Raw genomic sequence first — 96,663 nt, 5'->3', positions numbered from 1 at the left:
TCCGCCGCCCCGCAGCCGCAGCTGCCGCCGCCCGGCCGCGGCCGGGCGGCGGCAGCTGCGGCTGCGGGGCGGCGGAGTTCTGCGGTGCGCTCACGGCAGCAGCCAATCGATCGGGTGCTGCGCGGCCAGATGGACGGCGCCGTCGGCCAGGGTCATGGTGTCGACGGCGTACGGCGGGCCGTCGGAGGTGGACCAGGCGTAGCCGGACCTGTTGTGCGGGGCGGGGTCGAGCTGGACGAGGACCGCCACCGGCTGGCCGTGCCGGGAGAACTGCTCACCGAGTTGGCTGCTGCCCAGGAAGGTGCTGATCCGCTGGCGGGTCTGCGCGGTCCGGCCGACCGCCTTGACCCTGCCGCGCAGCACGCCGTACTGCTGGCTCGGCACGGACTGGACGGTGAGGTCGACGGAGGCGCCGACGGGCACCGTGGCGCCGCTCTCGGCCGGGACGTACAGCATCGCCGTCAGGGGGTCGCGGTCATGGGCGATCCGCTCCACGGATGCCACCTCCGCGCCGGTCGTGACGACGGAGCCGATCGTGGCGGACATGGTGGTCAGCCGGCCGGCGGCGAGGGCGCGGACGACGGTGCTGCCCCGCGCGGTACGGACCTTCAGGACGGGGGTGTTGGCAGCCACCCGTTTGCCTTCTTCGGCGAGTACGGCGGTCACCTGGCCCGCGACCGGGCTCTGCAGGACGTAGCTGCCCTGGCCGTGGGTGAGGATTCCGGGGGCGTTCAGGGTGGACGACACGGTGCCGGTCACCGCCCACAGGGAGGCGGCGCACACGAAGAGGACCGTAACCGTCAGCACGAGCCAGCCCTGGGGCCGGGCGAACCGCACCGGCAGATCGATTTCCTCGGGCGACTGCAGCTTGGAAAGGGCCTGTTGGCGGAACTGCACGACACTCTTCCCTCAACTGCAATGGTCTGTTCAGACGGTGGCTGACGGGTACCCCGGGGCCTGGCAGGGCCTGGCCGGTCCGGGGCACCCGTCGCGGCATGTCGGCAAGGAGGGGACGCCGACCTGCCGTTGTCACCTTGAGCCGGCTGTGCCGCTAGCGGCACAGAAGGTGCTCAGAGACCGGAGACCAGGCCGGTCGCGGTGCCCAGAACGCCGGAGGTGTTGACGCCGGTGGCGCCGTCGACCAGGCCGGTCGCGGTGCCGACGGTGCCCGCAACGCCCGGGGCAACGTGGGCAACGGTGCTGGTGGCGGTGCCGGCCACGCCGCCGAGGAGGCCACCGGACACGTTGTCCAGGTCGCTGTCGGAGATTTCCTGGGTCTGGACCTGGGGGGTGGAGTTCATGATGTTTCCCTTCGGATGAATATCTCTATAAAGCTGCGTCCGTACCGTCCGGTGGGGTGGTCCGGGCGCGGCAGCGGCAGTCGGGTACCCGAAATCAGGTACCGATGGCGTGACTCCCGCAGTGCGAAGGATCAAAGCATGCGGGCGGGTTGCGCTGCTAATCGGACGACCGCTGATCCGTACGCCATCGTCCCGTCGAATTACCTGACGTGTACGCGTGTCCATGACTTGGTGGCAGCTTCTTCACATCCTGTGCGGTTTCCTTTCCGGAGCCCGGGCAATGCCTCGTTCGGCGAACAGGACATTCCCGCACCAAACCGCTTATGCGCAGGTCAGCGGGGTGACGCGGCACCGGAGGGGCGGTGCCGACTGCGCATTCGCTGTGCAGATCCTTTGAAGACCTTCAGTTTTTCCGGCACCCGACCACGACCGCGCGCCGGAACTCCGGCACACACTCCCGGCGAACCGCTGTGAATGTTGCACGATCATGAACTGTGCCCGATTCGCCCGGACTTATTGGGCGCAATTGCATACACAGAAAGCATGGAACGGAATCATCAGCACCCTCCTCATGCTATTCGCCTGGAAATGGATCGAGTGCCCGGAGAACGGACATAACCGCATAACAGCGGGTCTTCGGACTCGGCGGTAATAGGCGGCTACCGCCGACAACACCGGCACCCCGGTGGCCGTCGCCCACCGGGTGCGGCACCGTGAAAGGACGCTGCGGGGCCGGCGCCCCGGGAAGGAGCCGCGCGTGGAACCGGTCGAGGCGCTGGAGCGGATCGCCTTCCTGCTGGAGCGGCAGGGGGCGGTGCCCTACCGCGTCCAGGCGTTCCGTACGGCCGCGGCCGTCCTCGGCGCGCTGCCCCGCGACGAGGTGCACCAGCGGGCCCGGAACGGCACCCTGGGACGGCTCAAGGGGCTGGGCCCCAAGACCACCCGGGTGGTCGAGGAGGCGCTCACGGGTGTGCGGCCGACGTATCTGGCACACCTGGAGGACGAGGCGGGCGGCCCGCTGGTCGACGGGGCGCAGGGGCAGCGGCTGCGGCGGGCGCTGCGCGGCGACTGCCATCTGCACTCGGACTGGTCGGACGGCGGCAGTCCGGTCGAGACGATGGCCCGTACCGCCCGCGACCTCGGCCATGCGTGGTGTGTGCTGACCGACCACTCCCCCCGGCTCACCGTCGCCCGCGGGCTGACCGCCGAACGGCTGCGGCGGCAGCTGTCGCTGGTGGCGGAGGTGAACGAGCAGCTGGCGCCGTTCCGGCTGCTGACCGGCATCGAGTGCGACATCCTCGACGACGGCTCGCTCGACCAGGAGCCGGAGTTGCTGGAGCAGTTGGATGTGGTGGTCGCCTCCGTGCACTCCAAACTCCGGATGGACGAGGGGCCGATGACCCGGCGGCTGCTCGCCGCGGTCCGCAATCCCCTCGTGGACGTCCTCGGCCACTGCACCGGGCGGCAGATCACCGGCAAGCCGCGCCCGGAGTCCCGCTTCGACGCCGGTGAGGTGTTCGCGGCCTGCGCCGAGCGGCACACCGCAGTGGAGATCAACTGCCGTCCGGACCGCCTCGATCCGCCGCGCCGGCTGCTCCGCCAGGCGCTGGCGGCCGGCTGTCTGTTCTCCGTCGACAGCGACGCCCACGCCCCCGGCCAGCTGGACTGGCAGATCTACGGCTGTGCCCGCGCCGAGGAGTGCGGCGTACCGGCGGACCGGATCATCACCACCTGGACGGAGCGCCAGTTGGCCACCTGGACCCGGACCGGCCGGACCCCGCGAAGCTGAGCGGACGCGCGGTCAGGCGGTGCCGGGCGCGGGCGTGGGCGCCCTCGTCGCGGGGGCCGGAGTGAGCCGCAGCACCACGACATAGGAGACCACCACGGCGACGATGACCAGCGGCATCACGGTCAGACCGCTGCGTCCCAGCAGCAGTGTGGCCAGCAGCACCGAGGTCATCGGGAGCTTGAGCATCGCGACACACATCGCGCCGACGCCCATCGCGAAGGCCGGGGTGAGCGACAGGCCGGGCAGATGGGACAGCACGACACCGCCCGCCGCACCGAGGAACAGCGCGGGAAAGATCGGGCCGCCCCGGAAGGCACTCAGCGACGCGCAGTACGCCAGGCCCTTGCAGAGGATCAGCAGCAGCAGCGCCGGCACCGTGTAGCCGGCGCTCTCCCGGAACAGCGAGCCCAGCGCCGACTGGCCCGAATAGAGCATCTCGGTGGCGGACTTGCCGGTGGCCGCGGCGAAGGCCACCGCCAGGGCGCCCACCACCAGCCCCACCAGCATCGTCGCCGGCACGCGATGGCGGACGACACGGCCCTTGAGGAACACCGCGAGCCGCCGTACACCGGTCGCCGCCAACGCCGCGAGCACTCCGATGACCAGCGCCCAGCCGAACTCCGGGACCGTCGGCCCCGCGGCCTGGGGGATGTCGTGCAGCGTGAGCGAGTACGTCCCCAGGCCGGTCCAGTCCCCCAGCCCGGTGAAGACGAGCGCACCGATCCCGGCCGCGAGCAGGCCGGGCACCAGCACGATCCCCAGCATCGGACCGCCCAGCCCCGACACCTCCATCAGGAGGAACGCGCCGAGCAGCGGGGAGCCGAGCAGTGCGCTGATCGCGGCGAAGCTGCCGGCGGCACCCACCGCGGCGGCCGCCTGCGCGGGCATCCCCCGGTTCAGCAACCGCGCGGCGCCCAGGGCCAGGCCGCCGCCGAGGGCGATCAGCGGCGCCTCGGGGCCGAGCACCGCGCCGAAGCTGAGGGAGGCCAGGGCCGCGAGCACGACACCGGGGAGCGCGGAGAGCGGGGGCGCGCCACTCAGCGACAGCCCGTCGGCCGGCTCATGGCCGCCGTGGCCCGGCAGATGACGGATGGTCAGACCGACCAGGAGACCGGCCACCACGAGCAGCGGGACCGGCCACCAGATCGGCGGGCCGGCGAAGCCGAGCGCCCGCGGCAGGTCGTCGTAGAGCAGCGGTTCCAGTGCGTGGACCAGCGCGAGGAAGCCGAAGGCGACGGCACAAACCGGGAAGCCGACCGCCGCCGCCACCAGCAGGAGCTTGAGGTATCCGCGGTCGCGCACCGGCGCGTACGGATCCTGGGGCTCGGTGGCCTCCGCTGGGCCGACCGGGCCGGCCGGACCGACCGACATCCGCCTCGCCTCCGAACCGGGGTTGCCCCGGCGCCCGACCGGGCCGCCGCCGTGACGAGCCTGCCACGGGCGGTCCGGGCCGGCATGTCCGGCGCGGCCGGGCGGGTGCCGGACGGGAAGCCGTCCGTACGCGCGCGCGGCGCGCGGTGGCCTCCCCTCACCCCTGCGGCGCCGCCGCCTCCCGCAGGGCGGCCAGGACGGGGCGGAGCAGGGGGTGGTCCTCGGCTCCGCGGCGTACCGCGGCGAAGACCCGCCGGGTGGGGGCCACTCCGTCGACGGGACGGACCACCACGCCGGTCAGGTCCATGTCGCGCAGGGCCGAGCGAGGGACGAGGGCCACCCCCGCCGCGGCCGAGGCGAGCGAGACGACGGCGCGGAAGTCGTCGGAGGAGTGCTCCAGCCGCGGCTCGAAACCGGCGTATTCGCAGGCCAGGACGACCACGTCGTGGCAGGGGTTGCCGGGGTAGGGGCCGATCCAGCAGTCGCCCGCCAAGTCGGCCACGGCCACCTGCGCCGCCGCCGCGAGACGGTGGCCGGGCGGCAGGACCGCGTCGAACGGCTCGGCGTAGAGCGGGACGCGGGTCAGCCGCGGGTCGTCGGCGCGGGGCGCGCCCCGGTATTCCACGGCCACCGCCACATCGACCTGCCGGTCGAGGACCATCAGCAGGCTGGCGTCGCCCTCGGCGTCCTGGACACGGACCCGGATGCCGGGGGCGGTCACGGCCAGCGCGGTGAGCGCGGGCGCGACGACCAGGCCGATGCCGGTGGCGAAGGCCGCGACGGTCACCGTACCGGCCTCTCCCGAGCCGTAGGCGGCCAGCTCGGACTCGGCGCGCTCCAGCTGTGCGAGGACGGCGTTGGCGTGGCTGAGCAGGATGTCGCCCGCGGCGGTCAGCCGCACGCCGCGGGCGCTGCGCTCCACCAGTCGGTGGCCGGTCTCCTGTTCCAGGGCGGCCAGCTGCTGGGAGACCGCCGAGGGGGTGAGATAGAGCGCGGCGGCCGCGGCGGTGACCGTGCGGTGGTCGGCCACCGCACGGAGGATGTGCAGCCGTCGTGCTTCGATCATGCTTCCAGTTTCGCAGGAGCGGCCCGCGGGCCGCGTCAGCCGCCGAGCGCGGCCCTCGCGTCGACGAAGGCGTCGACCGCGCGGTTGACGTCCTCGGTGGAGTGGGCGGCGGACAGCTGCACCCGGATCCGTGCCTGGCCCTGCGGGACCACGGGGTAGGAGAAGCCGATCACGTACACCCCGCGCTCCAGGAGCAGCTCCGCCATCCGGGCCGCCTCGGCCGCGTCGCCGATCATGACGGGGGCGATGGCGTGGTCGCCGGGGAGGACGTCGAAGCCCTCCTCGGTCATCCGGGAGCGGAACAGCGCGGTGTTGGCGTGCAGCCGCTCGCGCAGCTCGCCGGCCGACTCCAGCAGGTCGAGGACCTTCAGCGAGGCGGCGGCGATCACCGGGGCGAGCGAGTTGGAGAAGAGGTACGGGCGCGAGCGCTGGCGCAGCAGGGCGACGATCTCGGCGCGGGCCGCGACATAGCCGCCGGAGGCGCCGCCGAGGGCCTTACCGAGGGTGCCGGTGATGATGTCGACGCGGTCCATGACGTCGTGGAGTTCGGGGGTGCCGCGGCCGCCGGGGCCGACGAAGCCGACGGCGTGCGAGTCGTCGACCATCACCATGGCGCCGTGCTGCTCGGCCAGGTCGCAGATCTCCCGCAGCGGTGCCACGTAGCCGTCCATGGAGAAGACGCCGTCGGTGACGACCAGCTTGCGGCCGGCGTTCCCGGCCTCCTTCAGCTGACGCTCCAGATCGGCCAGGTCGCGGTTGGCGTAGCGGAAGCGGCGGGCCTTGGACAGGCGGATGCCGTCGATGATCGAGGCGTGGTTGAGGGCGTCGGAGATGACCGCGTCGTCCGGGCCGAGCAGGGTCTCGAACACGCCGCCGTTGGCGTCGAAGCAGGAGGAGTAGAGGATCGTGTCCTCCTGGCCGAGGAAGCCGGAGATCCGCTGTTCCAGCTCCTTGTGGACCTCCTGGGTGCCGCAGATGAAGCGGACCGAGGCCAGGCCGTAGCCCCAGCGGTCCAGCGCCTCGTGCGCGGCCGCGACGACCTCGGGGTGGTCGGCGAGGCCCAGGTAGTTGTTGGCGCAGAAGTTGAGTACCTCGCCGGGGTTGCCCCCCGCGGTGACCGCCACGGTGGCGGACTGCGGGGAGCCGATGACGCGCTCGGGCTTGTGCAGTCCGGCGGCGCGGATCTCTTCGAGGGTGCCGCGCAGTTCGTCGCGTACGGAGTCGAACATCAGGATTTTCTCCAGGAATTGGGGTGGGACGGAGCCGGCCGGGAGCGGTGCGTCAGACGGTCCAGTCGAGGATGATCTTGCCGCTCTGGCCGCTGGCGGCGTCGTCGAAGGCGGCGTCGAAGTCCTGGTACGGATAGCGGCCGGTGATCACGGGCGCCAGGTCGAGGCCGCCTTCGAGCAGCACGGACATCGCGTACCAGGTCTCGAACATCTCCCGGCCGTAGATGCCCTTGATGGTGAGCATGGAGGTGACGATCCGGGACCAGTCGACCGGGAACTGCTCGGCGGGCAGCCCGAGGACCGCGATCCGGCCGCCGTGCGTCATGTTGGCGATCATGTCGCGCATCGCCTCGGGCCGGCCGGACATCTCCAGTCCGATGTCGAAGCCCTCGCGCAGGCCGAGTGCGCGCTGGCCCTCGGCGATCGGCGTCTCGGCGACGTTGACGGCCAGGCTGACGCCGACCTTGCGGGCCAGGGCGAGGCGCGGCTCGCTGACGTCCGTGATCATGACGTTGCGGGCGCCGGCGTGCCGGGCGACGGCCGCGGCCATGATGCCGATCGGTCCGGCGCCGGTGATCAGTACGTCCTCACCGACCAGCGGGAACGACAGCGCGGTGTGCACGGCGTTGCCGAACGGGTCGAAGACGGCGGCGATATCGAGGTCGACGGGGACACGGTGCACCCAGACATTGGTGGCGGGCAGCGCCACGTACTCGGCGAAGGCACCGTCGCGGCCGACGCCGAGGCCGACGGTGGCGCGGCACAGATGGCGGCGGCCGGCCAGGCAGTTGCGGCACTTCCCGCAGACCAGATGGCCCTCGCCGCTGACCAGATCGCCGGCCTTGATGTCGGCCACGTCGCGGCCGGTCTCCACCACCTCGCCGACGAACTCGTGGCCGATCGTCAGCGGGGTGTCGATCGACTGCTGGGCCCAGCCGTCCCAGGCGCGGATGTGCAGATCCGTGCCGCAGATGCCGGTGCGCAGGACCTTTATCAACACATCGCCCGGGCCGATGGCCGGTTCCGGTACGTCCATGAGCCGGAGCCCCGGCTCTGCCTCCTGCTTGACCAGCGCCTTCACCGCAACGGCTCCCGTACGTACGTGACCTGCCGGGGGCCCGCCCCGGCCGCCCGATCTTCGTCAGGAAATCTTCCCTACCTCGGCCGCCGGGTCCATCGAGGTTTTCTTAAGCACGGTCACAGCTGCCCTTTACGCCCCGCTGTTTCCACGGGTCACAGGCCTCACACGGACCGCGGAAACCGCAGGAAATCAGCCATCGGACTGACCCTGCCCAGGTCAGCGGGCTGCCCGCAGGAGTAGTTCGCCGGGCGGCCCGGGGGCGCACCCGCCGGCCTTCGGAACCACCCGTGCGTGAGCATCGGGCTGCTCCGGACGGCCGAGTCGGGCTCGGGAGTGTAAACGTTCGCCACCGCAAGCGTCGGAATTCATCACAGCTTGAGTGGCCGTGAGACCCGGGTGCACGGGGCTACGTAGGACTGAGTGCAACCACACGGGAGCTGACGCGACGCACCGCCGCCTCCCGTGTGCCTCGTTCCTGTGCGTCCCTGGAGGTCAGTCAATTGAGCCACCGACATGTGAACAAGCGGACCGGCGCCATCGCCGGCGCCGCTGCGGTCGCCATCGCGGGCGCAGCGATCCTGCTCCCCAACGCCAACGCGAGCCAGGACCAGCCGGCGGCCCCGAAGACGCTCAGCGCCCACTCGGCCACACAGCTGGCGGCGTCCCTGAAGGCGGATCTCGGGGACCAGTCCGCCGGGTGGTACCTGGACAGCGGCAACGGCCACCTGGTCATGAACGTCCTGTCGAAGGACGACGCCGCGAGCGTCGCGGCCAAGGGCGCCGTCGCCAAGGTCGTGCAGAACAGCATGACCGCGCTGAAGGCCGGTGCGAAGACGCTGCGCGACAACGCCTCGATCCCCGGCACCGCTTGGTCGATCGACCCGAAGACCAACAAGATCGTGGTGGTCGCCGACAGAACTGTCACCGGCGCGAAGATGGCCACGCTGACCAAGACCACGGGCGGCATGGGCGCCGGCATGGTCACCGTCAAGCGGTCCCAGGGCGAGTTCAAGCGGTACGACGGTGGGGAGGCGGGGAGCGCGGCCGGCGGCGGTGCCGGGCAGGCGGCGGGCGGTGCCGGGGACTCCGGCGGGGCCGCGGCGGCCGGCGGCGCTGGCAACGCGGCGTCCGGCGGCGCGGCCAACGGCGGTGCCGGCTCCGGCGGAGGCGGGCAGGCGGCGGGCGGTGCCGGCGACGCGGGTGGTGCCGGCGACGGCGGCGGACAGGCCGCGGGGCCGGTCGGCGGCAGCGCCATCTTCGGCGGCAACGCACGCTGTTCGCTGGGCTTCAACGTCACGGTCAAGGGCGCACCCGCCTTCCTGACGGCGGGTCACTGCGGCAACGACTCCAAGACCTGGACGGCCGACCAGGGCGGCAGCCAGCCGCTGGGCACGGTCGCCGACTCCAAGTTCCCGAAGACCGACTTCGCACTGGTGAAGTACGACGACGCCGGTGCCAAGCCGGAGAGCTCGGTCGACCTGGGGAACGGCAGCACCCAGAAGATCACCAAGGCCGCCGAGGCCGCCGTGGGCATGAAGGTGCAGCGCTCGGGCAGCACCACCGGCGTCCACGACGGCACCGTCACCGGCCTTGACGCGACGGTGAACTACGGCAACGGCGACATCGTCAACGGCCTGATACAGACGGACGTCTGCGCGGAGCCCGGCGACAGCGGCGGCTCGATGTTCTCCGGCGACTCGGCGGTCGGCCTCACCTCGGGCGGCAGCGGCGACTGCACGCAGGGCGGCGAGACCTTCTTCCAGCCGGTGACCGACGCCCTCAAGGCCACCAAGGCGGAGATCGGCGCCGGGGACGGCGCCGGGGGCAACAACGGCGCCGGCGGTGCGAACGGCGCGGGCGGCGCCAACGGAGCCGGCGGTGCCAACGGCGCGGGCGGCGGCGACGCCGGCGCGGGAAACGCCGGTGCCGGCAGCGCGGGGGCCGGCAGCGCCGGCGCGGGATCGCAGGACCCGGGAGCCGCCGGCGGTGCCCAGGACCCCGGTACCGGAACGGAGGACCCGGGAGCCGGTGCGCAGGACCCCGGTACCGGAGCCCAGGACCCCGGTACGGGTGCCCAGGACCCGGGAGCCGGCGGCAGCGCTGACCCCGGTGCGGGCAGCGGTGATTCCCTGAACTGATCCCTGCGGACCCCACTGCGTCCTCGGCCCCGCGCCCTTCCGTCGTGAACGGGCGCGGGGCCGAGGCGCGGTGCGGGCCGATGCGCGCGGTGCCGAGCCGATACGCAGTGCACGGCCGATACGCGGTGCGGCGCGGCCAGGCCCTCAGGGCGACGTGATGGTGAAGAGGCCGCCGTCGGGATCGCGGACGACGGCCTGCCAGCCCCCGCCCTCGGTCGGTGTCACGGGAGTGACCGTCCCGCCGGCCGCCACCGCGGCGGCCGCCACCTTCTCGACGTCACCGACCGGGAAGTGGACATGCCAGCGGGGGCGCACCCGCGGGTCCGGGGCGGACTCCACCGCACCGCCGCGCAGGGTGGCCACGGTGTGGGTGCCGTCGCGGACGATCACCTGGTCGTGTTCGTAGGTCACGTCGCAGCCGCCCGGCTTCCCGGAGGCCCAGTCGAAGACCTCCGCGTAGAAGATGGCGGCGGCGAAGGCATCGCGGGTGCGCAGTTCCAGACAGGCGGGCGCATTGCCCTGCCCCACCGACCAGGCCAGCGTCTGCCCTTCCCAGAAGCCGAAGGTGGCACCGTCGCGGTCGGCGGCGAGGGCGGCGCGCCCGGGGCCGAGCTTGAGCGGGCCGACGGCGACCGTCGCCCCGCGCTCGCGGATCCGGTCCGCGGTCTCATCGGCGTTCTCCACCGCGAAATACGACGTCCAGGCCACCGCGACCTGGAAGCTCTGGGCGAGGGCCCCGATGCCGGCCACCGGCTCCCCGTCGGCCACCGCGACGCAGAACTCCTCGCCGAGAGTGGCCGGGCGGAACCGCCAGCCCAGTACCGCGGAGTAGAACTTCTGGGCGGCCTCCAGATCGTGAGCCATCAGGCTGACCCAGCACGGAGCACCACGTACCGCGGTGACGGGGTCACAAGCCGACCTCACATCTGCCTCCTGTCGCTCACCACCCCTTCCCACTCTGCCAGCGACGGGGCACCGCCGCACCAAGGGCGCGTCCTCGTGCAGCGCAGTTGTGCCGGTCTTGATCCGGCTCGATGCTGTAGGTACTGAACCGGGCTGGGCTGATGCCATGAACGCATGGAACGCGGCGAAGAGTGCCGACTTCCGTGGTCCCCTCGACGTCACCAGGGCGGCCACAGCGGTTCTGGATGCCCAGGACACGGTCATCGGATGGAGTCCGACCGCCCAGGATCTGCTCGGCTACCGCCCCGAGGAGATCATCGGACGTCACCTGGAAACGCTGGTTCCGGCCGGTGACGCCTGGGCCGAACAGTCGCCGGACGCCTCGCTGAGCACCAGCCAGTCACGTGCCGTGCGGCACCGCGACGGCCGGCTGCTGCGGATGGCGGTGGCCATCTGCGCGCTCGCCAAGGTGCCCGACGGCGGCGGCACCCTGCCGGCCCGGGTGCTGGTGGCGGCCGAGCTGGGCGCACACCGGATGTGGGAGTCCCGCCAGGCGATGCTGCACGGCCTGGCCACCGAGTCCCCGGTGAGCCTGGGCATCTATGACACGGAGTTGCGGCTGACCTGGGCGAACACCGCGTACATACGAGAGGTCGGGCTGCCGCTGCGGGAGTTCCTCGGCGCCCGGGCCGACGAGCTGTACCCGGACGCCGAGTTCATGACCGACGGCTATCCGCGCACCCTCGACGCGGTGATGCACCAGGTCATCGACACCGGCGAACCGATCCTCGATCTGCACCTCGTCGGCCAGCTGCCCTCCGACCCGGGTGTCGATCATGTCTGGTCCTGCGCCTACTACCGGCTGCAGAACGCCCGCGGTCAGGTGCTCGGGGTATGCGAGGACGCCTTCGACATCACCGGCCGCTACCAGGCACAGCGCCGGCTGAACCTGCTGGTGGAGGCCGGTGCCCGGATCGGCACCACGCTCGACATGACCGTCACCGCGCGGGAGATCACCGAGGTGACGGTCCCGGACTTCGCCTCCCTGGTCACCGTCGATCTGGTCGGGTCCGTACTGGACGGCGAGGAGCCGGGGAGGTCCGACGGCCGCGTGCCCACCCTGATGCGGGTCGCCGCCCGCTCCGTCCACGGCGCCTCGGACGGCCCGCCGACGGGGCCGCACCGCGTCGAGTACCCGCCCGGCTCGCTCCAGTACCGCAGCCTGTCCTCGGGCGGGATGGTGCGCGACGAGGGCGCCCTGGTCGTACCGCTGCGGGCCGGCGGCACCCCGATGGGGCTGGTCACCTTCCTCCGTGACTCCCATCCCTCGCTCTTCGACAAGGAGGAGACCGAACTCGCCGAGGAGCTGGTCATCCGCACGGCGGTGTGCCTGGACAACGCCCGCCGCTTCGCCCGGGAGCACAAGGCCGCGCTCACCCTCCAGCGCAATCTGCTGCCGCAGCATCTGCCGCCACAGTCCGCCGTCGAGCTGGCCTACCGCTATCTGCCCAGCGACGACCGGGCCGGGGTCGGCGGCGACTGGTTCGATGTGATCGGCCTGTCGGGTACCCGGGTCGGGCTGGTCGTCGGGGACGTGGTCGGCCATGGCCTGCAGGCCGCGGCGACCATGGGGCGGCTGCGGACGACCGTCCGCGCCCTGGCCCGGCTGGACCTGTCCCCCGACGAGCTGCTGAGCCGGCTGGACGATCTGGTGGGCCCCACCACGGAGGGCCGGCCCGCCACGGCCGCCGGGGACGGCGGCCCGCCGGACGATGTGACCATCGGTGTGACCTGCCTGTATGCCGTCTACGACCCGGTGTCGCGGCGGTGCACCATGGCGCGGGCCGGCCATCTGCCGCCGGCCGTCGTCGACCCGGAGCGCGGCCTGTCCTTCCCCGCTCTGCCGGCCGGCCCGCCGCTGGGACTGGGGGGCCTGCCGTTCGAGTCCCTGGAGATCGAGCTGCCGGCCGGCAGCCTGATCGCGCTGTTCACGGACGGGCTGGTCGAGGCTCGCGACCGGGACGTCGACGAGGGGCTGGAGATCCTGGGCCGGGTGCTGAGCGAGCACGACCGGCCGCTGGACGAGCTCTGCGACCGTGCGCTGGACGCGCTGCTGCCGGACGGGCCGGCCGCCGACGACTCGGCGCTGCTGCTGGTGCGCACCCGCGAGCTGGACGCCCGGCAGGTGGCGGCCTGGGAGCTGCCCACGGAGCCCGCGGCCGCGGGCACAGCCCGCGAGCTGGCCACCCGGCAGCTGCAGGAGTGGGGCCTGGAGGAGCTGTCCTACACGACCGAACTTGTGGTCAGCGAGCTGGTGACGAACGCCGTACGGCATGCGTCCGGGCCGTTGCACCTGCGGCTGCTGCGCGATCAGACCCTGCTGACCGAGGTGTCCGACACCGGTCACACCTCGCCCCACCTGCGGTACAGCGCCAGTGACGACGAGGGCGGACGGGGGCTGTTCATCGTCGCGCAGCTGGTGCAGCGCTGGGGCACGCGCTACACGCCGTACGGCAAGACGATCTGGACCGAGCAGGCGTTTCCGCCGCGGTATCCGGGGGCTCCGCGGCCGGACGGCTGACCGGCCGCGGCGGTCCGGGGGCCCGGACCGGCCCGGCGCACATCGTGCGGGGGTTCGGAGGCGGTCCCATGATGGAACCAAGCGAGGTCCCGGCGATCCGGCGGGCGCGGACAGAGGAGGACCTGTGACGACCAATGGCAGGGAGAAGTCGGCCGAGCGGCGGCCGGCCGAGCTGTACACCGGTAGCGAGCGGCCCTACGACCCGGAGGATCTGGTGAAGGCGTCCGGGCGCGAACCCACCCCCGCGAGCCTGGAATGGGCCAGGCGCCTGATCGCCGAGGAAGGTCCCGGCGCCATCGAGCGGTATCTGCCGTGACGGCCAGCGACTGAGGCCGGGGTCGGGAGCGGCCGGGCGGCCCGTTCCGCGGTGGGGTGTGCCATGGGCGCACCGTCCGCGGAACGGGCCGCCCGCCGGTTCCGGGGCCGTCGTGGACTCCGGTACGAGCGATCGGCCGGTTCCGGCGCCGTCATGGACCCGGTACGCGTGATCCGCCGCCCCCGGGAGGCGCGACCTGCCGTGTACCACCCGCCGTCCCGCCGGCTCCCGTAAACACCTTGCGGCGGCCCGCGGCACCCGCAAAGATCCTCTCGACCGCTGCCCGCCCGCGCCCGGGACGCCCGTCCTGCCGCCCTGGCCACCGCACTTCCGCCAGGTCCGGCCCCCCTCAGACGGCGCGCAGCACCGCGATCCCCTCAGCACCTCGACACCCCACCGGCCGTGCCCTGCCCGGGAACGCGCCGCGGAAAGGAACCCACCGTGACCACCGAACGCATCGCCCCGCCCGTACGCGCCGGCGAGCGGGAGACCCTGCGCTCCTTTCTGGACTTCCACCGGGCGACTCTCGCCATGAAGACCGACGGCCTGTCCGACGCGGACCTCAGACGCCGGTCGAGCCCGCCGTCCACGCTCTCCCTGCTCGGTCTGGTGCGGCACATGGCCGAGGTGGAACGCAGCTGGTTCCGGCGGGTGATCAACGGCGAGGACCTCCCGCTGGTCTGGTCGGCCGAGGGCGACTACCAGGTGGCGTACGACGCGAGCACGGCCACCCGCGCGGAGGCGTTCGACGCCTGGCAGACCGAGGTGGCACACGCCCGCCGGATCGAGCGGGCGGCCGCCTCGCTCGACGTCACGGGCTACCAGCCCCGCTGGGACGAGCATGTCTCGCTGCGCCTGGTGATGCTGCATCTGATCCACGAGTACGCCCGCCACAACGGCCATGCGGACTTCCTGCGCGAGGCCATCGACGGCACGGTGGGCGCATGACGGACCGTCGGTTTCCCCGCCCGGCGCCGGACCGGGCGGGGAAACCGACGACTGCCCTGGCTCGGCCCGGCCCGGCCTAGCCCAGTTCCAGGCTGGTGACCGCGAAGGTGCGCTCCTGCTCCGCCGGCGGGACGGGGCCGGTGTACATCCGGACGGTGTGCGACTGCGGGGTCAGGCCGCGGGTGGTGGCCAGGGTGTGGGCGGCGTGCCGGGGGCCGGGGATGTCGAGGAAGACCTCGGCGTCCGGGCCGGCGGTCGCGGCGAGGGCGTCGAAGAGAGCCTCCGCGGCCTCGGTGGTGTCGGCGAAGAGCGGGCCGATGCGATGGCCGGTGCGGGCCGGACGGATCACCCCGTAGCCGGCGACCGCTCCGTCGCGCAGAAATACGCGGGCGGTGTGGCCGGGGGCGGTCAGCCAGCGGGTGACGAAGGCACGGCGGTCGGCGGGGAAGCAGCGCCGGTCGTAGCCGGCCACCGCGTCGAGGTGCGCACCGGTGACGGGGACGACCTCCGGCGGCAGTGTGCCGGGGCCGGCGGGGCGTCCGCCGTAGCGGATGGTCTCGTACGCGGGGGTGAACCCGGCCCGCTCGTAGGTGTGTTGCTGGGCGGGGACCGCGTCGAGGCCCACGGTCCGGGCACCGGCGTGCGGGACGGCGGCGCGCCAGGTGGCGAGCCCCAGACCCTGCCGGCGGTGGTCGGGGTGGACGAGGTAGTAGCCGAGAAACGCGTAGGCGTCGGAGTAGTTGACGACCGAGACGGCGGAGACGGTCCGGCCGTCGCGGCGTCCCACGAAGAAGCCCGCGGGGTCGGTGGGGTGGAAACAGGCGGTGTCGCCGCGTCCGGGGTTCCACTCCTCGTCGGCGGCCCATTGGGCGACCTGGTGCCAGTCGTCCAACGCAGCGGTGGTGACGGTGAGTTCGCCGGTGACGGGCTGTGGGTCCGGTGCGTTTCCGAGCGTGGGCATACCGGGCGTTCGTCCCTTCTGGTGGGGTCAGGGGGCGAGTGAACAGGGGGGCGGTGCGGGCCGGTGACGGTGCGCGGGGCGGGCCGGCCACGTACGCGGCCGGCCCGCCCCGTACACCACGGGGACAGGCTCTAGATGAGGTCCATCGCGGCGACCTCGTCGGGACGGCCGTAGCTGACCGGCCCCTGGAAGCGCCCTCGGGCGGTGGCGAACCACCACACGGTGGCGATGATCAGCACCACGGCCAGCGCGACGGGCGCGTAGTTGAACGAGGCGGGGGTGATCGGGTACGCCTGCGGCAGCATGAACAGCACGTTGCTGACCAGGATCCAGACCACCGCGATCGCCGCGACGGGCTTGCCGTAGCGCCCCAGGTTCCACGGCCCGGCCTGGAAGTCGTCGAGCCGCAGCCGCAGGAAGATGGGCACCGCATAGGCGAGGAACAGCCCGACGACGTTGACGCTCACCACGGCGGTGAAGGCGGTGTGGGACCACCAGCCGGGCAGCACCAGCACCAGGGGGCAGGCCGCGGCGAGCCAGACGGCCTTGACGGGGGTGCGGGTCCGCGCGGACACCGAATGCCACCAGCGGGAGCCGGGCATCGCGCCGTCCCGGGAGAAGGCGAAGATCTGCCGGGTATTGCTGGTCATGTTGGCCAGACCGCAGAACAGCATGGCCCCGATAACGATCAGCAGCAGCAACTTCGCGGTGCCCTGTCCCAGCGCGTCGATCAGAATCTGCACCGGCGGTGCGTCGGCACTCGCGGCATGCCCGTAGTCACGGATCGCGTACACCAACGCGAGCATGAGGATCAGTCCGGTGAGCGCGGAGTAGCTGATCGCCCGCATGATGCCGCGGGGCGCGTTGACGGTTGCCTTCACGGTTTCTTCGGACATGTGGAAACTGCCGTCGAAACCCGTGAAGGTCCAGCTGGTGACGAGCAGGCCCAGCATTCCTCCGTACACCGCATGCGTGAAGCCGGTGTTGTTGACGAAGTGCAGTGCGAACGAAGGCGACTGATGGTCGGTCGGGATCACGGTCAGTGCGCCGACGATCACCACCATGCCGATCAGCAGCCACCACACGGAAATGCGGTTCACCACCGCAACCAGCTGCACCGTATAGGCGTTGGCCAGCGCCTGGAGAAGAAGGATGGCCGCGGTGATGCCGACCGTTTCCTGTGGCGTCGGCTGGTAGTCCGGCCACTGCATGGCGAGGAATGCCTGGATGAACGTGGCGGCGGCGAAGTTGGTGGCGGCGGTGCCGCCGACCTGGCCGACGAAGTTCAGCCAGCCCGTGTACCAGGACCAGGCGCCCTGGTGGCGCTTGGCCAGCTTGCCGGCCGAGAAGTAGAGCGCACCGCTGGTCGGATAGGCGGAGGCGATCTCGCCCATCGCAGCGCCGACGAACAGCACCATGACCGAGACGCCGATCCAGCCGAAGATCAGCACCAGCGGCCCGCCGGCGTTCATCCCGAAGCCGAAGGAAGAGAAGATTCCGGAAATAATGTTGATGATGGTGAAGGAGATGGCGAAATTGTCGAACGCGCGGAATCTGCGAGTGAGTTTCCGCGGATAGCCCATGGCGTGGAGCGTGGCGTCATCGTCGAGAGTGACGGAATCTGCCGCGTGGGGGGATTTCGAGCGAGGTGGCGACGTACGCTCGGACACAACCGCACCTTTCTGGGGTACCGGGGGAATGTGTGGGGGTGAGTTGATCGAACGGTGGGAACGGAATGGAGCGGTCCCGCGCGACGATGAATCCGGCGCGCCCGGACACTTTTTGTGCATCAGCCGTCGTGCGGCACGGGAAGCCCGCAGGAACGTCTGGCCTTGGTCAATTGATCCTCGGGATCACCGAATGCACTCCAGGGCATGCGCGAGGCATACGGCCCCATGGCCGTGAAGACTTCGCGCGCCTCGAATTCGCGATTCGCCATGAACAGCGCATGTGCCAGATACGCCAGATCCAGCACCGGCGTGAAACGGTAATCGGCAACCCGGGGGAACCAGTTGCGGTAGATGCCCATGGCAGTGGTGATCCACTGGGGCTGCTCCCATGTACGGTCCGCGAGCAGCGCGGACGGGTTGTAGTCCTCGACCAGCGCCACCAGCGGCAGCAGCCGCAGCGACGAGTCGGCCGGGGCCCGCTGGCTCAGGAACGCGGCAACGTCCCAGCTCGCGCTGGACGAACCGCCGTAGCGGGTGAAGAAGAACGACAGAAAGCGATGGTGTGCCTCCCGGTGCCAGGGAGCCAGCCGGAGGATGTGGGCGAAGAGGTACCAGGGGCCGGGCGGCGCGGTCAGCAGCCCCTGCGGCGCCGGGTCCCGCGGGCGGTCCAGGCGGGCCAGCGCCAGCTGGGCGACCCACGGGGTGGGGTCGTCGGGGAGCAGCTTCGCGGCCCGCTCGCATGCCGTCTGCGCTATCCGCGCCAGGGCGCCCTGGCGCCGGTCGCCGACGTCGGCCATGCGCAGCGCGCGGAGCATCGCCACCCGGGCCCAGAGCAACGCCGCCTCCGGGCCGGGCTCTTCGGCCAGCCAGCGCTCCGCCAGGTCGGAGTCGGCCGCCACGGACGCCAGCACCAGCGACCGGTGGGCCCGCACCTCGAAATCCTCCCGCGCTTCCCGCAGCACCTCGTGCGCGCTCAAGTACCGTCCCGTACTGACGTCCATACACGCGTGCGCCAGCGCCCGGTCATTGGCTGCTGGACTCCACACGTACTGTCCCTCGAATGAGCCGGCCGCCATGGTCCCCTCCCGGTCACGAAGGCGTCATCCCCCATCGCATTCCAGCTGTGCCGAATTCAGCTGGACCGCCGCCACTGGTCAGGTGACAGCGGCCACACCCTACTCATTCTCAACTCCCCGCGAAAACAAGCCGCCTGGAATATCTGGTTCCGCACCTTTTAGTCTGCGATGAAATTGAAACAGAAACAACTTCTCGGGAGGCCCTCCCGAACCTCTCCACTTTGACGCACCGTTAGTTACAGTGCATTAATTTGGCATATTCACACGTTCACGGAACCTCCACAACTGAACATCGACGCTTATTACTCCTCCGTATCGCACCTGGCAAGAGGGCACCGTGCAGTTCGGCCCCGCAGGGGCCGGACCTCGACTCCCTGCGAGTCCGGCGCGCGCCAGGGAACGCCACCGAGGCATCGCGTACGAAAGGACCTTGACGGCCCCCACGGATCCCGGCCGGTCCGCACGACCCTCCCCACCACGCCGGACGGGGCGGCGCGGCCGGCCGTCTCACCCAACGAGACGGGCAGTCAATGGAGTTGGCGTCACGAATCACAAAGTCGGCTCAAGAGCAACCGAATTCGCGGAAGCTACTTTCCGGAACCGCTCGATCACATGTAGCGTTCATCCGGACCGGAAGCCGTGGCTTCGCACCACGTCATGGCTGGGTACGGGCATGGGCGCGAGCGTTCTCGCGGTACGAACGGAGCGATCGCCCCCGCTGGGCGCACCTATGGCAGACGCGCCCGGTCGCCGCACCGCCGGACCGCGGCGCGATCGCTGCGTCACCTCAGCACCCTGAACGTCGAGCACCGCCCTGTCTGTCCGTACACGCCTGCTTTGCAAGAGGAATGGGCCCAGATCATGTTTATGAACTCCCCGACGACCCCGCTTGCGTTACGACAGGAGGCCGGCCCCGGGCAGCCGTCCACGACCGGGCCGGGCGACGAGCCGCCGCTGGCGGTCGACCGGCTCCCCGACGGCACGTGGCAACTGACCCTGCACGACCTGGAACCCGTCTCGGTGCACCGGCTGCCGTCGGACGAGGTCCACATCATCCTGGCGCCCCCGCGCGAGGAGCCCGCCCCCGACGCCTCCCCTGCCGGCCGGCCCCGGCCGGAGCCGATCCGGATCGATACCGCGGCCCGCATCGTCTTCGCCCGAGGCCGCCAGCTGGAGCTGCCGCGGCTGGAATTCGATCTGCTGGCCCACCTGGTGCGGCATCCCCAGCGCACCTTCACCCGGGAGCAGCTGATGGCCGCCGTCTGGCCCAGCTGCCAGTCCAGCAACCGTACGGTCGACGTCCACATCGCGCGGGTGCGCCGGCGGCTGGGGCCCGGCCCGCGCGACGCCATCACCACGGTGTTCGGGATCGGCTACAAGTACCAGCCCGCCCCGTAGGCCCACTGCCGCGCGGGCGCACGGCACAGGGCCGGTGGCCGACGGGTGTCGGTCACCGGCCCCGGGCGCACCTCAGCAGACCGGCAGCGGGTCGGTCTCGCTGGAGATGTCGGTGTCCTTCATCCAGCCCCACGCCCCGTTGTCGGCCTGGGTCCACTCCCACCGGTTCGGGTGCGGGCCGCCGACGTGACCGCCGTTGTCGCTGCGGCAGACGAACCAGGACGGGTTGGAGTTCATGTAGCCGACGACCGTCGTGCTGCCGGGCTTGTAGACGGGCGCCCCACTCCTGTTGTTGCACCACCAGTGGCTGCCGCTGTACCAGCAGGCGTTGGCCAGGCCGTGCGTGGCGTGGTGGGCGCCGGCGGCGGGGCGGGCCTTGACCGGTCCGTGGGCCGCCGGGGCCGGCGGGCCGTCGGCCCGGGTGGCGGCAACGGACGTACCGGACAGGGCGAGTGCCGTGGCCGCGGCCGCCATCACGGCGACGGCGGAGATCCTGCGGATCATGTGGATTCCTTCCCCCGGAAATGTTCCGTGTGGTCCGAGCCCGGACGACTGCCCGCGCTCGGGCTCCACCATGGCGGGGGCCGGCCGCTGCGGCGAGGCATTTCGGTGCTCGCCGAAAAGGTCGGGGCATATCACCTCATGTCCCGGCAGGAGTGCCTCATGTCCCGGCAGGCGCTGCGGAGTTCAGATGAGCGGGGGTGCCGGCCGGCTCCTTGCGTACGAAGGCCCTGCGCAGCGCGTGATAGGGCTGCTCGGGGTCGAAGAAGATGCGGTGCATACGCGCCAGTTCGTCCTCCCGGTAGGCAGCGAGCGGCCGGTCGGCCTCGTCGCGTTCCCGGTCGGCCTTCTTCGCGGCGATCCGGGCCTGGGTCGAGGCCGCCGACGCCAGCCGGACGGCGAGGCGGGCGGTCCGCGCGGCGAAGTCCTGCGCGGCACAGTCGAGGATCCGGTCGACCAGGCCGAGCCGCGCCCCGGTCGCCGCGGTGAGGGGCAGGGCACGGGTGGTGAGCTGCTCGGCGACCTCGGGACCCGTACGGCGGGGCAGGGTGTAGGTCCAGAACTCCGAGCCGTAGAGCCCCATCAGCCGGTAGTGGGGGTTGAGCACGACGGAGGAGCGGCACCACACCTCGTCCGCGGCGAGGGCCAGCATCGCCCCGCCGGCCGCGGCATTGCCGCCGAGCGCGGCGACCACCAGCCGGTCGGTGGTGGTGAGGACGGCCTGCACCAGATCGTCCATGGCCTGGATATTGGCCCAGGACTCCTCGGCGGGGTCCGCGGCGGCCTCGATGACGTGCAGATGGATGCCGTTGGAGAAGAAGTCCCGGCGGCCACCGAGGACCAGGACGGACGTCGGCCGGGTGCAGGCGTGGCGGTAGGCGGCGAGCAGGCGCCGGCAGTGGTCGGTGCTCATCGCGCCACCGGGGAAGGAGAACTCCAGGAAGCCGGCCGGGCCGTCCTCGCGGTAGCGGATGTCGGCCCAGGTGCGGGGACCGTCACCGGGGCCGAGCAGGGCCGGGACCTCGGGGAGCGGCGGGAGGCGGTCGCCCAGCGCCAGAGTGGCGGGCAGCTTGACGGTGCCGGGCTCCCCCGGGGTGCGGGGCGGGCGCAGTTCCGGGATCCACACCGCGCCGTCGGCCGTCGCCCGGCAGATCGCGCCGCACCGGGTGGCGAGCAGTTCGCCCGGCCGGCCGGTCAGGGTGTCCTCGGGGTGCCCGCCGTGCAGATACCAGGTGCCGCCGAGCAGTTCGTCCCGTACGCCGGGCTGTGAGTCGGCGGCGCGCAGCGTGCGGACGACGGTGTCGGTCGGGTCGCGGTGCCAGTCGATGCGGCGCGCTTCCTGGCGGAGCGGCGGCCGGGGGCGGCCGGTTCTCTCGGCGGCGGACAGGGCGGCCTGCGGCTGCGGGCGATGGGTGCCGGACGCCACCCGGGCGACGGCCGTCAGGACCGCCTCGACCGCGGCATCGGCGATCTCGTTGCGGTACAGATCGCTCTTGCCCACACCGGGGACGGGGCACTCGACCGCGGCCCAGATGTCACCGGCGTCCATCTCGTCATTGGCCTGGAGGACGGTGACGCCCCATCGGTCCGCGCCCAGCTGCACCGCCCAGTCCACCGAGGACGGGCCCCGGTCGCCGACGGGGCCGGGGTGCACGATCAGACAGGGCCGGGCGGACCACACCTCACGGGGGACGGCCGTCTTGAGCATCGGCGCCACGATCAGGTCGGGGGACCGGCGGCGGACGACCTCGGCGAGCGGTGTCTCCCGGGTCACCAGCTCCACGCTCACCTGGTGTCCGCGGTCGCCGAGTTCGGCGTACACGCGCTGCGTCAGGCTGTTGAACGCGCCGGCGATGAGCAGAATGCGCACGGCAGACTCCCCTGGAGCTGGAACCGATGGGCGGGTGGCTGATCCTGAGCGTTCCCCGCCCGCGGCCGCGGGGCTCCGTCCGCGTGTCCGGGTCACCCGATCGACGGCCGCCGTGCGGCGCAATGCGGGTCCCGGCGGGGCGGCGCCGCACCTCACCTGACGGACCATCACATGGTTCCCCTCTCGATCATCTCGACGAAATCCCGCCAAAGTTGGCGCGCCGAACCCCCTTCCCCGACCCCACAGCATTGCCCTTCATTGACATTCACTTGGTCATACTTTTACCTTCGTGGTGCCGGCATCGGTGCAGGTCAACACCTGCACCACCCGTCTATCGCACACACCGGAGGTTCCCGTGGAGCAGCTCATCAAGAAGATGGCCCAGGACGGCGTCTGGCAGAACTGGCTCGCCGCCAACTCTGCACAGCAGGCGGCGAAGAACGGCTGCATCAGCGCGGCGCCGAAGTCCGGCTGCATCAGCGCCGCACCCAAGGCCGGCTGTATTTCCTGACCCTGCGCCACCGAGGTGCCCGGGAGCGGGCCGGCGAGAACCCCCCGCCGCCGGCCAAACGGCCGCTCCCGGGCACCGCCTCCGTTTCCGGCCCCCACCCGAACCCCCTGTCGGGCACCGCATTCCGAAAAGTGACGAGGATTCCATGGACGGGCAGCCGACCCCCGAGGTCATCGAGCAGATCCGCGACATACCGATCTACCGCGAGTCGCTGGCGAAGGGCTACTTCCCGGTGCTCGACAAGCCGGAAATCGCGCGTGGCTTCCCCGACAACTGGATGACTCCCCGGCTGGCCGCGGCGCTGGAATCCGGAGACGCGGAGTTCGTCCTCTCCACCGGCACCCATCACGCCCGGATGCAGATCATCCGGCCCCCGTATTTCCTGCTGCACTCCTACTACCAGCTGTGGCGCACGCACCCCGATATCGGCGACACCTGGGAGTCGGGCTGCCGACGGGTCTCCCTGACCACGGTGCTGGCGACGGAACACGTGGCCCGGGTCAATGCCGCACGGCGCGGTGCGGACCCGGATCCGGTGCCCGCCCTCGACGACCGGTGGCTCGACGAGCGGACCTGCTATCTCAATCTGCGGCTCGACCCGGCGCTCTGGGAGCGCGCGGAGGTGGTGCGGATGCTCAAGGAGATCCAGGACGCCCGGCAGGCGCATCCGCGCGGCTGGTACCACCTCGACTGCTCCGGGTATCACCTGGCGCATCTGCTGCGGAAGGTCGGAGAATGGGGGCTGTGGGACGACTTCCCGCCTCCCGCCAGCATCATCCACGCCTATGAATACACCCCGGCGAACGTCCGGCGTTATCTGCACCAGCACTTCGCCTGCCCGGTCATCGACCTGTTCGGCAGCACCGAACTCGGCTATCTCTACTTCAGCGACCGTCGTGGCACCTATTGGCCGCACCTCGACAAGATGACGGTCGAGCTCCACCCGGTGGCACCCGACAGCACCCTCTACGAGCTCATCGTCTCCAGTGTCCGCAACCCCTATATGCCGCTGATCCGGTACCGCTCGGGCGACTGTGTACGCACCCTGGACGGCACCCCGGACCCGGGAAGGATCTCCCAATTCAGCGGCCGGCAGAAGGAATTGCTGAGCACGCCGGGCGGCCCCGTCGCCCAGGGCGACCTCGACCGGTGCGTCGCCGAGGTATCACCGCACGTCTTCGTCTACCAATTGCAGCTGTCCGGCGATGCGGAAGCACGCCTGGCGTACACGACCTTCCAGGGAACGCCCCTCGACCCCGACCGGGCCGCGGCGCTGGCGGAGGCGGTCGGCGCACTGACCGGGCGCCGCTGCCGCGCCGAGCACCGCGGGCACCTCCCCATCGGGAAGTCGGGAAAGTACGCCTGGCTCACGACCGCCCCCGACCCGGACAACGCCCCCTCCCGGACAGGAGAAGCATGACCAGCCAGCCGTGGATATCCGCCGGCGATCTCAAGCGACTGCTCGGTGAAGCACTGCACACCGAAGTGGTGACCCATTTCGAGAACAAGAGCGACGCACCGCGGGAATACGTGGAGCGCCAGGTCACCGAGTGCCTGCGCTATCTGTATCTCGTCTCCCGGCACCATGACCAACTCGGCGGCCTGTTCCTGCCGGTCGAGCAGGACATCGACGAGATCTGGCACTACCTCATTCTGCAGACCCGTGAATACCGGGAGCTGTGCGGGCAGCGGCTGCCGGGGCACTTCTTCATCGAACACCGCAGCATCGCCTACGAGGACTACCAGCAGGAACCGGGCCGGGAGCAGGCGCTCGAAGAGGCCCTGCGCTGGATCCCCTTGTACTGCCGGGAATTCGGCCCCTTCGACGAGGGCGCGCTGCCGCACTGGACCATCGTGCGCTTCCTCCATGAGCAGATGGGGCTGTCACTCGATGAGATCGCCGCACTCGAACCCATGGCGGCGCCGGCCTGACACTCCCTGCCGGCCCGGCCGGCGCCGACTCGAACCGAAAGGAATCATGAGGGCTCCCCACGGTGTCCCGGCCCCCCGCGAGGTGCCGGAACAGCGCCGGATTCTGGCAGTCCTGGTCTTCTCCCAGATCCTCAGCGGCGCGGGTCTCGCCGCGGGCATCACCGTCGGCGCACTGCTCGCCGAGGAGATGCTCGGCTCGACCGGTCTGGCGGGCGTGCCCAGTGCCCTGTTCACCGCCGGGGCCGCGCTCGGCGCCGTCGGCATCGGCCGGCTCTGCCGGAACCACGGCCGGCGCCCCGGGCTCGCGCTCGGTTACGCCGTCGGGGCGCTCGGCAGCCTCGGGGTCGTGGTGGCGGCCGCCGTCGGCAGCGCGCTGCTGCTGTTCGTGTCCCTGCTGGTCTACGGGGCGGGCACCGCCACCAATCTGATGGCCCGCTACGCGGGGGCCGACCTGGCGACGCCCGCGCGGCGCGGGCGGGCGGTGAGCACGGTGCTCTTCGCCACCACGCTCGGCGCGGTGGTCGGCCCCAACCTGGTGGCGCTGACCGGAGAGGTGGCCCACTCCTGGGGCATCCCCCGGCTCGCCGGGCCGTTCCTGCTGGCGGTCGCCGCGTTCGGGGCGGCCGCGGTGGCCCTGGCCGCGCTGCTGCGGCCCGATCCGCTGCGACTGGCCGAGCAGTTGGCCGCGGCGGCACGGGACGACGGCGCGGCCGAGGGCCCCTCGGACGGGGACGCCGGCCCGACGGACGCGTCCGGGCACCGGCTCGGGGTGGCCGTCGGCACCACGGTCATGGTCCTCACCCAGCTCGTGATGATCGCGATCATGACGATGACGCCCGTCCACATGCAGGCACACGGCCACGGCACCCAGGCGGCGGGGCTGGTCATCGCGCTCCACGTCGGTGCGATGTTTCTGCCCTCCCCGCTCACCGGTCTGCTCGTCGACCGGGTCGGCCGGCGGTGGATCGCCGGCGCTTCCGGGGTGACGCTGGCGGCCGCCGGGGCCCTCGCCGCCCTGGCACCGCCGCACTCGGTTCCCGCGCTCGCCGCGGCGCTGGTGCTGCTCGGCCTCGGCTGGAACTTCGGACTGGTCAGCGGCACCGCCCTGGTCATCGACGCGCTGCCGCCCGCCCGACGCGCCTCGGGCCAGGGGCTGGTGGACGTCGGGATCGCCCTCGCGGGTGCGGTCGGGGGCATGTCCTCGGGGCTCGTCGTCGTCCTGGGCGGCTACCGGACGCTGGCGCTGGCCGGCGGGCTGCTGGCGCTGGCGGTCATACCCGTCCTCGGGTGGGCGGCCCGCCGGCCGGCACCCGCCCCCGCCGCCCCGCCGGCACCCCGTACGGAAACGGAACGGGCATGAACGGCCACGCGGCCCGCGGAGGGGGCCGGCAGCGAAGCGACGGTGCCCGGCGGCACATTCGGCAGATCATGAAACATGACGTCATTTGTCGTTATCACGGAGGAAACCTGGATGATGCACTGTCAGGGCAGGGTGTAGCCGTATGGCCGAACCACGGGGGACCATGATGCGGAAGGACACCGGCATACCGGGCGACGCACCGTCGCCGCGCCCGCGCCGCCTGCCCTTGACCGCCCTGATGGTGATCCTGACGTTCCTGCTGGGCACCCTGGCGATGGCGCCCGACGCGGCAGCGCACACACCGGCAGGACCGTTCGCCATGACGTCCGCGGGAATCCGGCCGGCCGTCAAGCCCGATTACAGGCACACCGAGAAGAAGACCAAGTACGAGACCGGGCGCGGCCAGCCCCGGCGCACCGCCCGGGCCTCCGGCGGCGGTCCCCATCCCTCCGGCCGGCAACTGCCGCCCTGGCGGGGCGGGTCCATGGCGCCGCCCCTCGCCTGCCCCTCCGGGACCGCCGCGGCCGGCAACTCCACCAAGGCCGCGGGCAGAACGGTCCAGCTCCCCGTCCTGCACTGCGTGTTCCTCTGCTGAGCACGGCCGGTGGTGAACCGCCCCACCTGCCGCGCCTCACACGTTCTCGCCACTCCCCCACGGTGGCCCCCCTCTTCAGCAGGAGACCTTCTCGTGGAGACCTTCATCCAGCATGCCCGGAGCCTGACGGCCCGTATTGCCGACCGGCAGGACGAACGGGAGACCTACGGCCGGCTCGCCGCCGGCCAGTCGCCCCTCGCCCTGTTCATCACCTGTTCCGACTCCCGCGTCGTGCCGTCCCTGATCACCGGGGCACAGCCTGGCGAACTCTTCGAACTCCGCACCGCCGGCAACGCCGTTCCCGTCTACCAGGAAGACATGGCGGCCTGTGCGGAAGCCGCCACCATCGAGTACGCGATGCGCGTCCTGGGCGTGGCCGACATCATCGTGTGCGGGCACTCGCACTGCGGTGCGGTCGGCGCCCGGGTCCGCGGCGAGGACCTGAACGGCGCGCCCGCCGTCCGGGACTGGCTGACCCAGCAGGTGTCCGACCGGCTGCCGCAGGACGAGGACGCGACCGTCGCCGCCGCGGTACAGCAGCATGTGCGCGAACAGCTCGACCGGCTGCGCGGCTACCCCTGTGTCCAGGAGCGGCTGTCCGCCGGTGAGGTGTCACTGCACGGCTGGTTCTACGAAGTGCACACCGGCCTGGTGGCGGCGCATCACCCGGCCACCGACCTGTTCCTCCCCCTGTGAAGGCGCGGGTACCTCTCATGAAGCACTTCACTTCGTTCCGGGCGGACTTCACCGCCTCCCTCGTGGTCTTCCTCGTGGCCGTCCCGCTGTGTGTCGGGGTGGCGGTCGCCTCCGGCGTCCCGGCCGAACTGGGCCTGGTGACCGGTGTGGTCGGCGGACTGCTCACCGGCCTGCTCCCCGGCAGCAGCCTGCAGGTCAGCGGCCCCGCCGCCGGGCTGACGGTGCTGGTCTTCGAGGCCGTCAAGGAGTACGGGCTCGGCGCCCTCGGTGCGCTGGTGCTGGCCGCCGGCGTCCTGCAACTGGCCATGGGTGCCCTGAAGTTGGGGCGCTGGTTCCGGGCGATCTCGGTCGCCGTCGTCCAGGGCATGCTGGCCGGTATCGGCCTGGTGCTGATCGCCGGGCAGCTCTACGCCCTCACGGACGCCAAGGCACCGGGCACCGGCCTGAGCAACCTCGCCGGGCTGCCCGGACTGATCGGCGACACCGTCGGCTCGGGAACGGCACTGGCCGCGTTCGGCATCGGTGCCGGCACCATCGCCGTCCTGGTGCTGTGGCCGCGCTGGCGGCGCGCCGCCCGGGTCCTCCCCGCGCCGCTGGCCGCGGTGGCGCTCTCCACCCTCGCGGTGTGGGCGCTGGATCTGCCCGTCGCACGGGTCGAGGTCAGCGGGCTGCTCGACGCGATCCAGCCACCGGGCGCGGCCGACTTCGGCGCGCTCGCCGACGTGGGGGTGCTCGGTACGGTCCTCGCCTTCGCGTTGATCGCCTCCGCGGAGTCCCTCTTCAGCGCCGCCGCGGTCGACCGGCTGCACGACGGGCCGCGTACGGACTACGACAAGGAGCTGATGGCCCAGGGCGCGGGCAACACCGTGTGCGGTCTGCTCGGTGCGCTGCCGATGACCGCCGTCATCGTGCGCAGCGCCGCCAACGTGCAGGCGGGCGCGAAGACCAAGCTGTCGCGGGTGCTGCACGGGGTCTGGCTGCTGGTGTTCGCCGCGGCGTTCCCGGCGGCGCTGGGCGTGGTGCCGGTGGCCGCGCTGGCGGGCGTGCTGGTGCACGCCGGCTGGAAGCTGATCCCGGTGCGGGAGCTGGGTCCGCTGTGGCGGGAGCACCGCGGTGAGGCGCTCGTCCTCATCGTCACGGCCCTCGCCATCGTGACGGTCAACATGTTCGAGGGCGTCCTCATCGGTCTGCTGCTGGCCGTCGCGAAGACGGCCTGGGAGACCTCCCACGTCCACCTGGAGATCCACACCCCGGACGACGAGGAGGAGCCGGTGCAGGTGCGCGCCGTCGGCAACGCCACGTTCCTGCGGCTGCCCAAGATCCTCGACCAGTTGGCGACGCTGCCGGCCGACCGGGATGTGGAGCTCGACCTGAGCGGGCTGCGCCATCTCGACCACGCCTGTGGTGCCGCGCTGACGAACTGGGCCGAGCAGCACCGCCGGAGCCGGCAGACGGTGGAGCTGGTGTCCTGACCAGTGGCGCCTGCCCGCCGCGCGGAGGGGCGGGCAGGCGCCGGCGCTCAGAGCGTGACGACGGAGACCTCGGTGGCCTTCACGCTGGTCCATACGGACACCCCGTCGGCGAGGCCGAGTTCAAGGGCGGCCGAGGGAGTGATTTCGGCCACCAGATCGGGGGCCCGGTCGGAGGTGACCAGGACCCGCAGCCGGCTGCCCGCGGAGGTGATTTCGCGGACGGTGCCCGGCCAGACGTTGCGGGGGCTGCCCGCCGGCTTGTCGAGGTGGACGGAGACCGCTTCCGGGGCGATGATCGCCAGCGCCCGGACGCCTTCGGGGAGACGGTCGGCGAGGACCAGCCGGCCGCCGTCGGCCAGCGCGAGGCCGTCGCCGGCGGCGGTGCCCGGCCAGGCGTTACGGCCGAGCATCCGGGCGACCCAGGGCGAGCGCGGATGCCGGGTGACCTCGGCGGGCGGGGCGTCCTGGAGTGCCCGGCCGTCGTCGAGGACGAGCACCCGGTCGGCGAGCGAGACCGCCTCGACGGGGTCGTGGGTGACGAGCAGACAGACGCCGCCGAAGGCTGCCAGATGGGCGCGCAGGGTGTGCCGGACGTGCGCGCGGGTGGTCTGGTCGAGCGCGGCGAGCGGTTCGTCGAGCAGCAGCAGACGGGGCCGGGCGGCCAATGCCCGTGCCAGTGCGACGCGTTGGGCCTGGCCGCCGGAGAGCTGGGCGGGCCTGCGGTGCGCGAGCGGGCCGACGCCGAGCCGGTCGAGCCACTGCTGCGCGGTGCGGCGGGCCTCGGCGCGCGGGGTGCCGTGGGCGCGCAGCCCGTAGGCGGTGTTGGTCAGCGCCGTCAGATGGGGGAACAGTGCACCGTCCTGGGGAACCCAGGCGACCCCGCGGCGGTGCGGGGGCAGCGCGCCGACGTCGGTGTCGCCGAGGCGCAGCGCGGCGCGGGCGCGCGGGGTGAGGCCGAGCAGGGCGCGCAGCAGGGTGGTCTTGCCGGCGCCGTTGGGGCCGACGACGGCGATGGTGGTGCCCGGACCGGCGTCCAGGGTGAGCTGGTTGAAGCCGGTGACCTCGGCGTGCAGCGGCCAACGCTCCCCGGGCGCCGCGGATCCGGTGCCGGGCTCCACGGTGTCGGTGGCGGGCGGCGCCGGGAGGGCGGTGTCGTCGGCCGGCCGTACGACGCGGGCCGGGCGGCCGGTGGTGGCGCCGGTCCAGCGGCCCCGCAGACAGATCAGCACGGCCATGGCGATGACGAGCAGCAGCAGGGAGACCGAGGTGGCGGCTTCCGGGGAGTCCTGGAGCAGCAGATAGACCTCCAGCGGCAGGGTCTGGGTGGCGCCGGGCAGATTGCCGGCGAAGGTGATCGTGGCGCCGAATTCGCCGAGCGCACGGGCCCAGGTCAGTGCGGCGCCCGCGGCGAGGCCGGGGGCGACCATGGGGAGGGTGACGGTGCAGAAGACCCGTACGGGTGAGGCGCCCAGGGAGGCCGCGGTCTCCTCGTAGCTCGTGCGCAGCCCGGCGAGCGTGCCCTCCAGGCTGATGACGAGGAACGGCATCGCCACGAAGGTGGCCGCGACCACGGCGCCCGAGGTGTGGAACGGCAGCACGATGCCGAAGGTGCCCTCCAGCCAGGGGCCGAGCAGTCCGCGGCGGCCGAAGCCGAGCAGCAGCGCGACACCGCCGACGGTCGGCGGCAGCACCATCGGCAGCAGCACCAGCGAGCGGACCAGCGCCTTTCCGGGGAAGCTGACCCGCGCCAGCAGCCAGGCCAGCGGGACGCCCAGCAGCAGGGCGAGCCCCAGCGCGCAGAAGGACACCAGCAGCGACAGCCGGAGCGCTTCGAGGACGCCGGGAGAGGTCAGATGGGTGCCGAGCTCGCTCCAGGTGGTGCGGGCGAGGATGCCGACGAGCGGCAGCAGCAGGAACGCGACGGCGATCAGCGCGGGCACGGCCAGCGCGAGCGGGGCGCGGCTGCCGGGTGCGCGCGGCCCGCCTGCCGGGGCCGGGGCGGGGATGCGGAGGCGTCTCATCGGGGTTCCTGGGATCGGGACGGCTGGGGGGGCGCGCACGGGTCCGCCGCTCGGCCGGACTCCCGTGCGCGCCCCGCCGGTTACGGCTTCTGGAAGCCCGCCTGCTGCAGGATCTTCTGCGCCTCGGGCGTGCTCAGCCACTTCACGAAGGCGGCCGCGGCGGCGCTGTGGCGGGAGGACTTGAGGGGCGCGGCCGGGTAGGAGGCGACGGCGTTCTGGGCGTCGGGGATGGCGACGGCGTCGACCTTGTCCGGTGCGGTGGCGGCGTCCGTCTTGTAGACGAGGCCGGCGTCGGCCTCGCCGAGCTCGACCTTGCTGAGCACCGCACGGACGTTGGGCTCCTGCGAGACCGGCTTGACCGTCAGCTTCTGCGCGTCCAGGACCTGCTTGCTGTAGCGGCCGACCGGCACCTGGGAGGCGGCGAGGACGACCTTCAGCTTGCTGTCGGTGAGGCCCTTGAGGTCCGTGACCTTCTTCGGGTTGCCCTTACCGGTCACGATCACCAGCCGGTTCTTGGCGATCACGGTGGGCTTGCCGGCGTCGGTCCGGAGCCCGTCCATCGTCTTGGTGTCGGCGGTGACCAGGGCGTCGGCGGGAGCGCCGTTCTTGACCTGGGCGGCCAGTTCCTGGGAGCCGGCGAAGGAGAAGTTCACCTCGGTGCCCGGGTGCGCCTTCTCGTAGACCGCACCGGCCTTCTTGAAGACGTCGGTCAGCGACGAGGCGGCGAGCACGGTGAGGTCCGTCTTGGCGGCGCTGCCGGACTTCGTGGCGCCCGCGTCCTTCTTGGCGTCGTCGTTGCCGCCGCAGGCGGTGAGGGGGACGAGGAGGGCGGCGGTCACGAGCGCGGCGGCGGCGCGGCGCCCGGTGAAGAGCTGGGACATGGGGCGGGACTCCTTGGGACGCGGACGACGGGTGTCGTCCGGGCGATTGGGAAAGCCGCGCCGTGGACGGGCGACGCCGCTGAGGTGAGGCAGCCTGCCGGTGGGGGACGGTGGTCCGGCTGGGGTGCAGCCCGTGACGGGTCAGGTGCGGTCGATGTGCACGCTGGTGGACTTCACGCGGGCGGTGGCCTGCATGCCGACCTCCAGCCCCAGTTCCTCCACCGCTTCCCGGGTGAGCAGCGACACCAGGCGGTGCGGACCGGCCTGGATCTCGACCTGGGCGGCGACATCGCCGAGCTTGACGGCGGTGACGATGCCCGGGAAGGCGTTGCGCGCGGAGGTGTACGAGGTGTCGTCCTCGCCGGTGCCGTTCTGCGCCAACTCGATGGAGAAGGCGGCCAGATCGCGGCCGTCGATGAGGCGGCGGCCGCCTTCGTCGCGGTGGGTCGCGACCTTGCCGGCGTCCGCCCAGCGGCGGGCGGTGTCCGGGCTGACGCCCAGGAGCCGCGCCGCCTGCCCGATCGTGTAGGACTGCATGTGCAGCAAGATAGGCAGGATGGGCTCGCATGTGCAATGCCATGAGGCGATTCTCCAGGGCAGATGTCAGGCCCATCGGAGGAACCGACGACACCTCGGCGGCCGTCCGCCGCCTGCCCCGCATGCCGGGACGCACTCCGCCGCCCTCCTCGGTGCCGACCCCCTTCGGATCTCCCCTGGCGCCCGCACCGCGCGCCCGGCCGGCGGCACGGAAGACGACTAGAGTGCAGCGGACAGAACAGGAAATACGCCCCAAAAGCCAAAGGCCCCTCAAGCCAATGGCTCCTCAAAGCCAGCAGCCCCTTGCTCCCCCTCCCGGTGAGGCACCGCCCATGAGCCTGAGCATCCGCAACCAGATTCCCGGCACCGTCCTCTCCGTCACCCCCGGCGAGGTCATGGCGACCGTCAAGGTCCGTCTGCAAGGCGGCCAGGAGATCACCGCCGCTATCACCCGGGAAGCCGTGCAGGAACTTGCCCTCGAACCGGGCTCCGTGGTGCGCAGCCTGATCAAATCCACCGAGGTCGCGCTCGCCACCAGCACCCTCGACGGCGTCAGCATCCGCAACCGGATCCCCGGCACCGTCACCGAGGTCGCGGCCGGCGGCGCGATGGCCGGCGTCAAGGTGGCCGTCGCGGGCGGTGAGCTGACCGCCGCCATCACCAAGGACGCGGTCGACGACCTGGGTCTGACGGCCGGCTCCGAGGTCACCGCGCTGATCAAGTCGACGGAGGTCGCCCTCGCCACCGGCTGAGCCCGGCGGCATCGGGGCGGGGTCCCGTCCGGCCGGGGGCGCGGGGCCGTTGCCGGCGCGCGGGCCCTGGAGCCCCTCGACCGCAACCGGAGACTGCCGGACGAGCCGCTGTTGGCGAAAGACCTACCGGCCGGTCACACCGCCGGTGCGGGCGTACAGCCGGCCCCCGGAGCCACCGCGGCAGCCCTCCCGGCAGGCGCCGCCGCCACGTGGATGCATCCGAACAGAGCAGCCCGCTCCGCCATCGGGGCAACATTCCCACCCGGAGCACCACACCGCTCTACTCCATCGACACCCGGCCTCATGATCACTAACTCCTCTTTCCCGCACGGGAGTTGAGACGCACGGACTGACTGAGACTCCATCACCGTCGCCCGAAAGATGAGCACTCGTCCGATTTCTCCCGTTGCATCCGATAAATGACGATGTGAATCTGGTATCCCATTCGTCGAAGGAGTTGATCGCATGGTTACGGATCGCACAGCGCCGGTCGAGACGGCCACCCTGGCCGCCGAGGTCGAGGGACTGCTTGAACCCGCCGAGGCCGACGGCGTTTACCGCGATACGCGCGAGTGCACCTCAGCACTGCTGTTCTTGGGACTGCTGCTGATCTCGCCGCCCACCCCCCGGCCCAAGACTGACAACCGATAAGGCTGAGGGGAAAGCGTTGGCTGAACAGACGCAGGGAGCAGTCCCGCTCAGCGCTGTGATTGCCGATGCCGCAACCGGGGTCGCCCTCGCCCTGCGGGGTGAGGGCGGCCCTTATGCGTTGTCCGGCATTCTGCGGCACAACGACGCGCTGACTCCGGCGGCGGTCCGGGTGCTCGGCGCCGATGCGCTCGCGCCGTACGCCATGGAGCACCGCGGGGCACCCGTAGGCCCCGAGGACGAAGCGGTGGTCCGGCAGGCGCTGGCGGCCTATCCACCGGGCGCGGACGCCTCGGAGGTATCGAGGTGGACCTACCGGGGCCTGGTGGAGGCCTCGCACGCGTTTCTGCCCGCGGGCGCACAGCCCTGGCCCGCACCGCCCGAGGCCGCGACCGGCTGGGTCGACAGCACGCCCTGGCCCAAGCTCTCCCACCGCGTGTCCCAGCTCGCGGCGCTCGCGCTGCCCAAGCTGGCCCCGGGCCTCGCCGAGCAGCTGACCGCGCGCACCGACGACCTGTCCCGCGGTTTCGTCCGGGCGGTCCGCCGCCGGGACTGGCTGCAGGCGGCCGGTCTGGGGCGCTGGCTGGCCCGGCTGCCCGACGTGGCACCGACGCTGGGGCTCGACAGCGGGCTGGCGTTCGTCCGCCAGATGGGTGGTGCGGACCCCCGGGTGGCGCTGCACGTCGTGGCGGCTCAGCGGTTCTACGGACGGGGTTGGTGACCGGCGGCCGGGGCGACCCCGGGCTGCTGGACCGGATGGTCCGCGGCAGCCTGGGGTGGCTGGACGAAGCACGCGGCTTCTTCCGGCTGCCCCCGAACGTGACGACGGACGCCGACCCGAATCTGACCCTCAAACCGCTCGGTGAACTCGCCGAGCTGACCCAGCTGATCGGGGTACTGCACCCGCGGGACGAGATCCGTCAGGCTGCCCGCGGGCTGTTCGCGTTCGCCTGGAACGAGACCCGGGACGGTGAGCTGTTCGCCGAGCTGATCCACGGGGAGCCGTTCGCCACCTATCCCGTGGAGCTCTACGGGACCTTCGCCCAGGCCGGGCTACGGCACGCGGACGCGGACGCGCTGGTACAGACCACGACCCGGCTGCGCGGCTGGCGGGTGGCCCGCGAGGATCACACCCGTACCCTCAACGTGCTCAACGCGGAGCGGCGACTCGGGCTCCGCCAGCACGCCGACTTCGCCTCCGTGCTGGCGCTGACCGGCCTCGGCCGGCTGCCGGAGCCCTGGACGCTGGACCGCAAGTCGGTCTACGGCGTGACCCATGACGTCTTCCACCTCACCGACTGGGGGCGCAACCGGCAGCGGCTGTCCCCCGAATTCGCCGGCTATCTGCGGCTGTGGCTCCCCTCCTGGCTGGACACCTGGCTGGAGGAGGAGATGTGGGACCTGGTGGGCGAGCTGCTGGCCGTGACGGCCTGCCTGCCCGCCGCCCCCTTCGATCCGGTGGCCTGGCAGCGGCTGGCCACCGCCCAGGCGGCCGACGGCAGTGTGCCCGAGATCGGCGCCGCGCCGTCCTCGGGTGACCCGGCCGAGGCCTTCCTGGCCTGCTACCACTCCACCCTGGTGACCGCGTTCGCCGCCACCCTCGCCCGGATCGCCTGCGACGAGGCCGAGGCCGGTCCGGTGGCCGGGGATCCGGCGCTGGTGGGCGGGCGGACCCCCTGCGAAAGCGAGAATGCCCCGTGACCGTGACGGCCGCGTCCCCCGCCCTGCTGCACGCTGTCGGCGACCGGGCCCTGACCTGGCTCGACAACCACCGTGAGCACTTCCGGCTGACCGCCGGCGACCTCGCCGACAACGTCGCGGTCACCGAACGGCTCAAGCCCATCGGGGAGCTGGCACTCAATATGCAGGTGCTGTTCCGGGAGGGGGTGGCCGGCTCCCGGCAGAAGGCCCGCGCCGGACAGCTGCTGGACTTCGCCTGGCGGGAGCTGCTGGACGGCGGCAATGTGCTGGCCCGGCTCCAGCAGGACGAGCCGCTCTCCCCCGTGCCGGTGGAGGTCTATGCGACCTTCCACGAACTGGGCCACCGCCATCCGGGGCTGGAGGCGACGCTGGAGGTCTGCCGGCGCACCGCCACCTGGGCGACGCTGGAGATGGTGCCCAACCGGCGGCTCGGTGTCCTCAACGCCGAACGCAAGCTGGGGCTGCCGCCCAGCAGCGACTTCGACCAGGCCATGGCCCGTACCTGGCTGGGGCAGCTGGCCGAACCGTGGACGGTGCAGCTGCACATCGCCTACGACATCACCCACACCGTCTTCCACCTCACCAACTGGGGCGAGGCCCCCGAGCGCATCCCGCCGGCCGTCGCCGACTATCTGACGCGGTATCTGCCGGCCTGGCTGGAGGACTGGGCGGACCTCGAACACTGGGATCTGCTCGGCGAGCTGCTCGTCGTCGACGCCTGTCTGCCGCGGCCCGCCCTGGACGCGGAGCTGTGGGAGCGGTACGCCGCCGCGCAGTCGCCCGAGGGCGCGATGCCGATCCACCAGCAGATGCCGCGGGGCGATGCGGCCCAGGTCTTCGATCAGGTGCACCACCCCACCCTGGTCGCCGCGTTCGCCTCCGCGATGGCCACCTCCCGGGCGATGTCCGCGGTCTGATGAGCCCCGACCTCGTGCAACCGGCGCTCGGTGACCGCCTGGCGGATGCCGTCACCCTGATCGACGCCCCCGATGTCGTGGTGGCCGTCACCCGGCACGGCCGGCGGACCGTGATGACCGGCGGCTCCGCCCTCACGCCGCCCACCCCACGGCATGCGCTGCGCTACGAACTGGGGTCGCTGTCCAAGACGTTCACCGTGCTGCTGCTGGCCGACCTGGCCCGGGCCGGCGCGCTGTCCCTGGACGACCGGCTCGCCGTGCATCTGCCCGAGGTGCAGCCGGCGCATCCGCAGTCGCGCCGGATCACCCTGCGGCATCTGGCCACCCACACCTCCGGGCTGCCGCGCATCCCAGCCGATCTGATCCCCGGCGCGCTGGTGAAGCCGTACGACAACGGCTACGCCCGCTACGACACCGAGCGGCTGCTGCGCGCCTTCGCCCGGACCCGGCCGCGGAACCGGCCCGGCACCCGCTGGCGCTACTCCAACTTCGGGCTGGCGCTGCTCGGCCCGGCCATGTCCCGCGCCGCGGGCGCCGGCTACGCCACCCTGCTCGCCGACCGGGTGCTGCGCCCCCTCGGGCTGACCGGCACGACGCTGGGGCCCGGCACCACGGGCACCGACGCCATCGGCCACCGCGCGAACGGCGTGACGCCGGTGCGCAGCACCGAGATGGGTGCCTTCGTCGCCGCCGGCTCGGTCCGCGCCACCCCCGGCGATCTGCTCACCTACCTGGAGGCGCTGCTCTCCCCCGACGGCACCCCCCTGGCCGGGGCGCTGCGCGACGTCCAGGTGCCGCTGCTACGGCGCGGCTGGCGCAAGCGCCACACCCACACCCTGACGTGGTATCAGCACCCGTCGCCGCGCGGACCGTTGCTCTTCCATGTCGGTGCGACCTTCGGCCAGCAGGCGTTCCTCGGCTACCACCGGGCGTCGCACACCGGCGTGGTCGCGCTGGCCACCCGCCGTGGCCGTACCTGCCGGATGACCGGCACCGCCTACGACCTGCTGTACGCGCTGGCCGGCGAGGCCCCGGACTGAGCCGGGGGGCCACCGGCCCTCACAGGTCGCCCGCCAGGATCCGGGGCAGGGAGGTGCCCGGGCACTCCTCGCTGGCCTGATGGAAGGCGTCCGCATAGGCCTCGTCGCCGATCGCGGCGCGGGCCCGCTGTTCGCACTTCTCGCGCACCGCACGCAGTTCCGGGGTGCCGCGCTGGGGGTGCCCGACGGTGCGCCAGACGGCCTGGCCGCTGCCGGAGACGCGGGCGGCGGCGGCACCGTCGCCCTGGGCCGCCAGCGCGGCCGCGAGCAGGTCCAGGCCGAGCGCGATCCCGAATTTGTCGCCGATGCCCTGCTTGGCCGCGAGCATCGCCCGGGCGTGCTCCGCCGACTCCTCGGGCCGGTCCTGGAACAGCGAGATCAGCGAGAGCTGGTAATCGGTGTAGGAGCGGGTCCAGTACTCGCCGCGCTGCACACAGCCGTGGCGCAGCGCGGTCGCCTCGGCGCGCGCCTCGTCGAGCCGGCCCAGACCGGTGAGCGCGAAGATCTGTACGAGGTGACAGCGCAGCCGCCCGGGAGAGTCGAACGGGGCGTGCGGCGGCGGGCCCAGCACCTGGGCCGCGACGGTGTGCGCGGACATCGGGCGGCCGGCCATCAGATGGGTGAGGCCGATGAGGTAGCCCGCCTGGAGCACCGCCTCCGCGTCCCGGGACTCCCGCGCGGCGCGCGCGCACTCCCGGCCCAGGGCCTCGGCGGAGGCCAGCTCGCCCTGCAGCAGCACGGCGACGCCCAGCGTCCACAGCGCTCTGGTGCGGGCCGGGCCCGGGCCCGGGTGGGCGGCGAGCGCCCTGGCCACATAGTCGCGGGCCTCGTGCAGATGGCCGCAGCAGCTCCAGATGAAGCCGATCGAGGCGCCGAGTTCCTGGGCCTGTTCCGGATCGGTGGCCAGGAAGTGGTCCAGTGCGGTGCACAGGTCGACATGGGCGTCGGCGATCCGGCCGTACCAGGCGAGCTGTTCGGGGCCCAGCCAGCCCTGCTCGGCCCGGCGGCCGAGGGTGGCGAAGTGGGCGGCGTGCCGGTCGGCGAGGTCCGTCGTCTCGGCGAGTTCGGCCAGCCACATCCGGCCGTACTCCCGCAGGGTGTCGAGCATGCGGAAGCGGGAGCCCTCGCGGGTGAGCACCGACTTGGCGGCCAGCCCGGCCAGCGCGGTGCGTACCCCCGGCCCGGTGAGCGGCCCGCCGGCGCACACGGCGCTCGCGGACTCCTCGTCGAAGGTGCCGCGGAAGACGGACAGCCGGGCCCACAGCAGCCGCTCCAGCGGGGCGCACAGCTCATGGCTCCAGCCGATGGCGCAGCGCAGGGTCCGGTGCCGCGGCGGCTGCACCGGGCCGTCGCCGTCGAGGGCATCGAAGCGGGAGGTGAGGCGGGCGGCGATCCGCTCGACGGAGCTGTGCGCCAGCTGGGCGCCGGCCAGTTCGAGGGCCAGCGGGATGCCTTCGAGGCGCCGGCAGATGGCGGCGGCGGCCGCGACACTGCGCGGGGCGGTGAGCCGCCGGCCGGGGGCCGCGGCGCCGGCCCGTTCGGTGAACAGGGCCAGCGCGTCGTTGTCGCCGGTGCAGGACAACGGTCCGATCTCGGTGGTCCACTCGCCGACGATGTCCAGCGGCTGTCTGCTGGTGACCAGGACGGTCACGCCCGGGGCGGCGGTCAGCAGATCGCCGAGCAGGTCGCGGCAGGCCTCGACGAGATGCTCACAGGAGTCCAGCACCAGCAGCAGCCGTTTGTCCGCGAGCCATTCGCACAGCGCCGCCACCGGGGACCGCGCCGAGTGGTCGGCCAGCCCCACGGCATCGCAGACGCCGGCCACCAGCCGGCCGTCACCCAGCAGGGGCCACAGATCGGCCCAGCAGACCCCGTCGCGGAACCGGGGCGCCGCGGCGCGCGCGGCCCGCATCGCGATCCGGGTCTTGCCCACACCACCGGGGCCGGTCAGGGTGACCAGCCGGTGCTCCGTCAAGTCGTTGCCGATCCGGTGCAGTTCAGCTCGTCGACCGATGAAGGTGGTCGACTCCTCGGGAATGTTGCTCACCACCGGCCCAGTTTGCCCCAGCCGGGGTGTACGGAGCAGCCCGGTGGTGTCAGCGCGCCGGGGCACGAGGTTGACGGACCGCCCCGCGGACGGGCCCGTCAGGGGGTGACGACGGGGAAGGTGGGGTGCGGGGTGCTGACGAGGCCGAGGAGCTGGTGCAGTGCGCCGCTCTCGCCGTTCTGTGCGCTCTCGCCCGGTCCGTGGCCGGTGAGCAGGCCGAGCAGTTGCGGCTTGGTGAGGGTCAGCGTGAGGTCCGGGGTGTGCTCCTTGGTCGGGGTGGGCGCGCCGGGCGAGCTGAGGTGGGTGAGGGCGCCGTGGGAGAGCGTCAGATGCCAGGTCCGGTCCTCGTCGGGGAGGTAGAGGTCGAGGGTGAGCGCGGTGGACCAGGCGCGGGGGCCGTCGATGCGGATGGCGAGCGAGTCGAGGAGCTGGTCGACGCTCAGGGCCCGGGCCAGCTCGGGGTCGGCGGTGTCCGGCGAGGCCTCGGCGAGGGTGCCGCGCAGTTCGCTCGCACCGGTGAGGTAGAAGTTGCGCCAGGCGCCGTTCTCGCAGCCGTGGCCCAGCCGCTCGTAGACGAGGGCGAGTTCGCGCCGGGCGCGGAGGTTGTGGGGGTCGGCGAAGACGGCGTGGTTGAGCAGGGTGGCGGCGAACCGCAGATCGCCGTCGGCGGCGTACCGCTTGCCCGCGTCCACCGTGGCCTCGATGCCGCCCATGGTGTCCACGTAGCGTCGGGCCTGCTCGGCCGGCGGATGCTCCCACAGATGGGCGGGGTTGCCGTCGAACCAGCCCAGATGGCGCTGGTAGATCGCGCGGACGTGGTGGCCGAGCGAGCCGTAGTAGCCGTGGTGGGCCCAGACCCGCTCCAGCTCCGGCGGCAGCCGCAGCTCCTCGGCGATCTCGGTGCCGGTGAGCCCCTCGTTGAGCATCCGCAGCGTCTGGTCGTGCAGATAGGCGTACAGGTCGCGCTGCCCGGCCAGCAGGGCCGCCACGCGTTCCTTGCCCCAGGTCGGCCAGTGGTGGGAGGCGAAGGCGACCTCCGCCTCGTCGCCGAACAGGGCCAGCGCCTCGCCCACGTACCGGGCCCAGGCCCGGGTGTCGCGGACGGCGCCGCCGCGCAGCGTCAGGACGGTGTGCAGGGTGTGGGTGACGTTCTCGGCCAGGCAGAGCGCCTGATGCGCCGGGAGGCTGAAGTTCATCTCGGCGGGGGCCTCGGTGCCGGGGGTGAGCTGGAAGACGGTACGGATGCCGTCGACGATCTCCTCCTGGCCGGTGCTGGTGATGTCCACGGTCGGCGGGATGAGGGTCATGGTGCCGGTGGAGGGGACGGTACCCAGGCCGCAGCCGATCTGGCCGTCCGGCCCCTTGGGGAGCCCGGTTCCGTACAGGTAGACGGCGCGCCGGGCCATCGCGACGCCGGCGTCGACGTTGTCGCCGACCGCGTGCGCGAGAAAGCCGGCCGGCGCGAGGACGGGCACGGGGTGGTGGCCGTGCGGCAGCACGCCGCGGGCCCCGCCGAAGTGGTTGGCGTGCGAGTGGGTGTAGATCAGGCCGGTGACCGGCCGGTCGCCGCGGTATTTGCGGTAGAGCTCCAGGGCCGCGGCGGCGGTCTCGGCGGAGCGGAGCGGGTCGATGACGACGACGCCGTGGTCGCCCTCGACCAGCGTCATGTTGGCCAGGTCCAGGCCGCGCGTCTGGTAGAGGCCGTCGGTGACCTCGTACAGACCCTGCCGGCTCACCAGCCGGCCCTGCCGCCACAGGCTCTCGTGCGCGGTGTCGGGGCAGTTGCCGGCCAGGAAGGCGTAGGCCTCGGCGTTCCAGACCACCCGGCCGTCGTCCATGGTGATCTCGGGCGGGTCGAGCGCCGCGATGAAGCCGCGGTCGGCGTCGGCGAAGTCTTCGTGATCATCCACGGGCACAGCGGTCACGGGACGCCACCTCTCCGGGGCGAGGGGCCACAGTCGGAGGACCCATGCAACCGATTTAACCGAATTTACCCGGTGACCGCATGCGTGCGGGCGGGCCGCCCCGCCACGGCGTGCGCCCCTCACCGCACACCCTCACCGCCCCGTCCGCCGCCCCCGGACTCCGCCCCGATGACCCGCGGCGGCCGGCCCTCCCGGGGCCCGGCGCGCCCGCGCGCAGAGCCGCCGGCCGGCTCGCCCCGAGGGGCGTACGGTCGGCGGCTTGTCGCACGCTCCCGCGGGGAGCGCGCCTCAGGTGGCGCGGCGGCTCTTCGACGCCGCGGCGACGCACATCGCGCCCAACAGGAACGTCAGGGCGCCGACGACGACGTTGTTCCAGATGACGCCGGCGTCCGGAGCGCTGCCGACGATCCAGGGCGAGATGATCATCCACACGCCGATCGCGCACATCGCGCCGCTCAGGCCGTACATCCGCTCCGGTGTCACGGTGAACCCGACCGCCAGCAGGGCGATCGCGATACCGAGGATGAGGTTGTGCGTCACGAGTGCCGGCTGTGCGGCCGTGAAGTGGAGGATCCACGGCGAGACCGCGCAGTACAGGCCGACCAGGAACACCGGTCCGTCGACGAGTACCACGTCCCGCCCGCCGAGTACCCGGTCGTACCGGGCCTGCATCTCCGATGCATCGGGGTGACCGGCGAGATCTCCCCTGTGGTGTGAGACGTCGGCCATGCGACTCGCCTCCTTCGTTCGCAAGCTGGCCGTTTCCGCGCGGCATAGGACCACGCACTTTTTATTCTGCGCTTATGTCGCCTTTATGTGTAGATGAGAGGACAGATGAATTGTGAACCAATGCCGCCGCACCGCCCTCACCTGCGGTCCAGCGCCCTCCCCAGGCTCAGATTCCAGCGGCCGCCGCGGCCGCTCAGCTCGGTCACGGTCAGCGGCGGAACGTCCAGCCGCCAGAAGGCCTCCTCGGGCACCCGGAGGGCACACACCGCCGCGGCACGGACGACGTCCGGCTCGACGACGGCCAGCACCCGGCCCCCGTCCCGGGCCGTGCGCGCCAGCCAGCCCGCGATCCGCGCGCACAGCTGCCGCAGCGACTCCCCGCCGTGCGCCGCGAAGTCCGGGTCCGAGAGCCAGGCGGACACCGCGGCCGGATCGCCGTCGGCGACCTCGGCCAGGGTCCGGCCGCGCCAGGCGCCCATCGCACAGCCCGCCAGCTCCGGCGCGGACCGGACCGCAAGTCCGAGCTCCTCGGCGGTCTGCCGGCACCGGACCGAGGGCGAGACCACGCTCCGCTCGACGGGCGGCAGCGCTCCGGCGGCGGCCCGGGCCCGGCGCCGCCCGGCCTCGCTCAGCGGGCCGTCGTCGTCGAAGCGCACCTCGCGCTGGGCCTGCCCCGCGGCCGCTGAGACCAACATCACCCGAGTTGTCATGCTCTCTTCTTTCGCTTGCCGCCCGCGACGGCAACCTCTCGACGCCGCAAGGGAGTTGACCGTCCGGCGCGCCCTGCCCTGCGCCTCTCCGCCCCCTCGGGGGCCTTGGCCCCGGGGGCGGTCCGCGGTACCTTCCCGATGATATTGACGACGACATGACGGAAGCCGGTGGGATCCCGGCGCGGTCGCGCCACTGTATGTCCGGTCTTCACCAGCCCAGCAGGGCCGGAACCGGGCGAGCCAGACCCGGCATGTTGTCGCGCACTCCACCGACAAGGGACGCGAGTTCCCCGCACAGGAGGTTCTGCCATGGCTCAGACCATCGCACCCCCGGCCACCGGCGCCGTCACCCCCGCCCCGCTCCCCCTCAAGGCCCTTGCCCCCTGGGCGCTGTTCTTCGGCGTCCTGATGCTCGTGCTGCTGTACTTCATCGGCGCGGAGCAGGGCGCGACCTCACTGCTCTCCGGTACCGACGTCCACGAGTGGGTCCACGACGGGCGCCACCTCCTCGGTTTCCCCTGCCACTGATCGGACGCCGCACCCATGAACTCCGTCACCATCAGAGCTCTTCTGGTGCGCGGGATGCTCGCCGGGCTGGCAGCCGGTGTCCTGGCCCTCGTCGTCGCCTTTCTGCTGGGCGAACCGCAGGTGGACGCCGCCATCGCGTTCGAAGAAGCACACAGCCACGAACACGAGATGGAGGTCGTCAGCCGCGGTCTGCAGTCCACTGCGGGGCTGGCGACCGGCGTGCTGGTCTACGGCGTGGCGCTGGGCGGGATCGCCGCACTGGCCTTCTGCTTCGCGCTGGGGCGGATCGGCCGCTTCGGTGCCCGGGCCACGGCCGTGCTGCTCTCCGGAGCGGCGCTGCTGGCCGTCTACCTCGTACCGTTCCTGAAGTACCCGGCCAACCCGCCGTCCGTCGGTGACCCCGACACCATCGGCACCCGCACCACGCTGTATTTCCTGATGATGCTGCTCAGCGTCCTGCTGGCCGTCGCCGCCACGATCCTCGGGCGGCGGCTGGCTCCGAAGCTGGGCAACTGGAACGCCACGGTCGCGGCAGCCGCCGCGTTCGTGGTGGCCGTCGGCCTCGCGTACGCGTTCCTGCCGGCTGTCAACGAGGTGCCCGCCGACTTCTCCGCCACCCTGCTCTGGCAGTTCCGGCTGTCGGCGATCGCCATCCAACTGGTGCTGTGGACGGCCTTCGGGCTGGTCTTCGGTCATCTCGCGGAGCGTGTCCTGCCGGCCCGGCAGGAAGCCGCCGCGACCGAGAGGGCGGCAGCCGCCGCCTCCTGATCCGGCGGTCCCGCCGGCCGGATCACCGAGGGAGGGCCCGCGACCACACGGTCGTGGACCCTCCCTCGTGGCATGCCTGGCCACCCGCGCGGACCGGCCGGCCGCGTCAGGACAGCCCGGTGATGCCGTCCAGATGCGGCAGGTCGTGGTCGAGGCGCTCCCGCTTGGCGCGGAGGTAGCGGATGTTCTCCGCACGGGGCGGCATCAGCAGCGGGACCTGTTCGGCGACGGCGACGCCGTGCCGCACCAGCGCCTCGCGCTTGCGCGGATTGTTCGACATCAGCCGCACCGACCGCACGCCCAGGTCCTGCAGTATCTCGGCCGCGGCGCCGTAGTCGCGGGCATCGACGGGCAGCCCGAGCGCGATGTTCGCCTCCACCGTGTCCAGCCCGCCCTCCTGCAGCTTCATCGCCTGGAGCTTGGCCAACAGGCCGATGCCGCGGCCCTCGTGGCCCTGGAGATAGACCAGAATGCCGCGTCCTTCCGCCACGATCGCGCGCAGCGCCGCGGACAATTGGTCGCCGCATTCGCAGTGGGTGGACGCAAAGGCATCGCCGGTCAGGCATTCCGAATGCATCCGGGCCAGCGTCAGCTCGCCGGCCACATCGCCGTGGACCAGCGCCACTTGCTCGATGCCGCTGCGGTGGTCGAGATAACCGACGGCGAGAAATTCGCCGTATGTGGTGGGCAGCCGGACCTCCACCACCCGTTCCACACCCGGTTTTTGGCCAAGAGCATCGTCGAAAGCAACACGGAGGTTGCGCACGGCATCGTCGTCGGGGTCCATCATGGCGTGATCGTACCCGCGTGAGGAAATGATCGTCAGGACTCACTCAGAACACAACAAGTATGCTGCGAAGACCATGACTCGGTGAGTCAGCGACGAAAGGCCGCAGCACACCATGACCGCTTCGGGACACCCGACTTCGCCCCCCGGCCCGTGGCCGGCCGACACCACCGAGGACATACGGGCACGGCAGCCGACGATGGCCGTACTGCCCATCGGCAGCTTCGAACAGCACGGCGCCTTCCTGCCGTTGGCCACCGACACGGTGATTGCCTGCACCATCGCCAGGGAGCTGGCGGCCGCCCATCGGGTCCAGCTGCTGCCGCCGCTGACCGTGTCCTGTTCCCACGAACACGCCGCCTGGCCGGGGACCGTCAGCATTTCGGCGCGCACCCTGCATGCGGTCGTCACGGACATCGCCGATTCGCTCCGCCGGTCCGGTATCGACACCCTCATTCTCGTCAACGGGCACGGCGGAAATTACGTACTGCGCAATGTCGTTCAGGAATCCGCCGGGCGCGGTGTGCGGATGGCACTGTTCCCCGGATCGGCCGACTGGGACCGGGCACGCGCCCGGGCCGGGGTGCAGACGTCCGGGCACACCGATATGCATGCGGGAGAGGCCGAGACGTCCATTCTGCTGCACGCCCATCCCGAATTGGTCAAGGAAGGCTATGAATCGGCGGATTGCGTCGCCGATGACCGGAAGCACCTCCTGACGCTGGGCATGTCGGCCTATACCGAATCCGGAGTCATCGGACGGCCGTCACTGGCGTCCGCCCGGAAGGGCCGGGAATTGCTGGCCGGGCTGACCGAGACATTCGGCGAATATGCCGCACTCTTCGGCGCGGGGGAACCTGCCCATGACTGAGGAACTCGACGCGGCGGCCGCCTGGGACCGGCTGCGGGACATCCGTACGACCGCCGGGGCGCACGCCGCCGGGCTGGTGTCCGACGGCGACGGCGGGCTGCGGTGGAAAGAGCCCGCCACCCCTGAGGCGGTGGAGCTCACCGCCCGCTATCTGCCGCTGTGCCTGGCCGGCCCCCGGGCCGCGTTCGCCCAGCTCGGGCAGAGCCTGGACGGCTTCATCGCGACGCGTACGGGCGATGCCGACTTCGTCACCGGCCCGGAGGACCGCTGCCATCTGCACCGGCTGCGTGCGCTCGCCGACGCGGTGCTCGTCGGCGCGGGCACCGCGGTGGCGGACGATCCCCGGCTGACCGTGCGCGCCTGTGCGGGCACCAATCCGGTGCGGGTGGTGCTCGATCCGCGGGGCCGGGTGCCGCTGCACAGCGGGGTGTTCACCGATGGGGCCGCACCGACGCTCTGGGTGGTGGGGCCGGACGTCACCCCCGTCCCCCGGCCCGACGGGGTCGATGTGCTGGTGCTGCCGGACGCGGCGGCCGCCTCCCCGGGGCGTCTGCTGGCCGCGCTGGCGGCACGCGGGCTGGGCCGGGTGCTGATCGAGGGCGGCGGGGTCACCGTGTCGCGGTTCCTGCAGGACCGGGCGCTGCACCGGCTGTACGTCACGGTCGCGCCGGTGCTGCTCGGCGACGGCGTCCCCGGGCTGCGGTTTCCCGGAACGCCGGTGATGCGGGAGGCGCTACGCCCGCCGCTGCGGCGCGCCCTGCTCGGCGAGGACACGCTCTTCGAGCTCGACCTGCGGCCGCTCGCCACCCCGGGTGACGGAGCGGCGGACGAGCAGGACCGCGGCGCCGGGCAGGCTCGCCACGAAAGCCAGCACGCCGTAGATCACGGCGGTGGTGAGCCCCTGCGCCGCGCCTAGTCCGGCGGCACCGAAGGCCCACGCGGCGACGCCTTCGCGTGGGCCCCAGCCGCCGACGTTCAGCGGCAGCGCCATCGCCAGCAGCGCCAGCACCACCAGCGGCACCAGTTCGGCGATCGGCGCGGTGGCTCCGGCCACCCGGGCGGCCAGCACGAACATCCCGAGATACCCCGTCAGGACCGCCACGGACGAGAGCGCGACACCGGGCCACACCCCACGGCCGAGCAGGCCCTGCCGTACCTCGGCCAGCATGCCGCGGACGGCGCGTTCGGCCCGCGAGGCGCCCCGCCGGGTCCGCACCCTCAGGGCGGCCGCCGTCAGCAGCACGGCCACCGCGGCCACGGACAGCGCGACGGCGGGCGAGGTGAGGAAGCGGACGACCGGCGCCAGGACCGGGGAGGGCCGCACGAGCAGCACCGCCGCCCCCGCGACGAGCAGGACGAGTTGGCCCGCGGTGCGTTCCAGGACCACCGCACGGACGCCGCGGCCCAGGTCACCGGAGGTGCGACCGTGGCGTACCGCGCGGTGCACATCGCCCAGCACGCCGCCGGGCAGAGCCGCGTTGAGGAACAGCGCCCGGTAGTAGTCCGCGACGGCCCGGCCCAGCGGCAGCCGCAGTCCGAGACCGCGGGCCACCAGCGACCAGCGCCAGGCGCTGCACACCGTGGTCAGCAGGCCGATGGCGAGCCCGGCCAGCAGCGTGGCGGCGTCGATCCGGCGCAGGCCCGACACGAAGGCGTCGGATCCCAGATGCCACACCAGCGCCACCAGGATGCCCAGCCCCGCGAGCATCCTGAGCCACGCCGCCCAGCGGGACCGGTCCATCACGCGCTCCCGGAGACGGGCCGGGGCAGCGCCAGCAGATCGGTGTGGTACACCTCGACGTTCAACTCCCCCGCCGCACACTCCTCCAGCCGGCGGCGCAGATAGGCGACGGCATCGGGCGCCAGCTCCGGGCGCTGGGCGTGCGCGGCGCCGACCCAGCCGCGCAGCCATTCGGCGATCAGCGCCGACTCGACGCAGCCGAGCCGCCAGGGGCTGGACCGCACCAGGACCGTCGCACCGCGCCGCTCGAACGCCGCGACCGCCGCCGCGATCGCATCCGGACCGAGCAGCGCGCGGCCCTGGTCCGTACGGCGCTGATGGTCGTTGAAGGCCTCGGCGATCTCGGCATCGAGGGGATCGGACGGGGTCAGTTCGACCCGCCCGGCGACGGAGAGGGCCAGCAGCGCCGGGCAGCCCGCGCCGACACAGGCCTCGGCGAGGTCCTCCACCTCCTCGCGGGTGAGCAGGTCGAGCAGCGCGGAGGCGGTCACCAGCGAGGTGCCGGCGAGGTCGGCGGCGCTGAGGTCGGCCAGATCGCCGCGCGTGGTCGTCGCCTCAACGGGCGTGCCGTCGGCGGCGGTTACCGGCATCCGCGCCCCGGCGTGCGCGAGCAGCAAGGGGTCATGGTCGTGCAGGACCCAGTGCTGCGGCCCGGGCAGCCGGACGGCGAGCCAGCGCCCCATCGAGCCGGTGCCACAGCCGAGGTCACGGATCACCAGCCCCCGGCTGCCGTCCAGGCCGGCCGGAGCCGGCTGCGCAAAGAGCCGTTCGCGCAGCGGACGCAGCAGTTCCGGAGCGCGCGCTGCGGCATCGGCGCGCTCGCGCAACTCCAGCCAGTCAGGGGCGAATCGGGGCCGGTCGGTGGCGTTCATCGGGCGCTCCGGGGCTCGTGCCGAAGCCGTTCGAGCGTCCCGGCCAGACTGTGCGACGTCATCTCCCACCCCTCCAGCATGGCACGCCGGCCGCGTGCCGCTTCCCTCAGCCGGCCGCGCAGTTGCGGATCGCCGAGCCAGTCACGGAGCGCGCCGGCGAGCGCCGCCGGCCGTCCGGGCGGTACCAGAAGGCCCGGAACCCTGCCGTCCGGAGCCCGGCCGACCGCCTCCGGTACCCCGTCCACGTCCGTGGCCAGGACCGGAATCCCGCGCCCCAGCGCCTCGGTGACGACCATGCCGTAGGTCTCGGCGTACGAGGCGAGCAGCAACAGATCGGCGGCGGCATACCGCGCGTCCAGTGCAGCGCCGGCCTGCGGCCCGGTGAAGGTGATCCGGTCGTCGAGGCCCAACTCCGCCACCTTGTCCCGCAGTTGGTCGGCGTATCCGGTGTCGCGGCCGAGCCCGCCGACGAAGGTGCAGCTCCAGGGCAGATCGGCGACCTCCGCCAGCGCCTCCACCAGGAGGTGCTGGCCCTTGCGCGGGGTGACCGACGCGACACACAGCAGTCCGGAGGCGCCGTCGGTGCCGGGCGCGGGGGGTGCCGGGTCGGCCCCCGGCCTGGCGACATGGACGCGCGCGGCCGCCAGTCCGTGGTGCGCGACGAGCCGGCGGGCGGCCCAGTCGCTGGTGGCCACCACGGCCTCCGCGGCGTGCAGCGTACGGCGTTCGCGGGCGTCCAGTTCCGCGGCCACGGCGGCATCGAGCCCGGTCTCGTCGCCCAGCGGCAGATGGACGAGGACGGCGAGCCGCAGCCGGTCCGCCTCGGGGCGGAGCACTTCCGGGACACCGCAGGCGACCAGTCCGTCGAGCAGGACCACGGCGTCGTCCGGCAGCCGCGCCAGATGCTGCGCCAGCCCCACGCGGGCGGCGGCGTCCGGCCGCGGCCAGCTTCCGTGCGCGGCATACGGGCGCACCCGCCAGCCCGCCGCCGGGAGATCGCGGCACACCCGGCGGTCGTAGGTGTTGCCACCGCTGGGCGCCGCCGGATCGTCGACGTCGCCGGGCAGGACCACATGCACCACGCGCTCCGCCGTCGCCGTGGCGCCGGTACGGGTCACAGAGTGCGCTCGTAGGTCGCCCAGGCGATGTGGGATTCATGCAGGGTGACCGATATCCCGGTCAGCTCGCGGGCGCCCTCGCCGAGGTTGCCCGCCTGGATGCGGTCCGCGAGCCGGTCGGCGATCACCTTGGCCAGGGCCTCCGTCGAGGTGTTGATGCCGGTGAAGGCGGGCTCCTCGTCGAGGTTGCGGTAGTTCAGTTCCCCGACCACGGCACCGAGTTCCCGGGTGGCCAGGCCGATGTCGACGACGATGTTGTCGTCGTCGAGCTCCGGCCGGCGGAAGGTGGCGTCCACGAGGAAGGTCGCGCCGTGCAGACGCTGTGCGGGGCCGAAGACCTCGCCACGGAAGCTGTGGGCGATCATGAGGTGATCGCGGACGGTGATGCTGAACAAGGCCGTTCCTCCGGTGTGATGTCGGTCTCAGTGACGGTGTCGCGAGAGGGCGAATTCAGGCGGTCCACGGGGGCCGCTGCGGACCCCGCCTAGGGGACACCCCTAGCCGTCCGCCGCGGTGTACCGGATGCGGTGGCACAGTGCGGGGAGGTCGCCGGAGGCGAGCCGGGGCATCACCCGCGGCAGGTCCTCGAAGGCGGATTCGCCGGTGACCAGCGCATCGAAGGCGGGGTCGGCGAGCAGGTCGAGGGCGAGCGCCAGCCGGTCGGCGAAGGTACGACGGGCGCGCCGGGCCGGGGAGACGGCACCCACCTGACTGCTGCGCACGACCAGCCGGCGGGAGTGGAAGGCCTCCCCCAGCGGCAGGCTGACCTGCCGGTCGCCGTACCAGCTCAGCTCGATGACGGTGCCTTCCTGGGCGAGGAGTTCGAGGGAGCGGGCCAGCCCCTGCTCGGTGGCGCTGGCGTGGACGACCAGGTCACAGTCGCCCCTCGCGTCCTGCGGCAGCGCGAAGTCCACCCCCAGCGCCTCGGCGGTGGCGGCCCGTGCGGGGTCGGCGTCGACCAGCTGTAGCCGGACGCCGGGGAAGCGGGCGAGGACCGCGGCCACACTGCAGCCGACCATGCCCGCACCGACCACCGCGATCCGGTCGCCGACCAGCGGCGCGGCGTCCCACAGGGCGTTCACCGCGGTCTCGACCGTACCCGCCAGCACGGCGCGCGAGGCGGGGACGGAGTCCGGTACCGGGGTGACCGCACTCGCCGGGACGACGTAGTGGGTCTGGTGCGGATAGAGGCAGAAGACCGTGCGGCCCAGCAGGGCGGACGGCCCCTGCTCGACGACTCCGACGTTGAGATAGCCGTACTTGACCGGTGCGGGGAAGTCGCCTTCCTGGAACGGCGCCCGCATCACGGCGTGCTGGCTCTCGGGGACACCGCCGCGGAAGACGAGGGTCTCTGTGCCACGGCTCACACCGGAGCAGAGCGTACGCACCAGGACTTCGTCGTCACGGGGCTCCGGGACCGGCACCGTCCGGATTTCGCCCTGCCCTGAAACGCTTAGCCAAAAGGCACAAGCGACGCGCGGCATAGGGATCCTCCTGGACGCTACGCGGATGGTTCAACAATGCTGGGGATCATGGGGACGCCGTCACGATACGCAACACCCTTCGACTCCGCCACACGTCACGGGAGGCATGGTGGCCGTACAAGAGCGCTACGACACAAGGCCGTTCGGACCGGACATTACGGCAGGAATGGGCGTGCAGCTGTTGCTGCTGGAGGTGCTGTGCCGCGCGGTCGGCCTGAGCATGGTGGGCTGGCTGACGGGCCTGGTCTTCGCGGTGGCCACCTGGGCCGTCCTCACCGTCGCGGTGCGCCGGTCGTGGACCCTGACGTTCGGACCGGCCAACCGCGTCACGCTGGCCCGCACCATCCTGGTCGGCGGGGTGACGGCGATGGTCGCGGACTCCTTCGGCCGGCACGTACCCGTCGCGGTGCTGATCGCGTTCGCCGCCGTGGCGCTGGTCCTCGACGGCGTGGACGGGAAGGTGGCGCGGTACACCGGGACGGCGACCCCGCTCGGGGCGCGCTTCGACATGGAGGTCGACGCCTTCCTGATCCTGGTGCTCTGCATCCACCTCGCGCTGCCGCTGGGCTCCTGGGTCCTGGCCATCGGCCTCATGCGGTACGCCTTCGTCGCGGCCTCCTGGGCACTGCCGTGGCTGCGCGGGGCACTGCCGCACAGCATGGCCCGTAAGACCGTGGCGGCGCTGCAGGGCGTCGTGCTGGTGGTGGCCGGTGCCGGGATCCTGCCGAGGGCATCGGCGGCCGCGGCGGTCGCGGTGGCGCTGGCGCTTCTGGTGTGGTCGTTCGGGCGTGATGTCGCGTGGCTGTGGCGGGTCCGGGAGCGGGCGGGCGCGGCGAGGGTGCCGACGGTCCGTGCGCGGCACGTGCCCGCGTGGTCCGTCACGTCCCGGCGTGCCGCCCCAGATAGATGACCATCGCCAGGAAGAGCAGCAGGAGCTGGGTGACGACGATATGGAGCAACACCCGTCGCCACATGCTGTGCCGGGGGGCCCGGTGGGTGAGCAGCACCGCGCCGGGCAGCCGCGCCAGCTGGGTTCCGGGCCGGACCGCGGCCGTACGGGAGTGCGGGATGCCGCAGCGCGGCGAGGTGGTGCGAGGTGTGGTGCTCTCCGGGCAGGCACGGCCGCGGCCGGGTGCCGTGCGCAGCGGTCCCCCTCCGGGCGGCCGCCCCCGGCAGGGGCGTACGGTGCCGTGCCCGGAGGGCGTGGGTATGCAGGTACGGGAGCGGACCGCCCGCCACGGCGGTGGCCCCTTACGCCTTGCTGCGCCGGACATCAGCGCTCACTCTTTTCCGTCGCAGGACGAGCGGAGGGTTCCGGTCCGGTCACCGAGCGGGGAACGGAGCGGGCGGATCACGAGGCCGCCCCCACGGCTTCGGCCGCGGACAGTGCGCCGGCCTCGGTCCGACCCGGCGGAACCCAGGCACCGTTCACCGCTGCGCCCCGTCCCCGGGGCGAGGCGCGGACCGCGTCACGCGCACTCGTTCCCTTACCGATTCGGCGAAACCGCCCACGCATGTCCTCCGCGTTCAGGCCGACCGGCCGTCGCGTCATCTGTTGAATTGCGGAATTCTGCAACTGTAGACGACGGGGACGGGCGACTTGCAGGGGTGTGCCCTGCCCGGGACGTTCCCGGCGCCCGGGTGCGGACCCGGCCGGTCGCCGCCGGCCACGGTCCGGCTCAACGGCTCTTTCCCTCATGGTAATTGCGGAAGGCGGACGCCGGAACCGCGCCGGCGGCGTGGTGTGCCGGATGATTTCCGATGGACAGCTCCGCCCTTCAACCACAGAGTGGCGTCCATGACTTCATGGATACGGCACACCACGATCGACTGCACCGACGCCTACCGTCTGGCCGGCTTCTGGGCACAGGTGCTGGGCGGAACGCTGGCCGAGGACGACCGGCCGGGCGATCCGGAGGCCACGGTCACGACCGCCGGCGGTGCGCTGCTGTTCCTCACGGTGCCCGAGGCCAAGACCGTCAAGAACCGGGTGCATCTGGATCTGCAGCCGCAGGACCGGAGCCGGGACGAGGAGGTCGAGCGGCTGCTGGCGCTCGGCGCGACCCTGGTGGCCGACCACCGCCGGGCCGACGGGACCGGGTGGGCGATCCTGGCCGACATCGAGGGCAATGAGTTCTGCGTGGAGCGCAGCGCGGCGGAGCGGGCGGGCTGACCCTGCCTCGGCCGTGCGAGGCAGCGGCGCTGCGGGGGCCGGGCGGCCGCGGCCCGGCGTCCTCGGCCGGCCGGGCCGTCCCCGGGCCGGGGCGGCCGCCTCCCCCGCGGCCGTTGGGGTGATCAAGCGGGCCCGCTGCCCCCGGGCCGGTGTCGTCGGCCGGGCCTGGCGCGTTGTTCCTCCGTGACCGTTTTCCGCGCCCGACCGTGGTTTCTGCCGACCAGCCTCGCGGCATTCCTGACCGAGGTGTGGCCGGACGGGCCGGCTGATGCCCCGTCGGACACCGGCCCCGACGCCCGCCCCGACACCCCCGACGCTCCGTCCGATGCCCGGTCCGATACCCGGTCAGCTGATTCCCGGTCCGCCGGTTCCGCGCCGTGCGGCGAGGCGTTCCACACCGGCGACGAGAGCCCGCGGGACCCCGCTGACCGGCCCTGATGGGCGGTCCGGTGCCTGTCTGGGCACCGGACCTGACGGCGTGTCGCACACCGGGGTCCGTACCCACCGTCATCAACGGCTCACCACATGTGGCGAGCGGGCATGATCGCCCATAGCTTCGCCTCATGGCGCTACGACAGATGAAATACCTGAGCTGCGTCGCCGCGATGCTGGTCGGCGGACTGGGCGCGGCCGCACCGAGCGAACCGGCCGGATACCACGTCGTCCACCCCGGCGAATCGATCCAGCGGGCGGTGAACAGGGCGCGGCCGGGCGACACCCTTTTCATCCGGCCCGGTCACTACCGGGGAAGCGTGCTGATCACCAAGCCGCGGCTGCGCCTGATCGGCGCGGGCCGCCGTACGGTGATCGGCCCGTCCGGCAAGCGGGCCCAGAACGCCTGCGGGCGCGAGGGCAACGGCATCTGCATCATCGGTGAGCGGGGCAGGAGGCTGCACGGCGTCACGCTCCACGGGCTGACCGTCCAGGGCTTCCGGAAGACCGGCATCTGGGCCTCCCGCACCGACCGGCTGACCGTGCACCGGGTGACCGCACGGCACAACGGCGTGTGGGGCATCGCGCAGGAGAGGTCCACCCGCGCCGCGATCCGGGACAACACCGTCACCGGCAACGGCGACTCCGGCATCTATCTCGCGAACGTCGTGGGCGAAGAGGGCGGTGCCACCGACAACCGGGGCGCCACGATCACCGGGAACCGGCTGTCCCACAACCGGATCGGCATCACCCTCCAGCGCGTCCGGAATCTGACGGTCGCCCACAACAGCATCGCCGGGAACTGCGGCGGCATCTTCATCGTCGGCGACGAGTCCCGTCCCCGGGCGGGCGCGCTGACCGTACGGGACAACACCATCGTCAAGAACAACAAGCACTGCCCCGCCAATGGCCGCCTGCCGTTCATTCAGGGGGTCGGCGTCCTGCTCACCGGCACCGAGCAGGCGCTGGTGCGGCACAACCTGATTCGCGAGAACCGCGGCGCCTCCCCGTTCTCCGGCGGCGTCGTGCTCTTCCCCAGCTTCGTGAAGTCGCTCAACGAGCGCAATGTCATCAGCGACAACATCGTGCTGCGCAACAAGCCCGTGGACCTGGCCAACCGGGACCGCGCCGGCCGGCACAACCGGTTCATCCGGAATGTGTGCCGGACCTCGCAGCCGGCCGGACTGTGCCCACGGCCGCACCGGGAGCACAGGATGCACCCGTCGTCAACGGGAGAATAGAGGCGGAATGACCACCGTAAGTCCCACCCCCCAGCCGGCCATGCAGCTGCGTGAGCTGATCTTCGGCGCCGCGTGCGCGGCGGCCGTACGGGCGGCGGCGCGCCTCGGCGTCGCCGACGCGCTCGGCGACCGGCCCACCACCGCCGAGGAGCTGGCCACCGCGGTACGGGCCGAGGCGCGGCCGCTGGAGCGGCTGCTGCGCACCCTGTCCTGCTACGGAATCTTCGCGGAGACCGACGACGGGAAGTACGTCCACACGGACATGTCCCGGCTGCTGCGCGAGGACAACCCCCACAGCCTGCGCTACATCTCCCTGTGGTGCACCGAGCCGTGGACCTGGGACGCCTGGCCGCGGCTCGACGAGGCGGTGCGCTCCGGCCGCAACGTCTTCGACGGCCTCTACGGCAAGGGGTTCTTCGAGTATCTGCACCAGGACGCACCGGAGTCCGCCGAGGTCTTCGACCGGGCGATGACGACCTCCAGCAAGCAGTCGGCGCAGGACATCGCCCAGCTCCTCGATCTGACCGGGGCATCGTCGGTGGCGGACATCGGCGGTGGTCAGGGGCACGTCCTGGCCAGCCTGCTGGAGAAGTACCCCGCGATGCAGGGCACCCTGCTCGATCTGCCCACGGTCGTGGCGAACCCGGACCCGCGACTGCGGGACGGCGGCCCGCTCGCCTCGCGGGTACGGATCGTGCCCGGTGACTGCCGGAAGGAGATCCCCGTCCAGGCCGATGTCTACATCATCAAGAACATCCTGGAGTGGGACGACGAGAGCACCCGCCGCACGCTGCACAACGTCGTCGGGGCCGCCCGCCCCGGCGCCCGCGTCGTGATCATCGAGAACCTCGTCGACGACAGCCCCTCGATGAAGTTCACCACGGCGATGGACCTGCTGCTGCTCCTCAACGTCGGCGGGGCCAAGCACACCAGGTCCAGCCTGGTGAGCCGGATGACGGACGCCGGACTGAAGGTCGGCGAGCTCCGGGTCGTCAACCCGTATCTGCACGCCTTCGAGTGCACCGTCCCCGAATGAACCCGGGCATACACGGCAGGTCGCCCGGCGAGGAGACTGCTCCTCGCCGGGCGACCTCGCCCCTGCCCGGGCCGGCGCGGAAGCCGGGGGCTGGCCCCGGCTCCGCGTACGCGTCAGCCGCTGCCCTCGCACTGCCAGCTGTAGAACTGCTGGGCCTGCGCGTCCTTGGGGCTGCGCCAGGTCTCCGGGTCGTAGGCGCTGACGAACGCGGAGAGCCGCTCGCTGACGTTGCGGAACTCGGGGTGCTCCGCCACCTTGGCGATCTCCGGGCCGGGCGGCCGGTCGGATTCGATGAGGTGCAGATACACGTCACCGAACTGGAAGAGCGTCCGCCGCTTGACCCCGACCAGGTGGGGCAGCTCCGTACGGTCGGAGGCCCGGAAGACCTCGGCGATGTCCGGGGCGGAGCCGGGTGCCATGCGGGCGACGATCAGAGCGTGATGCATCAGGGGGGTCCCTTCATTGCCGCCGGGTGGCGGTCCGGACGCGGCCTGGCGGGCCGTCAGCTGACGGTGGCGGAGCGACGCTCGCGGTCCCGCTGTTCGATCTTGTCCCGGATGAGCTCCATCTGGATCCGGGAATTGCGGTTGATGAGCTCGGTCATGCCCTTGTCGTCGATCGGCGCGTCGGGCTTCATCGCGAAGTCCTGGGTCCAGTGCATCGAGGTGCCGCCCGGGATCTCGGCGTACTTCCAGTGGATGTCCATGTGCGCGAAGGGACCGGTCTCCACGCGGCGGGCGCGCACCGTGCGGCCCTGGCGGTCGACGGTCCGCTCGGAGACCCAGCTCCAGACGGTGCCGTTGTCGTCCGGGTGCATCGTCAGCCGGAAGGTGGTCTTGTCGCCCTCTCTGGACAGCACCTCGACGGAGGCGTACTCGCTGAACAGCTGCGGCCAGTTCTCGATGTCGTTGGTGATGTCCCAGACGAGGTCGAGGGGCGCCGCGATGGTGATGTCGTTCTCGGTGTGGCCGGACATGTCAGGCTCCTGTCGTAGGAACGGATTCGGGTGCGGTGTTGACGAGGTCGAGGAAGTCGCGCGGCGTCTTGCAGCGCTCGGCGTCGGTCGGCATCGGCCGGCCCTGCCGGTTCTCCAGCTCGCCCACGATGCCGAGGAGGCCGAGCGAGTCGAGGCCGAACTCGGCGAAGGTCGCGTCGGGCCGGTTCGCCAGCTCCTTCGGATCGACGGTGAGGCCGGCGGCGGACTTCATCAGCGCGGCCAGCTCATTGAGCGTCAGTTGAGCGTTCATGCGGGGTTCTCCTTCTCACGAGGGGGACCCGGAGCCCTGCCGCAGCACCATTGCCGCGTTCGAGCCCATCAGTCCCCGGCTCAGCACCAACGCCGTCCGCAACTCGCCGGGGCGGGCCCGGCCGGTCACCACGTCGAGGTCATGGCAGACGTCGACGACGTTGGGGGTGGGCGGCACGACGCCGTGCTCCATGGCGAGCACCGCGGCCGCGGCGTCCAGAACGGGGGCACCGCAGTACGCCCGGCCGGTACCGGTCTTGGGTGCCGTCACCGGGACCTGCGCGGCGTGCCGGCCCAGGGCGTCCGCGAGCGCCAGTGCCTCGGCCCGGTCGGCCGCAGGGACACCGAGCGCGTCGGCGAACACCACATCTATCTCCTCTGGGGCGCACCGTGCGTCCTGGAGTGCGCCGCGGATCGCATGCGCCAGCCCCTCCCGGGACTCCTCCCACAGGGAGGCCCCGGTGAAGGTCGCGGCATGCCCGGCCAGCACCGCCCGGACGGTCGCCCCGCGGTCGACGGCGGCCGCCTCCTCCTCGACGATCAGCATCGCGCCGCCCTCGGCGGGCACGAATCCGCACGCACCGCTGGTGAACGGGCGGTAGGCGCGGGCCGGATCGTCGAGCCGGCTCAGATCGTCGTAGCCGAGCTGGCAGACGACCGAGTAGGGGGCCAGCGGTGCCTCCGCGGCGCCCACGACGACGGCATCGGTGCCGCGCCGTATGGTGCGGGCGGCGTGCGCCAGCGCGTCCAGGCCGCCGGCCTCGTCGCTGGCCACCACTCCGCACGGCCCCTTGAAGCCGCCGCGGATGGAGATCTGGCCGGTGCTCGCCGCGTAGAACCAGGCGATGGACTGGTACGGGCCGACGTAACGGGAGCCCTGGCCCCAGAGCCGTTGCAGCTCCCGCTGGCCGAACTCACCACCGCCCGATCCGGCGGCCGTGACGACCCCCACCGCGAACGGCGAGTCGTTGTAGTCGGCGCGGCCCATCCGGGCGTCGTCCAGCGCGAGGTTGGCCGCCGCCATGGCGAAGTGCGTGAACCGGTCGGTCTGGACGAGGTAGCGCTCCTCGATCAGATCCCCCGGATCGAAGCCGCGGACCTCGCCCGCGACCTTGAGCGGCAGATGTTCACACCCGTCGCGGGTGACGTGGTCGAGGACGCTGATGCCCTCGACGGTCGCCTTCCAGAAGGTCTCGGTGCTCACCCCGTTGGGGGCGATGACGCCGATGCCGGTGACGACGGAGCGACGTTCCTTCGGGGAGCTCATCATGCCCTCCCACCCTGTCGGGTCAGTACCACCGCTGACTGGAAACCACCGAACCCGCTGCCGACCGAGAGCACCGAACGCAGCGGCAGCTCCCGTGCCGTCTTGGGCACGTAGTCGAGGTCGCACTCCGGGTCCGGAGTCTCGTAGTTGGCCGTCGGCGGCACCACCTGGTGCGTGAGTGCCAGCACACAGGCCACGATCTCGATCGCGCCGATGGCCCCCAGTGAGTGGCCGACCATGGATTTGATGGAACTCATCGGGATTCTGCGGGCGTGTTCGCCCAGGGACCGCTTGACCGCGGCCGTTTCGTGCCGGTCGTTCTGCTGGGTGCCCGAGCCGTGGGCGTTGACGTAGTCCACCTGAGTCGCGTCGAGCCTGGCGTGGGCCAGGGCCCGGTTGATCGCCTCGGCCATCTCCAGGCCTTCCTGGGTGAGGCCGGTCATGTGGTAGGCGTTGCCGAAGGTGGCATAGCCACGGATCTCGCAGTGGATACGCGCGCCGCGGGCACGGGCGTGTTCCAGCTCTTCCAACACGAGGACGGCGCCGCCCTCACCCATCACGAACCCGTCGCGATGGGCGTCGAACGGCCGTGAGGCATGGGCGGGGTCGTCGTTGTTGGGGGAGGTCGCCTTGATGGCGTCGAAGCAGGCGACCGTGATCGGGGAGATCGGTGAGTCCGAGGCACCGGCGATGCACACATCGGCCTTGCCCTCCTCGATGGAGTGGAAGGCGTAGCCGATGGCGTCGAGGCCGGAGGTGCAGCCCGTGGAGACGGTCTGCACCGGCCCGTGCGCACCGACCTGCTCGGCCACCGCGGAGGCCAGCGAACTCGGGGAGAACGCCCGCTCCAGATACCGGCCGGCCGGACGGTGGTCGACATCCCACCGCTGCCCGTGGCCGCTGACGGCGACGTAGTCGTGTTCCAGCCGCGTGGTGCCGCCGACGGCGGTGCCCAGGGACACCCCGATGCGCCAGGGATCCTCCGCCCCGGCGTCCAGCCCGGCGTCGCGCAGCGCCTCGCGCGCGGCGACCATGGCGAACTGGACGTACCGGTCCGAGCGGGCCACCTGCTCGCTGCTCAGACCGTGGGCCGCGGGATCGAAGTCGCACTCGGCGGCGATACGTGAGCGGAACCCCGCCGGGTCGAAGAGGGTGATGCCACGGGTAGCCGTACGTCCGGCGGACAGCAGGTCCCAGAAGGCGGGCACCCCCACACCGCCGGGCGCGACGATACCGACGCCGGTGACCGCCACGCGGCGGGTCATGACACCGGCTCCGTGCGTTCGGGCGGTGCGGCGGGGGTGCTCTCCTCCGTGCCCTCGGTGTCGACGTGGCCGAGCTCGGGGCGCGGGGCCAGCGGACCGAGGTGGAAGACCATCCGGGCCTCCACGTCCCCCACATTGCGGAAGCGGTGCCGCATATAAGGGGGAATCAGCAGCCCTTGGTCCGGGCGCAGCGGGTGCGCCTCCCCGTCGAGGTCCACTTCGAGCGCGCCCTGGACGACGTACACGAACTCCTCGGAGTACGGGTGGTAGTGCTCGCCGATGCGCTCGCCGGGCTGGACGAGTGCCATGCCCATGAAGCCGCTCGTGGCGCCCACCGCGGTAGGTGTCAGCATGGCGCGCAGGTCACCTCCGCGCCGGCGGTTGGGCTGGGTCTCGCTGAGGTCCACGATGCGTGGGCGGTGCGTGGTCATGGCTGATTCCTCCAGGGGCGTGGGGCCGGCGGTTGAGGGGGACGGGACCTGCTGCGGGCGGGTGCGCTCAGGCGTCCGGCGCCCGGCGGTCGGTGATGAGGGCCATGTCGGAGCGCTCCAGGAAGTGCGCCACCTCGCGGTCGTTCGACAGACCGCCGGCCTCATCGGTGTCGAGGAGGCGCCGCAGCACCGCCGTCTTGCGGGGACCGCGGACACCCAGCGCCAGCATGGGATCGCTGTCGAGGGGGATCCGCAGATCGATGAGCCGGACCACCACGTCGTCGCGCTGGAAGACGGTGCTGCCGGTGATGGGGCACTGCGGGTCGTCCGCGGCCAGCTCGTCCTGGTGGGCCAGCATCCTGGCCAGGGCCATCCCGCACCCTTCTTTGGCGGGGTAGTACAGCGCGTGCCGGCGGATGCCGTCGGGCTGCTGCCCGCTCGCCGCGACGTGGTGCACCGCGGGCAGTGCGGCGCGGGTGAAGAACACCCGGGCGGAGTTCGGGTCGCTGAGGTCGCGGTCCTGCTCCAGATACGGGTTGACCGCCTCCTCGACGGCCCGGATCTCGGGCTGCTGGGAGATGTGACGCAGCGCCGCGACCAGGTCGCCCTGTACCTCCACGGTGCGCACGACGCGGTTGCCGTGCATGAACAGGGAGGTGCGGCGCAGCCGCGTGGTGTCGTCGACCCGGGCCTCCGGGGAGGTGTAGCCGGCGAGGATCTCCGCGACCATCGATTCGCTGCCCGGCTTCACGGTGAAGGTCAGTGCGTGCCGGACGACGCCGTCGCCGACGCGGGGGTTGGCCTGCAGCCGGCCCTTGGGGGGCTCGGGGGCGAGGCTCGCGATGTTCGAGGTCTCGCGCAGGACGCTGAAGCGCAGCGACCGGGTGTCGCGCACACAGCTGTGCAGCGGCTGGACCATCTTGACGTGTTCCTCGCTGTTGACCCAGGCGAGGAAGGGCGGGGCGCTCTCCCACTCACTGGTGATGAGCCACTGCGAGGGGTTCTCGATGGACTGGCACAGTTGGTCGTTGATGTGCCCGGGGACGGACGCGACCTGATTGCGCAGGTGCTCATAGGCTTCCATGAAGCGCTGCTGGGCTCCCTCGTGGAGATCCAGAAGCAGCACGACCCGAAGCCGCGAGCCGTCGAAGGCTGACTGGGATATTCGTTCCGACAGCGTTGTCATCGTCTACGCATCTCCTTCGGGGCCCGGTGGCCCCAGTGGTGCGTCGTCAGTTCCGGTGCGATCCGGTGACTGAGCCGGATGGTGGGGCGGCCTGCCCGGTGTCCTGGGGGGCGTCCCGGATTCGATCGTGGCCGGGACCCACGGGCGGCGCGAGATCTGTGAGCCATGCAGGTGAACGTTGATCGAACAGAGCCGGGGCCGAGCATCCGTGCTCCATCTGCCGTACCCGTCCGTGCCGCTGGAGCTCGCGCGGAACCCCACCGCCGGGCCCGGTGCCCGGCACCCGTCGTGGCCGGGCCCCTGGTAGGCGCGTCGCCTCGTCCTTCCCGGGGCGTCCGGGCGCCCGTCAGCCGCCGGCCGGGACGCCCGGACACCTCCCGCCCGCGCGGGTGACAGGGAACGACGTCCGCACGGGGGACCGTTCGGGCAGGCCGGTACCGAACACCGGGTCCGCCGGGCCGCGTCACCCCGGGCCGACAACCACGGGGGCCGGCGGGCCCGTTCACGCGCGGGCGACGGGCGGCTGCCGGTGCACGGCGGGACCGGGTCCGGCGCCCGGGCCGAGGCTGGACCCGGCGGACTTCCCCGGCGGGCGCGGCACCCACCGCTTCCGCCGCGCAACTTCCGTACTACAAGCGGGAGTTGATGTCCATCAGCGAGCCTTCGTGGCATGCGGCCGGGCGGGGCGCGGAGCGGTACCCGGCCGGCCGGGCCCTCCGCTCCGGCGCCCGGGGCCGACACGAGGCGCCCCCACCGGCGCGGAACACAGGGGCCGGACCCGTGGCACACGAGGCTGCTGAGCAAGAAGCGGCCGACGGACCGTCCGCCCGGGCGCGAACGTATCTTCTGCCCGTCACCACCGCAGGGGCATCTGAGAGCCGTCCCGGCCGCGTCCCGCAACTCGGGGGCCGAATTCCGGTTGAGTCCGGACATGGACGCCGAGAAGCCCGCCTCGCACCCCTTCCAGCGCATCTCCCTCCCCCGCCGGCCGCCGCCGCTGCCACCCCCGGCCCCTCACACACGGCGCCCGGCCGAGGGGGAAACGCCGATCTTCGACCAGCTGCTCAAGGAGTGGCGCTCGGGGGAGCTCCGGCCGGTCGTTTCCTGGCCGGTCGACGATCCGGGGAAGATCAGGGCGGGCGCCGCTGTTGGGACACAGGAAGGACGTCCCAGTCCGCGGACCCGTAACGAGGAGCATGACCGTGACCCTGTACGACATCCCGCTGCGCACCCTGACCGGTGAACCCGCTTCCCTCGCCGACTACCGGGGCAAAGCCCTGCTGGTGGTGAACGTGGCGTCCAAGTGCGGGCTGACCCCGCAGTATGCGGGCCTGGAGCGGCTGCAGCAGCGCTACGGGGACCGTGGTTTCAGCGTGCTGGGCTTCCCCAGCAACCAGTTCGCGGGCCAGGAGCCGGGCACCGCGGAAGAGATCGCCACGTTCTGCTCGGCGACGTACGGCGTGAGTTTCCCGCTGTTCGAGAAGACCGACGTCAACGGCGCGGACCGGCACCCGCTGTATGCGGCGCTGACCGCCACCGAGGATGCCGAGGGCGCGGCCGGTGACATCCAGTGGAACTTCGAGAAGTTCCTGATCGATGCCGGGGGTGAGGTCGCGGGCCGCTTCCGTCCGCGCACCGAGCCGGAGGCCGAGGAGCTGGTCGGCGCCATCGAGGCGGCCCTTCCGGCCTGAGGCCGGGGGCGGGCCGGCGGGTGTCCGGGCGCGTCAGGCGACGGCGCTGCCGGCGCCGTCCGTGACCCCGGCCGGCCCGGTGGCCTCGGCGACGGCGTCCATAGCGCCGTCGTCGTCGGGGACGAGTTCGAAGCTGCCGGTCAGCCCGGTCATGCGCAGCAGCCGCGCGACGCTCCCGTCGCCGGTGGCCCCGGTCAGCCGTAGCCTGCCGCCCCGCTGCCGGGCGCGCTGGCGGGCGCGGCTGAGCAGGGACAGTCCGGCGCAGTCGATGAACGTCACCGCGCGCACGTCCAGCACGAGATCGACGCCCTGAGCACCGGTGATGTCGTCCAGCCGGTCGGACAGCACCGACACGGCGAGGATGTCCAGCTCACCGCGGATTTCGAGAAGGGTGGTGCCGCCCGCCGCACGGCTGGGTCCCACGAGTCTCGGGTAGTACTGACCTTCATCCATCGGCCCGGCCCACTTTCATGCCGAGGCGCGGGATATGGCCACGCGTCTGCGGCGGAGATGTTCGGAACGTGTGGGGGGCGCCCGGCGCAATCCGGGCGGGTCGGCCCGTTGCCGGGTCGTTGGTGGTGTGTCGGTTGTGCGCCTGTGTTTCTGCAGCTGTGTCCGTAGTTGACTACGGCTTACCCGCAGCCCGGGGGCCTCAAGTCCCGGCGCACGACTCAGCTCCAGGTTGTCTCAAAGTCGCCCCTGATGGGTGTGGCCGGGATAAGCACCCAAGGGCCGCGCCTCCCGCCGCCCCCGTACACCACAGACCGAGACGGACTGCTCGATCGACCACGCCGTCGATCGGCCGGAGACCTGGACGGCATGGAGCACACGCAGGTCAGGCCCTGTCCCGGCCGAACCGGAGAAACCATCCATTTTTCGCGGGTAACACACTTTCGACCGAATTAGACTGTCCGAACGGCCGGAAAGTGAGAGGTGTGCCCTGAAGCCGTCGGACCCCGCGGGAGATTTCCCCGACCGCACCGCGCGCAGCTTGCGCGCGCTGGCGGGCGGGCCGATCTCGCGCCTTCCGCAGCTCCTGGAAGCGATGGTGACGGTCGGTTCCGATCATGATCTGCGCCGTGCGCTGGACCGTATCGCCGAGAACGCCGTCGCGCTGACCGGAGCGCGCCATGCCGCGGTCAGCCTTCCCGACGAGGACGGCGACGGCCCCGGCGAGCCGATCACTCACGGCCCCTCCCCCGCCACCGAGCAGCCCGCCGGAGCCTTTCTGGAGGTACCCATACGGGTGCAGGGGAAGCTGTTCGGCACGCTGCGTGTGACGGGGAAGGACGGCGGCGGGGGGTTCGGCGACGGGGATCTGCACCTGGTGCGGGTGCTGGCCACCCAAGCGGGCATCGCCTTCAGCAATGCCCGGACGCACGCGGCCGCCCGGCAGCGAAGACGCTGGATCGACGGGACGGCCTCCGTGACCACGGCCCTGCTGGCCGAGCCCGACACCCGCTCGACGACCCCCAACGCCCTGACCGTCGTCGCGGAGCAGGGCCGGGACCTGGCCGACGCGGCCACCGGCGCGGTGCTGATGCCGCACCCCGAGGGCGGTATGGAGATCGTGGCGATCTCCACCGTGCTGTCCGAGGCGGTACGGGCCGAGTCCGAGCACGCCAGGATCCCGCCGCAGAGCCCCTCCGTCCACCAGATACGCGCCGGGCTCGCGGTGTTCTCCGACGACTTCGGCGGCGATCCCCGCTCGATCTCCCCACTCTCGCGCCACTACGGCCCGATGATGCTGCTGCCGCTGCGCAGCAGTGGGCGGGTGCTGGGCGCCCTCGCACTGTGCCGCAGGCCCGGCGAGCGCCGCTTCAGCCACACCGAGCGGACCCTGGGGACGCAGTTCGCCGCTCAGGCCGCGGTGGCTCTCGTCCTCGCCGACCGGCACCGCGACCGCGAACAGCTCGCCGTCTTCGAGGACCGCGACCGCATCGCCCGCGATCTGCACGATCTGGTCATCCAGCGGCTGTTCGCCACCGGGATGCTGCTGGAGACCGCCCGGCGCAAGGCGCAGCTGCCGGAGGTGGCGGAGGGGGTCGGCCGGGCGGTCGACGAGCTGGACGCGACGATCCAGGAGATCAGGTCGGCGATCATCGCGCTGCAGCAGGGGCCGGCCGCGGTGCCCGGGCTCCGTAGCCGCGTGCTGCGGGAGGCCGACGCCGCCACCCCCGTACTCGGCAGCCGGCCGTCGGTGCAGTTCGTGGGCCCGGTCGAGGCGCGCCTCGACGACGAGGGCGGCCGGGAGCTGCTGGCGGCGCTGGCCAAGGCTCTGGCCGAGGCGGCCCCGTCGGTGCCCGCCGCGGCCCGCCCGGCCCGCATCGAGGTCGTCGTGGACGCCCTCGCCACGCTCCCCGACGGCCGCCCGGCGGTGCGGCTGACGGTCAGCGTCCCGGCCGCCCCCGAGGCCCTCACGGTCTGGGAACGCCCGCTCTGACGGAGCCCGTCACCTCCCGACTCTGACGGGGCGCGTCACCTGCCGACGCCGTCGGCCCGCTCACGGACGATGGGGCCGGTTTCCGCGAGCGCGGGTGGCCGGCAGCGGTCCTTGCGGGTGAGCGCAAGGGAATCAAGTTGACCTCAACATTGCTTGAGGTTCTAGGTTTTCTTATGTCGCCGGTCGCACACGGCGATCCCGTGACGACCCCGACGGCTTGGAGGCCACGATGGACATGGAAGTCACCGCCTGGCATGCGTTGCACAGCACGATGACCGCCCAGCAGGGCCGGCGCCGTTTCTCCCGCGGCACCCTGCGCCGCATCGCGGCGTTCGCCCGCCCGCACCGCCGCCGGCTGCTGTGGTTCCTCGTCCTGAGCACGGTGACCGCGATGCTCGCGGTGGCCACCCCGCTGCTCGCGGGCCGGGTGGTGGACGCGATCGTGAGCGGCGACCCGTCGGGCGTGGTCGTCGGCCTGTCCGGGCTGATCGCCCTGATCGCGGTCGCGGAGGCGGGGCTGGGGCTGCTGACCCGCTGGCTGTCGGCGAGCATCGGTGAGGGGCTGATCCTCGATCTGCGGACGACCGTGTACGACCACGTGCAGCGGATGCCCGTCGCGTTCTTCACCCGCACCCGCACCGGCGCCCTGGTCAGCCGTCTGAACAACGATGTGATCGGCGCCCAGCGGGCGTTCAGCGACACCCTGTCCGGGGTCGTCAGCAATATCGTGACGCTGCTGCTCACCCTCGTCGTGATGCTCGGCCTGTCCTGGCAGATCACCCTGATCGCGCTGGTGCTGCTGCCGGTGTTCGTGCTGCCCGCCCGCCGGGTCGGCCGGCGGCTGGCGGCCCTGCGCCGGGAGGGGGCCGACCACAACGCGGCGATGGGCACCCAGATGACCGAGCGGTTCTCCGCGCCCGGCGCCACCCTCGTCAAGCTGATGGGCCGGCCGACGCGCGAGTCAGCCGAATTCGCCACCCGGGCCCGCCGGGTGCGCGACATCGGGGTCCGTTCGGCGATGGTCCAGACGTACTTCGTCACCGCCCTCACCCTGGTCTCCGCCCTGGCGCTGGCCGTGGTCTACGGACTGGGCGGATTCCTCGCCCTGCACGGACAGCTGGAGGCCGGTGCGATCGTCTCGCTCGCCCTGCTGCTCACCCGGCTCTACGCCCCGCTGACCGCGCTGTCCGGCGCCCACATCGAGGTGATGAGCGCGCTGGTCAGCTTCGAGCGGGTCTTCGAGGTGCTCGACCTGAAGCCGCTGATCACCGAGAAGCCGGACGCCCGCCCGGTGCCCGACGGCCCGGTGTCGGTGGAGTTCGACGACGTCCGCTTCGGCTACCCGTCCGCCGACAAGGTCTCGCTGGCCTCCCTGGAGGAGGTCGCCGCCCTCGACACCCGCGGCGGCGAAGAGGTCCTGCACGGCATCTCCTTCCGCGCCGAACCGGGCCAGATGGTCGCCCTGGTCGGCTCCTCGGGCGCCGGCAAGTCGACCGTGGCGCAGCTGCTGCCGCGGCTGTACGACGCCGATGCCGGTGCGGTCCGGCTCTCCGGGGTGGATGTCCGCGATCTGACGGCGGCCTCGCTGCGCGACGTCCTGGGCATGGTCACCCAGGACGGGCACCTCTTCCATGACTCGATCCGCGCGAACCTGCTGCTGGCCAGGCCGGCGGCGACCGAGACCGAGCTGTGGGACGCCTTGCGCCGGGCCCGTCTGGAGGACCTGATCGCCCAGCTCCCCGATGGTCTGGACACCGTCGTCGGCGAGCGCGGCTACCGTCTCTCCGGGGGCGAACGGCAGCGGCTGACCATCGCCCGGCTGCTGCTCGCCCACCCCCGGGTGGTGATCCTGGACGAGGCCACCGCCCATCTGGACAACACCTCCGAGGCGGCCGTGCAGGAAGCGCTCACCGAGGCGCTCGACGGCCGTACCGCCCTGGTCATCGCCCACCGGCTGTCGACCGTACGGGCCGCGGACGTGATCCTGGTCGTCGAGGGCGGGCGGATCGTCGAGCGCGGGACGCACGAGAGCCTGCTGGCGGACGACGGGCGGTACGCGGAGCTGTACCGGACCCAGTTCACCGACTCGGAGGACCGCCGGGAGGCGGCCGGGGAGGAAGCCGGCCGCCCGGACGCCGGGCCGGATCTGCTGCCGGAGTCGGCGCTGGCGAACTGAGGCGGTACACGGAGGCGGACACGCCCTGGGCCCCCGCCTGTTGGCGGGGGCCCGCGCCATGCCGAACACTGAGGCGATGACGCAGCGCGCGGAACACTCCACGGTCATGGACCGCCTGGCTCTCGACGATCTGATCAACGGCTATGCCCGCGCCGTGGACGACGGCGACTGGCCCGGCTATATGGCCCTGTTCACCCCGGACGGACGGGCCGACTACCGCTCGGCGGGCGGCATCGAGGCCGGCACCGAGGACATCGCCGCCTGGCTGGCCGAGATGCTGCGGCAGTTCGCGATGCGGCAGCACCTGATCGTCAACCGCCGTATCGACCTCAAGCGGCCGGACGGTGCGCCCGGCGACACCGCCACGATCCAGGCCGACTACCTCAACCCGATGCGGCTCGCGGGCCCCGCCGCGGACGCGGACGACGACGACCCGACCGCGCCCAATTACACCTGCGGCGGCCGCTACGACTTCACCGCCCGCCGTACTCCCGACGGCTGGCGGCTGACCGGGGTCGTGGTCCACGAGAAGTGGCGGCAGGTGCGCCCGCTCGGTCACTGACCGTCCCGGCCCCGTCCCGGACCGGAATCGGCCGTTGCGGCGACACCCCCTTTTCTTGATCCGCCCGCCCGCGCACACTGGCCGTCCGGCCCGCGGACACCGGGACGAGGGAGGCGGCATGGACGGAGTGCTCGGCCACCGGTCGCGGTGGCTCGGCTCCCCCTGGGTACGGGGGCTGGCCGCCGCCCTCGCCGGCGCGGTGCCGGCCCTCACCTTTCCCGCGCCGTCGTGGTGGTGGCTGGCGTATGTCGCACTGGTCCCCTGGCTGCTGCTGGTGCGGTCGGCACCGACGTACCGGCAGGCGGCGCTGGACGGCTGGCTGGGCGGCACCGGCTTCATGCTCGCCGTCCACCAATGGCTGCTGCCGAGCCTGCACGTCTTCATCCTCCTTCTCGCGCTGCTGCTCGGGGCGCTGTGGGCGCCGTGGGGGCTGCTGGTGCGCGCACTGCTGGGCGGCGCGCCCGGAGCGGACGGAACGGCGGGCGGCGCGGGGCGGCCGGCGACGGGCGGGCGGTACGCCGCCGCGCTGGTGCTGGTGCCCTCGGGCTGGCTGATGGTCGAACTGGTCCGCTCCTGGGAGTACTTGGGCGGGCCCTGGGGACTGCTGGGTGCCGGGCAGTGGCAGGTGCCGCCCGCGCTGCGGCTGGCGTCGATCGGCGGGGTGTGGCTGCTGAGCCTGCTGATCGTGGCGGTGAACACCGCGGTGGCGGAGCTGATCGCCCGTCCCGCGACCTGGCTGCCGGCCGTCTCGGGGCTGCTGGTGTGCGCGCTGGCGGGCACCGCGGCGTGGCTGTGGGCGCCGGTCCCCCGCGCCGCCGGCACGGTGCGGTTCGCGGTCGTCCAGCCCGGCCCGACCGGCACCCCGTCGGCGCGGCTGGCCCGGAGCGAGGCGCTCACCCGGTCGCTGGCGGGCCACGGGGTACGGCTGGTCATCTGGGGGGAGAGCAGCCTCTACGAGGACCCGGCCGACCACCCGGCGCTCGCCGCCCGCCTCGCCGCGCTCTCCCGGCAGACCGGTGCCGAGCTGCTGGTCAACGCCGACTCCCCGCACGCCGGCCGGGCCGGCATCTACAAGAGCGCGGTACTGATCGGACCGGACGGGCCGACCGGTGACCGCTACGCCAAGATGCGGCTGGTGCCCTTCGGCGAGTACATACCCTTCCGGCCGGTGCTGGGCTGGGCGACCCGGGTGGGCAAGGCGGCCACCACCGACCGGCTGCGCGGCACCCGCCAGGTCCTGCTGCCCGTGGCCACCGCGGGCGGGCTGCGCGTCGGGCCGCTGGTGTGCTTCGAGTCCGCGTTCCCCGACATGAGCCGTCATCTGGCGCGGGACGGTGCACAGGTGCTGGTCGCCCAGTCCTCGACCTCGACCTTCCAGCACAGCTGGGCGCCCGCACAGCACTCCTCACTGGCCGCGCTGCGCGCCGCGGAGAACTGGCGGCCGATGGTGCACGCCACGCTCACCGGCATCAGCGCGGTGTACGGCCCGCGCGGCGAGCAGATCGGCGCGCGGCTGGGCACCGACCGCAGCGCGGCGGCCGTCTACGACCTGCCGCTGGCCGAGGGCACCAGCCCGTACACCCGGTTCGGTGACTGGGCGGTGTACGGGGCGGTGGGCGCGCTGGTGCTCGCCGGCGGGTACGCGGGGCTGCGCGCGGTCAGCAGGCGGCCTGCGCCAGGGCGTCGCTGATCACCCGTTCGCACAGTTCGTGGGTGCGCAGCGCGTCCCGGGCGGACGGCTGGCGGCCGGCTCGTACGTCGTCCAGGAACGCCAGCACGATCTGCTCGATGCCGCGCTGGCGGGCGACCGGCACCCAGTCGCCGCGGCGCCGGATGCTCGGCTGTCCCTTGTGGTCGATGACCTCGGCGAGATTGACGACCTGACGCCTGGTGTCCTGCCCGGAGACGTCGAGGACCTCCTCCGCCGAACCGCTGAGGCGGTTCATGATGCCCAGGGCGGTGAAGCCGTCGCCGGACAGCTGGAGCACCACATGCTGCATCAGCCCCTCCCTGATCCTGGCGCGCACATCGATGTGGTCGACCTCGCCGGGGACCAGAAACCGCAGGGTGTCGACGACATGGATGAAGTCGTCCAGCACCAGCGTGCGCGGGTCCTCGGGCAGGCCGATGCGGTTCTTCTGCATCAGGATCAGCTCGCGGGCATGCTCGCGGCACTGGGTGTAGGCGGGCGCGAAGCGGCGGTTGAAGCCGACGGTGAGGCCCACGCCGCGGTCCTCGGCGAGCGCGACCAGGCGCTGGGAGACGGCGAACTCGTAGGAGAGCGGCTTGTCGACATACGTCGGTACGCCGGCTTCGAGCAGCCGGGTCACGAGCTCGGGGTGCGCGGCGGTGGCGGCATGCACGAAGGCCGCGTCCAGGCCGGTGGCGAGCAGGGCGTCCAGGTCGGTGTGGAGCTGTGCGCCGGGCAGCCGGAGGCTGTCGCCGACGCGTTGGAGGGTGGCCGGGGTACGGGTGTACAGATGCAGTTCGAGACCCGGTTGTGTGCCCAGGACCGGGAGGTACGCCTTCTGGGCGATGTCGCCGAGTCCGATGCAGCCGACCTTCACTCGCGCTCCCTGGGTTGTGCCGCGTTCCTGGTGTCTGGCGTGCCGGCAGCATACGTTCCGGTGCGCGGCAGCCGGCCGGCGATCCCGTCGAGGCGGCGCAGCGGCGGCTCAGCCGCTGCCGGATGCGGTAGCGGTGCCCGTGGGACTGCCCTGCGGCGGCGGAAGGCCCGCCGTCCCGGACGCGGGAGCCCTACGGCGTGTGCCCCGCCGCCCGGTCGATCCGCAGCTGGAGCCGGTCGATCGCGTCCCGCAGGCCCTGGCGGTATTCGCCGTCGGCGAGGGCGTTGACCGACGCCCGTGCCCGCCGCAGCTGGGCACGGGCATCGGCCGGACGGTCGAGGGCGGCGTAGTCGGCCGCGATATTGAGATGGAGGGAGGGGAAGAACGCCCGGAGCGCGACGAGGGGGTGACGGGGTCCGGGGCCGTCGGCGACCTTCGACTCCACGGGCGCGGCGGCGGTGCCCGCGGGCCGCTCGGTGACGAAGCCCTCGGCCGCCTCCAGGGCCCTGAGGTCCCAGTCGAGTTCGTCCCGGGGGTCGTCCTGGGTGTCGGCCATGTAGTGGGCGAGGGTGCAGCGGTGGAAGGCGTCGCCCTGGGGCCCGATCTCGTGCCACAGGGCCGAGAGGCGGTTGCGTGCCTCTTCCCGGTCGCCGGCGCGGTGCAACATGATCGCCTGGCCGATCCGGGTCAGCACGCCGTCCTCGGGCGTCGCCTGCCGCCGCTTCTCCATCACCGCGCACTCCCGGTCGGTTCACCACCACCAATGTCGTTGCCTCGACGCTAACCGCCGGACGGGACCTGCGCGCGGTGTGCGCGACGCGCCCGGGCGGCGGCCGGTCCGTGCCGCTCTGTCGGACCGGCCCGGTGACTCAGCCCAGGTCGGGGATGCGCCAGTCGATCGGCGCATGGCCCTGTGCGGCGACCGCCGCATTGATCTGGGTGAAGGGACGGGAGCCGAAGAACTTCTTCGCCGAGAGCGGGGAGGGGTGCGCGCCCTGCACCACGGCATGCCGCTCCTCGTCGATCAGCGGCAGCTTCTTCTTGGCGTAATTCCCCCACAGCACGAAGACCGCCGGCTCCGGCCGGGAGGCGACCGCGCGGATCACCGCGTCGGTGACCTTCTCCCAGCCCTTGCCCTTGTGCGAATTGGCTTCGGCCTCGCGGACCGTGAGGACGGCGTTCAGCAGCAGCACCCCCTGCTGGGCCCAGGGCATCAGATAGCCGTTGTCCGGAACGGGGTGGCCCAGCTCCTCCTGCATCTCCTTGTAGATGTTCCGCAGCGACGGCGGTGTCTTGACGCCGGGCTGCACGGAGAAGCACAGACCGTGGCCCTGGCCCGCGCCGTGGTACGGGTCCTGGCCCAGGATGAGCACCTTCACCTGGTCGTAAGGGGTCGCCTCCAGCGCCGCGAAGACCTGCTCGCGGGGCGGGTAGACCGGACCGTTGGCCCGCTCCCGCTCGACGAAGTCGGAGAGCTCCTTGACATAGGGCTTCTCCCACTCCTCGCCGAGGACCTCGCGCCAGGACTCGGGCAGCATGTCGGTCACCACGTCAACAACCTCCGGTGTGCGTTACGTTCTTCGGCACCGAACCTACCGGCGGCCACTGACAACGCGGTCCGCGGGCCGATCGCCCTCAGGTGTCGGTGTCCCCGGTCAGGGTCCCAATGCCTCCCCTGCCGGTCCGCCGACAGGCGTGGTGCCGGCCCCCCGCAAGGGACCGGCACCACGGATTCTCCTTGGAGCGCACACCGGTACGAGGCCTCCCCGGCCCGGCCCGATGCCGTCGGCCCCGGCGTTCAGACCCCGACGCCGTCAGAACCCGACGCCGTCAGACCCCGGCGTTGAGGAAGAGACCGCCGTCGACGACCAGGTTCTGGCCGGTGATCCAGCCGGCCGCGTCGGACAGCAGGAAGGCCGCGGCCCCGCCGATGTCCTCCGGGACGCCCAGCCGCGCCATGGGGTAGCCGGCCGCCGCCTCCTCCTCACGGTTCTCGTACAGCGCGGCGGCGAACTTGGTCTTGATCACCGCGGGCGCGATCGAGTTGACCCGCACCCCCGGCGCGAATTCGTGGGCGAGCTGCATCGTCAGGTTCACCATCGCGGCCTTGCTGATCCCGTACGCGCCGATGAAGGGCGAGGGGGCCAGGCCGGCGATCGAGGCGATGTTGACGATCGCGCCGCCGTTGTCCTTCTGCCAGGCGTGCCAGGTGCGCTGCGCGAAGCCGAGCGCCGAGACGACGTTGGTCTCGAACACCTTGCGGGCGACGCCCAGGTCGAGGTCGGCAATGGGGCCGAACACCGGGTTCGTCCCGGCGTTGTTGACGAGGTAGTCGACGCGGCCGAAGGTCTCCATGGCGCGCTCGACGGCCACGGCCTGATGGGCCTCGTCATGTGCCTTGCCGGCGACGCCGAGCACCCGGTCGGCGCCCAGCTTCTCGGCGGCTTCCTTGAGGGCGTCCTCGTTGCGGCCGGTGATGACGACCCGGTCACCGCGGGCGACCAGGGCCTCCGCGATGCCGTAGCCGATGCCGCGGCTGGCCCCGGTGACCAGCGCCACCTTGCCGGAGGGCTCGGGCAGGCCGCTGTTCTGCTCGGTCATGTCCAGACTCCTGAAGTCGGTGGGGCGGTCAGTTGAGCGGGCCGCCGGCGACGTACATGACCTGGCCGGAGACGAAGCCGGCCGCCTCGCCGGTGAAGAAGGCGATGGCGTTGGCGATGTCCTCGGGCCGGCCGACGCGCTGCACGGGGATCTGCGTGGCGGCCGCGGCCTGGAACTCCTCGAAGCCCATCCCCACGCGCTCGGCGGTGGCGGCGGTCATGTCGGTGACGATGAATCCGGGGGCGACGGCGTTGGCGGTGACCCCGAACTTGCCGAGCTCGATGGCCAGGGTCTTGGTGAGGCCCTGCAGACCGGCCTTCGCCGCCGAGTAGTTGGCCTGTCCGCGGTTGCCGAGCGCCGAGCTGGAGGAGAGGTTGACGATCCGGCCGAACTTGGCGTCCACCATGTGCTTCTGGCAGGCGCGGGACATCAGGAACGCACCACGCAGATGCACGTTCATGACGGTGTCCCAGTCGGTCTCGCTCATCTTGAACAGCAGGTTGTCCCGAAGCACACCGGCGTTGTTGACGAGGACGGTCGGCGCACCGAGCTCGGAGGCGACCCGCGCGACCGCCGCGTCGACCTGCTCCGCGTCGGAGACGTCGCAGCCGACCGCGATGGCCTTGCCGCCGGCCGCGGTGATCTTCTCCACGGTGTCCTTGCACGCCGCCTCGTCGAGGTCGAGTACGGCGACGGCGCGGCCCTCGGCGGCCAGACGTACGGCGGTGGCCGCGCCGATGCCGCGGGCCGCGCCCGTCACGATGGCGACGCGCTGCTCGGTGGTGGACATGGGGTTCTCCTCACCCTAGAAACCTCGACAAGCGGCCCGCCCCACCGATCCCTGGGTGAGCAACCGCTTAGTAGCCTGAGCAGGGCTGACGCTAGAAGCCCGGCAGGGCGCTGTCAACGCCCCACCACTGCGCCGTTGCCCACCTCACCGCGCGGCGGCCCGGGACCCGGTGGAATCGCGCCGCACGACAGAGCGCCCGGCCCGCCCGACGGCGGAACCGGGCGCCCTCGGCGCACCCGCGGTCCTCAGCGCACCAGCAGTTCCAGCAGCCGCGCGGCCTCGGTGGTGGGATCGGCGGTCAGTCCGGTGTGCACCGGCCCCGGCTGGACGATGGTGCTGCGCGGCGCCACCAGCCAGCGGAACCGGCGCCCCGCGTCATCCCCCGCCGCCTGCCCGGCCCGCTCGCCGCCCGCGCAGATGCCCTCGACGGCGCCGAGCGCGGCGCGTACCCCGGCCACGTCGGTGGTGGGGTCCAGGGCCAGCAGCCGGGCCTCGTCCAGATGGGTCCGGGCCTCGACGAAGCGCCGGGCGTGGCAGTACACGACCACCCCGGCATTGATCATCTCTCCGCGCTCGACCCGGGGCACGACCTTCAGCAGGGCGTATTCGAAGACGTCGCGTCCGTTGTGCAGACCGGTCACTTCACTGCCTTCCGTGCCAGCCGTCCGGCCAGCCATTCCGGTGCCTGCGAGGGCTTGTCCTTGGTCGGTTCCCCCAGGGTGATGTGGTCGCTGATGGTCCGGGCGCGGGCCAGCAGCGTGGACACGTACGCCTGGCGCAGCGCCTCCGGGGAGTCGAAACCGGGCTCGTCGGCCAGCCATTCGTCCGGCACCTCGGCCGCGATCCCGGTCAGCAGCTCCTCCGTGATCTGCGGGGCGAACTCCTCGGCCGCCGCGGTGAGATCCGGACCGAACGTGGCCAGCACATGGTCGGAGGCGTCGTACGGCCGGGCCGAAGCCTTCTGCGCACTCGGCCAGTTGTGGTGCCAGATCATCGCCGCACCGTGGTCGATCAGCCACAGTTCGCCGTGCCAGACCAGCAGATTGGGGTTGCGCCAGGACCGGTCGACGTTGTTGATCAGTGCGTCGAACCACACCACGCGGCCCGCCTCGCGGGGCGTCACCTCGAAGGCCAGCGGATCGAAGCCCAGCGATCCGGGGAGGTAGTCCATGCCCAGATTGAGCCCACCGCTGGCCTTCAGCAGCTCCTGGACCTCCTGGTCGGGTTCGCCCAGCCCGATGACGGGGTCGAGCTGCATCCGCACCAGATCGGGCACCCGCAGCCCGAGCCGGCGGCCCAGCTGCCCGCAGATGATCTCGGCGACGAGCGTCTTGCGCCCCTGCCCGGCGCCGGTGAACTTCATGATGTAGGTACCGAGGTCGTCGGCCTCGACGATCCCCGGGAGCGAGCCGCCCTCACGCAAGGGCGTGACATAGCGGGTCGCAACAACTTCGGTCAGCATGATCCCAAACTCCACGACTCATCTACGGTGCAATCCACGGTCAACCCCAGGCAGGTGCACCCCAGATCAGCGTCACGATCAACCCTGGGAAGAATCCGGGGAGTTCCCCCTGACATCCTGCTCCCCCTCTCTTCCGACTCTCTTCCGGCTCTCTTCCGAGCAGCCCGTCGATGGCCGTGCGCCCGTTCATTCCGACCTCCGGCACAAAGTGGGCATCATAACCGGGCGTGACGGCGGGCACGGAGTGACCGAGCCACCGCGCCAAAGACACCACGGATTCCCCGGCCTCCCCGGCCTCCCCGGCCTCCCCGGCCTCCAGCATGATCGCGGAGTGGGTGTGCCGCAGACGTGGAAGCCACGCTTCGGGGCCGCCTGCTACCGCCCGGCGCGGTCGATGCCCTCCGGGCTCAGCCCGAACGCCTCGCCCTGACCAAGCCCGCACCCCGGACCGAGTACGACGGCCTCGGGTCGCCGATGCCTGCTGTGGTGCGTAGACGCCTCGTCAAGAAGGTGTGCTCTCTCTGCCAACGACACGTGTGTGAAGGCTTGGGACGCTAATCCGGTCAACGCAACACGTAGATCGCGTAAGTCAGTCGATCACGTCAATGCGCAAGAACCAGGGAAAGAGGAGACATCATGCGCATGCGTCTTATGGCCGCTGCGGGCGTCGCCGCCGCACTCTCGCTCGGTGCCGCGCTGCCGGCCTTCGCCAGCGACGCCCAGCCGTCTGCCGGTCAGTCCCACGCGGTGGCTGCCCACCACACCGCGGACCTCGGGGGTCTGATGGCCAAGAGGAAGGTGAAGGTCTACCAGGACGCCAGCTACAAGAACCGGAACACGACCTTCACCGAGAACATGCGGAACCTGAAGAAGGACGGCTGGAACGACACCATCAGCTCCGCCAGGAACCAGGGCAGCCGCACGGTCACGTTCTACCAGCACGCCGGCTACAAGGGCGCCCGCTTCTCCCTCGCACCGGGCGAGTCCGAGCCCCACTTCGGCGATGTCGGCATGAGCGACAAGACGAGCTCGGTCAAGTTCCGCTGACAGCGGGATCCGTCAGCAACGCACTGCTGACGGGCGGGGTGCGGCACACGGGGGCCGCACCCCGCCCCTGCCGATCACCGCGCACCCTGAACGCGCACCGCGTACCGCACGACGAGAGGCACCCATGCCGCCCTCCCGCGCCCGGGCCACCACCACAGCGCTCGCACTGCTGCTCCTGGCCACGACCGGCACCGCCTGCACGGCGGCGGAGCACGCATCCACGCCCGCTTCGCACGCCGCGCCACCTCCGCCGGCGACCCGGCAGGTCAAGCCGCTCCAGCTGCCGTTGGACGCGTATGCCTCGACCGTGGCCGAGACCCACCTGGTGGAGGATGCCCAGGACGTCCTCATGCGTCGGTGCATGAAGGGCCTGGGCATGGAGTGGAAGGCGCTGCCCCGGGTGACTGCCCGGGACATCGAGCCGCCGAATCTCGGCCGATACGGAGCGGACGAGGCGGACGCCCTCCAGTACGGGTATCACCCGCGCCCCGACCCGCCGTCGGTGGTACGGCGCAACCGTGCCTGGGACGAGCGGGAGGCGCTGCCGGCCGAGGTGCAGCGCGCGGCCTACGGCGCCTCCGGCAAGGGCGGCTGCCTCAAGGAGGCCCGGCACCAACTCGTCGGCGACACCGCTCCACCCGACTACCACGCCTTCAACCAGCTGACCGGCACCGCCCTGAAAGCTTCCCGGCGCACCCCCGAAGTACGCGACGTCCTGCGTCGTTGGCACACCTGCATGGCGAAGGCGGGTTTCGACTATCCGGAGCCCATGGCCGCCGCCGTCAGCGAGCGCTGGAAGACGCCGGATCCCACACCGGCCGAACGCGCCACCGCCCGCGCCGATGTGGCCTGCCAGCAGTCGGCAACGGTGGTGAAGGTCTGGTCAGCGGCCGAGAGCCGTATCCAACGCCGCCTGATCGAGCAGAACGCCGACCGGCTGGACGGGGCGAAAGCCCGCAAGGACCGCTGGCTGGCGGCCGCGCGCCGCGTCCTGGGCCATGAGGGCGGCGCGCACCATCCGCGTCACCTGTCCGATCACTAGCCCTTCAAAGGAGTTCCTCATGCGTATTCGTCGCACAGCTGTTGCGGGCGCCGCGGCCGCCGCACTCACCCTCGTCGCCGCACTGCCGGCCTCCGCCGACGGGGCGGCGGCCGCCGGCCCGCTCAAGGCCGGCAAGGCCAAGGTCAAGATCTTCGAACAGCCCAAGTTCCAGGGCAGGTACACCGTCTTGACCCACGGCGTGCGAAATCTTCCGGCCGCCGGCTGGGAGCACATCGGCTCCGCCAAGAACACCGGCAAGCGCACGGCCACGTTCTACGAGCACGCCGGCTACCACGGCGCCCGCTTCTCCCTGGCACCGGGCGAGTCCGAGCCCGACTTCGGCGATGTCGGCATGGGCGACAAGACGGGCTCCCTCATGTTCCGCTGACGGCGAGCGGCTGCCGTGGCACGCCGTCACCGACCTGGAAGCCGACTTCCCGCATCGGGACGATCGCCTCGTCGCTGCTGAGCGCCTTTGAGGTGTGGAAGGCACCGGCTGAGGTGTGGAAGGCACCGACTCCCTCCGCTGCTGCCTTCCACATCGTCACCCGAAGTCCTGGCTACCCGGTCGGGGGACAGGCCGCCATCCGGTAGTCCTTTGGCGGCATGCCATATGCGGTGCGGAAGGCACGGGTGAAGTCGGCTGCGTGGGCGAACCCGCAGCGGGTGGCGATGGCGTGGATGGGGGTGGTGCGCCAGGTGGGGTCGGCGAGTTCGCGGCGGGCACGTTCGAGGCGTTGTCGGCGGATCCATGCCGCGACGGTGGTCTCTTCGTGTTGGAAGAGGCGGTGTAGGTAGCTGGTGGAGATGTGGTGCGCGGCCGCGATGGTCGGGGGCCGCAGGTCCGGGTCGGCCAGATGCCGATGCATGAAGGCTTGGATGCGCAGGATCAGAGCGCGTCGGCGGCTTTCGGGGGGTACCTGGCCGTCGGCGTCCAGGTGGTGGGCGAGGGTGGCGGTGAGCAGGTCCAGGGCCACCGTGCCCAGCCGAGCGGTGTCGGCGGGCCGATAGGGCGTGGTGTCGCCGGCCAGGCGCGTAAGGAACTGCGCGAGCAGGCCTCCGATTCCGTCCCTGCCGGATAAGGAGCGGGCGAGAAACCGGTCGACGCTCTTGGGAGGAAACGGCAGTAACTTCTTGGGAATCCCCATTCCCACCGATGTCACGGGGCCGGCTACGGTCTCCCAGGTGCGTGAGGTGTCGACGACATACATCTGCTGTGCACCGTGCACTGCTTCGTGACCGGCGTGGCGAATTCCCAGGGTTCCCCGCAGGAGCAGAGCGAGCGTGTAGCACTCCGGGTCGGATTGCCGTATCGACTTGGCTGTCCGCAGCCCCGTGACGGGCTGCACCTTCGTCGGCACAACCGATATCGGCCCCAGCTGGAGACTGCGCAGCTCACCGTGAAAGTCCCCCGAATGCTCGCTGCTGGTCTCCATGGGACAGATCGTCTTGGCCAGGTGTTCACGCCAGACATCGAATCGGTCAGGCGCCGGCACCTCACTACTGTTGAAGACCATCTCCATCGTTCTTCCCCCTTGTGTATGGCTGCGTACGAGAGATCCCGCGGCGCTGTCCGCTGTCGGCGCCCGTGATGGTCAATCACGGAACCGGAGACGGGCGCCGCGCCCACCCCAAGCCGGAGCGGCGCAATCCGCGACGGCGGCAGGGACGCGCGAGGGGCGCTCGGCGTCGGCGCTTCCCTGCGTCATTTCCCCACTCGCGTGGTGGTGGACCTCGGCCCTACTGGGCAAGACGGTACAGCGGCCTGGTAGAGCCGTTTGCTGTGCGGTCGAGCGGCGAGGTCGTAGTGGTCCGCGACCGTAGTGCCCGGTACTTCCGCTGGTCGAAAGGTCTGGCGGCGGTGGCGGCCCACGATGGCCCCTGTAGGCCGAGCGAACGTGAGGCAAGAGCACTCCGCCCGCTCAACTGACCGTCCAGGGCACCATATTTGGCTGATTGGCAATCGCCACCGGTGACGATCGCTCGCCCACGGTAGTCGTGCGCTACGGACGAATACGTCGTGCGCTTCGGACGAATACGCAGTCGGCATCCGGCCTTGCCGGCCGGGCGCTGTAGGAGTTGGGCGCGCGCCGGTCCTGATCCGGCTGCGCGCCCCCCGGGGGCAGGACGGGTTTCGCCTCTCGGTGGCGCGCCGCGACCGCTTGTGCGGGCGCGGTGTTCGCCCCGGATACGGGTCAGGACGGCGAGCGCCTCGCCGCACCGCCCGCTAGAAGGAGTACGGGCCGAACCGGCCCCACACCACGACGGCTGCGAAGGCGAGCAGCGCCACGTCCACGATGATCATCTGCGTCTCGCTGCGGCGGGCATGCACCACCACGCCCCCGACCATGACCAGCACGAGACCGAGCGCGGCCAGCGGCACCAGCACCGGAGCGATGCCGGACAGCGCCGGCACGGTAAGCCCGACCGCGGCCAGTACCTCCATGGCCCCGATCAGCTTCACCGTCCCGGCACTCATGTCCCCGGCCCAGCCCATACCCGAGGCCACCAGCTTCTCCTTCGGCTGGGACAGCTTCATCGCCCCGGCCGCAAGGAACGCCACAGCGAGCACACCCGCGAGGCCCCACAACACCATGTTCATGCTACTCAGCACCCTTCGATGACTTCAAGCTTTAACTGAAGACTAGAGTGCGATCACTTAAAGATGCAAGTGATGCGGAGTGTTGATCACTTAACGCGTGAAGTTATACTCGCGGACATGGAGAACGCGCAGGAGCCTCGCTGGCTGGACGACGAAGAAGATCAGGCGTGGATCGCGCTGGTCAGTGTGCTGATGCGGCTGCCCGCGGCGCTGGACTCACAGCTCCAGCGCGACGCCGGTGTGAGCCACTTCGAGTACCAGGTGATGGCCGGGCTGTCCCTGGCCCCCGAACGAACGCTGCGGATGAGCGAGCTGGCCGCCTTCGTCGAGGGCTCCCTCCCCCGGCTGTCCCAGGTCGTCGGACGACTGGAGAAGCGCGGCTGGGTACGCCGCAGCCCTGATCCCACCGATGGCCGCTACACCGTGGCCACCCTCAACGACGAGGGCTACGACAGAGTGGCCGCGGCCGCCCCGGGACACGTGGAGACGGTGCGCGCCTCCGTCTTCGATGCGCTCACCAGGGCACAGGTCCGCCAGCTGACCGCGATCGGGCGCCGCATCGTCGGCGCCATCGACCCCGATCACCCCCTCGTCACAGGAACGGTGGACCGGCTGCGCCCCAAGAAATGAGCGCATTCGGGCAGTCCCGCCAGGTGAACGTACGGCCGAGCCGCACCCCGCACGCTGCGGCCGGCTCGGCCGGGCCGGCTGAGGTGAGGTGAGGTGAGGTGCGGGGTGGACGGTCTCGTCCGGAGGCGTAAGGACAGTTGCGGGCGCGGGCGGGAACGGGTCCCGCTCAGCGGCCGGCGAGCGGGACCGTGGCCTCGATGGCGAAGCCGCCGTCCGGCCGGCCCCCGGACGTGAAGGTGCCGCCGAGGGCGGTGACGCGTTCACCCAGGCCGACGAGTCCGCGGCCGCCGCTGGGCAGTTCCGTGCCGGACGGGCCGTGCGGGGCGTCGTTCTCCACCCGTACCCGCACCGCGTCGGTGAGGTAGCGCACCTCGACGCGGACCGGGGCCCCGGAGGCGTGCTTGGCGGCGTTGGTCAGTCCCTCCTGGACGAGGCGGTACAGGGCGCCGCTGAGGTCGGCGGGCAGCGTACGGGGGTCGCCGTTGATGTCGAGGCCGATCGGGGTCCCGGTGCTGCGCGACTCCTCGACCAGGGTGGTGACGTCGTCGAGCGTCGGAAGTGACGGTGCCGGGTGCTGGTCGTCCGCGCCGTCCATCCGCAGCACGTTCAGTACGTCGCGCAGTTCGTTGAGGGCCTGGCGGCCCATCTGGCCGATCAGTGCGCCCGTCTTCCGGGCGACCTCGTTGTCCCCGCCGGCCCCGGCTTCCAGCGCGCCGGCGTGCACCACCATCAGGCTCACCCGGTGCGAGACCACATCGTGCATCTCGCGGGCGATCCGGGCCCGTTCCTGCATCCGGGCCTGCGCTTCCTTGAGGTGCTGCTCGCGTTCCAGGCGCTCGGCCCGTTCCCGCAGGTTCACCAGCAGGCTCTGCTTGGCGCCGCGGTACATGCCGAGCAGCACCGGCACCACGACCATGGACACCAGCAGGACCATCACCAGGGGGGTGACCACCCGCAGGTTCGTGGAGTACGCCCAGCCGAGGAGCATGGCCGCTGCCGCCCCGGAGATCATCAGCAATTGGCGGCGGGAGCGCCCGTATTTGGCCACCGTGTACAGAGCGACCGGCAGCGTGCTGAGCGCCGGCAGGACCAGCGGCAGCAGCGCGATGGCGGCCAGCGCCACCCCCGCGGGGTAGCGGCGCCGCAGGACGAGGGTCAGGCCCGCCAGCGGCACCAGCGCGGCGAACACCGGCACCGGCAGCAGCAGCGTGTCGTGGTTGACCGCATTCGAGGTGAAGACCGCCGGTGGGTTGGCCAGGGGGAACAGCAGCACCAGGAAGACGTCGAACAGCATCGCCCGCCGGCTCTCCCACCAGCCCGGGTGCCGGCTCAGGGAACGGAGTCCGGCGAGTACCGGCAGGATGACGGCGGCCAGCAGCACCACGATCAGCATCACCCCCTGGTACGACGCCCCCATTCCGTGGCGGGGGGCCAGACGCTGAAGGTGGACCACGGCGATGGCGAGGACGGTGACCAGCCCGAGGGATGCGGCGATTCCCGCGGTGCGGAGCTGCCGGGTATGGCGGGCGAGCGAGTAGTACGCGACGGAGACCGTCAGGACGGACCCGGTCCCCAGCAGCAGTCCGCCGGTCACCACGGCGGCCACCGCCACCGGAAAGCGGCGCCGGAACAGCAGGAGCAGGCCCGCCGCTGCCGTCAGCCAGCCGGACAGGGACGGCGACAGCGGACTGTAGATCTCCCCCGGCGCGAAGCCTTCCCGGATCTGGGGATCCAGCAGGGCACAGCCCAGCGCGATCACCACATCGAGGACCACGGTGTACCACGGGCGCATCCGGCACAGTGTCCGCACCCGGCTCCGCAGGCCGTTCGGCGCGGACGCCTCCCCCGAAATCACGGAATGGGAAGGTGACTTCTCCGTGGTTTCGGTGAACGGTGCGGAGCTTTTCTCAAGGGTCACGGGAATAACCAGACGGCCGGCGGAGGTGTCCGGAGATTGTAGGGCAGTTCCGTCCGGTCCGGCAGACGAACCATTTCAGGACGCGATACGGCACGGGAAACAACTTCGCAATGTGACCCCACAATGACTTTGGGTCATCACTGTCCTCCCCGTCCCCCTGTCCTCTCTGTCCTCCCTGCTGCATTCTGCGCGGCGCGCCACCGTTCCCACCGCAAAGGGATACAGAAACGACGGCCACGCATAGGACATTGCCAGTGCGTTGGGCAAAGGCAGCGCCCAGGGCAATACCAGCGCGTCTGGCGGGGAAAACGAGGCATGGGCGGCCGGGCATCGACGAAACGGAACGCCGACGTACGAGTCGGTCCGACTTCCTTTGCAGCAGAACACTTTCCTGGATTTCGGCGAGACGCGATGCCGGACGCCCGAAGCCCGATGCTGGATAGCGGATGTCGGACGCCCGATGCCGGATACCGGATTCCGCTGCGGTCAATTGGCGGTAAAGCGCAGGCCTGCGGGATTGGCCCCGTCGGGACCCCGGCGCCGATCCCGCTGTCCGTCGCGGCGGCCGGACGTCGCGAAGCAGCACGTCGCGACGCCGCACGTCGCGGGTGGGTCTTCCGCAGACGTCTTCGGTGTGCCTAGTTTCTCTTCAGAGATCGTCATCCCCGGACCGGCACCGTCCGGGTCGCCCGCACCCCCGGAGGACAGCACCTTGGACAGCAGTGCCCGGAACGTCGAGCACACCGTGAACTCTGCTGCGTTTCCCCGCCAGTTCGCCCGTACCCGTCGCTTCTCCCTCGGAGTGCCCCGGCAGTTCACCGTCTCCCCCGACGGCTCCCGGGTGCTCTTCGTCCGTACGGGCTCGGGCACCGATCCCGTGGGCCGGCTGTGGCAGTACGAGGACGGCAAGGAACAGCTGCTGGCCGATCCGGCGCTCCTGGTGGGGAACGGTTCCGGGGAGGTCCCCGAGGAGGAGCGGCTGCGCCGGGAGCGCGCCCGGGAGCGCTCGGTGGGCGTGGTGTCGTACGCGACCGACGACGCGGCCCGCCTGGTCGCGTTCGCCCTGTCCGGGGCCCTGTGGGCGGTGCGTACCGACGGTGGCGCGCCGTTCTCCGTCCCCGCGGCGGGGCCGGTGGTCGACCCCCGCCCCTCCCCCGACGGCCGGCACGTCGCCTATGTGAGCCGTCGCTGCCTGCACGTCGTGGATCTGGCCGGTGCCGACCGGCAGCTGGCCCGCGCCGAGGGTCCGGACGTCTCCTACGGGCTCGCCGAATATGTCGCCGCGGAGTCCATGCACCGGATGCGCGGCTACTGGTGGGCGCCGGACAGTCGCCACCTCCTGGTGGCCAGGGTCGACACCGCCCCCGTGGAACGGCGTTACACATCGGATCCGGCCGACCCGACGAAGCCGCCGCGGGCGGTTCCCTACCCGGCGGCAGGCACCCCCAACGCGGAGGTCACTGTTCAGCTCCACTCCCTGGAGGGCGGGCGGATCGACGTGCAGTGGGACCGCAGGGCCTATGAGTACCTCGTCGCCGCCGGCTGGGACGCACAGGGCCCGTTCCTCACCGTACAGAGCCGTGACCAGCGCATACTGCGGATGCTCAGGGTCGATCCGGCGACCGGCGCCACCGAGCTGCTGCACGAGCGGACCGATCCCGCGTGGGTGGAGATCGTCCACGGCACCCCCGCCCGTACGGCGTCGGGTGCCCTGGTGCTCCCCGAGGACGACGGCGACACCCGGTATCTGGCCGTCGGCGGCCGGCGGGTCACCCCCAGGGGGCTGCAGCTGTGCGAGGTCCTCGGGGTCGAGGGCGAGCAGGTGCTGTTCACGGCGAGCGAGGACCCGCTGGAGACCCACGTGTGGCGCCATGAACCGGGCCGCGGCAACCGGCGGCTGAGCCGCGGGCCCGGCCGGTTCACCGGCGTGGGGCGTGGTGGCACGGTCGTCCTGGCCGGGGTGACGCCACGGGGCGACGAAGCCCGCGTCCTACGGGAACCGGCGGCCGGCACGGGGACGGGGACGGGGACGGGGACGGATGCGCCGTACCAGGTCATCCGCTCACTCGCCGAGGAGCCGTCGGTCACCCCGCGGCCCCGCCATCTCACCCTCGGCGAACGGCAGTTGCGCGGCGCGCTCTTCCTGCCGTCATGGCACGAGGAGGGCACCGGGAAACTGCCGGTGCTGCTCGACCCGTACGGGGGGCCGGGAGCGCAGCAGGTGGGGCGCGACCGCGGATGGTTCACCTGTGTGTCCCAGTGGTTCGCCGAGCAGGGGTTCGCGGTGCTGGTCGTCGACGGCCGCGGGACACCGAACCGGGGCCCGGCCTGGGAGAAGACCATCCACGGCGACCAGCTCACGCCCGCCCTGGAGGACCAGATCGACGCGCTGCGGGCGGCCGCGGCGCGCTGCGGTGACCTGGACCTGGCGCGGGTGGCGATCCGTGGCTGGTCCTTCGGCGGGTTCCTTGCCGCGGGCGCGGTGCTGCACCACCCCGAGGTCTTCCACGCGGCGGTCGCCGGCGCGCCGCCCACCGACATGCGGATGTACGACACCCACTGGAAGGAGCGGTTCCTGGGCCACCCCGATGAGCAGCCGGAGAATTATGCGCGCTGCTCCCTGATCGGCCACGGCCATCTGCTGAGCCGCCCGCTGCTGCTGGTCCACGGGCTCGCGGACGACAATGTGGCCGCCGCGCACACCCTGCGCTTCTCGGCGGAGCTGCTCGCGGCGGGCAAGCCGCACAGCGTGCTGCCGCTCCCCGGCGCCACCCACCTGCCGGCCGATGACGCGGTCAACGAGCAGCTGCTGTTCTTCCAGCGGGACTTTCTGCGCGACGCGCTGGGCCCTGGTACCTCAGCGAGCTGAACCTTCGTACCTCAGCAAAAGGAACGCATCCGCGTTGAACACCCCGGGCCGACCCTCCGTATGGACCCTGTGCAACGCCCATGGAGCAGAGCGCGCACCGAAGGCACCACCAAGAACCGGAGGCACACCATGGCTCGACAGGCAGCGTCGGAGCGGACGGAGACCGCAGCGATGACCGCGGCGCAGGAGACCGGCCCGGCGACGCAGGAGAACGGCCCGGCGACGCAGGAGACCGGCCCGGCGGCGGAGCGCGGGGCGGGACGGCGGGCCGTCGTCGCGGCGGTCGGCGCGGCCGGACTGACGGCGGCCCTCGCGGCCTGCGGCGGCAGCAAGATGGACGCGGGCAGCGGCGACTCCAAGAGCGCGGCCGGCGAGCAGTCGTCCTCGGGGGCGAGCGGCGGGGGCAGCGGCAGCGGTGCCGAGAGCGGCAGCACACTCGCCAAGACCTCGGAGATCCCCAAGGGCGGCGGCAAGATCTTCAAGGCCGAGAAGGTGGTCGTCACCCAGCCGCAGGACGGCGAGATCAAGGCGTTCTCCGCGATCTGCACCCACGCGGGCTGCGTCGTCGGCGAGGTCTCCGGCGGCACGATCAACTGCATGTGCCACGGCAGCAAGTTCGACATCAACGACGGCAGCGTGAAGAAGGGCCCCGCCACCAAGGCACTGGCCCCCGCCAAGGTGGACGTCAAGGGCGGGTCGGTCACCCTCGGCTGACGGCACGGCCGCCCAGCCGCCCGCCGGGCTCCGGCCCCGGCGGGCGGGTGTCATGGGCGCCGCTCAGGCCTCTGGGGGGAATCAAGCCCGCCCTATGGGGTCTGCAGTTCCCCGATCCGTGCCACTGCCGTTCCCGTCTTCGGGCATACCCATACCGCCACGTCCGTGCGCACCGTCGCCGTCAGCGGATGCGTGTCCGGGTGTGTCGGGCACAGTGGCCAGACCGCCGATGCGCCTTCGGACCACAGTGCCTCCACCGCCCACTCGAACAGAGGATCACGTTCGGAAGCGGATGGCATCTCGGGCCAACGACCGGCTGAGCCAGGAGGAACTGCACCGCCGTCGTCAGGTGCCCCTCTGAGCATGACGCCTGGTAAGACCGCCACACTCCCGGAAGGGTTGTTTCTGCCGACCGTGCGGCGATTTGACGCTGCCGGTGGAACGGCCCCGCGGTGATCCAAACGACACGGCCTGGCCACGGTCAGCCCGCCGAACGGTCCCATTTGGGCCGCCGATGCACCGTGGCGACGGCGGCCAGGGCGGCCGCCGTCGCCACGGATGTCCTGGCCGATCAGTCCGTTCCGGCAGTGGCGATCCGGCCGGCGTAGCGCTGCGTCCAGGTCGTGTCGGTGTCGACGGTGACCACCACGTCGTAGTAGCCCTCCTGGGTCGGCCACATGACGACCTTCGTCTCGCCGTGGGCCACCGTGACCTTCCGGGTACGGCCGAGGTAGTCGTGAGCGGTGAGCTTGTAGTCCACCGGCTTGGTGCCGTCGTTGTGCAGCGTGAGCTCCACCTGAGCACCGTGCGTGGTGCGCGCGCCCTTCAGCAGGTCGACTTCCACGCGCGGGAGGCCGCCCTCCTTCTTTCCAGCGGGCGCGACCTGGCCGGCGAAGGAGCGCACAAAGCCGTCGTTGGAGTAGATCGAGAACGCGTACTTGCCGTCGTGGGCCTTGGCGTCCCAGGTGTACTCGCGCGGATTGCGCGCGGTGACGGTGAACGGCGTGCTGGAGAACGCCTGGTACTTGTCGGGGAAGACCTGAAAGCTCAGGGCTTTGTCCTTCGGGCCGCCGGTCAGGGTCATCCTGGCGGTGACCGTCCCCGACGCGCGGTCCTCCGAGATCGTCGCGTGCGGATGGAAGCTCAGCGGGCGCGCTTTCATGTGGTGGGCGGCGATGGACACCGCCTGCTCGGCGAGCGGGTCCGCGAAGGTGGCGGGCCCCGGTTGCGGGTGGGCGAAGTCGAGCGCGCTGGTCAGATCGCCCGCGATCGAGCGCCGCCAGTCGCTGATGTTGGGGCAACGGAACGGCTTGCCGAGGTGGGTCGCCCAGATCTCCAGGAACTTGATCGTCGAGGTGTGGTCGAAGACTTCCGAGGCGACGTATCCTCCGCGGGTCCACGGCGAGACCAGCAGCATCGGCACCCGCGGACCGAAGCCGAGCGGGTAGTCGCCGACGTACTCGCGCGCCGTGCCCGGCTCAGGCCATGGCGGCAGCACGTGGTCGAACTTCCCGTCGTTCTCGTCGTAGTTGAGAATGAAGAGGGTGTGGTCCCAGATATCGGGATTGCTCTGCAGGATGTCGAGCAACTTCTTGACGTAGCGCTCGCCGTGCAGGGTGTCCGCGCTCGGGTGCTCGGACCAGCCGTACGGCGCCACGATCCAGGAGACTGCCGGCAGCGGGTGTTCCGAGCCTGGCCGGCAGGCGTCACGGAGGTTTTTGAGGACCGCGTCGAGGTTCTCGTCGGAGTCGTCGTTCGGCGAGGTCATGCCGGAGTAGTACGTGGCGTTGCCGCGCCAGATCAGCCCGGTGCCGGGCCGCAGCTTGGGGTCGTCGGCGCTCAGCCCCTCCGGGTCGAACCCCTTGAAGTACTTCAGCTCGTTGTCGCCGTAGTCGCCGACCCAGGTGCTGATGTAACCCTGCCGCCCGTTGCCGCTGTTGTCGGAGTAGAGCCGCCAATCGATACCGGCCTGCTGGAGCTGCTCGGCCACCGTGATCCAGGGACGGGAGTAGTTGGACTCATCGGTGTTGCCCGTCTCGCTGTTGGCGGTACCGCTCCACAGGTACTTTCGGTTGGGGTCGGTCGGCCCGAACTCAGAGCAGAAGTTCTGGTCGGCGACGGTGTACTGCGCGGCGACCGAGTGGTAGAAGCCCATGTAGGCGTCGCTGTGGTAGTTCATGCAGCTGGCGCCGTTGTGCTGCACCCACAGGTCCCACTTGCGGTGGTCGACGTCGCCCCAGGCTCCGTGGTCGTTGCCCCAGGCTCCGTCGTCGACCTGCGGGGTGACGATGTTGCCGCTGCCGTCCTTTTGCTGGAAGACGGTGGTGCCGTCCTGGAACCGCAGCGCCTGCTTGTCGTTGAAGCCGCGTATGCCGGGGAACGTGCCGAAGTAGTGGTCGAGGGACCGGTTCTCCTGCATCAGGATCACGACATGCTTCAGGTCGGACATGGTGCCCTTGAAGCCCTTCGGCAAGACGTACCCGGGCTGCGGAGCAGCGTACGCACCGCCCGCCCCGGCGGTCGCGCCGAGTACCAGCGCCCCGGCGACGCCCCCCGTGCCCTGGAGGAACCTACGACGTGTCGTGCCGGTCGACGTCTCGGGTCTGTTGCCGAGCTCGGACTCGGACCTCGGGATGATCGGATCGGGGGCCATGGAAGCTCCTCGCATAGGCGTGGATGGTCGGAGATGGTGCTGTAGCCCCCCTCATCGAAGCGAGTGGATACCAACTCTGTGTGAACACCGGCCGAGCGATCAGCAGGACAACGACTGCGAGGTTGGCAACTTCTGCGCCCGATCACCAACGGGTCAGGAAGGCCGCGCAGGTCGCAGCAGGCTAGGAGAGGGGCCTGCGGGGGACCCCGTAACGCGGCGATGCAGCCGGCGCACTTGATGCGGACCGTAGAGCTCTTTCCGGGCCTGAAGCGTACGGTTGCGCTCAGGGTGCGCTGTGAAAGCGGCGGTGCAGGTCGCGTACCTGCTCGGCGAGGCCGGGAATCGGGCCCTCCACTACGAGGTCAGGGACGATCGCCTGGATCGGCAGGGTCCGCACGGGAGGTGAGGGAATCCCCAACTCGGCGAGCCAGGACGCCAGTTGCTCGGAAGAACTCGCATACACGATGCGCCCCAGCCCGACCCAGCCATGCGCGGCGGCGCACATCGGGCAGTGCTCACCGGAAGTGAAGACGGTCGCCGCCGCTCGCTCCTCAGGGGTCATGTTCGCCGCGGCCCAGCGCGCCAGCTCGAACTCCGGATGGCGGGTGCGGTCTCCCGAAGCCACCCGGTTGTGGTCCTCGGCCAGGACGGCCCCGTCCGCGGAGACGAGCACAGAGCCGAACGGCTCGTCGCCCGACTCCAGAGCCTCGTTCGCCAGTTCCACACAGCGGCGCAGGTGCCGCAGCTCAGCGTCATTCACCATGATGCCCCCAGCAAGTGATCTTCTGTGGTCATCAACGGATGCTAGGCCCTCGATCCGCTCGGCATACTCGAACAGGCGGCACGGCAGAACCCTCAACCACTGGGCGAATCCGGCCCTTTTGCAGAGCGCGCAGCCAGGTGGGGGCCCCGGCGCAGTCGTCGCCAGCTGGTCAGGACCTCCTCCGTGGTGGTGACGGTGGCGACCAGGGCGAGGGTGTTGCGGACCATCGCGGGGGTGTACTCGGCGGGCACCCCCGCGATGGCGTCTGCGGGCACCACGGCCGTGTAGCCCAGGTTGACCGCGTCGAACACGGCGTTGGGGACCGCCACGTTCGCCGACACCCCGGTGACGACGAGCGTGCGGCACCCGAGGTTGCGCAGCAGTGCGTCCACCTCGGTGCCGGCGATCGGCGAGAGGCCGTGCAGTCGCCGCACGACCAGGTCGTCTCCGGTCACAGGAATGGGATCGGCGACACGTACCGCCGTGGACCCGGCGAGCTGCTGGACGGGCAGCCGCTCGGCCGCCTTGAAGAGGCGGGCGTTGTGGCTGGCACCACGGCCGTCGGGACGGCGCTCGGCGATCGCGTGCAGCACCTGGACGCCGGCGTCATGAGCGGCTGCCACCAGCCGCGCGACGTTGGCCAGCGCCCCCGACCTGCGGGCCACCTCGGCCAGTTCGGGCAAGGCGCTGTCCGGGCCGACCACACCGCGCTGGCACTCGACGGTCAGCAGCACCGTCGAGTCCGGGTCCAGTTGCGCGACGCGCCGCGCGGCGTCCGAAGGCATCGTATTCCCCTCTGGCGGGCCTGGTTCCGTGACGGGCCTGTTCACGGCGGGTGAGAGTAGCGGGCATTGCGTACGCGAGGAAGAGCCCGCATGATTTCTGACGCATAGTCAGTTCAGGATATCGACGAGGATGGACGAGTGTCGGGTGAGCGGGGCGGTGCCCGTAGTAGGGGCTGCCACACGGCGGAGGGCGGGGACGGATGGCCGGCACACAGCGGCGCGGGCGCCGGATCATGATGACCCGCGGCGAGCTCGATGCGTTCCTCGGGACGCAGCGCACCTGCCGGGTCGCGACGGTCGGCGGCGACGGCGCACCGCACGTCGGCGCGCTGTGGTTCGTCTGGGACGGTGCGGCGCTGTGGCTGTATTCGATCACTCGCAGCAAGCGGTGGGCACAGCTGCGCAAGGACCCGCGGATCGCGGTGGTCGTCGACGACGGGCACGAGTACGGCGAGCTGCGCGGCGCCGAGCTGACCGGCCGGGTGGACTTCGTCGGTGAGGCCCCGCGCACCGGCGAGCCCTGCCCTGAACTGGACGCCCCTGAACGGCTCTTCGCCGAGAAGTACTTCGGAATGTCCCGGGTACCGCACGACGGCCGGCATGCGTGGCTGCGCCTGACGCCCCGGTCCGTCGCGTCATGGGACTTCCGCAAGATCCCGGGGTGAGGCGTGAGCGCCGCGGGCGGCTGCTCCCCGGTGCTGAGGGCGGGCGCCGCGAGGTGCCTGCGTGCCGTAGCCGCGTGAACGGACGACGTGCTCACCATGCCGTAGCCGGGTGAACGGACGACACGATCACCGCGCCGTAGCCGCTGGACGGACGACACGATCACCTCTCCGTACTCGCCGTGCCGTGCCCCGTCATCGCCGGAACGCAGGTCATCGCCGCTGGTGCGCGCCCCGCCGCCTGAAGTTGATCTCCGTCGGGAGATCGCAATGTCAGTGGTCTCTGCGAGAGTGGTCTCGGTCAGCCCGTTCCGCGCCGGCAGGGGTGCGGAAGCGGACGGCCCGGCCGTGACGGGCCGGGCGCCGACGAGGACGAAGGAGATCCGGTGAACGTGTTCTTCCCCGCGCTGCGCGATGCGTCGCCCGCCCCGGCGCTGCGCTTCGGCGACCGCGCTCTGAGCTATCAGCAGTTGGCGTCGGTGGCGGGCGCGCTCGCCGAGCGGATCGCCGGCGAGAGCCGTATCGCCCTCTGGGCGACGCCGACGCTGGAGACGTCCGTCGGCGCGGTGGCCGCGCTGCTCGCGGGGGTGGCCGCGGTACCGGTCAATCCGAAGATCGGCGAGAGCGAGCTGGCGCACATCGTGGCGGACAGCGCGCCGACGCTCGTCCTGGCCGAGCCGGGCGCCGATCTGCCGGTGCCGCTCTCCGCGCTCCCCCGTGTCGACATCGAGGCCGCGGAGTCTCCCGAGGGGGTCGGACCGGCCCTGCTGCCGGCCGAACCGGGCGACGAGGCGCCGGCCTTGATCGTCTACACCTCCGGGACGACCGGGCCGCCCAAGGGCGTCGTCCTCCCCCGGCGCGCCCTCGCGCACACCCTGGACGCCCTGGAGGACGCCTGGCAGTGGACCGCCGACGACGTCCTCGTCCACGCCCTGCCCCTCTTCCATGTCCACGGCCTGATCCTCGGCATCCTCGGCCCGCTGCGCCGCGGCGGCAGCGTCCACCACCTGGGGCGCTTCAGCACCGAGGCGGTGGCGCGGGAGCTGTCCGCGGACGGGACGATGCTGTTCGGCGTCCCGACGATGTACCACCGCCTGGCCGCGGAGGCCGGACAGGATGCCGTCCTCGCCAAGGCGCTCTCCCGGGCCCGGCTGCTGGTCTCCGGCTCGGCCGCGCTGCCGCAGACCGATCACGAGCGGATCGCTGCCGCGTGCGGTCGGCGGGTGATCGAGCGCTACGGCATGACGGAGACCCTCATGAACACCAGCGTGCGGGCGGACGGCCCGGATGCCGTGGGCACGGTCGGGGTGCCCCTGCCGGGGGTCTACGTCCGGCTCGTCGACGACACGGGCCAGGCCATCGAGGGGGGCGACGCGGAGACGGTCGGCGAGATCCAGGTCCGCGGCCCGAACCTCTTCGTCGAGTACCTCAACCGCCCCGATGCCACCGCCGCCGCCTTCGACGGCGGATGGTTCCGTACGGGCGACATGGCGACCCGCGACGCCGCCGGGAACTACCGCATCGTGGGCCGCAAGGCCACCGACCTGATCAAGAGCGGCGGCTACAAGATCGGCGCGGGTGAGATCGAGAATGCGCTCCTGACGCACCCCGGGGTCGCCGAGGCCGCCGTCACCGGCGCCCCGGACGAGGACCTCGGCGAGCGGATCGTCGCCTGGATCGTGGTGCGGACCGGTCCGGACGCGGGCCCGGTGCCGTCCGGCCAGGAGCTCGCGGATCATGTCGCCCGTCAGCTGGCGCCGCACAAACGGCCACGCACCGTGCACTTCCTGGACGCACTGCCGCGCAATGACATGGGCAAGGTGCTGAAGCGTGAGCTCCGTGCGTGACGAAGGGCGCGGCGAGGCCGGGGACCGAGCCGGCGCTCCCGCCGAGACGATGCCGTGCGCACGACTGACGGCACGTCAGGCCATTGCCGCCGTCTCGGATACGTACACCGAGCTGACCGTGCCCGAGGGACCCGGCGCACCGGCGACGGCGCCCTCCGCGCCGGACGGCCCGCTCGGCTGGCCCGGCTACGACGACATGCGGGCCCGCGCCCACGCCCGGACCGGCGAGCACGAGTCGGTGGTCACCGCCCTGGCCACGATGGGCGGCACGGAAGCGGTCGTGCTCTCCTTCGAGTTCCGCTATCTGGGCGGCTCCCTGGGCGAGAGCACCGGCGACCGACTGGAGGCCGCCTACCGCCTGGCGCGCGAGCGCCGCCTGCCGGTCGTCTCGCTGATCGCCACGGGCGGCAGCCGGATGCAGGAAGGGATGCGCGCGCTGACCCAACTCCAGCGGGTGGCCGCCCAGTCGGCGCACACCCGCGCCGCCGGCCTGCCGCAGATCGCCGTGCTGCGCGATCCGACGACCGGCGGCGGCTGGGCCACCCTCGGCGCGGCCGCCGATGTCATCCTCGCGCTCCCCGGGGCACAGGTCGGCTTCGCGGGCTCACGGGTACGCCCCGCGGACGCCGACCCGTACGCCTACTCCGCCGAGGGACAGCTGGCGTCGGGCCATATCGACGCCGTCGTCCCGCCCGACCGGCTGCGCGCCACGCTCCAGCACTGGCTTCAACTCCTTTGTGGATCAGGAGAGTTGGGCAGCCCCACCGTGGATCCGGCCTCGTTGCCGTACGCACTCGGCGTGCCGGGGCTGCCGGAGACCGGCTGGGGCGCGGTGGCCCGCGCCCGCGAGCCGCGGCGGCCGCGCGCCGAGGCCTATCTGCGGGCCTACTTCGACGACCGGGAGGAGCTCAGCGGCGACCGCTGTGGCGGTGTCGACCCCGGGATGCGGTGCGGCTTCGGCCGTCGTGACGGGCGCACGATCGCCTTCGCCGCCCAGTGCGGCACGGCCACCCGCCCGGCCGGCTTCCGCAGCGCCGCCCGCCTCGTCCGGCTCGCCGACCGGCTCGGTATACCGGTCCTCACGCTCATCGACACCCCGGGGGCCGCCAATGACGCGGCGGCCGAGCGCGCCGGGGCCGGAGCGGCCATCGCCGACACCTTCGCGGCGCTTGCCACCGCCCGGGTGCCCGTCACGTCCCTGCTCATCGGGGAAGGCGGTTCGGGCGGCGCGCTGGCGCTGGCCGCGCCGGACCGACTCTGGGCCACGCCGGACAGCTACTTCTCCGTGATCGCCCCGGAGCTGGCCGTGGCCATCCTCAAGCGCGACCCGGCGCAGCTCCATGACACCGCCGACCAACTCCGCATCCGCCCGCAGGATCTGCTCGACCTCGGCGTCATCCGCGGGATCGCCCCACCGGCCTGACGGGGGTGAGACGGCCGGCCAGGCCCGCCTCAGCAGGCCTCCACGCTCTTTCCGGCCGCACGGAGCGCTTCCACCGCCGCCCGGATCGAGGGCCTGCGGTCGGCGTCCTCACGCCAGATGGCGTAGACATGGCGGCGCATCGTATGGGGTACGGGCACCACGCTCACCCCCTCCGGCACCGGCCCGCGGCCGAGCCGCGGCGCCACCGCGATCCCCAGCCCGGCCGCGATCAGGGCGAGCTGAGTGTGATGCTCCTCGGCCATGTGCGCGATCCGCGGTTCCATCCCCTTGCTGCGCAGCGTGAACATCAGCCAGTCGTGGCAGAACTCCCCCTGCGGCCAGGAGATCCACTCATCGTCCGCGAATTCCTCCAACTCCACGGACTGCCGCCGGGCCAACGGATGGGTGGACGGCATGGCCACATCGGCCGGATCGTCCAGCAGCGGCGCCTTGGCCAGCCCCTCGGGCAGGGACAACGGCCGGTTGTACCAGTCCAGCACGACCGCCAGATCGATATCGCCGCGCACCACCCCGCGCACCGATTCATCCGGCTCCATCTCCGTCAGCCGCGCGCGCAGCTGGGGGTGCTCGGCGGCGAGCGCGACGAGCGCGGCCGGGAAGAGTCCTCGGGCAGCGGTGGGAAAGGCACCCAGCCGCAGTTCACCCACCGCCTGACCGCGGTGCGCCTCCAACTCGGCCTGCGCGAGCTCGACTTGGGACAGAATCCGGGTGGCATGATCCGCGAGCAGCCGCCCGGCGTCGGTCAGCCGCACCCCGCGTCCGTTCTTCGCCAACAGCTGCTGACCGGTCTCCCGCTCCAGCTTGGCGATCTGCTGCGAGACGGCCGAGGTCGTCACATGCAGTCCATCGGCGGCCGCACTCACCGACCCATGGCGGGCGACGGCACTCAGCGTCCGGAGGCGATCAAGGTTCAACATATAAGTAATGCTAAGCGATACCCGGCAAGAAATCTCGCTTGTGCTACGAAGTTGCACGCCGCATCGTGGACGCCATGAGCACCACCGCCGGCGCGTCCACCGCCTCCGCCCATGCCGCGACCTCCCAGCCCCCGTCCGCCGAACCTGCTGCCGACCAGACCGTCGCGGCGGCCGCGTCCGTGGCGGCCGCGAAGCCCGTCGGCCGTGCCTGCGGCTGGCAATTCCGCTTCGCCGTCCTCTCCCTGATCTGGGGCTTCAGCTTCCTCTTCATCAAGGTGGGCACCCAGGGCTTCGCTCCACTACAGGTCACCCTGGGCCGGGTGGTGTTCGGTGCGCTGGTACTGCTGACCATGCTCGCGATCAAGCGCGAGCGGCTCCCCCGCTCCGCGCGCACCTGGGGCCATCTCGCCGTCGCCGCGCTCTTCCTGAACGTGCTGCCGTTCTCCCTCTTCGCCTACTCCGAACTGACCATCCCCTCCACGCTGGCCGGGATCTGCAATGCCACCTCCCCGCTGTGGGGCATGGCGCTGTCGGTGGTCGCACTCTCCGAGGACCGCCCCACCCGGCGCCGGGTCGCGGGTCTGGGCATCGGGTTCCTGGGCGTGCTCACCGTGCTCGGCGCCTGGCAGGGCTTCGCCGGCACCGATCTGACGGGCACCGCGATGGCCCTGGGCGCCTCGCTCTGCTACCCCATCGGCTGGATCTACGTCCGCCGCACCCTGGCGGGCGGCCGGCACTCCCACCTCTCCATGTCCAGCGCCCAGTTGCTGCTCGCATCCGCCCAACTGGCCATCGCAACACCCCTCTTCACGACCGCACCGGCAGGTATCCCCCTCGTCCCGCTGCTCGCCGTCTTCGCACTCGGCGCGCTCGGCACCGGCGTCGCCTTCCTCCTCCAGTACGGGCTGGTCGCCGAGGTCGGCCCCACCACCGCGCAGATGGTCACCTACTTCGTCCCCCTGATCGCCACCGCGGCCGGAGTGCTGCTCCTGCACGAGCGGCTGAGCTGGAACACCCCGGCCGGCGCCCTCATCGTGCTGGCCGGGGCCGCGCTCACCCAGAGCAAGCCCCGCACGCGCCACGCGTCCGCCCCACGGCCCGGGTCCGCTGCCGACTGACAATCCGCCCGGACCCGCATACGCCAGGTCCGCCGGCCCCCGAGCCCGTCTCGGGGGCTCCCGCACAGCCTCCCGCGCCCCGGAACCAACAGCCTGCGCCTGCACAGCAGTTCCGGCTGCCGTACCGAGCTGAGCGCCTGGGCGGGGTACGGAAAGGGGCGTCCGGCGACCAGCGCGGAAGGGGCGTCGTGGACGGGGTGGACGGGGTGGACGAACATCGGCCCCGCCCGTCGCCCACCGC

General features: G+C 71.8%; 90 protein-coding genes and 1 pseudogene. 42 read left to right on the top strand and 49 right to left on the bottom strand.

Features of this window, described 5'->3' with window-relative positions; genetic code table 11:
- Positions 1–90 precede the first annotated feature (90 nt).
- Both EST54_RS09785 and EST54_RS09780 read right to left on the bottom strand, forming a co-directional pair.
- Positions 91–897 (bottom strand): HlyD family efflux transporter periplasmic adaptor subunit, encoded by an 807-nt coding sequence (locus EST54_RS09785; RefSeq protein ID WP_129247087.1) that lies wholly within the window; start codon positions 895–897, stop codon positions 91–93.
- Between the two features lie 173 nt (positions 898–1,070).
- Complete coding sequence (locus EST54_RS09780; protein ID WP_129247085.1) at positions 1,071–1,301, bottom strand: type A2 lantipeptide; 231 nt, start codon at positions 1,299–1,301, stop codon at positions 1,071–1,073.
- Between the two features lie 757 nt (positions 1,302–2,058).
- Between EST54_RS09780 and EST54_RS09775 the strand changes: the two genes are divergently transcribed.
- Positions 2,059–3,090, top strand: a complete 1,032-nt coding sequence (locus tag EST54_RS09775) for a PHP domain-containing protein (protein WP_129247083.1) — start codon at positions 2,059–2,061, stop codon at positions 3,088–3,090.
- A gap of 12 nt (positions 3,091–3,102) precedes the next feature.
- Here EST54_RS09775 and EST54_RS09770 read toward each other — a convergent pair whose 3' ends face one another.
- The 4 genes from EST54_RS09770 to tdh all read right to left on the bottom strand — a co-directional run bounded on the left by EST54_RS09770 (position 3,103) and on the right by tdh (position 7,837).
- Positions 3,103–4,461, bottom strand: a complete 1,359-nt coding sequence (locus tag EST54_RS09770) for a chloride channel protein (RefSeq protein WP_174857421.1) — start codon at positions 4,459–4,461, stop codon at positions 3,103–3,105.
- Between the two features lie 157 nt (positions 4,462–4,618).
- Complete coding sequence (locus EST54_RS09765) at positions 4,619–5,527, bottom strand: LysR family transcriptional regulator (protein WP_129247081.1); 909 nt, start codon at positions 5,525–5,527, stop codon at positions 4,619–4,621.
- A 35-nt stretch (positions 5,528–5,562) separates the two neighbouring features.
- On the bottom strand, positions 5,563–6,756 hold the full coding sequence (locus EST54_RS09760; RefSeq protein WP_006606559.1) for a glycine C-acetyltransferase: 1,194 nt from the start codon (positions 6,754–6,756) through the stop codon (positions 5,563–5,565).
- 52 nt (positions 6,757–6,808) lie between these two features.
- Positions 6,809–7,837 (bottom strand): L-threonine 3-dehydrogenase, encoded by a 1,029-nt coding sequence (tdh, locus tag EST54_RS09755; protein ID WP_129247079.1) that lies wholly within the window; start codon positions 7,835–7,837, stop codon positions 6,809–6,811.
- A gap of 515 nt (positions 7,838–8,352) precedes the next feature.
- Here tdh and EST54_RS09750 point away from each other — a divergent pair.
- On the top strand, positions 8,353–9,975 hold the full coding sequence (locus EST54_RS09750) for a S1 family peptidase (protein ID WP_129247077.1): 1,623 nt from the start codon (positions 8,353–8,355) through the stop codon (positions 9,973–9,975).
- Positions 9,976–10,119: 144 nt separating this feature from the next.
- Here the strand turns inward: EST54_RS09750 and EST54_RS09745 are convergent, their stop codons facing one another.
- The gene (locus EST54_RS09745) at positions 10,120–10,839 is read right to left on the bottom strand and encodes a VOC family protein (protein ID WP_129247075.1); all 720 of its coding nucleotides are present in this window, start codon (positions 10,837–10,839) and stop codon (positions 10,120–10,122) included.
- 205 nt (positions 10,840–11,044) lie between these two features.
- Between EST54_RS09745 and EST54_RS09740 the strand changes: the two genes are divergently transcribed.
- The 3 genes from EST54_RS09740 to EST54_RS09730 all read left to right on the top strand — a co-directional run bounded on the left by EST54_RS09740 (position 11,045) and on the right by EST54_RS09730 (position 14,723).
- The gene (locus EST54_RS09740) at positions 11,045–13,459 is read left to right on the top strand and encodes a SpoIIE family protein phosphatase (protein WP_129247074.1); all 2,415 of its coding nucleotides are present in this window, start codon (positions 11,045–11,047) and stop codon (positions 13,457–13,459) included.
- Positions 13,460–13,583: 124 nt separating this feature from the next.
- Complete coding sequence (locus EST54_RS09735; RefSeq protein ID WP_129247071.1) at positions 13,584–13,775, top strand: hypothetical protein; 192 nt, start codon at positions 13,584–13,586, stop codon at positions 13,773–13,775.
- A 441-nt stretch (positions 13,776–14,216) separates the two neighbouring features.
- Positions 14,217–14,723 (top strand): DinB family protein, encoded by a 507-nt coding sequence (locus EST54_RS09730; protein WP_129247069.1) that lies wholly within the window; start codon positions 14,217–14,219, stop codon positions 14,721–14,723.
- A 76-nt stretch (positions 14,724–14,799) separates the two neighbouring features.
- Here the strand turns inward: EST54_RS09730 and EST54_RS09725 are convergent, their stop codons facing one another.
- From EST54_RS09725 to EST54_RS09715, 3 genes are all read right to left on the bottom strand, one after another.
- Positions 14,800–15,684 carry a GNAT family N-acetyltransferase gene (locus EST54_RS09725; RefSeq protein ID WP_129247067.1) on the bottom strand — a complete coding sequence of 295 codons (885 nt, stop codon included), beginning with the start codon at positions 15,682–15,684 and terminating at the stop codon, positions 14,800–14,802.
- 131 nt (positions 15,685–15,815) lie between these two features.
- The gene (locus tag EST54_RS09720) at positions 15,816–17,267 is read right to left on the bottom strand and encodes an amino acid permease (RefSeq protein ID WP_129247065.1); all 1,452 of its coding nucleotides are present in this window, start codon (positions 17,265–17,267) and stop codon (positions 15,816–15,818) included.
- Between the two features lie 206 nt (positions 17,268–17,473).
- Positions 17,474–18,430: a hypothetical protein gene (locus EST54_RS09715; RefSeq protein ID WP_174857420.1), complete on the bottom strand. Its 957-nt coding sequence runs from the start codon at positions 18,428–18,430 to the stop codon at positions 17,474–17,476.
- Between the two features lie 861 nt (positions 18,431–19,291).
- On the opposite strand from EST54_RS09715, the gene EST54_RS09710 reads away from it, so the two are divergent.
- A complete protein-coding gene (locus EST54_RS09710) occupies positions 19,292–19,828 on the top strand; it encodes a winged helix-turn-helix domain-containing protein (RefSeq protein ID WP_239012554.1) in 537 nt (178 codons plus the stop codon).
- Between the two features lie 72 nt (positions 19,829–19,900).
- Here EST54_RS09710 and EST54_RS35295 read toward each other — a convergent pair whose 3' ends face one another.
- Positions 19,901–20,332, bottom strand: coding sequence for a hypothetical protein (locus EST54_RS35295; RefSeq protein WP_239012553.1), 432 nt, complete (start codon positions 20,330–20,332; stop codon positions 19,901–19,903).
- 157 nt (positions 20,333–20,489) lie between these two features.
- Positions 20,490–22,199: a hydrogenase maturation protein gene (locus EST54_RS09700; RefSeq protein WP_129247063.1), complete on the bottom strand. Its 1,710-nt coding sequence runs from the start codon at positions 22,197–22,199 to the stop codon at positions 20,490–20,492.
- A 355-nt stretch (positions 22,200–22,554) separates the two neighbouring features.
- Between EST54_RS09700 and EST54_RS34605 the strand changes: the two genes are divergently transcribed.
- The 7 genes from EST54_RS34605 to EST54_RS09670 all read left to right on the top strand — a co-directional run bounded on the left by EST54_RS34605 (position 22,555) and on the right by EST54_RS09670 (position 28,765).
- Positions 22,555–22,710: a hypothetical protein gene (locus EST54_RS34605; RefSeq protein ID WP_006606546.1), complete on the top strand. Its 156-nt coding sequence runs from the start codon at positions 22,555–22,557 to the stop codon at positions 22,708–22,710.
- A gap of 145 nt (positions 22,711–22,855) precedes the next feature.
- Positions 22,856–24,130 carry a phenylacetate--CoA ligase family protein gene (locus EST54_RS09695; RefSeq protein WP_129247061.1) on the top strand — a complete coding sequence of 425 codons (1,275 nt, stop codon included), beginning with the start codon at positions 22,856–22,858 and terminating at the stop codon, positions 24,128–24,130.
- On the top strand, positions 24,127–24,642 hold the full coding sequence (locus tag EST54_RS09690; RefSeq protein ID WP_129247060.1) for a glycine-rich domain-containing protein: 516 nt from the start codon (positions 24,127–24,129) through the stop codon (positions 24,640–24,642). Before EST54_RS09695 ends, EST54_RS09690 begins: the two co-directional genes overlap by 4 nt.
- Positions 24,643–24,688: 46 nt before the next feature.
- A complete protein-coding gene (locus tag EST54_RS09685) occupies positions 24,689–26,002 on the top strand; it encodes an MFS transporter (protein WP_129247059.1) in 1,314 nt (437 codons plus the stop codon).
- A gap of 142 nt (positions 26,003–26,144) precedes the next feature.
- Entirely contained in the window at positions 26,145–26,597 is a 453-nt protein-coding gene (locus tag EST54_RS09680; RefSeq protein WP_129247058.1) for a hypothetical protein, read from the top strand.
- Between the two features lie 93 nt (positions 26,598–26,690).
- Positions 26,691–27,293: a carbonic anhydrase gene (locus EST54_RS09675; RefSeq protein WP_129247057.1), complete on the top strand. Its 603-nt coding sequence runs from the start codon at positions 26,691–26,693 to the stop codon at positions 27,291–27,293.
- A gap of 17 nt (positions 27,294–27,310) precedes the next feature.
- Positions 27,311–28,765: a SulP family inorganic anion transporter gene (locus EST54_RS09670; protein ID WP_129247056.1), complete on the top strand. Its 1,455-nt coding sequence runs from the start codon at positions 27,311–27,313 to the stop codon at positions 28,763–28,765.
- A gap of 47 nt (positions 28,766–28,812) precedes the next feature.
- On the opposite strand, the gene EST54_RS09665 is transcribed toward EST54_RS09670, so the two are convergent.
- From EST54_RS09665 to EST54_RS09655, 3 genes are all read right to left on the bottom strand, one after another.
- Positions 28,813–30,786 carry an ABC transporter permease gene (locus tag EST54_RS09665; protein WP_129247055.1) on the bottom strand — a complete coding sequence of 658 codons (1,974 nt, stop codon included), beginning with the start codon at positions 30,784–30,786 and terminating at the stop codon, positions 28,813–28,815.
- An 80-nt stretch (positions 30,787–30,866) separates the two neighbouring features.
- Positions 30,867–31,667, bottom strand: a complete 801-nt coding sequence (gene modA / locus EST54_RS09660) for a molybdate ABC transporter substrate-binding protein (protein ID WP_129247054.1) — start codon at positions 31,665–31,667, stop codon at positions 30,867–30,869.
- Between the two features lie 141 nt (positions 31,668–31,808).
- Positions 31,809–32,204, bottom strand: a complete 396-nt coding sequence (locus tag EST54_RS09655) for a TOBE domain-containing protein (RefSeq protein ID WP_093488407.1) — start codon at positions 32,202–32,204, stop codon at positions 31,809–31,811.
- A gap of 332 nt (positions 32,205–32,536) precedes the next feature.
- On the opposite strand from EST54_RS09655, the gene EST54_RS09650 reads away from it, so the two are divergent.
- The 6 genes from EST54_RS09650 (at position 32,537) to EST54_RS09625 (ending at position 37,262) form a co-directional block, all read left to right on the top strand.
- Positions 32,537–32,956 carry a TOBE domain-containing protein gene (locus EST54_RS09650; RefSeq protein ID WP_129247053.1) on the top strand — a complete coding sequence of 140 codons (420 nt, stop codon included), beginning with the start codon at positions 32,537–32,539 and terminating at the stop codon, positions 32,954–32,956.
- Between the two features lie 465 nt (positions 32,957–33,421).
- Positions 33,422–33,607 carry a hypothetical protein gene (locus EST54_RS09645; protein WP_006606533.1) on the top strand — a complete coding sequence of 62 codons (186 nt, stop codon included), beginning with the start codon at positions 33,422–33,424 and terminating at the stop codon, positions 33,605–33,607.
- A 16-nt stretch (positions 33,608–33,623) separates the two neighbouring features.
- Positions 33,624–34,325, top strand: a complete 702-nt coding sequence (locus EST54_RS09640; protein WP_239012552.1) for a hypothetical protein — start codon at positions 33,624–33,626, stop codon at positions 34,323–34,325.
- On the top strand, positions 34,322–35,305 hold the full coding sequence (locus EST54_RS09635) for a DUF6895 family protein (RefSeq protein WP_129247051.1): 984 nt from the start codon (positions 34,322–34,324) through the stop codon (positions 35,303–35,305). The genes EST54_RS09640 and EST54_RS09635 overlap by 4 nt, the downstream gene beginning before the upstream one ends.
- Positions 35,302–36,222 (top strand): DUF6895 family protein, encoded by a 921-nt coding sequence (locus tag EST54_RS09630; RefSeq protein ID WP_129247050.1) that lies wholly within the window; start codon positions 35,302–35,304, stop codon positions 36,220–36,222. The genes EST54_RS09635 and EST54_RS09630 overlap by 4 nt, the downstream gene beginning before the upstream one ends.
- On the top strand, positions 36,222–37,262 hold the full coding sequence (locus EST54_RS09625; RefSeq protein ID WP_129247049.1) for a serine hydrolase domain-containing protein: 1,041 nt from the start codon (positions 36,222–36,224) through the stop codon (positions 37,260–37,262). The genes EST54_RS09630 and EST54_RS09625 overlap by 1 nt, the downstream gene beginning before the upstream one ends.
- Positions 37,263–37,281: 19 nt before the next feature.
- Here the strand turns inward: EST54_RS09625 and EST54_RS09620 are convergent, their stop codons facing one another.
- The 4 genes from EST54_RS09620 to EST54_RS09605 form a co-directional block, all read right to left on the bottom strand.
- Positions 37,282–39,312, bottom strand: a complete 2,031-nt coding sequence (locus tag EST54_RS09620; RefSeq protein ID WP_129247048.1) for an ATP-binding protein — start codon at positions 39,310–39,312, stop codon at positions 37,282–37,284.
- Positions 39,313–39,407: 95 nt separating this feature from the next.
- Positions 39,408–41,234, bottom strand: coding sequence for an alkyl/aryl-sulfatase (locus tag EST54_RS09615; protein ID WP_167511513.1), 1,827 nt, complete (start codon positions 41,232–41,234; stop codon positions 39,408–39,410).
- A gap of 288 nt (positions 41,235–41,522) precedes the next feature.
- A complete protein-coding gene (locus EST54_RS09610; RefSeq protein ID WP_129247047.1) occupies positions 41,523–41,963 on the bottom strand; it encodes an SPW repeat protein in 441 nt (146 codons plus the stop codon).
- Positions 41,964–42,100: 137 nt separating this feature from the next.
- A complete protein-coding gene (locus EST54_RS09605) occupies positions 42,101–42,673 on the bottom strand; it encodes a histidine phosphatase family protein (RefSeq protein ID WP_129247044.1) in 573 nt (190 codons plus the stop codon).
- Between the two features lie 309 nt (positions 42,674–42,982).
- On the opposite strand from EST54_RS09605, the gene EST54_RS09600 reads away from it, so the two are divergent.
- Both EST54_RS09600 and EST54_RS09595 read left to right on the top strand, forming a co-directional pair.
- Positions 42,983–43,201 (top strand): CbtB domain-containing protein, encoded by a 219-nt coding sequence (locus EST54_RS09600; protein ID WP_129247042.1) that lies wholly within the window; start codon positions 42,983–42,985, stop codon positions 43,199–43,201.
- A gap of 15 nt (positions 43,202–43,216) precedes the next feature.
- Complete coding sequence (locus EST54_RS09595) at positions 43,217–43,969, top strand: CbtA family protein (protein WP_129247040.1); 753 nt, start codon at positions 43,217–43,219, stop codon at positions 43,967–43,969.
- Between the two features lie 106 nt (positions 43,970–44,075).
- Here the strand turns inward: EST54_RS09595 and ribA are convergent, their stop codons facing one another.
- Complete coding sequence (gene ribA, locus EST54_RS09590; RefSeq protein WP_129247096.1) at positions 44,076–44,756, bottom strand: GTP cyclohydrolase II; 681 nt, start codon at positions 44,754–44,756, stop codon at positions 44,076–44,078.
- 115 nt (positions 44,757–44,871) lie between these two features.
- Between ribA and EST54_RS09585 the strand changes: the two genes are divergently transcribed.
- Positions 44,872–45,627 carry a creatininase family protein gene (locus tag EST54_RS09585; protein WP_129247038.1) on the top strand — a complete coding sequence of 252 codons (756 nt, stop codon included), beginning with the start codon at positions 44,872–44,874 and terminating at the stop codon, positions 45,625–45,627.
- Positions 45,587–46,258, top strand: a pseudogene (locus tag EST54_RS09580) (RibD family protein); the annotation flags it as partial. The gene EST54_RS09585 and the pseudogene EST54_RS09580, both read left to right, overlap by 41 nt.
- A 102-nt stretch (positions 46,259–46,360) precedes the next feature.
- On the opposite strand, the gene EST54_RS09575 reads toward EST54_RS09580, so the two are convergent.
- The 5 genes from EST54_RS09575 to EST54_RS09555 all read right to left on the bottom strand — a co-directional run bounded on the left by EST54_RS09575 (position 46,361) and on the right by EST54_RS09555 (position 50,842).
- The gene (locus EST54_RS09575) at positions 46,361–47,368 is read right to left on the bottom strand and encodes a lysylphosphatidylglycerol synthase transmembrane domain-containing protein (RefSeq protein ID WP_167511512.1); all 1,008 of its coding nucleotides are present in this window, start codon (positions 47,366–47,368) and stop codon (positions 46,361–46,363) included.
- The gene (locus EST54_RS09570) at positions 47,368–48,240 is read right to left on the bottom strand and encodes a class I SAM-dependent methyltransferase (protein ID WP_129247034.1); all 873 of its coding nucleotides are present in this window, start codon (positions 48,238–48,240) and stop codon (positions 47,368–47,370) included. The genes EST54_RS09575 and EST54_RS09570 overlap by 1 nt, the downstream gene beginning before the upstream one ends.
- Positions 48,237–49,358, bottom strand: a complete 1,122-nt coding sequence (locus EST54_RS09565; RefSeq protein WP_129247032.1) for a glycosyltransferase family 4 protein — start codon at positions 49,356–49,358, stop codon at positions 48,237–48,239. The genes EST54_RS09570 and EST54_RS09565 overlap by 4 nt, the downstream gene beginning before the upstream one ends.
- Positions 49,355–49,753 (bottom strand): 6-pyruvoyl trahydropterin synthase family protein, encoded by a 399-nt coding sequence (locus tag EST54_RS09560; RefSeq protein WP_129247030.1) that lies wholly within the window; start codon positions 49,751–49,753, stop codon positions 49,355–49,357. The genes EST54_RS09565 and EST54_RS09560 overlap by 4 nt, the downstream gene beginning before the upstream one ends.
- 102 nt (positions 49,754–49,855) lie before the next feature.
- Entirely contained in the window at positions 49,856–50,842 is a 987-nt protein-coding gene (locus EST54_RS09555; protein ID WP_129247028.1) for a zinc-dependent alcohol dehydrogenase, read from the bottom strand.
- Between the two features lie 166 nt (positions 50,843–51,008).
- Between EST54_RS09555 and EST54_RS09550 the strand changes: the two genes are divergently transcribed.
- Complete coding sequence (locus tag EST54_RS09550) at positions 51,009–51,752, top strand: CDP-alcohol phosphatidyltransferase family protein (RefSeq protein ID WP_129247094.1); 744 nt, start codon at positions 51,009–51,011, stop codon at positions 51,750–51,752.
- Here the strand turns inward: EST54_RS09550 and EST54_RS09545 are convergent.
- Positions 51,721–52,116 (bottom strand): hypothetical protein, encoded by a 396-nt coding sequence (locus EST54_RS09545; RefSeq protein WP_129247026.1) that lies wholly within the window; start codon positions 52,114–52,116, stop codon positions 51,721–51,723. The two genes, EST54_RS09550 and EST54_RS09545, sit on opposite strands and share 32 nt — an antisense overlap.
- A gap of 524 nt (positions 52,117–52,640) precedes the next feature.
- Here EST54_RS09545 and EST54_RS09540 point away from each other — a divergent pair.
- From EST54_RS09540 to EST54_RS09530, 3 genes are all read left to right on the top strand, one after another.
- Complete coding sequence (locus EST54_RS09540; RefSeq protein WP_129247024.1) at positions 52,641–53,015, top strand: VOC family protein; 375 nt, start codon at positions 52,641–52,643, stop codon at positions 53,013–53,015.
- A 563-nt stretch (positions 53,016–53,578) separates the two neighbouring features.
- Complete coding sequence (locus EST54_RS09535; protein WP_129247022.1) at positions 53,579–54,688, top strand: right-handed parallel beta-helix repeat-containing protein; 1,110 nt, start codon at positions 53,579–53,581, stop codon at positions 54,686–54,688.
- A 7-nt stretch (positions 54,689–54,695) separates the two neighbouring features.
- On the top strand, positions 54,696–55,724 hold the full coding sequence (locus EST54_RS09530; protein ID WP_129247020.1) for a methyltransferase: 1,029 nt from the start codon (positions 54,696–54,698) through the stop codon (positions 55,722–55,724).
- A 113-nt stretch (positions 55,725–55,837) separates the two neighbouring features.
- On the opposite strand, the gene EST54_RS09525 is transcribed toward EST54_RS09530, so the two are convergent.
- The 7 genes from EST54_RS09525 to EST54_RS09495 all read right to left on the bottom strand — a co-directional run bounded on the left by EST54_RS09525 (position 55,838) and on the right by EST54_RS09495 (position 61,119).
- Positions 55,838–56,170: a TcmI family type II polyketide cyclase gene (locus tag EST54_RS09525; RefSeq protein WP_093481888.1), complete on the bottom strand. Its 333-nt coding sequence runs from the start codon at positions 56,168–56,170 to the stop codon at positions 55,838–55,840.
- A gap of 56 nt (positions 56,171–56,226) precedes the next feature.
- Positions 56,227–56,700, bottom strand: a complete 474-nt coding sequence (locus EST54_RS09520) for an SRPBCC family protein (RefSeq protein ID WP_129247019.1) — start codon at positions 56,698–56,700, stop codon at positions 56,227–56,229.
- Position 56,701: 1 nt separating this feature from the next.
- Positions 56,702–56,971: an acyl carrier protein gene (locus EST54_RS09515; RefSeq protein ID WP_006606508.1), complete on the bottom strand. Its 270-nt coding sequence runs from the start codon at positions 56,969–56,971 to the stop codon at positions 56,702–56,704.
- A gap of 15 nt (positions 56,972–56,986) precedes the next feature.
- On the bottom strand, positions 56,987–58,237 hold the full coding sequence (locus tag EST54_RS09510) for a beta-ketoacyl synthase N-terminal-like domain-containing protein (protein ID WP_006606507.1): 1,251 nt from the start codon (positions 58,235–58,237) through the stop codon (positions 56,987–56,989).
- Complete coding sequence (locus tag EST54_RS09505) at positions 58,237–59,502, bottom strand: beta-ketoacyl-[acyl-carrier-protein] synthase family protein (RefSeq protein ID WP_129247017.1); 1,266 nt, start codon at positions 59,500–59,502, stop codon at positions 58,237–58,239. The genes EST54_RS09510 and EST54_RS09505 overlap by 1 nt, the downstream gene beginning before the upstream one ends.
- Entirely contained in the window at positions 59,499–59,933 is a 435-nt protein-coding gene (locus EST54_RS09500; RefSeq protein WP_006606505.1) for a cupin domain-containing protein, read from the bottom strand. The genes EST54_RS09505 and EST54_RS09500 overlap by 4 nt, the downstream gene beginning before the upstream one ends.
- 67 nt (positions 59,934–60,000) lie before the next feature.
- The gene (locus tag EST54_RS09495; protein WP_129247015.1) at positions 60,001–61,119 is read right to left on the bottom strand and encodes a SchA/CurD-like domain-containing protein; all 1,119 of its coding nucleotides are present in this window, start codon (positions 61,117–61,119) and stop codon (positions 60,001–60,003) included.
- Positions 61,120–62,321: 1,202 nt separating this feature from the next.
- Here EST54_RS09495 and EST54_RS09490 point away from each other — a divergent pair.
- Positions 62,322–62,810: a glutathione peroxidase gene (locus EST54_RS09490; protein ID WP_129247092.1), complete on the top strand. Its 489-nt coding sequence runs from the start codon at positions 62,322–62,324 to the stop codon at positions 62,808–62,810.
- A 33-nt stretch (positions 62,811–62,843) separates the two neighbouring features.
- On the opposite strand, the gene EST54_RS09485 is transcribed toward EST54_RS09490, so the two are convergent.
- The gene (locus tag EST54_RS09485; protein ID WP_129247013.1) at positions 62,844–63,233 is read right to left on the bottom strand and encodes an STAS domain-containing protein; all 390 of its coding nucleotides are present in this window, start codon (positions 63,231–63,233) and stop codon (positions 62,844–62,846) included.
- 568 nt (positions 63,234–63,801) lie between these two features.
- Here EST54_RS09485 and EST54_RS09480 point away from each other — a divergent pair.
- From EST54_RS09480 to lnt, 4 genes are all read left to right on the top strand, one after another.
- Complete coding sequence (locus EST54_RS09480; protein WP_129247011.1) at positions 63,802–65,253, top strand: GAF domain-containing protein; 1,452 nt, start codon at positions 63,802–63,804, stop codon at positions 65,251–65,253.
- A 229-nt stretch (positions 65,254–65,482) separates the two neighbouring features.
- Positions 65,483–67,429, top strand: a complete 1,947-nt coding sequence (locus EST54_RS09475; RefSeq protein ID WP_129247009.1) for an ABC transporter ATP-binding protein — start codon at positions 65,483–65,485, stop codon at positions 67,427–67,429.
- A 76-nt stretch (positions 67,430–67,505) separates the two neighbouring features.
- Entirely contained in the window at positions 67,506–67,991 is a 486-nt protein-coding gene (locus tag EST54_RS09470) for a nuclear transport factor 2 family protein (RefSeq protein WP_129247007.1), read from the top strand.
- Between the two features lie 118 nt (positions 67,992–68,109).
- Positions 68,110–69,681: an apolipoprotein N-acyltransferase gene (gene lnt / locus EST54_RS09465; protein ID WP_129247005.1), complete on the top strand. Its 1,572-nt coding sequence runs from the start codon at positions 68,110–68,112 to the stop codon at positions 69,679–69,681.
- Here the strand turns inward: lnt and EST54_RS09460 are convergent.
- The 7 genes from EST54_RS09460 to EST54_RS09430 all read right to left on the bottom strand — a co-directional run bounded on the left by EST54_RS09460 (position 69,650) and on the right by EST54_RS09430 (position 75,411).
- On the bottom strand, positions 69,650–70,558 hold the full coding sequence (locus tag EST54_RS09460) for a Gfo/Idh/MocA family protein (RefSeq protein WP_129247003.1): 909 nt from the start codon (positions 70,556–70,558) through the stop codon (positions 69,650–69,652). The genes lnt and EST54_RS09460 overlap by 32 nt on opposite strands.
- Before the next feature lie 190 nt (positions 70,559–70,748).
- A complete protein-coding gene (locus tag EST54_RS09455) occupies positions 70,749–71,288 on the bottom strand; it encodes a hypothetical protein (RefSeq protein WP_129247001.1) in 540 nt (179 codons plus the stop codon).
- Between the two features lie 139 nt (positions 71,289–71,427).
- Positions 71,428–72,096 (bottom strand): uracil-DNA glycosylase, encoded by a 669-nt coding sequence (locus EST54_RS09450; protein ID WP_174857422.1) that lies wholly within the window; start codon positions 72,094–72,096, stop codon positions 71,428–71,430.
- A gap of 292 nt (positions 72,097–72,388) precedes the next feature.
- The gene (locus EST54_RS09445; RefSeq protein ID WP_129246997.1) at positions 72,389–73,159 is read right to left on the bottom strand and encodes an SDR family oxidoreductase; all 771 of its coding nucleotides are present in this window, start codon (positions 73,157–73,159) and stop codon (positions 72,389–72,391) included.
- A gap of 28 nt (positions 73,160–73,187) precedes the next feature.
- The gene (fabG, locus tag EST54_RS09440) at positions 73,188–73,949 is read right to left on the bottom strand and encodes a 3-oxoacyl-ACP reductase FabG (RefSeq protein ID WP_129246995.1); all 762 of its coding nucleotides are present in this window, start codon (positions 73,947–73,949) and stop codon (positions 73,188–73,190) included.
- A gap of 245 nt (positions 73,950–74,194) precedes the next feature.
- The gene (locus tag EST54_RS09435; protein WP_239012549.1) at positions 74,195–74,626 is read right to left on the bottom strand and encodes a DUF3037 domain-containing protein; all 432 of its coding nucleotides are present in this window, start codon (positions 74,624–74,626) and stop codon (positions 74,195–74,197) included.
- Positions 74,587–75,411: a HipA family kinase gene (locus tag EST54_RS09430; protein WP_129246991.1), complete on the bottom strand. Its 825-nt coding sequence runs from the start codon at positions 75,409–75,411 to the stop codon at positions 74,587–74,589. Before EST54_RS09430 ends, EST54_RS09435 begins: the two co-directional genes overlap by 40 nt.
- Positions 75,412–76,047: 636 nt before the next feature.
- Between EST54_RS09430 and EST54_RS09420 the strand changes: the two genes are divergently transcribed.
- The 3 genes from EST54_RS09420 (at position 76,048) to EST54_RS09410 (ending at position 77,888) form a co-directional block, all read left to right on the top strand.
- Positions 76,048–76,458 (top strand): peptidase inhibitor family I36 protein, encoded by a 411-nt coding sequence (locus EST54_RS09420; protein ID WP_129246989.1) that lies wholly within the window; start codon positions 76,048–76,050, stop codon positions 76,456–76,458.
- Positions 76,459–76,582: 124 nt separating this feature from the next.
- The gene (locus EST54_RS09415; RefSeq protein ID WP_129246987.1) at positions 76,583–77,500 is read left to right on the top strand and encodes a hypothetical protein; all 918 of its coding nucleotides are present in this window, start codon (positions 76,583–76,585) and stop codon (positions 77,498–77,500) included.
- Positions 77,501–77,519: 19 nt separating this feature from the next.
- Positions 77,520–77,888 carry a beta/gamma crystallin-related protein gene (locus EST54_RS09410; protein WP_129246985.1) on the top strand — a complete coding sequence of 123 codons (369 nt, stop codon included), beginning with the start codon at positions 77,520–77,522 and terminating at the stop codon, positions 77,886–77,888.
- On the opposite strand, the gene EST54_RS34035 is transcribed toward EST54_RS09410, so the two are convergent.
- From EST54_RS34035 to EST54_RS09400, 3 genes are all read right to left on the bottom strand, one after another.
- Positions 77,875–78,048, bottom strand: coding sequence for a hypothetical protein (locus EST54_RS34035; RefSeq protein ID WP_154074014.1), 174 nt, complete (start codon positions 78,046–78,048; stop codon positions 77,875–77,877). The genes EST54_RS09410 and EST54_RS34035 overlap by 14 nt on opposite strands.
- 12 nt (positions 78,049–78,060) lie before the next feature.
- Positions 78,061–79,023, bottom strand: coding sequence for an AraC family transcriptional regulator (locus EST54_RS09405; protein WP_129246983.1), 963 nt, complete (start codon positions 79,021–79,023; stop codon positions 78,061–78,063).
- Between the two features lie 704 nt (positions 79,024–79,727).
- The gene (locus tag EST54_RS09400; RefSeq protein WP_129246981.1) at positions 79,728–80,102 is read right to left on the bottom strand and encodes a DoxX family protein; all 375 of its coding nucleotides are present in this window, start codon (positions 80,100–80,102) and stop codon (positions 79,728–79,730) included.
- 117 nt (positions 80,103–80,219) lie between these two features.
- Here EST54_RS09400 and EST54_RS09395 point away from each other — a divergent pair, with 117 nt between their 5' ends.
- Entirely contained in the window at positions 80,220–80,732 is a 513-nt protein-coding gene (locus EST54_RS09395; protein WP_129246979.1) for a MarR family winged helix-turn-helix transcriptional regulator, read from the top strand.
- Positions 80,733–80,898: 166 nt separating this feature from the next.
- Here the strand turns inward: EST54_RS09395 and EST54_RS09390 are convergent, their stop codons facing one another.
- The gene (locus tag EST54_RS09390; RefSeq protein ID WP_239012548.1) at positions 80,899–82,524 is read right to left on the bottom strand and encodes a sensor histidine kinase; all 1,626 of its coding nucleotides are present in this window, start codon (positions 82,522–82,524) and stop codon (positions 80,899–80,901) included.
- A gap of 838 nt (positions 82,525–83,362) precedes the next feature.
- Between EST54_RS09390 and EST54_RS09385 the strand changes: the two genes are divergently transcribed.
- On the top strand, positions 83,363–85,519 hold the full coding sequence (locus EST54_RS09385) for a S9 family peptidase (protein WP_129246975.1): 2,157 nt from the start codon (positions 83,363–83,365) through the stop codon (positions 85,517–85,519).
- Between the two features lie 171 nt (positions 85,520–85,690).
- Positions 85,691–86,233, top strand: a complete 543-nt coding sequence (locus EST54_RS09380; RefSeq protein WP_129247090.1) for a Rieske (2Fe-2S) protein — start codon at positions 85,691–85,693, stop codon at positions 86,231–86,233.
- A 571-nt stretch (positions 86,234–86,804) separates the two neighbouring features.
- Here the strand turns inward: EST54_RS09380 and EST54_RS09375 are convergent.
- From EST54_RS09375 to EST54_RS09365, 3 genes are all read right to left on the bottom strand, one after another.
- Positions 86,805–88,682 carry an alkaline phosphatase family protein gene (locus EST54_RS09375; RefSeq protein ID WP_244942482.1) on the bottom strand — a complete coding sequence of 626 codons (1,878 nt, stop codon included), beginning with the start codon at positions 88,680–88,682 and terminating at the stop codon, positions 86,805–86,807.
- A gap of 487 nt (positions 88,683–89,169) precedes the next feature.
- Complete coding sequence (locus EST54_RS09370; RefSeq protein ID WP_129246971.1) at positions 89,170–89,649, bottom strand: nucleoside deaminase; 480 nt, start codon at positions 89,647–89,649, stop codon at positions 89,170–89,172.
- 92 nt (positions 89,650–89,741) lie between these two features.
- Positions 89,742–90,434, bottom strand: a complete 693-nt coding sequence (locus EST54_RS09365) for a cysteine hydrolase (protein WP_129246970.1) — start codon at positions 90,432–90,434, stop codon at positions 89,742–89,744.
- Between the two features lie 200 nt (positions 90,435–90,634).
- Between EST54_RS09365 and EST54_RS09360 the strand changes: the two genes are divergently transcribed.
- The 3 genes from EST54_RS09360 (at position 90,635) to EST54_RS09350 (ending at position 94,366) form a co-directional block, all read left to right on the top strand.
- Positions 90,635–91,099, top strand: a complete 465-nt coding sequence (locus tag EST54_RS09360) for a pyridoxamine 5'-phosphate oxidase family protein (protein ID WP_129246968.1) — start codon at positions 90,635–90,637, stop codon at positions 91,097–91,099.
- Between the two features lie 383 nt (positions 91,100–91,482).
- Entirely contained in the window at positions 91,483–92,943 is a 1,461-nt protein-coding gene (locus EST54_RS09355; protein ID WP_129246966.1) for an acyl-CoA synthetase, read from the top strand.
- A complete protein-coding gene (locus EST54_RS09350; RefSeq protein ID WP_372448107.1) occupies positions 92,927–94,366 on the top strand; it encodes a carboxyl transferase domain-containing protein in 1,440 nt (479 codons plus the stop codon). The genes EST54_RS09355 and EST54_RS09350 overlap by 17 nt, the downstream gene beginning before the upstream one ends.
- A 29-nt stretch (positions 94,367–94,395) precedes the next feature.
- Here EST54_RS09350 and EST54_RS09345 read toward each other — a convergent pair whose 3' ends face one another.
- Positions 94,396–95,304 (bottom strand): LysR family transcriptional regulator, encoded by a 909-nt coding sequence (locus EST54_RS09345; protein ID WP_129246964.1) that lies wholly within the window; start codon positions 95,302–95,304, stop codon positions 94,396–94,398.
- Between the two features lie 74 nt (positions 95,305–95,378).
- Between EST54_RS09345 and EST54_RS09340 the strand changes: the two genes are divergently transcribed.
- A complete protein-coding gene (locus EST54_RS09340; RefSeq protein ID WP_129246962.1) occupies positions 95,379–96,422 on the top strand; it encodes a DMT family transporter in 1,044 nt (347 codons plus the stop codon).
- Positions 96,423–96,663 lie beyond the last annotated feature (241 nt).

The sequence above is a fragment of the Streptomyces sioyaensis genome (genome assembly GCF_004122735.1).
GTDB lineage: Bacteria > Actinomycetota > Actinomycetes > Streptomycetales > Streptomycetaceae > Streptomyces > Streptomyces sioyaensis.
The sequence above is the reverse complement of the archived record's forward strand: the minus strand, read 5'-3'. Positions and strand labels throughout refer to the sequence as shown.

What these genes read in the sequence shown, in the direction of transcription:
- EST54_RS09780 (WP_129247085.1), bottom strand. Translation starts at nt 1,301, where the DNA reads ATGAACTCCACCCCCCAGGTCCAGACCCAGGAAATCTCCGACAGCGAC.
- EST54_RS09770 (WP_174857421.1), bottom strand. Translation starts at nt 4,461, where the DNA reads ATGTCGGTCGGTCCGGCCGGCCCGGTCGGCCCAGCGGAGGCCACCGAG.
- EST54_RS09765 (WP_129247081.1), bottom strand. Translation starts at nt 5,527, where the DNA reads ATGATCGAAGCACGACGGCTGCACATCCTCCGTGCGGTGGCCGACCAC.
- EST54_RS09760 (WP_006606559.1), bottom strand. Translation starts at nt 6,756, where the DNA reads ATGTTCGACTCCGTACGCGACGAACTGCGCGGCACCCTCGAAGAGATC.
- EST54_RS09745 (WP_129247075.1), bottom strand. Translation starts at nt 10,839, where the DNA reads ATGGCTCACGATCTGGAGGCCGCCCAGAAGTTCTACTCCGCGGTACTG.
- EST54_RS09740 (WP_129247074.1), top strand. Translation starts at nt 11,045, where the DNA reads ATGAACGCATGGAACGCGGCGAAGAGTGCCGACTTCCGTGGTCCCCTC.
- EST54_RS09725 (WP_129247067.1), bottom strand. Translation starts at nt 15,684, where the DNA reads ATGCCCACGCTCGGAAACGCACCGGACCCACAGCCCGTCACCGGCGAA.
- EST54_RS09720 (WP_129247065.1), bottom strand. Translation starts at nt 17,267, where the DNA reads ATGGGCTATCCGCGGAAACTCACTCGCAGATTCCGCGCGTTCGACAAT.
- EST54_RS09715 (WP_174857420.1), bottom strand. Translation starts at nt 18,430, where the DNA reads ATGGCGGCCGGCTCATTCGAGGGACAGTACGTGTGGAGTCCAGCAGCC.
- EST54_RS09710 (WP_239012554.1), top strand. Translation starts at nt 19,292, where the DNA reads ATGTTTATGAACTCCCCGACGACCCCGCTTGCGTTACGACAGGAGGCC.
- EST54_RS35295 (WP_239012553.1), bottom strand. Translation starts at nt 20,332, where the DNA reads ATGATCCGCAGGATCTCCGCCGTCGCCGTGATGGCGGCCGCGGCCACG.
- EST54_RS09695 (WP_129247061.1), top strand. Translation starts at nt 22,856, where the DNA reads ATGGACGGGCAGCCGACCCCCGAGGTCATCGAGCAGATCCGCGACATA.
- EST54_RS09690 (WP_129247060.1), top strand. Translation starts at nt 24,127, where the DNA reads ATGACCAGCCAGCCGTGGATATCCGCCGGCGATCTCAAGCGACTGCTC.
- EST54_RS09685 (WP_129247059.1), top strand. Translation starts at nt 24,689, where the DNA reads ATGAGGGCTCCCCACGGTGTCCCGGCCCCCCGCGAGGTGCCGGAACAG.
- EST54_RS09680 (WP_129247058.1), top strand. Translation starts at nt 26,145, where the DNA reads ATGGCCGAACCACGGGGGACCATGATGCGGAAGGACACCGGCATACCG.
- EST54_RS09670 (WP_129247056.1), top strand. Translation starts at nt 27,311, where the DNA reads ATGAAGCACTTCACTTCGTTCCGGGCGGACTTCACCGCCTCCCTCGTG.
- EST54_RS09665 (WP_129247055.1), bottom strand. Translation starts at nt 30,786, where the DNA reads ATGAGACGCCTCCGCATCCCCGCCCCGGCCCCGGCAGGCGGGCCGCGC.
- modA (WP_129247054.1), bottom strand. Translation starts at nt 31,667, where the DNA reads ATGTCCCAGCTCTTCACCGGGCGCCGCGCCGCCGCCGCGCTCGTGACC.
- EST54_RS09655 (WP_093488407.1), bottom strand. Translation starts at nt 32,204, where the DNA reads ATGCAGTCCTACACGATCGGGCAGGCGGCGCGGCTCCTGGGCGTCAGC.
- EST54_RS09650 (WP_129247053.1), top strand. Translation starts at nt 32,537, where the DNA reads ATGAGCCTGAGCATCCGCAACCAGATTCCCGGCACCGTCCTCTCCGTC.
- EST54_RS09645 (WP_006606533.1), top strand. Translation starts at nt 33,422, where the DNA reads ATGGTTACGGATCGCACAGCGCCGGTCGAGACGGCCACCCTGGCCGCC.
- EST54_RS09625 (WP_129247049.1), top strand. Translation starts at nt 36,222, where the DNA reads ATGAGCCCCGACCTCGTGCAACCGGCGCTCGGTGACCGCCTGGCGGAT.
- EST54_RS09610 (WP_129247047.1), bottom strand. Translation starts at nt 41,963, where the DNA reads ATGGCCGACGTCTCACACCACAGGGGAGATCTCGCCGGTCACCCCGAT.
- EST54_RS09605 (WP_129247044.1), bottom strand. Translation starts at nt 42,673, where the DNA reads ATGACAACTCGGGTGATGTTGGTCTCAGCGGCCGCGGGGCAGGCCCAG.
- EST54_RS09600 (WP_129247042.1), top strand. Translation starts at nt 42,983, where the DNA reads ATGGCTCAGACCATCGCACCCCCGGCCACCGGCGCCGTCACCCCCGCC.
- EST54_RS09595 (WP_129247040.1), top strand. Translation starts at nt 43,217, where the DNA reads ATGAACTCCGTCACCATCAGAGCTCTTCTGGTGCGCGGGATGCTCGCC.
- ribA (WP_129247096.1), bottom strand. Translation starts at nt 44,756, where the DNA reads ATGGACCCCGACGACGATGCCGTGCGCAACCTCCGTGTTGCTTTCGAC.
- EST54_RS09585 (WP_129247038.1), top strand. Translation starts at nt 44,872, where the DNA reads ATGACCGCTTCGGGACACCCGACTTCGCCCCCCGGCCCGTGGCCGGCC.
- EST54_RS09575 (WP_167511512.1), bottom strand. Translation starts at nt 47,368, where the DNA reads ATGGACCGGTCCCGCTGGGCGGCGTGGCTCAGGATGCTCGCGGGGCTG.
- EST54_RS09570 (WP_129247034.1), bottom strand. Translation starts at nt 48,240, where the DNA reads ATGAACGCCACCGACCGGCCCCGATTCGCCCCTGACTGGCTGGAGTTG.
- EST54_RS09555 (WP_129247028.1), bottom strand. Translation starts at nt 50,842, where the DNA reads ATGCCGCGCGTCGCTTGTGCCTTTTGGCTAAGCGTTTCAGGGCAGGGC.
- EST54_RS09550 (WP_129247094.1), top strand. Translation starts at nt 51,009, where the DNA reads ATGGGCGTGCAGCTGTTGCTGCTGGAGGTGCTGTGCCGCGCGGTCGGC.
- EST54_RS09545 (WP_129247026.1), bottom strand. Translation starts at nt 52,116, where the DNA reads ATGTCCGGCGCAGCAAGGCGTAAGGGGCCACCGCCGTGGCGGGCGGTC.
- EST54_RS09540 (WP_129247024.1), top strand. Translation starts at nt 52,641, where the DNA reads ATGACTTCATGGATACGGCACACCACGATCGACTGCACCGACGCCTAC.
- EST54_RS09535 (WP_129247022.1), top strand. Translation starts at nt 53,579, where the DNA reads ATGGCGCTACGACAGATGAAATACCTGAGCTGCGTCGCCGCGATGCTG.
- EST54_RS09530 (WP_129247020.1), top strand. Translation starts at nt 54,696, where the DNA reads ATGACCACCGTAAGTCCCACCCCCCAGCCGGCCATGCAGCTGCGTGAG.
- EST54_RS09525 (WP_093481888.1), bottom strand. Translation starts at nt 56,170, where the DNA reads ATGCATCACGCTCTGATCGTCGCCCGCATGGCACCCGGCTCCGCCCCG.
- EST54_RS09520 (WP_129247019.1), bottom strand. Translation starts at nt 56,700, where the DNA reads ATGTCCGGCCACACCGAGAACGACATCACCATCGCGGCGCCCCTCGAC.
- EST54_RS09515 (WP_006606508.1), bottom strand. Translation starts at nt 56,971, where the DNA reads ATGAACGCTCAACTGACGCTCAATGAGCTGGCCGCGCTGATGAAGTCC.
- EST54_RS09510 (WP_006606507.1), bottom strand. Translation starts at nt 58,237, where the DNA reads ATGAGCTCCCCGAAGGAACGTCGCTCCGTCGTCACCGGCATCGGCGTC.
- EST54_RS09505 (WP_129247017.1), bottom strand. Translation starts at nt 59,502, where the DNA reads ATGACCCGCCGCGTGGCGGTCACCGGCGTCGGTATCGTCGCGCCCGGC.
- EST54_RS09500 (WP_006606505.1), bottom strand. Translation starts at nt 59,933, where the DNA reads ATGACCACGCACCGCCCACGCATCGTGGACCTCAGCGAGACCCAGCCC.
- EST54_RS09495 (WP_129247015.1), bottom strand. Translation starts at nt 61,119, where the DNA reads ATGACAACGCTGTCGGAACGAATATCCCAGTCAGCCTTCGACGGCTCG.
- EST54_RS09475 (WP_129247009.1), top strand. Translation starts at nt 65,483, where the DNA reads ATGGACATGGAAGTCACCGCCTGGCATGCGTTGCACAGCACGATGACC.
- EST54_RS09470 (WP_129247007.1), top strand. Translation starts at nt 67,506, where the DNA reads ATGACGCAGCGCGCGGAACACTCCACGGTCATGGACCGCCTGGCTCTC.
- lnt (WP_129247005.1), top strand. Translation starts at nt 68,110, where the DNA reads ATGGACGGAGTGCTCGGCCACCGGTCGCGGTGGCTCGGCTCCCCCTGG.
- EST54_RS09455 (WP_129247001.1), bottom strand. Translation starts at nt 71,288, where the DNA reads ATGGAGAAGCGGCGGCAGGCGACGCCCGAGGACGGCGTGCTGACCCGG.
- EST54_RS09450 (WP_174857422.1), bottom strand. Translation starts at nt 72,096, where the DNA reads ATGCTGCCCGAGTCCTGGCGCGAGGTCCTCGGCGAGGAGTGGGAGAAG.
- EST54_RS09445 (WP_129246997.1), bottom strand. Translation starts at nt 73,159, where the DNA reads ATGACCGAGCAGAACAGCGGCCTGCCCGAGCCCTCCGGCAAGGTGGCG.
- fabG (WP_129246995.1), bottom strand. Translation starts at nt 73,949, where the DNA reads ATGTCCACCACCGAGCAGCGCGTCGCCATCGTGACGGGCGCGGCCCGC.
- EST54_RS09435 (WP_239012549.1), bottom strand. Translation starts at nt 74,626, where the DNA reads ATGGCTGGCCGGACGGCTGGCACGGAAGGCAGTGAAGTGACCGGTCTG.
- EST54_RS09430 (WP_129246991.1), bottom strand. Translation starts at nt 75,411, where the DNA reads ATGCTGACCGAAGTTGTTGCGACCCGCTATGTCACGCCCTTGCGTGAG.
- EST54_RS09420 (WP_129246989.1), top strand. Translation starts at nt 76,048, where the DNA reads ATGCGCATGCGTCTTATGGCCGCTGCGGGCGTCGCCGCCGCACTCTCG.
- EST54_RS09415 (WP_129246987.1), top strand. Translation starts at nt 76,583, where the DNA reads ATGCCGCCCTCCCGCGCCCGGGCCACCACCACAGCGCTCGCACTGCTG.
- EST54_RS09410 (WP_129246985.1), top strand. Translation starts at nt 77,520, where the DNA reads ATGCGTATTCGTCGCACAGCTGTTGCGGGCGCCGCGGCCGCCGCACTC.
- EST54_RS09405 (WP_129246983.1), bottom strand. Translation starts at nt 79,023, where the DNA reads ATGGAGATGGTCTTCAACAGTAGTGAGGTGCCGGCGCCTGACCGATTC.
- EST54_RS09400 (WP_129246981.1), bottom strand. Translation starts at nt 80,102, where the DNA reads ATGAACATGGTGTTGTGGGGCCTCGCGGGTGTGCTCGCTGTGGCGTTC.
- EST54_RS09395 (WP_129246979.1), top strand. Translation starts at nt 80,220, where the DNA reads ATGGAGAACGCGCAGGAGCCTCGCTGGCTGGACGACGAAGAAGATCAG.
- EST54_RS09390 (WP_239012548.1), bottom strand. Translation starts at nt 82,524, where the DNA reads ATGCGCCCGTGGTACACCGTGGTCCTCGATGTGGTGATCGCGCTGGGC.
- EST54_RS09380 (WP_129247090.1), top strand. Translation starts at nt 85,691, where the DNA reads ATGACCGCGGCGCAGGAGACCGGCCCGGCGACGCAGGAGAACGGCCCG.
- EST54_RS09375 (WP_244942482.1), bottom strand. Translation starts at nt 88,682, where the DNA reads ATGTCCGACCTGAAGCATGTCGTGATCCTGATGCAGGAGAACCGGTCC.
- EST54_RS09370 (WP_129246971.1), bottom strand. Translation starts at nt 89,649, where the DNA reads ATGGTGAATGACGCTGAGCTGCGGCACCTGCGCCGCTGTGTGGAACTG.
- EST54_RS09365 (WP_129246970.1), bottom strand. Translation starts at nt 90,434, where the DNA reads ATGCCTTCGGACGCCGCGCGGCGCGTCGCGCAACTGGACCCGGACTCG.
- EST54_RS09360 (WP_129246968.1), top strand. Translation starts at nt 90,635, where the DNA reads ATGGCCGGCACACAGCGGCGCGGGCGCCGGATCATGATGACCCGCGGC.
- EST54_RS09345 (WP_129246964.1), bottom strand. Translation starts at nt 95,304, where the DNA reads ATGTTGAACCTTGATCGCCTCCGGACGCTGAGTGCCGTCGCCCGCCAT.
- EST54_RS09340 (WP_129246962.1), top strand. Translation starts at nt 95,379, where the DNA reads ATGAGCACCACCGCCGGCGCGTCCACCGCCTCCGCCCATGCCGCGACC.